Here is a 102,634-nt window from a genome sequence, read left to right as displayed (position 1 = left end):
TCGAAGGCACTCCCGCAAGACACCGCAGCCGCCGTGGCTCCACACTCCCCCCGGTCGTTCCCGCAGCCCCCCTTGGGGCCAAGGCCAACAGCGACCGGGCGGGTTGTCAGTGCCCGGTGAGGACCAGCGTCTGCACGGGGAACAGCAAAGCCTGGAGACGAAGCAGCATGGCGTGAACGAGCCCTACCGCATCGACGGCATGCAGGTAGATGAACTCCCCCATCCCAAGCGGCTCCCCGGAGGACAGCCGGTCGTGGTTGCTGGTATAGGCGTTCACCTTGCACACCGCGCCGGGCGGGAGCTCTTTCAGGCCGTCCTGATAGAGGGGCTCCAGCACGGTCGTGATCGATGCCGGACGCACAGTCTGGCTGGCGTCGACCATTTGGCCGCCCACGCCCACCTGTCCGGAGGCGATCTGGGTCTGCACTTCCGTGATCACCAGCGGAATGATCGTGAACGGTTGGGCGCCGCAAAAGGCCTCGGCCAACATACCGACCTTCAGAACCTGGGCTTCGATCTGGCCGAACCCCGCGATCAGCCGCTGCTTCTGGGCGTCCTTCGGGATCAGGATCCCTGCAGGACGCATCATCGGATTGACGATGTCGCCGGGTCGCAGCACGAATTGACTGACGGTCCCGTCCACGCCGGCATAAACGGTGGTCTTCGCCAGTTCCACCTCCGCTTCGGCCAGCCGCGCTTCCGCGCTTTTCAACTTTTCGGGCAGGAACACGCTGATCTTGGTGTCGATCAGGTCCTTGTTCGCCTGCGCGGCCTTCGCAGCACCCGCCATGGCGTTCACGGTGTTCTGCAACTTCTCGACGTCCCGCTCGCTCACGGCGCTGGCGTTGCGCACGAACAGTTCCTGCCTGGTGTCGAACTCGTCCTGGGCCTGCTTCAAGGATGCCAGCGCCTGCTCGACCTGCGCGCTGGCGACGGCAAGTTCGCCCCTTGCCAGAGCAACCTCGCCCTGAACCTCCGCCACATGTTGCCGCGCCGTCTCGACGGCAGCCTCCTGGCGATTGCTGTCCAGCTTGAAGACCGGATCACCTGCCTTGACTTCGAACTCGAGGCTGACCGGCACATACGTTTCCGACACACGGCCCGGAACTTCCGGCAGGATCGCAATCGTACGGAACGACGCCACCGCCGTCGTTGCCGTCGGATGATAGTAGAAGACAAGTGTTATCAGAGAGATCGTAAGGATCAGGCAGGTGACAATTCCATATCGCAGCTCGTACCAGACCGAATAGAGCGTGATCTCCCGGCCGATCCGCTTGCCCTGACCATAACGGCGATAAAGATAATCCGGCAGGATCGTCAGGATGGAGCAGAACAGAAGTTCGAACATTTATCCCTCCTGCTTGTCCGTGGCCTGCCGAGGCGCGAGCGCTACCTCGCTTGCCGCTCCGGCGGTGTGCGGTTCCGCGAGGACGTCCGGCTCCCTTTCCTCGCGCAAGGGCTCCGGCTCGCTGTCGTGCCGCTGGTCGGCCGGATTGGCCATTCGGCTCAGGGAATTCGCGATCGATCCGAGCGGTGTCATGAAATCCGGGAGCTGCACGAATGCGAGCAGGAGCGCCGCGACCCAGAAGAGATTGTTGTGCGTGAACAGCGCCAGCAGGCCGAGCACGGCGACGAGTTCGAACTGCATCCTGCCATGCTTGTGCGCGAGGCGCTCCGGCAGGGAGTGAAGGTGCAGGTAGAACGTCCCCAACAGCACAACACCGATGATGAGCACGACCAGCATGATCGTCATCAGCGGATCGCCGCCATCCGCCGACGGTATGAACGACGGCAGAAGATGAGGTGCAAGTTCATGTGTAGCGGCAGCCATTCCAAGCCCCCCGGGTTCGCCTGCGGGCTGTGCCCCGAACGCCTCCAGCCCGGCGCATCCACACTAGAATGAAAACCGGCATGCAGAGTAAAAAAAATACAACCGGGAGATACGGATTGTGCCGCCCGGCACCTCGCAGCGGGAGCGCAGTGTGCCGGGCTCTACCGCAGCGCGAAGACGAGGATGCCGGCAGCGAGCACGGCGTTGAGGATCCAGAACAGGGCGAGCCGCCGCACGCGCGCGGTATGCGGGGGCAGCGTTGTCGGGCGGCGCGGCTCAGTCATGCTGGAACCTTTCCGAAATGATCCGCCGAGGTGCCACGCCGAGGCCGAGCAGCGCCTCTTCCGCCGCCTCCATCATCGCCGGCGGGCCGCACAGGACATAGAGCCAGTCGCGATAGCGCGCCTCAGTGAACAGCCGGGCGATCAGCGCCGCGTCGACCATGCCGCGCTCGCCCTCCCAGCCGTCCGGCGGTTCGGACAGCACCTGCACCACCTGCGTCCGGTGCTGCCGGCGCATGCGGGCGAGATCTTCGCTGCAGGCGATCTGGCCGGCATGGCGGTTGCCGTAGACCAGCATCGTCGGGCGCGGATCCGCGTCGATTTCCAGTTGCCGCAACAGCCCCAGCATCGGCGCGATGCCGACGCCGCCGGCGATGAAGGCGATGCCGCTGCCCTGCCGCCCTTCCAGCACCAGGTTGCCGTGCGGCCCGTCGACATGGGCGAGCGTGCCGAGCCGGATGCCGCCGAGCGTCGCGGTGAAGTCGCCGAGCTCCTTGATGACGAAGCGCAGGTCCCGCCCCTCGCCCGGCGCCGAGGCGATGGAGAACGGGTTCTCGCGCAGCGAGAAGACCGGCGCGCCGATGCGGATCCACGCGAACTGTCCGGCGCGGTAGGCGATGCCGTCGTGCCCCCTTGGGCTCAGCACCACCTCCCAGGTGCGCTCGGCGAGCTTGCGCAAGGCCGTCACCTGCCACGGGCGGCGCAGCGCCAGCAGCGGCTTCACCAGATAGACATGCAGCAAGGACAGGACCGCCGCCACCGTCAGCAGCCCCCACAGGCCGGCAAGCTGCGGGTCGGCGCTGTAGCGGCCGGCGTGCCGGGCATGGACCAGCACCAGCACGGCGATGGCCAGCGCGCCGAGCCCGTGGGCGAGCCGCCAGGTCTCGTAGCGCCAGCCGATGCGGTCGCGGGCGATCGACAGGATCACGAAGCCCGGCAGCAGCACGAAGGCGAGGACACCCGTCACCAGCCCTTCCGCCGCGAAGGTCAGCGTCAGCTGGCGTGTGGGGTCGAAGGGGAGCGGCCGGGCGAAGGGCAGCGTGTAGAGGAACGGATGCACCACGACCAGCGCCAGCGCCGTGCGGGCGAGCAACTGGTGGAAGCGCATGGTGACGTCGAGGCCGACGCGGCCGGAGATGGACCGGAAGCGGCCCGACAGCACGAATTCCATCAGCAGGATCGCGAAGGCCACCATCGCCATGCCGCTGGCGATCTCGTCCATCACCGGACGCGGCGGCCGGCCGCTGGCGGCGGCCAGGGCGAGCGGCGCCAGCGCGACGAGCAGATAGAGCAGGATCAGCGCGGCGGCAGGCATTGCGGTTCCCCCTTGGCTCCCGATGATAAGCCGCCGCACCCGTCCGGCAATGCGCGAAAACCGCTAGTCATCCGGATCTGAAGTTCGTCGCATTCCACGGCATGCTCTGAACGAACTTCAGATCCAAAAGGATGACGAGTAAGTTTATGTTTCTATTGTGGTTTCCGAATTTGAAATACGCTCTGGCGCGTGCTGCAAAATAAGGCGTATCTCAAATTCGCCACTCAAGGCGCTGCCGCAAATCGTCCCGCCGGCGTCAAGACCTCGACACATTGCCGGGCGAACACTCATCCTGACACTGCCTTTTCGGCGGATTCATTCAGGAGATTTGAGGCATGACGCTTTTCCGCTCCCTTGCCACGCTTGCTGTCGCGGCGTCCGTCGCCCTTGCAGCGCCGGCAGCCCTTGCCATGGAGATCCGCACCGAGCGCATCGACATCCCCCGCGGAGCGGCCGGCACCGAAGTCGCCGGCATGATCAAGGGCGAGGAATTCGTCGAGTACCTGCTGCCGGCGACGACCGGCCAGCAGGTCAGCCTCTCGCTCTCCTCCTCCAACCGCTACGTGCACATGGGCGTTGCCGAGCCCGGCAGCCGCCGCGAGGTGTTCGACGGCGCGCGCCGGGGCGCGAAATACAGCGGCCGGGCGAGCGAGAACGGCGATTACCGCATCCGCGTGCGCCTGTCGGCCGACGGCGTCGGCCGCAACGAGACGGCCCGCTACGTGCTGACCGTCGCCTCCGTGCGTCCGGGGCAGACCCGGCCGCAGCCCGGCACCGGCGGCGGCCGCCCGCCGGGCGGAAACCAGGGTGGGGGCAATCAGGGCGGCGGCAATGCCGGCACCCCGGAATTCTGGCAGGTGACCGGCGTCGGCGCCGGCGATTTCCTCAACCTGCGCTCGGGTCCGAACACCAGCAACCCGGTCGTGGCGCGGCTCGCCAATGGCGAGGTGCTGCGCAATCTCGGCTGCCACATGGTCACCGGCCAGCGCTGGTGCCGGGTGGAGCGGCCGAACGGGCGCGACAACGGCTGGGTCTCGGCCACCTATCTGCGCGAGGGCAGCAACCGTCCGGGTCGTCCGGACCGCCCCGGAACCGGTCGCCCCGACCGTCCTGACCGTCCCGGCGACGGCCGCCCCGGCCGCCCGGATCGTCCCGAGCGTCCCCGCATGATCATGGACGACGGCGGCCCGGACTTCTGGCGGGTCACCGGCATCAGCGGGCGCGATTATCTCAACGTGCGCACCGGCCCGGGCACCGGCTTCCCCATCACCGCGCGCCTGTCCGACGGCGAGGTGCTGCGCAACCTCGGCTGCGGCCGACTTGCCGGAGAACGCCAGCGCTGGTGCGAGGTCGAACGCCGCAACGGCGATGCCAAGGGCTGGGTGGCCGGCGACTTCCTGCGCGAGGCGAGTTCGCGGCCCGTGCCGCCGGTGGACGACCGCCCCACCCGTCCGGGTCGCCCCGGCCGACCGGGCGACGACCGTCCCGGCGATTGGCGTCCGGGCGACGACCGTCCCGGCGTCGGGCGTCCGGGCCGTCCCGACCGTCCCTCGCGTCCCGATCCCCGACCGGGCCCCGATGCGCGCGCCAGCTATTTCGAGGTGACCGGCCTCAGCGCCAACGGCCTGCTGAATGTCCGCAGCGGCCCCGGTACCGGCTACTCGGTGATCGGCCGGGTCGCCAATGGCGACGTGCTGATCGACCGGGGCTGCCGCGCGGTCGGCAGCCAGACCTGGTGCCGCATCCAGCTGCTCGGCGGCACCGAGAGCGGCTGGGTCTCGGCGAACTATGTGCGCCAGACGCGCTATCGGCCGGGCCGCGGCGGCTGGCGGTAAGCCGCCAACCGAACATCGCCTTGCAACAAATCTCGACGCCCGGGCCTTACGCCCGGGCGTCGGCCGTTTCGGCAAGGCGCTTCAGCGCGCCGAACAGATCCGCCAGCGTGTCGATGACCATATCGGCGCCGAGGTCTTCGGCCGCGACGCCGCCATAGCCGCCGCGCACCACGATCACCTTCATTCCGGCGGCCCGCGCGCTGTCGACATCCGCGCCGCTGTCGCCCACCATCACCGCGCTCGCCGGCGTCGCGCCGAGCGCGGCCGCCGCATGCAGCAGCATTTCCGGCGCCGGCTTGCGGGTGGCGCAGGTGTCGCCGCCGACCACCACCGGCACCAGGTCCTCCAGGCCGAAATGCGCCAGGATCGTCCGGGAAAAGCCTTCCGGCTTGTTGGTGACGACGGCAAGGCCGAGGCCGGCCCGCGCGCCCTCCTCCAGCGCCGCCATGGCGCCGGGCAGCAGCACCGTGCGGCCCGTCAGGTTGTCGCCGTAGAACGCCATCATCCGCGCCACCAGCGGCGCCAGTGCCGCCGCGTCCAGCGTCCGGCCGCGCGCGGCCATCGCCCGCTCCACCAGCTTGGGGATGCCGTGGCCGATCATCCGCCGCACCTCGTCGACCTCCAGCGGTGCGTGCCCCTCGCTGTCCAGCAGCTGGTTGGTCGCCGCCGCGATGTCGGGAACGCTGTCGACCAGCGTACCGTCGAGATCGAAAAGCAGGGCCTTCAGACCCGCTGCATCCTGAATGCCCAAGGCACCCCTCCTGTCGATTTCTTCAAGGTGCCGAGACAAGCACGAAGCGGCGGCAGGGTCGAGAGCATCGACCTTCCCTCAACAGGAAAGACGGCAAAGAAAAAGCGGCGCGGCGGAGGGAGGATCTCCGCCGCGCCGCCGTGTTCGGGCGGACAAGGTGCGCTCAGCGTCCCGCTGCACCGCTGTCGATGTAGCGGGTCAGCACCGGGCGCACGCCATCCGCCCACAGCGCGCCGAGGACGCGCGCAAAGGCATCGGCAAAGGGCTGCCTGCGGCCGAGATCGCCGAAGACGGGCATGAAATCGAGGAAGGCCTGCGGCGTCTCGCGCGCCTCCAGCGCCCGCCGGGTCAGCTCGGCGGCACGCTCGTCGACGATCTCGATGGCGCTTCCGTCCTCCGCCGTGCCGGCGCAATAGCGGCACCACAGCGCCACTTCCAGGGCAAGGCCGTCCAGATCGGCATTCGCCTCCAGCCGCGCCTGCACGGTGGGCAGGATGAATTTCGGCTGCCGGTTCGATCCGTCGAGGCACAGGCGCGGGATCGTGTCGCCGACCTCCGGGTTGGAAAACCGCGAGGCGATCAACTCGAAATAGGCGGCGAAATCGACGCCGGCAATCGGCGGCACCGTCGGGACGATCTCCGCATGGGCGAGCTTTCTCAAAAAGCCGGCGATCAGCGGGTCGGCCATCGCGTCATGGACGAAGTGATAGCCGAGCAGCGCGGACGGGTAGGCAATCGCCGCATGGCCGCCGTTGAGGATCCGCAGCTTCATCAGCTCATACGGCGCAACGTCCTCCACGAACTGGACGCCCACCTCCTCCAGCCTCGGCCGGCCGGCGGGAAAATGGTCCTCCATCACCCATTGGCGGAACGGCTCGCAGGCGACGGGAGCTTCATCTTCGATGCCGAAGCGCTCGCGCAGCAAGGCCTTCTCGCGCTCCGAGGTCCCCGGGGTGATGCAGTCGACCATGCTGCTGGGGAAGGCGACATTCTCCGCCACCCAGTCGGCGAAGTCGGGATCGCTCATGCGGGCAAGGCCCAGCACGGTGTTGCGGGCCACATGGCCGTTTTCCGGCAGGTTGTCGCAGGACATGATGGTAAAGGGCGCGATCCCGGCGGCGCGGCGGCGGCGCAGCGCCTTCAGCAGGATGCCGAAGCTGGAGGCCGGCGCGTCGGGGTGGGCCGCATCGGCGGCCATGTCGGCATGGCCTGCGTCGAAGCCGCCGGTGGTGGCGTCCACATAGTAGCCGCCCTCCGTGATCGTCATCGAGACGATGCGGATCTCGGGCCGCTCCAGCACGGCAACGATGGCGTCGGGATCCACTTCCGCGAAGTCGATCATCGCGCCGGTGACGCGGGCCGTCAGCCCGTCCGGGTCCAGCTCCACCACGGTGGAGAGCCAGTCCTGCCCCTTCAGCCGCTCGCGCATCGCCGCGTCATAAGGCTTTACGCCCGCGCCGATCACCGCAAAGTCGCGGTCGAGCCCGCGGTTGAACAGCCGGTCGAGATAGACGATCTGGTGCGCGCGGTGGAAGTTGCCGACGCCCAGATGCACGATGCCGGCCGTCAGGTCTTCGCGGGAATAGGCCGGCACATGCGCACCGGTGATTTCGGAAAGGGTCGAAAGGGACAGGCTGGTGGTCACTGGAGTCACTACGCTCACTGGGGCCTCTGGGTCATGCTCTCTGGTGCCGGCGCGCGGGAGGGCGCGCGGCGCTGCGTGTTCGCTCATCGGTCTCGTCGTCCGTTTGCCGGCTCAGCTCATCCAGTTGCCGCCGTCGACGTTGTAGGTCTGGGCCACGACGTAGTCGCTCTCCGGCCCGGCGAGGAAGATCGCCATGCCGGTCAGGTCCTCCGCCGTGCCCATCCGCCCATACGGCACAGCCGCGCCGACGAGGCGTTTCTTCTCTCCCGGCGCCCTGCCCTCGTATTTCGCGAAAAGCGCGTCCACCCCGTCCCAGTGCTCGCCGTCGACGACGCCGGGCGCGATGGCGTTGACGTTGATGCCGTGGCGGATCAGGTCGAGCCCCGCCGACTGGGTCAGGCTGATCACCGCCGCCTTGGTGGCGCAGTAGACGGCGACCAGCGGCTCGCCGCGCCGCCCGGCCTGGCTCGCCATGTTGATGATCTTGCCGCCGCGCCCGCGCGCGATCATCGCGCGCGCCACCGCCTGCAGGGTGAACAAGCATCCGGCCACGTTGACCGAGAACAGCCGGTCGAAGCTCTCGCGGGTGATCTCGACGATGGGCGCCATGTCGAACAGCGCCGCGTTGTTGACCAGGATGTCGATGCCGCCGAGCTCCGCATCGGCCTCGGTTACCGCGCGCTCGATGGAGGCCTGGTCGGTGACGTCGAGCTGCACTGCAATCGCGCCGTTGCCGATGGCCTCGGCCGCCTGCCGCGCGCCGTCCAGGTTGATGTCGGCGATGGCGACCCGCGCCCCCTCGCGAGCATAGCTTTCCGCAAACGCGCGGCCGATGCCGCGCGCCGCCCCGGTGATCAGGGCGCTGCGTCCTTCCAGCCGTCTCATCGCAGGGCCAGTCCCGTCTCGTCGAAGCGGTGCAGGTGCTCCAGGTTCGGTGTGAGCGAGACCGTATCGCCGTGGCGGTAGCCCGCCTCGCCCGGCACGCGCACGGTCAGCGGATCCTGCCCGTCCACATTCACATGCAGGAACGTGTCGGAGCCCAGATGCTCGGCCACGCCGACGCGGCCGCGCCAGCTGCCGCCGTCCTGGGCGATGGCCAGATGCTCGGGGCGGATTCCGATGGTGCGGGCGCCGTGCTTCGCCGCTTCCTCGCCGGTGATGAAGTTCATCTTCGGCGAGCCGATGAAGCCGGCGACGAAGAGATTGGCCGGGCTGCGATAGAGCTCCAGCGGCGAACCGACCTGTTCGATATGGCCGGCCCGCAGCACCACGATCTTGTCGGCCATGGTCATCGCCTCGACCTGGTCGTGGGTGACGTAGATCATCGTCGTCTTCAGCGACTGGTGCAGCTCGGAAATCTCCAGCCGCATGTTGACGCGCAAGGCCGCGTCGAGATTGGACAGCGGCTCGTCGAACAGGAAGGCTTCCGGCTCGCGCACGATGGCGCGGCCGATGGCGACGCGCTGACGCTGGCCGCCGGACAGCTGCCCCGGCCGGCGGTCGAGATAGTCGGTGAGGTTCAGCGTCTTCGCCGCCGCCAGCACCCGCCGTTCCTGCTCGGCCGCATCCATCTTGGCCATCTTCAGCGGGAAGGCGATGTTCTTGCGCACGCTCATATGCGGATAGAGCGCGTAGGACTGGAACACCATGGCGAGCCCCCGCCGCGCCGGCGGCAGGTCGGTGGCCGGACGGCCGTCGATCTCGATTTCGCCGGAAGAGACGTCCTCGAGCCCGGCGATCAGCCGCAGCAGGGTCGACTTGCCGCAGCCGGACGGCCCGACGAAGACGACGAACTCGCCGTCCTCGATCTCGAGGTCCAGCGGCGGGATCACCTCCACGTCGCCGAAGGTCTTGGTCACCTTGGAAAGGGTAATCCTGCCCATCGTTCGGGTCCTTACTTGACTGCGCCGAAGGTGAGGCCGCGCACCAGCTGCTTCTGGCTGAACCAGCCGAGAATCAGGATCGGGGCGATGGCGAGCGTCGAGGCGGCGGAAAGCTTGGCGTAGAACAGGCCTTCCGGGCTCGAATAGCTGGCGATGAAGGCGGTCAGCGGGGCCGCTTTCGCCGCCGTCAGGTTCAGCGTCCAGAAGGCCTCGTTCCAGGCCAGAATGATGTTGAGCAGCAGCGTCGAGGCGATGCCCGGCACCGCCATCGGCGTCAGCACATAAACGACCTCGTCCCAGAGCGAGGCCCCGTCCATGCGCGCGGCTTCCAGGATCTCGCCGGGGATCTCCTTGAAGTAGGTGAAGAGCATCCAGACGATGATCGGCAGGTTGATCAGGGTCAGCACCACGATCAGGCCGATGCGGGTGTCGAGCAGGCCGAAGTCGCGGAACATCAGGTAGATCGGCACCAAGACGCCGACCGGCGGCAGCATCTTGGTGGAGAGCATCCACATCAGGATGTCCTTGGTGCGCTTGGCCGGAACGAAGGCCATCGACCAGGCGGCCGGAATGGCGATCAGGAGGCCCAGGAGGGTCGAGCCGAGCGAGATCACCACCGAATTCATGAAATGCAGGAAATAGTCGGAGCGCGAATTGACCTCGACATAGTTCTCCAGCGTCCAGCGGAAGGCGAACAGCGAGGGCGGCGAGGCGATGGCCTCGGCCTCCGTCTTGAAGCTGGTCAGGATCGTCCAGAGGATCGGGAAGAAGATCGCGAGCCCGACGGCCCAGGCGAGGGCCGTGACGACGAGCTTGCGGGTTCCGGTGGCACGACGCGCCATGGTCAGGCCTCCAGGTTCTTGCCGATCATCCGCATCAGGAAGATCGCGACGATGTTGGCGAGGATCACGGCGACGATGCCGCCGGCGGAGCCGCCGCCCACGTCGAACTGCAGCAACGACTGGGCGTAGACGAGATAGGTGATGTTGGTCGAGGCGTAGCCCGGTCCGCCATTGGTGGTCACCAGGATCTCGGCGAAGACCGACAGCAGGAAGATGGTCTGGATCAGGATCACCACGGTGATCGCCCGCGACATGTGCGGCAGCACGATGAAGCGGAAGCGGTCGAACGCGCTCGCCCCGTCCATCTCCGCCGCCTCGATCTGCTCCTTGTCGAGCGACTGCAGCGCGGTCAGCAGGATCAGGGTCGCGAAGGGCAGCCACTGCCAGGCGACGATCACGATGATCGAGGCGAGCGGGGCATGGGCGAGAAAGTCGAAGGGCGGCAGTCCCAGCGCCTTGGCCATGTGGGCGAAGAGCCCGTTGACCGGGTTCATGAACATGTTCTTCCACACCAAGGCGGAGACCGTCGGCATGACGAAGAACGGCGCGATCACCAGCACCCGGACGATCCCCTGCCCCCACATCGGCTGGTCGAGCAAAAGGGCCAGGCCGACGCCGCCGACGATGGTGATGACCAGCACTCCGCCGACCAGCAGCAGCGTGTTGACCAGCGCCTCCATGAAGGCGGGATCGGTCAGGAAGAACTCGTAATTGCCGAAGCCGATGAACTCCTCCATCCCCGGCATCAGGAGATTGTAGCTGAGGAAGGAGAAGTAGACCGTCATCGACAGCGGGACGATCATCCAGCCGAGCAGCAGGATCACGGCCGGCGAGATCATCACGCGGGCGGCGGCACGCGAGTGGGCGGTAGCCATCGGTTCAGCCCCGGGTCAGGTGGTCGGGTCTTGGGAAGGGCGGACCGGCCCGCATGAAGCGCGCGCCGGTCCTCGTCCTCGGCGCAGGCTTACTTGATGTAGCCGGCGCGGCGCATGGTGCGCTCGGTCGTCTGCTGGGCGCTCTGCAGCGCCTGCTCGGCCGAGACCGTGCCGGCAAGGGCGGCGGAGAACTGCTGGCCGACGGCCGTGCCGATGCCCTGGAACTCGGGGATCGCCACGAACTGCACGCCGACATACGGCACCTCGTCGACCGTCGGCTTCTGCGGATCGGCGGCGTTGATGCTGTCCAGCGTCATCTTGGCGAAGGGCGCGGCCTCCAGGTAGTTCTCGTTCTCGTAGAGCGAGGTGCGCGTGCCCGGGGGCACGTTGGCCCAGCCTTCCTTCGAGGCGACCAGCTCAAGGTATTCCTTGGAGGTCGCCCAGGCGATGAACTTCTTGGCCGCCTCGGTCTTCTGCGAGCCGGCCGGGATCGCCAGGTTCCAGGCCCACAGCCAGTTGCCGCGCTTGCCCAGGCCCTTGTCGGGGGCCAGCGCGAAGCCGACATGCTCGGCGACCTGGCTGTCGTTCGGGTTGGTCACGAAGGACGCGGCGACGGTGGCGTCGATCCACATGCCGCACTTGCCGGTCTGGAACAGCGCCAGGTTCTCGTTGAAGCCGTTGCTCGAGGCGCCCGGAGGCCCGTAATTGTTCATCAGGTCGAGATAGTCGGTCAGCGTCGCCTTCCAGGCCTCGCTGTCGAACTGCGGCTTCCAGTCCATGTCGAACCAGCGCGCGCCGTAGGAATTGGCCATAGCGCTGAGGAAGGCCATGTTCTCGCCCCAGCCGGCCTTGCCGCGCAGGCAGATGCCGTAGACCTCGTTGCCCTTGTCGGTCATCGCCGCGGCGGCTTCCTTGATGAAGTCCCAGGTCGGGGCGTCCGGCATGGTCAGGCCGGCCTTCTCCATCAGGTCCTTGCGGTACATCACCATGGAGCTCTCGCCGTAGAACGGCGCGGCGTAGAGCTTGCCGTCGACGGTCAGGCCGCCGCGGATCGCCGGCAGCAGGTCGTCGACATCGTAGTCGGCGCCGAGGTCGTCGAGCGCGACCAGCCAGCCCTGCTTCGCCCAGATCGGCGCCTCGTAGGTGCCGATGGTCATCACGTCGTACTGGCCGCCCTTGGTGGCGATGTCGGTGGTCACGCGCTGGCGCAGCACGTTCTCTTCCAGCGTCACCCACTCCAGCTCGATGTCGGGGTTCTTGGCGGCGAAATCATCCGTCAGCTTCTGCATGCGGATCATGTCGCCGTTGTTGACGGTGGCGATGGTCAGCTTCTCGGCCAGCGCCGGGGACACGGCAAGCGAAATGGCCGTCGCGCCCAGCAGGGCACGGATGAATGTGGTCATGAAGTCCTCCCGGATGCCCTTGGGCATTTGCTATGATTGCGGGCAAATACTCACAAAACAGGCAGATGCCGTCAAGCTGGCGCAGCGTCTCCCGCCCCAACATTCGTTGCTGCGCCGCAAAAACTCATTTTGTTTCAGGGGATTGGATCGCGCTTCCGCTGGGGCACGAAGCGCGCGCGAAGCCCTCCGCGCGCTGCAACCCGCGCCCGCGCGTTCATGTTCCTGGCAAAAGGAGAGGCGAACCTTGCCCCGCCCTCAGCGCGCCAGCAGGCGGTCGGCGGTCAGCTCGTTGGTGATCAGCCCGTTCAGCAATTCCCCGCGCAGCGCGCCGAGGATCGCGTCGACCTTGGCCTCGCCGGCGGCGATGCCGATCACCGGCTTGTCGCGCGCCTTGCCCAGCGGTGCGCTGGCGACGAGATCGTTGGTCAGCCCCTCGATCAGCTCGCCATTGCGGTCGTAGACCCAGCTGGTGATCTCGCCGATGGCGCCGGCCGCGGTCAGCGCCGACATCTCGTCGCGGCTGATGAAGCCGTCGACGAAGAGCGGCGCGCTCTCGCCCATGTTGCCGACGCCGACGAAGGTCACGTCCGCGTCCTTGGCCAGTTCCAGGATGTTGTGGACCGGCTCCTGGTTGTGCAGCAGCGCCCGCTCGCGCTTCGACCGTGCGAAGACCGGCAGCGGCATGGGATAGTGGCGGGCGTTGACCCGGTCGGCCATGCGGATGATGACGTTATAGGCCGAGGCCGAACCGTCGGACATCATGTTGCCGAGCAGCGAGACGACCTTGTGCTGCGGACAGTCCATGGTCGGCAGCTGGTCGATCGAGGCGCGCAGCGCCCGGCCGGTGCCGTAGGCGATGATCTTCGGTGCGCTCGACTTCAGGTGCCGTTCCATCTCGGCCGCCGCCGCCTGGGCGATGCCGACGATGGAGGACGGCGTTCCCGGATCGCTCGGCACCACCTCGCAGGAGCGCAAGGCAAAGCGGTCGGCGAGATTGGCGGCCAGTTCCATGCAGCGGGCGATCGGGTGGTCGAGCCGCACCTTGATCAGCCGCTCGGTCACGGCCAGCGAGACGAGGCGCTGCGCAGACTGGCGCGAGACGCCGAGCTTGCGGGCGATCTCGTCCTGGGTGTTGCCGGCGACGTAGTAGAGCCACCCGGCCCGGGCCGCCTCGTCGAGACGGCTCACATCCGCATCGCCCTTGCCCGCCATTCGCTTCAGCTCCCCTCTCCGGCCGCGCGGCCGCCCGTCTCCCGCGCCAGCTGCGGCGCCATCTCGAAAAACGCGTCCCACCGGTCGAACACCGGCAGCGGCGGTGAGCCGGGCGCGGCATCGCCCGCGTCCAGATGGCTGCCGCCGATGAAGTGCCACACCGCCATGCCGGCGGCCCGCGCCGCCTCCAGCCCCGGCACGCTGTCCTCGATCACGAGGCAGCGCTCGGGCTCAACGCCGCACTCGGCGGCCGCATGCAGGAAGAGATCGGGCGCCGGCTTGCCCCGCGCCACCTGCGAGGCGGTGAAGACGGCCTCGCCGAAATAGCTGTCGAGCCCGGCGAGCTGCAGCGACCGGCGCACCCGTGGCGGGCTACTGCTGGTGGCGACGCAGGCTCTCACCGCCAGCCGCTCCAGCACCTCGAACACGCCGGCGACCGGCTTCAGCTCCGCCTCGAAGGCGAGAAGCAGCCGCTCCCGGTAGTCGCTCTCGAAGGTCGCCGGCAGGGCGACGCGGAAGTCGTCGCGGATGCTCTGAGCAACGCGCGGAAAGCTGCGGCCGAGGAAATGCGCCTTGAAATAGGCGTGGTCGACCGCAACGCCCGCCTCCGCGAGCGCCGCCAGCAGCACCCGCTCGCTGATCGGCTCGCTGTCGACCAGCACGCCGTCGCAGTCGAAGATCACGAGAGCGATGTCGCGTTCCGCGAGCGGACCGGAAACACGGGATGAGGAAGTGTCGAGCGTCTGCACGCGGCGCGGCGTCCTGTTGCGCGGCCGCACCCGCGCGGCCCCTACCCGTTCTTCCTGACGATGGCAGGCCCGCCAAGTCAAGTGCCGGCGGGTCGGCGGGCGTGCCTTGCGAATCTATAATGCACGAGCAAGCCACTGAAATGCATGGAGATTTGCGCGCCCGCCGCAAATATGCCACATTGCGCCCTGTCGACCGGGGGATGCGCTGCATGCCCGGTTCCGCCTTTCGGGGCGCGGTCGAGGTCCGTATGGAAGCGGATCTTCCGCCCCCCTTTCGTTCGCCCGGGCCGTCCGGGCGGTCGCTACGAGGCCTGCACACCGGCTGCCGTTCGCTTCTTCCTGCGGGCCATGGCACGCCGGGGCATTCAGCTTGTGCGGGTGCGAGACTGGCCAGCGCGCGATGTCGCCGGAACACCGGCGGATGACGCTCCTGACACCTTTGTGGTGCGGTCGCTCGCAAATACAATCCGACCGGGCCGTCAGGCCCGCAATAAAGCAGACATGTCCGGCAAGCGGCCTCGCCGCGGGCCAGCCTTGTCGCAACAACAGGGACAAAAGATGAGCGACCAGACAAACGCCACCGGCATTCCCGAGCCGGAAGGCGCGTCCGACATCATCGACACCGATTTCGAGATCGGTCAGCACAATCTGGAGGGACAGCTCGGCCCCTTCGGCTTCGACATCCACAACCCGGTCTTCCTGATTTCCGGCCTGTCGATCGTCGCCTTCGTGATCTACGCGCTGCTGGCGCCCGAGCAGGCAGCCTCGTTCTTCGGCTGGCTGCGGCCGGCACTGACCAGTACTTTCGACTGGTTCTTCATGAGTGCGGCCAACGTCTTCGTGCTGTTCTGCCTGTTCCTGGTCGTCAGCCCCTGGGGCAGCGTCCGGCTCGGCGGCAAGGAAGCCAGTCCCGACTACAGCTACGCTGGCTGGTTCGCGATGCTGTTCGCCGCCGGCATGGGCATCGGCCTGATGTTCTTCGGCGTGCTCGAGCCGGTCTACCACATGGCCATCTCGTCGCCGCTCGGCGTGCCCTCACCGTTCGCGGCCGACGGCTCGATCATCCCGGAGAACGTCGAGGCAGCCAAGCAGATGGGCCTTGCGGCGACCATCTACCACTGGGGCCTGCACCCCTGGGCGATCTACGCCGTGGTGGCGCTGGCGCTGGCGCTGTTCAGCTTCAACAAGGGCCTGCCGCTGTCGATCCGTTCGGCCTTCTATCCGATCTTCGGCGAGCGCGTGTGGGGCTGGACCGGCCACATCATCGACACGCTCGCCGTGTTCGCGACGCTGTTCGGCCTCGCCACCTCGCTCGGCCTCGGCGCTCAGCAGGCCAATGCGGGTCTCGAGCACGTCTACGGCATCCCGAACACGATCACCGTGCAGGTGATCCTGATCATCGCCATCACCTCCATTGCGCTGGTCTCGGTGCTGCGCGGGCTCGACGGCGGCGTCAAGGTGTTGTCGGAGATCAACATGGTGATCGCCGCGGTGCTGCTGCTGTTCGTGCTGCTCGCCGGACCGACGGTCGCGATCCTCGGCGACTTCGTCACCGGTCTCGTGGCCTATGGCGCCGACCTGGGCAGCCTGTCGAACCCGATCGGCCGTACCGACGACGACTACCGCCAGGGCTGGACGGCTTTCTACTGGGCGTGGTGGATCTCCTGGTCGCCCTTCGTCGGCATGTTCATCGCCCGGGTCAGCCGCGGCCGCACGGTGCGCGAGTTCATCACCTGCGTGCTGATCATCCCTTCGCTCGTCTGCGTGCTGTGGATGGCGGTGTTCGGCGGCGTTGCCATCGACCAGGTCCTCTCCGACCCGGCGACCAGCGCGGTCAAGGCCAACGTGATCGACAGCTACAGCCCGGAACTGTCGCTCTTCGCCATGCTCGAGGGCCTGCCCCTCGCTTCCATCACCTCGACCATCGGCATCGTGCTGGTCATCGTGTTCTTCGTCACCTCGTCCGACTCGGGCTCGCTGGTGATCGACACGATCACCGCCGGCGGCAAGATCGACGCGCCGGTGCCGCAGCGGGTGTTCTGGTGCACCTTCGAGGGGCTGGTGGCCATCGTGCTGCTGATCGGCGGCGGCCTGGGCTCGCTTCAGGCGATGGTCATCTCGACCGGTCTTCCCTTCACGCTCGTCCTGCTCTTGATGTGCGTGGCGATCTTCAAGGGTCTGCAGACCGAGGAGCGTTGACGCTCGGCGTCCCGCTTCTCGGGGCATAGGGGGAACGGGCGCGGCCTTGACGGGCCGCGCCCCTTTTTGTGTTCTGTCCGCCATCCGCCCTTCAGCAGGATCAGTCATGCCCTCCTCCGACCTTGCCGCGATCTATCGCCGATACATCGATTGTCTCAACCGGCAGGACTGGGACGAGTTGCACCGCTATGTCGCCGACGACGTTCGCCATAACGGGCGCCCGCTCGGTCTTTCCGGCTACCGGCAGATGCTGGTGGAGGACTTCCGGGCGATCCCGGACCTTGCCTTTAGGATCGAGCACCTGGTCTGCGACCCGCCGATGGTGGCGAGCCGACTGTGGTTCGACTGCACGCCGGTCGGCATGCTTTTCGGCCTTGCCGTAAACGGCCGGCGCGTGCAGTTCGCGGAAAACGTCTTCTACGAATTCAACGACGCCGGGCGCATCCGCAACGTCTGGTCCGTGATCGACACGGCGGCGGTGGCGGCCCAGATTGCGGATGCCGGCCTGAACTGATCCTCTCCTGATCGCCGCCCCCACGCTCCGGCGCTCTGCCCTCACTCCCCTCCGCCGTCCCTCCTCCGCCGTCACCCCACCCTCGGCTNTCACTCCCCTCCGCCGTCCCTCCTCCGCCGTCACCCCACCCTCGGCTGTCACCCCGGCCAAGCGAAGCGCGCGCCGGGGCCCATTGGCTTCCAGAGCGGCAGCGAAACACGCCGACGCGCGCCCACGCCCCGCCTGTCGTCGCGGTTTCGGCGCAGCCGAAGACAGGGATCCAGTAACCCCGAACGGGTCGGCTCAGACCTCGGAACTGCCGCGAGTGCCCCTCGTCGAGGGGCATCCGCTTTCGCAAACCCACACGCCCCGGCGGGTACTGGATGCCTGCCTTCGCAGGCATGACAGCCATGGGGATGGCGACGCTTCCCGCCTCACGCCTGCCGAGGGTGCCGATGGTTCCCGGCTCTCCGGCTTCGCCTGCGGCCGGGATGACCTCAGAGAGGGAGGGGTCGCCTCCCATCCTCTCAGCCGTCACCCCGGACGAGCATCGCGAGATCCGGGGCCTATTGGCTTCCAGAGCGGCAGCGAAACACGCCGACGCGCGCCCACGCCCCGCCTGTCGTCCCGGGTTCGGCGCAGCCGAAGACAGGGATCCAGTAACCCCGAACGGTTCGGCTCAGACCTCGGAACTGCCGCGAGTGCCCTCGAGGGGCATCCGCTTTCGCAAACCCACACGCCCCGGCGGATACTGGATGCCTGCCTTCGCAGGCATGACAGCGGTGGAGGTGGCGAAGCCTCCCACCTCACCCTCGCCCCAGACCGCCCATCCTCCGCGCCACTGCCTCATTTCCCGGCACGAAACGCCGTGTTTCGAACAGGATCGGACGAAAATTGAACTTGTCACACCGACGCCCCGCCCTCTAGCATTGCAGATCGATGGTACCCGCGAGGCAAAGCCGGACGCGGGTGAAAAGGGAACACGGCGAGGCGTACCCAACAGGGACCGAATCCGTGGCTGCCCCCGCAACTGTGAGCGGCGAGCGCTGTCCGAATGCCACTGGCCTCGAGCCGGGAAGGCGGACAGGCGCAATGAACCGCGAGCCAGGAGACCTGCCATCGGCCGCGGCGCGAGCCTTTCTCGCGCCTTTCCCATAGCTCCGCGCACGGTGGGTGCGCCAAGGAGGCTGAACATGCATATCGAACCCGGCGTCGTCGACGGCGCCAAGATCCTTCTCAGCGTGGCGACCGCCGCCGCCTCCGTCGGCCTGATCGGCAAGATGTCGCTCGACACTATACGCCGCGACGGGGGCCTTGCCGCCCTGGCGGTCCGTTCGGTGATCGCGACCGCGCTGGTCTTCTGCTTCTTCGAGGTGCTGCCGACCCGGCCCGTCGGCGTGTCCGAGGTCCATATCATTCTCGGCTCGACGCTCTATCTCATGCTCGGCGCCGGTCCGGCCGGCATCGGGCTGGCGCTCGGCCTGCTCGCCCAGGGCCTGTTCTTCGCCCCGGCCGACCTGCCCCAGTACGGCATGAACCTGACGACGCTGATCGTGCCGCTCTTCGCCATGAGCCTCTTGGCGCGCCGCATCATCCCGGCGAAGACCGCCTACAAGGACGTCAGCTACAAGCAGGCGCTGGCCCTGTCGACCAGCTACCAGGGCGGCATCGTCGCCTGGGTCGGCTTCTGGGCGCTCTATGGCGGCGGCCTCGGCGCCGAGAACCTTGCCGATGTCGGCAGCTTCGGCCTCGCCTACCTCACGGTGATCATCGTCGAGCCGGTGGTGGACCTTGCCGTGCTCGCCGGCGCCAAGCTGCTGGACAAGGCCCGCACCGGCCTCGTCTTCCAGCAGCGCCTCTACCACGCTGCCGCCTGACGGCATCTCTTCCCGGCCGCAGCTTGCGGCCGGTTCCTTTCGGGACCCCGGTCCCGACCGTTTCGGGGCGAACACCCCCTGCCCGTCGCCGTCCGCCCGTTCCGGCATGCGGCGGCGGGACCCGAACCGAACTGCCTGAAAGCTCACAGAGACAGAAACCTGACAGGACCCGAAGCACTGGCGCGACCCATTCCGGGGCGTCCTGATCGACTTGAGAAAAGGATCGACTGCATGACGAGGTTCACTTCCACTCGGCTCGCCCGCACCGCCGCCCTGGCCGCGACCTCAGCTGCCCTGGCGCTTACCGCGACGCCGGCCCTTGCCCATCTCAATCCCGGCGAACACGGCTCCTTCGCCGCCGGCTTCAGCCATCCGCTGTTCGGCGCCGACCACATCCTGGCGATGATCGCCGTCGGCCTGTGGGCCTGGCAGATCGGCGGCCGCGCGGTCGCCCTGGTGCCGGCCGCCTTCGTCGGCACCATGCTGCTCGGCTTCGTCCTTGCACTTGCCGGCATCCCCCTTCCCTTCGTCGAACCGGCGATCCTGGCCTCGGTCGTGGCGCTCGGCCTGCTCGTGGCGCTGGCCGTCCGGCTGCCGCTCGCCGGCTCGGCCGCTATCGTCGCCGCCTTCGCCCTGTTCCACGGCCATGCCCATGGCGGCGAGATCGGCGCGGCAACTGAGTTCGCCTACGGCGCCGGCTTCGCGCTCGCCACCGCCCTGCTGCACGCGGCCGGCATCGCCCTCGGCTACGGCCTCGGCAAGCTCGCCTCCTCGCGCGGCCACGCCCTGACGCGGGTGCTCGGCGGCCTGACGGCCCTCGCTGGCGCCGCCCTGCTAATCGGTGGGTGAGCGGCCACCACTTTAACCGCCCTGGGCCTCAGCGGGGATAACCCGCTCGGGTGCTTTTCGCCCCCCGACCTGGTCCGGAGGGAGGTTTTCGCGAGATTGAGAGCGCATTCTCGAATTTCGGCGATTTTGCATCGGGATTTTGCAAAATCCGTCTCGAAATTCGCGAGGCCGGAAAGACACATGAAAACGCCCGGGCGAGCGAGGTCTCGTCCGGGCGGTTTGTCTTTTTAAAATCAGACCTTTAAGCCTAAGCCTTCGCGTCGCGCTGCGCGATCCAGTCGTGGTCTGGGTGGTTCTTGAAGCGCCATTTGCGCAAGGGGCCGGCCATCACGTTCAGATAGTACATCTGGTAGCCATAGGGCGCCCCGCAGGGATGGTGCCCTTTCGGGACCAGCACGACGTCGCCGTCCGACACCGCCATCGTCTCGTCGAGGCTGCCATCCTCGGTGAAGACGCGCTGGATGCCGAAGCCGGTCGCCGGGTCGAGACGGTGGTAATAGGTCTCTTCCAGATAGGTCATATCGGGATAGTTGTCCTCGTCGTGCCGGTGCGGCGGATAGGACGACCAATGGCCCTGCGGCGTAAAAACCTCGGTCACCAGCAGGCTGTCGGCGACATCCTTGTCCTCCATCGCGATGGGGTGGATATAGCGGGTATTGGTGCCCTTGCCGCGCGTCTCGAAACCGATGTTTTCGATCATCCCGGCCGCGTGCCCGCCGCTGCCCGGCGCGGTGCACACGGCCAGCGTCAGCTCGGTCGTCGCCCTCGCCTCCCAGCTTGAGCCGTTCGGCACGTAGAGGCAGTGCGGCGGCTTGCGCTCGAAGACGCTCAATCGCTCGCCCCGCTCGCCGAAGGAGACCCCGCCGGCGCTGAGTTCGGCTCGCCCCTCGACCAGCACCAGGATCGCCTCGCGGTCGCCCGTCGCCTCGCTCGCGCTCTCGCCCGGCGCCAGCCGGTAGAGCGTGAAACCCACATAGGACCAGCCGGCGCTCTGCGGCGTGATATCGTGCACCTTGCCGTGCTTACCCTTTGGTTTCACCAGCAGATCGGCCATGGCGTCGCTCTCCCGTCTCGTGTGTATCGAGGCCCTGCGGCCCGCCTTATCCCCGGTCCACGCCGGTCTCGCGGGCCATTGCTTTCAGCGCCTTCAGCCCCATCGACTGGTAGGTGACCGGGTCGCGGACCTCCGGGTCCTGCTCCGCCTCGATGACCAGCCAGCCCGAATAATCGTGCCTTGCGGCGGTCTTCAGCACCGGCGCGAAATCGACCCCGCCCTCCGGATCGCCCGGCACGGTGAAGACGCCCCGGCGCACGCCTTCCAGGAAGCTCAGCCCCTTTTCGCGAACCTCAGCCATCACATCCGGGCGCACGTTCTTGGCGTGGATATGTGAAACGCGGTCCATGTGCTTCTCGGCGAGCCGCGCCGGATCGCCGCCGCCGAAATAGGCGTGGCCCGTGTCGAGCAGCAGCCGCGTCGCCGGGCCGGTCAGCTCCATCAGCGCGTCGATTTCCTCTTCGTTTTCAACGATGGTGCCCATGTGGTGGTGGTAGACCAGCGGCACGCCCTCGGCCGCGCAATGGGCCGCGACCTTCTCCAGATCGGCGCAAAATGCGGCGAACCGCGCCCGGTCGAGACGCGGACGGTCGTTGACCGCGACGGCGTCGTTGCCGTGGATAGCGTTGGAGGTCTCGCAGGCGATCAAGACCGGCGAGCCCATCGCCTTCAGCCGCGCCAGGTGCTCGCCGATGGCCTCGATCTCGGTGTCGGCCGAGCGGGTCAGCAGATGCAGCGAATACCAGGCCGAGACGAATTTCAGCCCGTGCGGCGCCAGCGTTGCGGCGAGTTCCGCCGGATCGGTCGGAAACTTGTGGCCGTTCTCGATGCCGTCGAAGCCGATCTCGGCGGCCTGCGATAGGCAGGTTTGAAGCGGAATATGGGCGCCGAGGCTCTGGTCGTCGTCGTTGGACCAGGCAATCGGATTGGTGCCGTAGAGGATCATCTGTTGCGCCTTCAAAGGGTCGAAGTTGGATGAAGACTAGTCGACAAGGTTCTGTTTCTTCAGGGCGTTTTCATAAGATGCGCGTGCGGAGCGGACCTCCTCGCGGGTCGAGACCTCCGGCACCGCAACGTCCCACCAGTGGCCGCCGGCCTCTGTCGTCGCCAGCGGATCGGTGTCGATGACGATGACGTGGCTGCGCCCCGACGCCCTCGCCCGCACGAGCGCGGCCTCCAGCCCGGCGATGTCGTCGACCTTCTCGGCGATGGCGCCCATCGAGGCGGCGTGGGCGGCGAAGTCGATGTCGCTCGGCACCACATGGCGGGCCGTATCGAGCAGGTTGTTGAAGCTCTCGCCGCCCGTCGCCCGTTGCAGGCGGTTGATGCAGCCGAACCCGCGATTGTCGAGCAGCACGACAATGAGTTTCTGGCCCAGCATCACCGAGGTCGCGAGCTCGGAGTTCATCATCATGTAGGAGCCGTCGCCGACCATGACGACGATCTCGCGCTCGGGCTGCGCCATCTTGGCGCCGAGCCCGCCGGCGATCTCGTAGCCCATGCAGGAGAAGCCGTATTCCATGTGGTAGCCCATCGGCCGCGCAGCCTTCCAGAGCTTGTGCAGCTCGCCCGGCAGGCCGCCGGCAGCGCAGAAAACCACAGCGTTTTCATCGACATTCCGCTGGACGGCGCCGATCACCTGGGCATCGCTCGGCAGCGCGTTGCCGTCGGGCGGCGGAGCCGTCGCCGCATCCACGGCGGCGATCCACTCCCGCTTGAGATCAGCCGGCGGCGGCGTGAAACGCTTGTCGCCGAGCGCCCGCCCCAGCGCCTCCAGCCCGTCGCGCGCATCGGCGCAAAGCGGCACGGCGCCGTGCTTGGCCGCGTCATAAGGCGAGACGTTGAGGCTGACGAGCTTTCGCCCCGGCCGGGCGAACAGCGACCAGGAGCCGGTGGTGAAGTCCTGGAAGCGGGTGCCGACGCCGATGACCACGTCGGCCTCGCGAGCGACCGCATTGGCGGCCGAGGAGCCGGTGACGCCGACCGAGCCAAGGTTGAGCGGGTGGTCCCAGGCAAGCGCCGACTTGCCGGCCTGGGTCTCGACGACCGGGATGCCATGGTCTTCCGCGAAGCGCACAAGTGCCTGATGCGCAAAGGAATAGTGGACGCCGCCGCCGGCGACGATGACCGGGCGCTCGGCTGCGCCGAGCAGGCGCGCAACCTCGTCGAGCTCGACCGGGTCCGGCTGCGGCCGGCGCATGCGCCAGACCTTCGGCTCGAAGAAGCTCTCCGGCCAGTCGAAGGCCTCGGTCTGCACGTCCTGGCAGAAGGCCAGCGTGACCGGGCCGCACTCGGCCGGGTCGGTCATCACGCGGAAGGCGCGCGGCAGCGCGGTCAGCAGCTGCTCGGGCCGGGTGATGCGGTCGAAATAGCGCGAGACGGGGCGGAAGCAGTCGTTGACGCTGACCGTGCCGTCGCCGAAGTCCTCCAGCTGCTGCAGCACCGGGTCGGGCGCGCGGCCCGCGAAGACGTCGCCGGGCAGGAACAGCACCGGCAGCCGGTCGACATGGGCCATGGCCGCGGCGGTCAGCATGTTGGTGGCGCCGGGGCCGATGGAGCTGGTGACGGCCATCGCCCGGCGGCGGCCGAGCTGCTTCGAATAAGCGATGGCCGCATGGGCCATGCCCTGCTCGTTGTGGCCGCGCCAGGTCGGCAACTCGTCGCGAACGCCGTAGAGCGCCTCGCCGAGGCCGGCGACATTGCCGTGCCCGAAGATCGCCCAGACGCCGGCGATGAAGGGCGCCCCGTCCTCGTTCATCTGCCGGCAGAGATAGCGCGTGACGGCCTGTGCCGCCGTCAGCCGGATGGTCGTCGTCATGCCGCTCTCCCGTCTGCCGCCCGCGCCCGGTCCCAGGCCGCGCAAAGCGTTTCGTATTTCGACGCCATGAGCGCGATCGCGCCCTCGTCGTCAAGCGTGCCCTCGAGCCAGCCCCGCGCCGCCTCGAAGAAGATGGTGCGCCCGACGGCGAATCCCTTGACCAGCGGGAAGCGGGCGGCCTCCGCGAAACTGGCCTCCAGCTCCTCCATCGGCGCGTCGAGACCGAGCACGACGATACCTCTTACGTGCGGATCGTTCTCGGAAATCGCGGCACAGGTCTGCGCCCAGGCGGCGGCGGAGACGGAGGGCTCCAGCTTCCACCAGTCGGGATAGACGCCGATCTCGTAGAAGCGACGGATCAGCTTCGCCGTGGTGTCGTCGCCGACCGGTCCGACCTTCGACGGTATCACCTCCAACAGGAACTCAAGGCCATTGGCGCGAGCCGCGCGGGCGAGCCGCAGCACCGTCGCTTCCTGGCCCGCGCGCATTGCCTCGTCGTCGTCCGGATGGCAGAAGCACAGGACCTTGACCACATGATCGGCCGGCCATTCGGCAAGGCCGGTGCCGTAGTCCGGGCCGATCTCCAGTTCCAGCGGCCGGGAGCCCGGCAGTTCCACGGGGCGGCCGATCCACAGTCCGGTGCCGGCGGCGGCGAACAGCGCCTCCTCGCCGAGCCGGCCGTCGCTCAGGATGCCGTAGCCCGGCCGTCCCGCCTGCACCCGGCGGGCGGCGGCAAGGCAGAGCGACTTGAAGGCGGGAATGCGGGCCGGATCGGCGCCCAGGTCGGCGGCCAGATCCTCCAGCTGCTTGCGGTGGTCGAAGGCGAAGACGCGCATCACCGGCCAGTCGCCCTTGCGGGTGGTCGACCAGTGGATCTGCTCCAGCTCCGCGTCCTTGCGCAGCGCCGGCACGCGCACGCCGCGCTGCAGGAAGAAGCACAGCTCCTCCCAGCTCGGATAGGACGGCGTGCAGCCGTGCCGCGAGACGGCGAGCGCGCCGCAAGCATTGGCATAGGTGAGTGCCCGCTCCCAGCCCTCGTCGCGCAGCCAGCCGCGCAAGAGGCCGGACATGAAACCGTCGCCCGCGCCCAGCACGTTGAACACCTCGATGGGAAAACCGGGGCCGGAGATGCCCTGGTCGAGGTCGCCGGGGATCTCGCCCTCGAAGGCGACCGCGCCCATCGGCCCGCGCTTGCACACGAGCGTTGCGGCCGAGATCGCCCGCACGGCGCTGAGGGCCGCCAGCGTATCGGTGGTGCCGCCGGCGATGTGGAACTCCTCCTCCGTGCCGACGATCAGGTCGAAGAGATGGAGATGCGACTGCAGCTTGGCGGTGACGGCGCGGGACGCGATGAAGCGGCTTTCGCCGGCATCGTGCCCGGCAAGACCCCAGAGATTGGGCCGGTAGTCGATGTCGAGCGCGGTGCGGGCGCCGTTTTCGCGGGCAAGGCGCAGGGCCTTCAGCACCGCCGCCTCCGTGCGCGGGTTCGAAAGGTGCGTGCCGGTGACGGTGACGCAGCCGGCCTCGGCGATGAAATCCGGGTCGATGTCGCCCTCGTCCAGCGCCATGTCGGCGCAGTTCTCGCGGTAGAAGATCAGCGGAAACTGCTCGCGGTCGCGAATGCCGAGGAGCACGAGCGCAGTCAGCCGCTTGGGATCGGTCTTGACGCCGCGCACATCGACGCCCTCGCGCACCAGTTCCTCTCGGATGAAGCGGCCCATGTGTTCGTCGCCGACGCGGGTGATCAGCGCGGAGCGCAGGCCGAGCCGGGCGGTGCCGGCGGCCATGTTGGTGGGCGAGCCGCCGATATACTTGGCAAAGCCGCGCATATCCTCCAGCCGGCCGCCGACCTGGGAGCCGTAGAGATCGACCGAGGCGCGGCCGATGGTGATGACATCGAGCGGCCGCGCGTCCCGACCCTGCTGCGAACCCATGACAACCTCTCCCCGACCTCGCGGAACCGCCGAGACGCCCGCGCAGGCGCCATAAAACGGAACATAAATTCCATTCTGGCCGACTGCAACCGCTTTATCGCCCGCGCATGGTGGATAACCGCATGGGAGACGGCGTAGGCGGGCAAGGTGGGCATTGCTGACGAGGCCGAGTGAATTGGCCGGTTTCCGCCTGTTATCAAGCTCCTAGAGAATCACGCAACAGCCGCCCCTCCCACCGTGGACGCCGGTTGCGAAGCAATCGCCGCACCCGGTCGCAATGCCTGCCCGCGCCGGTCCGACGGGGCCAACCGGCACCCTCGCTCTCCCGCTCCGGCAAGGAGGATAGGCCTGTATGGCGCATTGCACAGCCGTGCATAAACAGCATATGGAATTTTTGTTCCAAATTGACGGAAGAGGCTGCACAAGCGATTTTCATTGCATCGCAACATCAAACGTGGTCTATGCCTGCCAACGGCGTCCGCGTGGAGACACGAGCCTTTCGTGACCGGCGCCCAGACGCAACCTTCCTCCCGATCGTTGCCGATACGAAGCGCTGCTACCTCAAGCGACGGACGACACGGTCCGTTCCCGGTGCCGGCGCGCCCCCAAGGCAGCTGATCTGCGCAAGCTCCCTTCACGACTGACACGGACCGCGACCGCTCGCCCATGACGGCGTGCCGGCGCGAGCAAGGAGTCCGCTTGACCACGTTCAACGACCTCGGCCTCGCCGAGCCGATCCTCCAGGCCCTTGCGGCCGAGGGCTATACGTCCCCGACGCCGATCCAGGCGCAGGGCATTCCTGCAATCATGTCGGGCGCCGACGTGCTGGGCCTCGCCCAGACCGGCACCGGCAAGACCGCATCCTTCGTGCTGCCGCTGCTCAACCGCATCGTCGAGCAGAACAGCCGACCCGAGCCGAAGACCTGCGGCGCGCTGATCCTCGCCCCGACGCGCGAGCTCGCCGCCCAGATCGCCGACAGCATCCGCGCCTACGGGCAGAAGGTGCGCCATTCGGCCACCGTCGTCGTCGGCGGCGTCCGTCCCTTCCCGCAGGTGCGCAGCATGGCGCGCGGCGTCGACATTCTCGTCGCAACGCCGGGCCGCCTGATCGACCACATGCAGGGCGGCGCGATCCGCCTCGACAAGACCACGACCGTGGTGCTGGACGAGGCCGACCATATGCTCGACCTCGGCTTCCTGCCGGCGATCCGCCAGATCCTGGCGAGCCTGCCGCGCGACCGCCAGACGGTGCTGCTGTCGGCAACCATGCCGAAGCCGATCCGTGCGCTGGCCGAGGACTTCCTCAACAATCCGCAGGAAATCGCGGTGGCCCCGGCCTCCAAGCCGATCGACCGCATCGAGCAGAAGGTGCTCCTGATCGAGCGCGACGCCAAGCGCCAGGCGCTGGTCGACGTGCTGCGCAGCGAGGACATGGACCGCGCGATCGTCTTCACCCGCACCAAGCACGGCGCCGACAAGGTGACCAGGCAGCTGGAGCAGGCGGGCCTGTCGGCCGCGGCGATCCACGGCAACAAGAGCCAGAGCCAGCGCCAGAAGGCACTCGACAACTTCCGCTCCGGCCGCACCCCGGTGCTGGTGGCGACCGACATCGCCGCACGCGGCATCGACGTCGACGGCGTGTCGCATGTCGTCAACTACGAGCTGCCGAACGTGCCGGAGGCCTATGTTCACCGCATCGGCCGTACCGCGCGCGCCGGCAAAAGCGGCATCGCGGTCTCCTTCTGCGACCGCGAGGAGCGTCCGTTCCTGCGCGACATCGAGAAGCTGATCGGCAAGGTGCTGGTCGAGCGCGAGGACGACGGTCCGGCACCGCGCAAGCAGTCGCGCGGCGGCGGTGGCCGCGGTCAGCAGCAGCAGCAGCGCAAGCCCTTCCGCCCGCGCGGCGAAGGCGGCGCACGCGACGAAGGTCGCGGCGAGGCCCGCGGCTTCCGCGGCAGTGCCAACGGCAACGGCGGCGCGCGCAAGGACAAGCCAGCCGGCCATGGCCAGCATGAAGGCCGCACCGACGGCTACCGCGCCGGCCAGCAGCAGCGCAACAGCCGCCCGCAGGGCGCCAAGCCGCGCGATCACAGCGGCGAGCGCGGCCGTGTCCGCTCGTTCCAGCCCGCGTAACGCGGCAACGCCGAAACACGCTTGAAAACGAACGCCGGCGCGGGATCACCCCGCGCCGGCGTTTTTCGTTTCAGGTCGAGGCTCCCCGCCCCCTCCCGCCGCGCTCAGTCGGCGGCGCGCACCAGCTGGGTCTGCGTGCCGAGGCCGTCGATGCCGAGCGCCAGCCGGTCGCCCGGCTTCAGATAGACCGGCGCCGGCTTGATGCCCATGCCGACGCCCGGCGGGGTGCCGGTGGAGATGACATCGCCCGGATGCAGGCTCATCATCTGCGACAGGTAGGAGATCACCTTGGCGACGCCGAAGATCATGGTGGCGGTGGAGCCGGTCTGCATGCGCTTGCCGTTGAGATCGAGCCACAGGGACAGCGCCTGCGGGTCGCCCACCTCGTCGCGGGTGACGAGCCAGGGACCGAGCGGACCGAACGTGTCGGCCGACTTGCCCTTGGTCCACTGCCCGGCGCGCTTGGTCTGGAAGTCGCGCTCGGAGACGTCGTTGGCGACGCAGTAGCCCGCGACATGGGAGAGCGCGTCGGCCTCCGAGACATATTTGGCGTGACGGCCGATGACGACGGCCAGTTCCACCTCCCAGTCGGTCGCGACCGAGCCGCGCGGCAGCTCGATGCCGTCGTCCGGCCCGCAGATCGCCGAGGTCGCCTTCATGAAGACGATAGGCTCGGGCGGCACGTCGAGGCCGGATTCGGCCGCATGGTCGGAATAGTTGAGGCCGATGCAGACGAACTTGCCGACCTGGCCGACGCAGGGGCCGATGCGCGCGCCCTCCTCCACCAGCGGCAGCGAAGCCGGGTCGAGCGCGGCAATGCGGGCGAGCCCCTCGTCGGAGAGGGTCTTGCCGGCGATATCCTCGACATGGGCGGACAGATCGCGGATGCGCCCTTGCACATCGACAAGGCCGGGGCGCTCAGTGCCGGCGGGTCCGTAGCGGACGAGTTTCATGGAAAGGTCTCCTCAAGAGCTATCGTGCAAACGGGTCGCGCGATCATAGGCAGTTGAGGCAAAACGGCAATCGCCGCGCGGGTCAGATCTCAAGGGCGCCCCGGCGAGGCATCCGGCAGGACCAGGGAGTAGCTGGTCGAGCGGCCGCCGCCGGGATCGCGGGTGAGGATGCCGCGAGCGACGAGATCGTTGATGTCGCGCAGCGCCGTATCGGGCGAGGTCTTCGTCAGCTTCGCCCATTTCGACGAGGTGAGCTTACCGTCGAAGCCGTCCAGCAGGCGGTTCAGCACCTTGCGCTGGCGTTCGCCGAGCGGCTCGCCGGCCAGCGCCTGCCAGAAGGCCGCCTTGCGCAGCACGTCCTCGAGAATGCCGGCGGAATCGTCGAGCGCGCGGTCGAGGCAGGCGAGAAACCACAGCAGCCAGGGCGTGATGTCGAGGTCGCCCTTCTGGGTGCGCTCGAGGATCTCGTAATAGCCCTTGCGGTCCTGCCGGATCTGCGAGGAGAGGCTGTAGAAGCGCTGGCCGCTGCCTTCGGAGCGGGCGAGCGCCATATCGCCGATGGCGCGCGCGACGCGGCCGTTGCCATCCTCGAAAGGATGGATGGTGACGAACCACAGATGCGCGAGTGCGGCCCGCAGGACAGGATCGAGCGGGTCCGGGCTCTCGAACCAGTCGAGAAAGATCGCCATCTCCGCCGCAACGCGGTCGGCGGGCGGGGCCTCGAAATGGACCTTCTCGCGGCCGAAGGGGCCCGAGACGACCTGCATGGGCCCGGCCGCTTCGTCGCGCCAGCGGCCGACGGCGATGCGCAGCATGCCGCTGCGGCCCGTCGGGAACAGCGCCGCATGCCAGGCGAACAGGCGCTCTTCGGTCAAAGGCGCCTCGAACGCGCCGACCGCGTCCAGAGTCATCTCGACGACGCCCTCGACATTGCGGTCGACCGGCGGCAAGCCGGCGATATCCATGCCCAGACGGCGGGCAATGGAGGAGCGAACCTGGCTGCGCTCCAGGATCTCGCCTTCGATCTCGCTCGACTTGACGACATCGGCCGTCAGGGTCTCCAGGACCGCCTCGGCGCGTGTCTCGAAACCGAGCGCGTCCATGCGCCCGGCCAGCCGCCCCTGCCGGTGACGCACGGCCGCCAGCGGGCCGGAGACCGCCGCGTGGTCGAAGCGGAACTTCGGCCAGTCGCCGAGTTGATGGATATAGGCCGTCATTCTCCGCATCCTTTGCGGAGAATATAGCCCTCATTCACCGCATCCGCAAATAATCGCCGCACAAGTTGCGGAGATTGCATCGTCCAATCGCCGCACGCCCGACAGGTTGGCACCACCCTTGCGTGCAAGGACTGCAACCTGCATTGTGGTCGAGCATAAGGAACCGCCCAAAAGCGACAGGCCGAAAGCACATGAGCAGAGCGTTCACACACCTGATGTTCCAGGGCAACGCGCGGGCCGCGCTGGAGACCTATGAGACGGTGTTTGCGGATTTTACCATCGACATGCTGGAACTCAATGGCGACGACACTGCCGCGCCCGGCACGGTGCGCATGGCGAAGATCTCGTTTGCCGGCCAGAACCTGATCGTGATCGACAGCCCGATTCCGCACGATTTCGACTTCACGCCGTCGATGTCGCTCTTCGTCGAGATGGACGACGCGGAAACGCTGGACGCGGCCTTCGCCCAGCTTTCCGAAGGGGGTAAGGTATTGATGCCGCCGGACAATTACGGCTTCAGTCCGCGTTTCGGCTGGCTTTCCGACCGGTTCGGCCTGTCCTGGCAGTTGTCCTTGCCGATGTGAGACCGGCGATGCCAGCAAGGTGCACAAGATGAGATCCCGACTGCGCTGCCTCGTCATTATCCTGCCGCTGCTGGCTGCGGCCTGCGCTCCGAGCGATCCGCGCAAAACCCACGTCTGCACCGAAACGCCGAACGGACTGGCAGAGTGCCACCTGATCGACGCATCACGGCTGGAAACGGCGAAGCCAGCGCAACGCTAGACGCCGCGCCGCCGCTACTGCGTCAGACGGCAGGAGGCGGATCTGCGCCTCTGCCGGGTGTCGGCGATGCCGGCGGATGGGCGGCACCGGCCGCAAGGAAGGTGCGGCCGCGGCCATCCTGCTTGGCGCGGTAGAGCGCCTCGTCGGCGCTGCGGATCACGGACTTGGCGGTCAGCGCGTCGTCCGGCCACCAGGCCACGCCGATGCTGGCACCGACCGAGGCGCAACCACCGTCGAACACGATCTCCGAGCAGACGCTGGCGACGATCCGGTCGCACAGGGCGAGCACGGAGCTGCGATCCAGCCCTTCGCGCAACAGCACGATGAACTCGTCGCCGCCGACTCGCGCGGACATGCCGCGATCCGCGACGACGTCCAGGATACGGGCCGACACGGTGCGGATCACAAGGTCGCCGATGGCATGGCCCCAAGTGTCGTTGACCTGCTTGAAGCGGTCGAGGTCGATGCACAGGACCGCGCAGCGGTCCTGCTCGCTGCGCTGCAGGACACGCTCCATCTCCTGCTCGAACTGCAGACGGTTGGGCAGGCCCGTCAACGCGTCATGATTGGCCAGGAAGCGGTTGCGCTCCTCGCTCTGCTGCAGACGGCGGAGGCTGCGGGCGAAGCGCAGCGCGACGAAGCCGAGCGCGATGGCCGCCAGAACCAGAACGCCGAGCAGAAGCGGCAGAGCCTCGCGCCAGATCACCGCGGAGGGATGGCTGCGGACCCAGGTGGCGACGAAGCGCGGCGCACCGTGCCCCAGCGGGATCACGTCGCTGTCCGGCGGCACCGCGTCGGCGTGACGGACGGCGAAATCGCGCAGGCCGAGCTTACGGCCGATTTCCGCCATCATCGACGGCAGCAGCGGCTTGAAGGTCAGCAGAACGTTGGGCGCCCCGTCCGGCAGGCGTGCATCATTGTCGGGCACGATGGCCTGAGCGACGATCATGTTGATCTCGCCGTTGATTTCGCGCACGTCGGAAACATACAGCGGATCCTGCGAGCGCACCGGATGCCGAGAGATACGAAAGCCGCCCTCCTCCCTCTCGCGTGCGGAGGCATAGGCCTCGCGTGCCGACTCGACGAGATCCGCGGCCAACGCCACATGCGCCGCCGCCTCCTCTTCGGCACGGATGTCGTCCTCGAAGACCAGCAGGCGCGGCCGATTGTCAGGTCCGACCAGAACGGTCACCTGGATGCCGAAGTCCTCCCAGTGCCAGTTGGCAATTTCCTTGCGGACGAAGGTCCAGTCGATATGGGCGACGAGCGCACGCACGGCTTCATCCCAGTGGGAAACGCGCGACTGATCGTCCGCCAGGATCTCGACCTGGCGGTCGAGCTCGTTGCGTACCAGGTGGCGTTCGTCCTGTGCGCGCACCTCGTCGGCAATGCCGCCGGCACTGCCGAGCATGTGCGTGTTGGACAGGGCAAAGGCCATGATGACGGCAGCGCATACGAGATAGATCGCCAGCGCCAGGTTGCGCTTGCGTCCGTCCAGCCAGAGCCCCATCGATTTCGTTCCGATCTGCTGCATGGGGGGAACCTGCCATAAATACTTGAATCTTCGGCTAACCGATGTGGTTCCCATGCCATTAACGACAATGCCCTCGGAAAACCGCCGGCAGCGTCCGCACTTTGATCTCGCGCAACGCCAACCGTGCCTTGCTGTGCCACAATGCCGCCGGGCTGGACAGGAACACGGCAACAGGGAAGTCCGATGGGAAAGACGATGAAAGCCGCCGTGGTGCGCGCCTTCGGCGCACCGCTCGACATCTGCGAAGTGGTGCGCCCCGAAGTGGCGCCCGGCAAGATCCTGGTGAAGATCGCCGCCAGCGGCGTCTGCCACACCGACCTGCACGCGGCCGAGGGCGACTGGCCGGTCAAGCCGCAACCGCCCTTCATTCCGGGGCATGAAGGCGTCGGCACGGTCGCTGCGGTCGGGGCCGGCGTCACCAGCGTCAAGGAAGGCGACCGGGTGGGCGTACCGTGGCTGCATACGGCCTGCGGCTACTGCAGACATTGCGTCGGCGGCTGGGAAACCCTGTGCCAGGATCAGCAGAACACCGGCTACAGCGTCAATGGCGGCTTTGCCGACTACGTGCTGGCCGACCCGGACTATGTCGGCCACCTGCCGGACGGGCTCGCTTTCGCGCCTGCCGCTCCGGTGTTGTGCGCCGGAGTCACGGTTTACAAGGGGCTGAAGGAGACCGAGGCGAAACCCGGCCAGACCGTCGTCATCATCGGCATCGGCGGGCTCGGCCACATGGCCGTGCAATATGCCAAGGCGATGGGGATGCATGTAATCGCCGTCGACATTTCCGAGGAGAAGCTGGCGCTGGCGCGGGCTCTCGGCGCCGACATGACTCTCGACGCGCGGACCGGCGACGTTGCCGCCGAAGTCCAGAAAGGCGGCGGCGCGGAAGGCGTGCTGGTGACGGCGGTGTCGCCCAAGTCGTTCAGCCAGGGCTTTGGCATGCTGGCGCGCGGCGGCACGATGAGCCTGGTCGGCCTGCCGCCCGGCGACTTTCCGCTGCCGATCTTCGACACGGTGCTGAACCGCAAGACGGTGCGCGGCTCCATCGTCGGCACGCGCAACGACCTTTCCGAGGCGCTGGCCTTCGCCGCCGACGGCAAGGTCGCCGCGCATTACTCGCTGGACCGGCTGGAGAACGTCAACGCGATCTTCGACACGATGCGCGCCGGCAAGATCGACGGGCGCGTGGTGATGGAGATCTGAGGCGGACGCTCAGCTGCGCTCCAGCGCATCAAGCAGGAAGGCAGCGCGCTCGGAGACCGGGGCTTTCGGCAGAAGCCGGGTCTCGTAGCCGAGCGCGGGCAATTCATTCGCCAGGCGCTCGTATTCCTCGGTCGCGGCGGCAAGGCTGTGCCGGCGCTCGGCATCGCCCGCATGGATCTCCGGCCAGGGCGGGGCGAGAAACACCAGCGGGCGATAGCGGTAGCGGCGGGCGAGCGGGGCAAGCACCTTGCGCCCGGTCGCGACCTCGAAGGCCGACGCAGCATCGATCACGCCGCGGTCGAAGAAGGTCCACCCTCCGGCGTCGCCGCAATTCCGCGCGCGGCGCCAGTCGGCGACGGCCGTGCGAATCGCCCGCCGGGCAAAGGCGGCGAGATCGACCCAGGGCAATGCGCTGCCCTCTCCCGCCAGTTCCTCGCGGACGATGCGCCGGCCGGGCTCTTCCACCGTCCGGTGGCCGCGGCGGGCAAGCTCCTCGATCAATGTGGATTTCCCGCCACCGGAACAGCCGGTGACGAGCACGAAACGCTCATGCATGGGAAGGCTCTCTTTTGGGGGAAACGGGGCGGTGCGCCGAGCGCCCTGCCCCGCTTCCCTTGAGCCTACATCGCGTCGTAGTCGAGCACCACCGTGTCGGAGACCGGGCGCGACTGGCAGGTGAGGACGAAGCCGGCCTCGATCTCCCAGGGCTCGAGCGAATAGTTGACCGCCATGTCGACCTCGCCGGCCTCGACCTTGGCGCGGCAGGTGCAGCACATGCCGCCCTTGCAGGAATAGGGAACCTCGACGCCGGCACGCATCGCGGCATCGACGATGGTCTCGCCGGCCGCGACCGGAACGGTGACGCGCGCGCCGTCGATGATCAGCTCCGCACGCGCCTCGTGAGCGGTCTCGGAGACGTTCTTCGCGGGCTTGGCCGCATGCGGCGCCGAACCGTCGGCGGGCGTGAAGAACTCGCGGTGGATGCGCTCGCCCGCCACGCCGAGGCGCAACAGCACTTCGCTCGCGGTCTCGATCATTTCGCCCGGACCGCAGAGGAACACCCCGTCCGCCTCCGCCACCGGCATCACATGCTTGAACAGGCGTTCCAGTTTTTCCGCATCCAGCCGGCCGGAGAGGATCTCCACGTCCTGGGTCTCGCGCGAGAGCACGTGGAACACGCCGAAGCGCGTCGGAAAGACGTCCTTCAGGTCCTCGATCTCTTCCTTGAAGATGATCGTCTGGGCGCTGCGGTTGCCGTAGAACAGAAAGAACTCGCTTTCGGGCTCGCGCGTCAGCACGGTGCGGATCATCGCCAGAACCGGCGTGATGCCGGAACCGGCGGCCACCGCCACGAGGCGGCGCGGGCCGCCCTCGTGCGCCGGCAGGACGAAGCGGCCCGACGGGGTCATCACGTCGATCTCGTCGCCGGCGGCCACGTTCTCGTTGGCGAAGGCGGAAAAGGCGCCACCGTCGATCTTCTTCACCGCGACACGCAGCTCGCCGTCATCCTCGCCGGCACAGATCGAATAGGACCGGCGCACTTCCTCGCCGCCGATGACGGCGCGCAGGGTGAGATACTGGCCGGCGGCGAAGCGATAGGCCTCGCGCAGGGTCTCCGGCACGTCGAAGGAAATCGACACGGCCTCGGGCGTCTCGCGCCTCACTTCGCGAACCTTCAGCGCATGAAATCTCGGCGACATGCGGTTTCTCCCTCAAAAGCTTCCGGCGGCATCCGCTGCGTGCCGGACAAGACGCCAGCTCAGTGGCACTTGAAATAGTCGAACGGCTCGGCGCAGGAGCGGCAGCGCCAGAGCGCCTTGCAGGCGGTGGAGCCGAACTCCGACACCTTCTCGGTGTCGAGCGAACCGCAGCGCGGACAGGCGACCTCGTCGTCGCCGAACAAGGCGCGGCGCGAGGCCTTGCCGGCCGGCGGGGCGATGCCGTAGGCCCGCAGCTTCTCGCGCGCCTCCTCGCTCAGCCAGTCGGTGGTCCAGGCCGGCGACAGCACGGTGTTGACCCGCACCTTGCCGAAGCCTTCCGCCAACAGCGCGGTCTCGATGTCCATGGTGAAGACGGCCATGGCCGGACAACCGGTATAGGTCGGCGTGATGTCGACCTCGACCGCGCCATCGGAGGTAATGCGCACATCGCGCAGCACGCCGAGATCGCCGATGGTCAGCACCGGAACTTCCGGGTCCGGCACCTGCGCGGCGACCTCGAAGGCACGCCGGCGGGCGCTCTCCCCCGCGATGTCGTGCAGGTGCGCGCCCATCGCCGTCACCACCTCAGGCCCGGCCAGGCCCGCTGCATGTACTGCATCTGCGACAGCAGGTGGCCGAAGCTCTCCGAATGACGGCCCGACCGGCCGCCGGTCTGGAACCAGCCGTCGGGCGGCAGGCGCAGCGTCGCCTCGTCCAGCACCTCGCGCAAGGTGGCGTGCCACTCGTCGCGCAAGCTCGCCGGGTCGACCGCAATGCCGGCGGCGACCAGCCGCTCGACGACGCCGTCGAGCTCGAACAGTTCGCCCGTATAGGGCCACAGGTGGTCGACGGCTGCCTGGGCGCGCTCATGGCTTTCGGTGGTTCCGTCGCCGAGACGGATGGTCCACTCGGCCGAATGGCGCACGTGATAGGCCGCTTCCTTCTCCGCCTTGGCGGCGATGGCGGCAAGGGTTGCGTCCTTCGAGGCCTTCAGCTCGCGCCACAGCGGCAGCATGAAGGCGGAGAAGAAGAGCTGGCGCACGATGGTCTGGGCGAAGTCGCCGTTCGGCTGCTCCACCAGGAGACAGTTGTTGAACTGGCGCTCGTGACGCAGGAAGCAGAGCTGGTCCTCGTCGCGGCCCTCGCCTTCCACCTCGCCGGCATAGGTGTAGAGCGCGCGCGCCTGGCCGATATGGTCGAGCGCGACATTGGCAAGGCCGATGTCCTCCTCCAGCGTCGGCGCGTGGCCGCACCATTCGCCGAGCCGCTGGCCGAGAATGGCCGCATCGTCGGCAAGACGCAGGGTGTAGGCGAAGAGATCGGCGGTCCGGTCGGTCGTGGTCATGGTGCCGCTCCCGCTCACATGTTGCCGACTTCTTCGGGGATCTCGTAGAAGGTCGGATGCCGGTAGATCTTCGAGGCGGTCGGCTCGAACATCACGTCCTTCTCGGTCGGATCGGAGGCGACGATCGCCGAGGACGGCACCACCCAGATGGAGACGCCCTCGCCGCGACGGGTGTAGACGTCGCGCGCGGCCTGCAGCGCCATCTCCTCGTCGGCCGCATGCACCGAACCGCAATGGCGATGCGCCATGCCGGTGCGCGAACGGATGAAGACTTCCCAGAGCGGCGTGTTCTTCTCGGTCATGGTTTTCTCCCTCGGGCTCGCGGGCGCGTGGCCGGTGCGCAGCCTCATGTTCCTTCGGAACGTCGTTGTGCCTTGCCTCCGGCGCGTGCCCCGCGCCGGGGTGTCGCTCACTCGGCAGCGATGCGGGCCGCCTCGCGGCGGTTGCGGCGCTTCTCGGCATGGGCAAGAGCCGCCTCGCGGACCCAGGCGCCTTCGTCCCAGGCCTTCCGGCGGGCGGCGAGACGCTCGCGGTTGCACGGGCCGTTGCCGGCGACGACGCGGGAGAACTCCTCCCAGTCGATCTCGCCGTATTCCCAGTGGCCGGTTTCCTCGTTGAACTTCAGGTCCGGGTCGGGAAGCGTCAGGCCGAGATAGTGCGCCTGCGGCACGGTCGCGTCGACGAACTTCTGGCGCAACTCGTCATTGGTGAAGCGCTTGATCTTCCAGGCCATCGACTGGGCGGAGTGCTTGGAGTCGGTGTCGGAGGGGCCGAACATCATCAGCGACGGCCACCACCAGCGGTTCAGCGCGTCTTGGACCATCGCCTTCTGCTCTTCCGACGAGCGGCACATCTCCAGCAGCAGCTCGTAGCCCTGGCGCTGGTGGAAGCTCTCTTCCTTGCACACGCGGATCATGGCGCGCGAATAGGGGCCGAAGGAGCAGCGGCACAGCGGGATCTGGTTCATGATCGCCGCGCCGTCGACCAGCCAGCCGATGGCGCCGATGTCGGCCCAGGTCAGGGTCGGGTAGTTGAAGATGGAGGAGTATTTCGCCTTGCCGGACAGAAGCTGCTCGGTGAGCTCCTCGCGGGACACGCCCAGCGTCTCGGCGGCGGAATAGAGGTAGAGGCCGTGGCCGCCCTCGTCCTGCACCTTGGCGAGCAGGGCCGCCTTGCGCTTCAGGGTCGGGGCGCGGCTGATCCAGTTGCCCTCGGGCAGCATGCCGACGATTTCGGAATGGGCATGCTGGGAAATCTGGCGCACGAGGGTCTTGCGATACGCCTCCGGCATCCAGTCGTTGGGCTCGATCTTCTCCTCGGCGTCGACGCGCGCCTGGAAGGCGGCGAGCAGCGCGGCGTCCTCGCTGCGCTCGTCCGATGCGTCACGGGCGTTAAGGGCCTGGGTGTACATGCGATCAACCCCTCCTCGGTTGCCATGCGGGACGCGCAAGCGGCGCGCCTTATCTGCCTCGCATTATACGTGACGATATTTTTATATTTCAAGTATTTTCTGTCACATATCAGCCCATAACCCAACCGGTTCGCGCAAGTTGCTGATTTGACTGAATTCCCGGGCTCAGCCTGCGGAGAAGCGGCGGGCCTCGCTGACATCGGGCGGCGGCAGCGAGCCGTCGCGGCCGCGCGCATGAGCCGCGATCCAGGCCTCGGCCGGTGCCCGCAACGCGCCGTAAAGCCGGGCCGCCAGCCGGTTGGCGGCAAGGCCCGGCCAGTGGGCGGGCAGCAGCGCGGGGGGCAGCATCGGATCGCGCAGGATCAGCCGGCGATAGTCGTGGACGAGCAGGATGCGGCAGACCATCGCCGTCTCGGGCGACAGACGTGCTCGCCCTCCATCGCCCTTCCCGCTCTCCAGCGCATCGGCCAGCGGCGCGTAGCGGCGGCAGAAGGACTGGTAACGGCCGGCCAGCGGGGCGAGATCGAAGGCGCGGGCAACCAGGTCGGCGTCGGATCCGGCCAGCACGGAGGCGGCCAGCGTCACCGCGCCGTCGGCAGCTCCTTGCGGAAATTCGGGGCCGTCGAGCGGCGGACTTGCCGGGGTGCCGAGCAGCACGCCGGGCGCCAGCAAGCCGTAGCCGGCCTTGCGGGCTGCCTCGCGCAAGCCGTTGCGGCCCTCCGTTTCGGGCAGCACGACGACGCGCAGTTCGACCGCCCGCGTCTCGCCCGCTTCCGGCGCAAGCCGGTAGATGCGCTGCGAGGCCGGGGTGAAGGTCGCGCGCCCGGCCGCCGACAGGGCGTAGAAGCTGAGCCGCCCCTGACGCTCACGCTCGACCCAGCCGTCGCGGGCAAGGCGCGAAAGCGCGGCGCGCACGGCCGCCGCATCGATGCGCATGAGGCCGAGCAGATCCGACAGCGTGCCGGCCCACACCTCGCCGCCGCGCGGGGCGACGAGATCGCCGAAGATCGTGACGATCAGCGACCAGACGCGCAGCGGCTGGGTCTCGTGCAGCCGGTCCAGCAGCGCTCCGGCGAGCGCCTCGACATCCGCCGGAGCGCTGCCAGTCTCAGCCGGCGGCGTGGTGGGCATGCCAATGCCAGGCGATGTCGATGCGCCGGGTGACCCAGACCTTCTCGTGCGAGGCGACATAGTCGAGGAAACGGGCGAGCGCGGCGGCGCGGCCCGGACGGCCGACCAGACGGCAGTGCAGGCCGATGTTCATCATCTTCGGCGCGCCGGCCTCGCCTTCCGCATAGAGCGTGTCGAACGTGTCCTTCAGGTAGGTGAAGAACTGGTCGCCCGAGTTGAACCCCTGCGCCGTCGCGAAACGCATGTCGTTGGCGTCGAGCGTGTAGGGAATGACGAGATGCGGGCCGGACGGCCCTTCCACCCAATAGGGCAGATCGTCGGCATAGCTGTCGGAATCGTAGAGAAATCCGCCCTCCTCCATGACGAGGTCGCGGGTGAACTCCGACGAGCGGCCGGTGTACCAGCCGAGTGGGCGCGAGCCGGTGACGTCCTCGTGGATGCGGATCGCCTCGGCCATGTGGCGCTTTTCGTCCTCGCGCGAGAAGTCCTTGTAATCGATCCACTTCAGCCCGTGCGAGGCGATCTCCCAGCCGGCCTCGTTCATGGCCGCGACCGCCTCCGGATTGCGCTGCAGGGCGGTGGCGACGCCGTAGACGGTGACGGGCATGGAGCGCTCGGTGAACATGCGCCACAGGCGCCAGAAGCCGGCGCGCGAGCCGTATTCGTAGATGGACTCCATGTTCATGTGCCGCTGGCGATGCCAGGGCGCGGCGCCTACGATCTCCGACAGGAAGGCCTCGGAATGGCTGTCGCCGTGGAGGAGGCAGTTCTCGCCGCCCTCCTCGTAGTTGATGACGAACTGGACGGCGACGTTGGCGTCGTTCGGCCACTGCGGATTGGGCGTCTCGCGTCCGTAACCGACGAGATCGCGCGGATAGGTGTCGCTCATGGGGACCGTCCGTTGCACGAGGGGGACCAGGCCCGAGACGGGCTGCTCAAGGCCGGAGGAAACCCAAAAGCGTGCGCCGATGCAAGAACTTCGCGTCAGATGTCTTCGCGCACCCGCACGGGAACCGGGACAAGTGCCGGCTCCAGCGCGACTTGGGTCTCGCCGCGTACCCGACGCCCGCGGTCGTCGCCCGGCTCGGAAGGAAGCGCCATGATCGCCGCCCCCATCGCGGCCGAGCACAGGGTGATCATCAGGCCGGCGAGCAGTACCGCGACAGGCAGCCAGGGCTGGTCGGAGGCAAGGATCAGGCTGCGCAGGCCGCCGGTGTCGAGCCACATCAAGCCGCCGAGCACGAGCGCGGCAGCAAAGGCGCCGATCAGCCAGTTGATAGCCAGAAGACGGAAAAACGGCTGGGCCAGCAGGCGGGAGATGCCGCCGGGCCGAGGGAAGGAATGCTTGTCTTGCAGCTTGGTCATGGATCCGCACCCTCGCTCGAGGCGTAAAGGCTGTCGGACCGCAGATCCGGCGCCTTTGTAAGCCACTCTGACGAGAAGATGGCGCAGGCGCGGAAAATGTCCACGCGGTCGACTGCCGCAGGCATATCGCAGTCCCGCTTGATGAAAAAAGCTGCAGACTGCGAAAAACCTTTCAGAACCGCTTGTGCAGCCGGGCCCGTCGCCTATATAAGGCGGAAGTATATCGGGCCGATATATCACTAATCAAGAATATATCGAACCAGCACTGTCCGCAGCCAGCGTTTCCCAAACGGGGAAAAGCGCGAGCACGGTCGGGACGGACATGCGAGGAAAACCGGAGCGCGAACGCGACCCACGCGGCCAGACAACAAGATCGTCCGCCACCGGCAGGGCGACGGGCCGACATCCCGGCGAGGGCGGAAGGAAACATAAAATGAGCGTTAGAACACTGTGCCTTGCAATTCTCAATTTCGGAGACGCCACGGGTTATGAAATCCGCAAGCTCTCGACTGAAGGCAAGTACAGCTATTTCGTCGATGCCAGCTTCGGGTCGATCTACCCCGCGCTCGCCCGGCTGGAGGCCGAAGGGCTCGTCACCGTGCGCGAGGAGGCCCAGAGCGGCAAGCCCTCGCGCAAGGTCTATTCCATCACCGAGACAGGCCGTGCCGAGTTCGTCCGCGACCTCAGCCGGCCGCCGGCACCCGACTCCTACCGCTCGCCCTTCCTGCTGGTCGCCATGTGCGCGGAGATGGTCGGGCCGGAGGTCATCGCAAAGGCCATCGATGCGCGCCTGGCGCACCTGCGCGAGGAACTGGCCAAGCTGGAAGCGATCGGGAGCGAACCTTGCGACCAGCCCCCGGCCGCAAGCTTCATCCTCGAATACGGGCGCAACTGCATGACCGAGGACATCCGCTTCCTGGAAGCGAACCGACACCGACTCGAAGAGATAGCGCACGGCCGCCCCGCCCTTCCCCAGGCGGCCGAGTAAGCGAACACAGCCCGGAGATACCCCGAATGAAGATCCGCTTCTCCCACGTTCTCGCAGTCGGCATCGTTGCCGGCGTTGCGGGCTGGATGTGGACGGGCAGTTTTGTGGCCGGCGGCATGGCCGACTCGGAAAACGGAACACCTCCTCCCTCGCAACGCGCGGAGGAAGCTGCGGCAAAGCCCTTCCGTGTCGCCATTCGCGAAAGCACGGCGCAGCCGCGTCGCTCGATCCTGGTGATCCGCGGCCGCACCGAAGCCGATGCCAAGGTCGAGGTGCGGGCCGAGACCAGCGGGCGGGTGGCCGAGCGTCGGGTCAAGGAGGGCGACAGGGTCGCGAAGGACGACGTGCTCTGCGTGCTCGACAAGGGTGCGCGCGAGGCCAAGGTTCTCGACGCCACGGCCCAGCTCGCCCAGGCGGAACTCGACTTTACCGCCGCCACGCAGCTCAACGAGAAGGGGTTCACCGCCCAGACCCGCGTCGCTGCGCTGAAGGCGGCGATGGATGCGGCGACCGCCCGGCTCGAGGAAGAGAAGCTGGAATTGTCGCGCACGGTCATCAAGGCGCCGATCCCGGGCATCATCGAGAGCCCGATGGTCAGTACCGGCACGGTGCTGGCGGTGGGCGGCGTGTGCGCCACCATCATCGATGCAGACCCGATTCTGGCGATCGGCCAGGTGTCGGAGCGCGACGTGAGCAAGCTGGAGATCGGCCAGAACGCCGAGGTGGAGCTGGTCACCGGCGGCAGCGCGACGGGCAGGATCCGATACATCGGGACGGCCTCCGACCCGGCCACCCGCACCTTCCGCGTCGAGATCGAGATCGAAAACAAGGACGGTGCGATCCGCGACGGCGTCACCACCACCGCACGGGTGCCGCTGCGCGAAGAGAGCGCGCATCTGCTGAGCTCCGGCGTCCTGACGCTGAATGATGCCGGCACGCTCGGCATCCGTGCCGTGGACGAGCAGAACCGCGTGGTCTTCCACCCCGTGACGGTTCTGGGCGGCGATGAGGACGGACTTTGGGTTCGCGGGCTGCCGGACACGGTTCGGCTGATCGTGACCGGTCAAGACTATGTGACCGACGGCCAGACCGTCGAACCGGTGACCACCATGGCGGGAGCTACGCAATGATCTCGATGCTCGAGACGGTCCTGCGGCGGCCGAAGACCGTCCTCACCCTGATGGTGGTGATGGTTGCGGCCGGCATCATGGCCTATATCGGCGTGCCGAAAGAGGCCGACCCGGATATCGACATTCCGGTCTTCTACGTCTCGATCAGCCAGCAGGGCATCTCGCCCGGCGACGCGGAACGGCTGATCGCAAGACCGATGGAAACCGCCCTGCGCGGCCTCGACGGGCTGAAGGAGATCACCACGGTCTCCGGCGAAGGCCATGTCGGCGTGGTCTTGGAGTTCAATATCGACTTCGACAAGGACAAGGCGCTGGCCGATGTCCGCGACAAGGTCGATCAGGCGAAAGCCGACCTGCCGACGGAGGCGGACGAGCCGACCATCGTCGAGACCAACTTCGCCTTGATGCCGACGATCTTCGTGACGCTGTCGGGCGACGTGCCGGAGCGCACGCTGTACCGGCATGCGCGGCGACTGAAGGACGAGATCGAGGCGGTTCCGACCGTGCTGAGCGCCGATCTGTCCGGCCACCGGGAGGAATTGCTCGAGGTCGTCATCGACAGCATGAAGCTGGAATCCTACCAGGTCACCCAGCAGGAACTCCTGACCTCGCTGTCGAACAACAACCAGCTCGTGCCGGCCGGCTTCCTCGACAACGGCCAGGGCCGGTTCAACGTAAAGGTTCCCGGCCTCGTCGAGACCGCCACCGACGTCTATTCGCTGCCGATCAAGCAGAATGGCGAAGGCGTGGTGACGCTCGGCGACATCGCCGAGATCCGCCGCACCTTCAAGGATCCGACCAGCTACACCCGCGTCAACGGGCATCCGGCGATCTCCATCGATGTGGTCAAGCGCAAGGGCACCAACATCATCGAGAACAACACCGCCGTGCGCCAGGTGGTGGATGCGGCGACGAAAGACTGGCCGGAGACGATCCGCGTCGACTACATCCTCGACAAGTCGGAGGACATCTTCGAGATCCTCGGCTCGCTGGAATCCTCGATCCTGACCGCGATCTTCCTGGTCATGGTGGTGATCGTCTGGGCGCTCGGCTTCAAGTCGGCGCTGCTGGTCGGCATCTCCATCCCCGCCTCGTTCATGGTCGGCTTCCTGATCCTGCAATCGGTCGGCATGACCGTGAACACGATGGTGATGTTCGGCCTCGTGCTCACCGTCGGCATGCTGGTCGACGGCGCCATCGTCATGGTGGAATATGCCGACCGCAAGGTCGCCGAGGGCATGGACGCGCAGGAAGCCTATATCCGCGCCTCCAAGCTGATGTTCTGGCCGATCACCTCCTCGACGGCGACGACGCTGGCCGCCTTCCTGCCCATGCTTCTTTGGCCGGGCGTGGCGGGCGAGTTCATGAGCTATCTGCCGATCATGGTGATCATCGTGCTCAGCGCCTCGCTGCTGACCGCGCTGGTGTTTCTGCCGGTCACGGGCGCGGCGATGACCGGCGCGATCTCCTGGACCGGGCGCAATGCCGAATGGCTGCTGGCCCTGCTGATCGGCGCCACCGTCGCCGTGCTGCTCGCCAATCCGGCGGTCGCCGGACAGCTGCCCCTGCCGCAGTGGTTGCTGTTGCCGATTGCGGCCGCCATCGGTCTTGCCGTCGGACTGATCGTCTATCACGGCGCCAAGCCGCTGATCGCCGCCTCCCGGCGCCGTGCTCAGAGGGCGGCAGCCGAAGAGCAGGAAGCGGCACGGCTCCTGTCTGCGGGCGAGCAGTTCGACGCCAAGAAGATCCGCGGTGCCACCGGCATCTATGTCCGGCTGCTGCGCTTTTGCGCCGGCACCCCGTTCGGCAATGTCTTTACGTTGTCGGCGCTCGTGCTCCTGTCGGGCGGCATCTTCATGTACTTCATGGCCAACTCGCAAGGCGTCGAGTTCTTCGTGGAGGAGGAGCCGAACTCGGCCCTCGTTCTGGTCTCGGCGCGCGGCAACTTCTCCGCTCGCGAGGCGTTGGAACTGGCGCTCGACGTCGAGCGCGAAGTGATCGACGTCAAGGGCATCAAGAATGCCGTGATGTCGGTGTCCACCGGAAGCAGTGGCGGCGGCGGGATGATGGGCGTCCAGGACAAGCCGGCCGACGTGATCGCCCAGATCAACCTCGAGTTCTCCGACTATTGCTGCCGGCGGAACTGGAAGCAGATCGCCGCCGAGATCCGCGAGCGCACGGCCGACCTGCCGGGCATCTTCGTGGAGACCCGCGAGATCGAGGGCGGTCCGCCGACCGGCAAGGACCTGCGGCTTCAGGTCACCTCCACCAGCTATCAGGAGCTGACGGAGACGGTCGCCAAGGTGCGTGCCCATGTCGACGCCATGGAGAGCCTGCGGGACCGCGAGGACAGCCGTCCCCTGCCCGGCATCGAGTGGCAGATCACCATCGACCGCGAGCAGGCGGGCCGCTTCCAGGCCGGTATCGGCTCGGTCGGCTCGATGGTGCAGCTCGTCACCAACGGCGTGCTGATCGGCAAGTTCCGCCCGGACGATTCCGAGGACGAGGTGGACATCCGCGTGCGTCTGCCGGAAGCGGAACGCACGCTGGACCGGTTCGATTCCCTGCGCCTGCAGACGGAGCTCGGCCAGGTGCCGCTGTCCAACTTCATCGACCGGGCGCCGCAGCAGAAGGTGACGACGATCACCCGCCGCGACGGGCTTTATGCGATGGACGTGAAGGCCAATGTGGTGATGACCGACACGATCACCACCGAGGACGGCGTCACCCGGCCGCTGACCGCCAACGACAAGGTGGCGGAACTGCAGGCCTGGCTCGACACCCAGCAATGGCCGGAAACCGTCTCCTTCCGCTTCCGCGGCGCTGACGAGGACCAGAAGGAGTCCGGCGAGTTTCTGATGAAGGCGATGGTGGGTTCGCTGTTCCTGATGTTCATCATCCTGGTGACCCAGTTCAACAGCTTCTACCAAACCTTCCTCACGCTCTCGACGGTGGTGATGTCGGTGTTCGGCGTGCTGCTCGGTATGGCGCTGATGGGGCAGAAGTTCTCGATCATCATGACGGGAACGGGCGTGGTGGCGCTGGCCGGCATCGTGGTGAACAACGCCATCGTGCTGATCGACACTTACAACCGCTTCCGGGAAGACGGGATCGAGCCGGTGGAGGCGGTGCTGAAGACGTCGGCGCAGCGCATCCGGCCGGTGCTGCTGACCACCATCACCACCATCGCCGGCCTGGTGCCGATGATGACGCAGCTGAACCTCGACTTCTTCAACCGCGTGATCGCGCTCGGCTCGATCACCGCGGTGTGGTGGGTGCAGCTGTCGACGGCGATCATCTTCGGCCTCGGCTTCGCAACGATCCTGACGCTGATCGTCATCCCAACCATGCTGGCATTGCCGACGGTGTGGGGTGCGACCGCCCGACGGATCGCATCGTTCCTGGTGCATCTGTGGTACGTGGTCCGGGCTTATCTGGCTGAAAAGCTGTTCGGGCGGCACCTGGCGGTGCCGGCGGGCGCGGCGACTGCGGGCACCGCGCCGGGCGCACACGAAACCCCCGCCGCCCCGGCAACGCCGGCCTCGGCCGCCTTCGGCGCACCGGGATCTGCCACCGTCACCTCGATCGGGCCGCGCAAGGAACCGCCGAGGGTCCCGCCGGGCACCCTGCCCCAGGCTGCGGAATGACGTGAAAAGGCCCGCGGGAGACACTCCCGCGGGCCTTCTTGCAAGGCGATGTTCGAGGCTCCGGCGGTACGGCCTTCAGAGCTGTTCGAGGTCCGCGACGCCGGCCTCCGAGGCCTCTTCGTCCGTTGCAGCCGGCCTGCGCAGGGCAGGCAGAATGTCGCCGACGGAGGTCGCCACCCGGTAGTCGACCTCGAAGCCGGACCGGATGAAGCCTTCGCTCCGCATATGGGCGAGCAGGTCGACCAGCGGCCGCCAGAAGCCGCCGATATCGGCAAGCACCACCGGCTTGCAGTGCTGGCCGAGCTGTCCCCAGGTCAGCATCTCGACCACCTCTTCCAGCGTGCCGATGCCGCCGGGCAGCGCGACGAACCCGTCGGCGCGCTCGAACATGGTGCGCTTGCGCTCGTGCATGTCCTTGGTGACGACAAGTTCGCTGACCGACTGCATCATCACCTCGCGCTCCTCCAGGAAGGCAGGAATGACGCCGGTGACATGTCCGCCCGCGTCTAGCGCGGAACGCGCGACCGCCCCCATCAGGCCGAGGGAGCCGCCGCCATAGACGAGGCCGATACCCTCCGCTGCGAGCATACGGCCGAGCTCTTCTGCCGCGGCCATATAGGCAGGGTCGCCCCCTTCCCCGGTGCCGCAATAGACGCAAACGGATTTAAGGCGGCGGGCTTCACCCTCGCCGCACGGTGACGTGTGATCCTGTTTCATGGGGCTAGATGTGCAGTCAGCGGCCGGCGGGGTCAAGCGGCAGGATGCAACGGCTCGCGCACGCCGCAGCGCAGCGGGCTTGCTTGCCGGCTCGCGCTTTAGCGTATAGTCATTCGGTGGAATTTCGGGGGCGGTGACACATATTGTGTCGCAGGGGTAACCGCACGGCGCGAATCGCGGGGAGCGCGGGTTTTCATGTCACAGAAACTCATCATCCAGGTGCTTGTCCTGCTCGGCCTCGCCGGCGCGGGAGCGGCCGGCTACTACCTGTCGCAGAAGGGCGATGGTCCCGCGCAGACCACCGAGGCCCCGAAGGCCGGCGATGCGGCATCGCAGACGGCGGCAACCGGTGCACCCGCGAAGACCGAAGACCCCAAGGCGAGCGCAATGCCGCAGGAAACTGCGGATATCGGCGGCAAGTCCGTCGAGGAGCGGCTGGCCGCCGTCCCCTCCTTCGACCTGATGCGCGTCGAGCCGGACGGCTCCGCCGTCGTCGCCGGCCGTTCGGAAGCCGGCTCCATCATCGCGCTGCTCGCCAATGGCGAAGTGATCGGCCGCGGCATCGCCAATGCCGCCGGCGAATTCGCCATCGTGCTGGACCAGCCGCTGAAGCCGGGCGCCCATGCGGTGACGCTGGAAACGCGCGATGCCGAGGGCAAGGTGCTCAACGAATCGGAGCAGTCGATGGCCGTCTCCGTGCCGGAAGACCCGGCGAAGGGCGAGGTCCTGGTGATGCTCAACGAGCCCGGCGCGCCCTCGCAGATCCTCCAGAAGCCGCAGCAGGTGGCGGAGGCAGGCACGACCGGCGACGGCCAGCCCGCGCCGCAGCAGACGGCCGATGCAGGCGCCCCCGCAGCGGCGGACACCCCGGCGGAAACGCAGGACGCCGCCGCAAGCGCCGACACTGCGGCGTCCCAGGACACCGCCGCGGCCACGACGCAGCCCGGCGGCGACACCGCAGCAGCAGGACAGCAAGCGGAAACGGCGCCGCAGACCCAAACGCGGACCGCCGACGACAACGCCTCGACAGCGGAACAGCAGGTCGCCGCCGCCCCGCAGACGAGCGACACCGGCACGGCCCCGGCCTCCAGCGACCAGCCGGCCGCGACCGACGGTGATGCCCCCTCCGACGCCGCTCCGGCAACCGATGTAGCAACGCCGACCGTCACCGTCGAGGCGGTGGAGACGGAGAACGAGAAGGTCTTCGTCGCAGGATCCGGCCAGCCGAACCGCGACGTGCGCGTCTATCTCGACAACCAGCTGGTCGGCGAGGCCAAGACCGATGCCAAGGGCCGCTGGCTGCTGGAAACGGAAGGCGAGGTTAAGCCCGGCGAAGTCTCCGTGCGCGCAGACCAGGTGACCACCGGCGACGGTGCGGTGACCGGCCGCGCCGAGGTGACCTTCGAGAAGTCTGCGGACGAAGCCGTGATCCTGCGCCCGGTGGCGCTCTCCGGCGAAGCGGGCACAGGTTCGGGCGCCAGCGGCGATGCCGGCACGCGCCAGATCCCCAGCGTGATCATCCGCACCGGCGACAACCTGTGGACTATCTCGCAGCGCCGCTACGGCGAAGGCGTTCGCTACACGACGATCTACCAGGCCAACAAGGACCAGATCCGCAACCCGGACCTGATCTATCCCGGCCAGGTGTTCATGATCCCCGAAGGCGACCGCAACTGGCCGGCGCCGCGCTCGACCGGCGGCTGAGCCGGACGCTCAGGCTATCGAAAGCGGAAGGCCTGCGGCGATTCAGCCGGCGAGGCTGCGCGCGCCGTCGAGGATGAGACGAGTGGCGATGCGGGCGTAGTCGGTACGGCTGACCGGGCCGCCCTCGCGGAACCACAGGTAGTGCCAGTTGACCATGCCGAAGAGGCTCATGGTCACCGGCTTCAGCAGCGTCGAGCCGGGCTCTGCGAGCTGCGGCACCGCCTGGGACAGCGCACCGGCGAACAGCTGCACGAGGCGACGCTCGCGCGCCTTCAGCTCTTCCTGCTGCTCGGCCGGGAGCCGCTTCATCTCGTTGATCTGGATCTTGTGCTCGGCATTGGCGTCGCGATAGGCGTCGAGCAGCGCCAGCACATAGCCGTGCAGCATCTCCTCGCCGGTCATGTCCGGCGTGGCGCCCTCCTCCACCGCCGCGATCAGCTCGTCGAGATGATCGCGGATGATGTCGAAGAGCAGCGCATCCTTGTTGGCATAGTAGTGGTAGAGCAGCGCCTTGGAGACACCGCAGCCGAGGGCGATCTGGTTCATGGAGGCGCGGTCGAACCCGTGCTCGGCAAAGAGTTCGGCCGAGGTCTTGAGGATCGCCTTGCGCTTGTCGTCGTAGTCCTCGGCGCGCGGGCGTGCCATGTCGTCCAGTCCCCCGGAGTGGTGCGGCCGCGGGAAAGGTCCCGCGGCCGTCGGTAGTGATGTGCGGGCGCCGGCCTATCAGGCCTTCGGCCGGTTGTCGATCACCCGCTTCGCCTTGCCCATCGAGCGCTCGATCACGCCCGGGTCGACAACGGCGATACGGGTGCTGATGCCGATCACGTTCTTGATATGCGTCCTCAGCTCGGCGGCGGAGGCCGCACGCTGCGCATCGTCGGCATGGGTGGGAAGCGCCTCGACGTGGACGGTCATCTCGTCCATCCGGCCCGAGCGTGTCAATTCCACCTGATAGTGCGGCGCCAGTCCCTCGACGCGCAGCAGCTGCTCCTCGATCTGCGTCGGGAAGACGTTGACGCCGCGCAGGATCATCATGTCGTCCGAGCGGCCCGTCACCTTCTCCATCCGCCGCATCGAGCGGGCGGTGCCCGGCAGCAGGCGCGTCAGGTCGCGGGTGCGGTAGCGGATGACCGGCATCGCCTCCTTGGTCAGCGAGGTGAAGACGAGCTCGCCGATCTCGCCGTCCGGCAGGACCTCGCCCGTCACCGGGTCGATGATCTCGGGATAGAAGTGGTCTTCCCAGATATGCAGGCCGTCCTTGGTCTCGACGCATTCGTTGGCGACGCCAGGGCCCATCACCTCCGACAGGCCGTAGATGTCGACCGCGTGCATGTCGAAGGCCGTCTCGATCTCTTGCCGCATGGCATTGGTCCAGGGCTCGGCGCCGAAGACGCCGACCTTGAGCGAGGTCTCGCGCGGATCGATGCCGCGCGCGCGGTACTCGTCGAGGATCGCCAGCATGTAGGACGGCGTCACCATGATGACGTCGGGACGGAAGTCCTCGATCAAGGACACCTGGCGCTCGGTCATGCCGCCGGAAATCGGCACGACGGTCATGCCCAGTTCCTCGGCCCCGTAATGGGCGCCGAGGCCGCCGGTGAACAGGCCGTAGCCATAGGCGACATGGCAGATCATGCCCGGCCGGGCGCCGGCGGCGCGCAGCGAGCGGGCCATCACGGTCGCCCAGGTCTTGATGTCGTTGCGGGTGTAGCCGACCACCGTCGGCTTTCCGGTCGTGCCGGACGAGGCGTGGACGCGGGCCACCTGCTCGCGCGGCACGGCGTACATGCCGAAGGGATAGTTGTCGCGCAGGGTCTGCTTGTAGGTGAAGGGGAACTTGCCGAGGTCGGCGAGGGTCTTCAGGTCGTCCGGGTGGACGCCGGCCTCGTCGAAGCTCTTGCGGTAGTGGGCAACGTTCTCGTAGGCGTGACGCAGCGACCATTTCAGCCGGTCGAGCTGCAGAGCCGCGATCTCGTCGCGAGAGGCGGTTTCGATGGGGTCGAGATCGCCCGGCTTCGGCGCCAGATCGAACATGCGTCTAATCCTCCCGGATTGTCCTGTGCCGTCACGGGTGTTCTCCCCCGCGCGGCCGTCGCTCTTGTTGAAATCCGTCGTTCCTGCCGATCACTCGACCGGCAGGTGGGTGCCCTTGATGGTGCGAGAATTGCCGCGAAACTCGGCGAGGACCTCGCCGGATGCGTTGGTCACGGTCACGTCGGTGATGCCGGAGCGCCCCTCGCGCCAGCGCTCGAGAGCTGTTGCCACCAGCCGCTCGCCGAGGCGGCCGGGCCGCAGGAAGCTGACCGCGCAATGGCTCGCCACGGTGTTCTGGTTGTGGCTGTTGCAGGCGAAGGCGAAGGCCGAATCCGCCAGCGTGAAGATGTAGCCGCCGTGGCAGATGCCGTGGCCGTTGACCATCGCCTCGGTGACGGTCATCGCGATCACCGCGCGGCCCGCACCGACCTCCTGGATCTCCATGCCGAGCCCCTGGCTTGCCTTGTCGCCGGCCCACATGGCATCGGCGCAGGCGCGGGCCAGCTCGTCGGGGGTCATGCTGCCGGCCGGCCGTTCGGCTTGCGTGTCGGTCATGGTCACGCCTCCCCGCCTGTGCCCGACCCCGTGCCCGCGCCCTTGGGCGGGCGGCCGGTGAAGGCAGGCGCGCGCTTGGCCATGAAGGCGGCAACGCCTTCCGCATAGTCCGGAGAGCGGCCCGCCAGCCCCTGCAGGTCGCGCTCCATATCGAGCTGGGTGCCCAGATCGTTGTCGAAGGAGGCTTCCAGCGCGTGCTTGACGAGGCCGAGGCCGAAGGTCGGCGCGGCGGCCAGCTCGCCGGCAAGGCGGCGCGCCTCGCCCATCAGTTCGCCATCCGGCAGCGCCTTCCAGATCATGCCCCATTCCTCCGCCTGGCGGGCGGGAACCGGGGTGGCGAGCAGCGCCAGCGCCTTGGCGCGGGCAAGACCGACCAGGCGCGGCAGCGACCACGTGCCGCCGGAATCGGGCACGAGGCCGATCTTCGAGAAGGCCTGGATGAACTTGGCGCTTTCGGCGGCGAGGACGATGTCGCAGGCCAGCGCGATGTTGGCGCCGGCGCCTGCGGCAACGCCGTTGACGGCGCAGACGACCGGCTTCGGCAGCGCCTTCAGCCGGCGCAGCAGCGGATTGTAGTTCGCCTCGATGGTGCGGGTGAGGTCCGGCGGGGCATCGCCCGGCGCGGTGACGCGGTCGCTGAGGTCCTGGCCGGCGCAGAAGCCGCGCCCGGCGCCGGTCAGCAGCACGCAGCGGATCTCCGCATCGCTCTCGGCAACGTCCATCGCCTCGCGCAGCGCGGCGTGCATCGCCTCGTTGAAGGAATTCAGCTTGTCCGGCCGGTTCAGCGTGACGACGAGAACGCCGCCCTCGCGCTCGACAAGCACGGGCGCGGGCTCGGCCCCGCCATGAGCTGCAGAAGTCTCGGTTTGCATGCGCCCTCCCGTTGCGCCGGTGCCGCCGCCGCGACGCGGATCCACCCTCGGGGTGCCCTCCCTCGCCGCGATGCGTACCCGGTCGCCCTCGTGATTTTTCACTTGACTGACCAACCGGTCGGTCAACTATTATGATCGTCAATCGGGCGCTGTCAATCACGTCCGGACCAACGAACCGACCCGCCCCGTGGCATCGCATCCGGACCGAAGTCTGGAGGCGAGCGGAGAGGCGGGCAAGACATCAGGCGGCGCGTCCGCCGGGAGGAAAACGCCAGCGGCACCCGCAAGACGGGCCCCTGTCGGCGTGCGTCCCGGCCAGCGCGTCACGCAGGGAGACGGTCATGGCCGCATTCTTCGACACGCACAAGGCGACCCTCGACAAGGCGGTGGAGACCATCCATAGCCGCGGCTACTGGTCCGCCTATCCGGAGATGCCCTCCGGCAAGATCTACGGCGAGAGCGCGAAGGACGACGGCGAGGCCACCTTCAAGGCCCTGCTCGGGAAGCCGTTCGAGCTGGACCAGCCGACGACCGGCGGCCATGTCGGCCACGAGGTCAGCCCCTTCGGTCTCGACCTTGGGATCACCTATCCTAAAACCACGCCGGACATGGCCGTTGCCGCCGCCAAGGCCGCGATGGACGGCTGGGGCAAGGCGAGCGCGGAAGCGCGCGCCGGCGTCTGCCTGGAGATCCTGCACCGCATCAACCGGCTGAGCTTCCTGTTCGCCAATGCGGTGATGCACACGTCCGGCCAGGCCTTCGTGATGGCCTTCCAGGCCGGCGGCCCGCATGCGCAGGATCGCGGTCTCGAGGCCGTCGCCTATGCCTATGACGAGATGAGCCGCATTCCCGGGGCGGTGCGCTGGGAAAAGCCGCAGGGTCCGAAGGATCCCCTGGTGCTGGACAAGCAGTTCCGCATCGTGCCGCGCGGCCCGGCGCTGGTCATCGGCTGCGCCACCTTCCCCACCTGGAACAGCTATCCGGGCCTCTTCGCCAGCCTTGCGACCGGCAACCCGGTGATCGTCAAGCCGCATCCGGGCGCGATTCTGCCGCTGGCGCTGACGGTCAAAATCGGCCGCGAGGTGCTTGCCGAGGCCGGGTTCGATCCGAACGTGCTGCAGCTCGCGGCGGACACGGCCGACAAGCCGCTGACCAAGGAGCTGGTCACCCATCCGGACGTCGCGATCATCGACTTCACCGGCTCGCCGACCTTCGGCGCCTGGGTGCGCGAGAGCGCCAAGGGCAAGCTGGTCTATACCGAGGAAGCCGGCGTCAATTCCATCGTCGTCACCGGCACGCCGTCGATGCGCGGCATGGCCGGCAACATCGCCTTCTCGCTCTCGCTCTATTCCGGGCAGATGTGCACCGCGCCGCAGAACATCTTCGTGCCGCGCGGCGGCATCGACACGGACGAGGGCCACAAGAGCTTCGACGAGGTGGCCGGCGCCATCGCGACGGCCGTCGACAAGCTGCTGGGCGATCCCCAGCGCGCGGCCGGCGTGCTCGGCGCGGTGCAGAGCGAGGCGACCTTGGAGCGTATCGCCGAGGCCCGCAAGCTCGGCAAGGTGCTGCGCGACAGCACCCCGGTCGAAGGCATGGACGGCGCCCGTTCGGCGACCCCGCTCGTGCTGGCGGTCGATGCCGCGGACGAAGCCGCCTATCTGGAGGAGCGCTTCGGGCCGATCAGCTTCGTGATCGCGACCGACAGCGCGGAGGACGCGATCGCCCGTGCGGCCGGCTCCGCCAAGACGCGCGGCGCCATCACCGCAGCGCTCTATGCGACGGACGAGACCCTGATCGACAAGGCGGCCGATGCCTTCGCCGATGCCGGCGTCGCGCTTTCGGTCAACCTGACCGGCGGCATCTTCGTGAACCAGTCCGCCGCCTATTCCGACTATCACGTCACCGGAGCGAACCCGGCCGGCAATGCCTGTCTGTGCGACAGCGCCTTCGTCGCCAACCGCTTCCGCGTGGCAGCGATGCGCCGCCCGGTCGCGGCGTAGGAACGGACGGGCCGGCGGCGACACGTTTGCCCCCGGCCCCTGCTTTCCGAACGGGAGACCGGAAACAGACTGCACTGGACCTGTGGGAGGAAACAAGAATGGCAGTTTTCGGAAAATGCATCCGTGGCGCGGCCCTGCTGGCCGGTGTCGCCATGGTCTGGGCGGCCCCTGCGGCGGCCGACACCATCAAGATCGGCGCATCGCTGTCGGTCACGGGCCCCGCGTCCTTCCTCGGCGATCCCGAGGCCAAGACGCTGGAAATGTACGTCGAGAAGCTCAACGCCGAAGGCGGCGTCAACGGCAAGCAGCTCGAGCTGATCGTCTATGACGACAGCGCCGATGCCAACAAGGCGCGCACCTTCGCCACCCGCCTGGTGGAAGACGACGAGGTCGTCGCGGTGGTCGGCGGCTCCACCACCGGCACGACGATGGCGATGATCCCGGTCTTCGAGGATGCGGGCATTCCCTTCATCTCGCTCGCCGGCGCAGTCGTGATCATCGACCCGGTGAAGGAATTCACCTTCAAGACCCCGCATACCGACCGCATGGCCTGCGAGAAGATCTTCGCCGACATGCAGGCGAAGGGCATTGCCAGGATCGGCATGATCTCGGGCACCGGCGGCTTCGACAAGTCGATGCGCGAGCAGTGCCTCGAGGTGGTGGGCAACTACGGCATCGAGATCGTTGCGGACGAGACCTATGGTCCGAGCGATTCGGACATGACGCCGCAGCTGACCAACATCAAGAACGCTGCCGGCCTGCAGGCGGTCGTCAATCCCGGCTTCGGCCAGGGCCCGGCGATCGTGACCCGCAACTACAAGCAGCTCGACATCGAGGTGCCGCTTTATCAGAGCCACGGCGTCGCCTCGAAGTCCTTCATCGACCTTGCCGGCGATGCGGCCGAGGGCGTGCGCCTTCCGGCTTCCGCGCTTCTGGTCGCCGACAAGCTGCCGGACGATGATCCGCAGAAGGCCGTCGTCGTCGAATACAAGACGACATACGAGGAAAAGACCGGCCAGCCGGTCTCGACCTTCGGCGGCCACGCCTATGACGGCCTGATGATCCTGGTCGAGGCGATGAAGCGCGCCGGTTCCGAGGATCCCAAGGCGATCCGCGACGAGATCGAGAAGACCTCGGGCTTCATGGGCACCGCCGGTGTCGTCAACATGTCGCCGGAAGACCACATGGGCCTCGACCTGACCGCGTTCCGCATGCTGGAAATCCGCAGCGGCGACTGGACGCTCGCCGAATAAGGCGAAAGCCCCTCCCCCGCCGCGCGCCCGACGAGATACGGCGCGCGGCGGGGCCATCTGCTCACGACATCGAAGGCCCCCGGCCCGGCCGCATCGAGCGCGCGGGCAAGCTGACGGCGGACCCATGCCCGAGTTGCTGCAATTCTGTGTTTCCGGACTGACGGTCGGTGCGGTCTACGCGCTGGTCGCGCTCGGTTTCACCATCATCTACAACGCTTCCGACGTGGTGAACTTCGCCCAAGGCGAGTTCGTCATGATCGGCGGCATGACCACGGTCTTCGCCACCGCCGCCGGCGTGCCGCTGCCGCTGGCCGTGATCGGCGCCATCCTCGTTGCCATGGTGGTCGGGCTGCTGCTGCACCGGCTGGCCATCGAACCGGCGCGCGGCGCCTCTCCGGTGACCCTGATCATCATCACCATCGGTGCCTCGATCTTCCTGCGCGGCCTTGCCCAGGTGGTGTTCGACAAGCAGTTCCACTCGCTTCCCGCCTTTTCCGGCGACACGCCGATCCGCTTCGGCGGCGCCGCGATCCTGCCGCAGAGCTTCTGGGTGCTCGGCGGCGCGGCGGTGATCGTCGTGCTGCTGTGGGGCTTCTTCAACCGCACGCTGATCGGCAAGGCCGTGCTGGCGACGGCGGCGAACCGGCTGGCCGCGCGTCTCGTCGGCATCAACACCTCCTTCGTGATGGGCCTGTCCTTCGTCATGTCGGCGGCCATCGGCGCCATTGCCGGCATTCTCGTCACCCCGATCACGCTGACCAGCTACGACGTCGGCATGCTGCTGGCGCTCAAGGGCTTTGCCGCGGCCATGCTCGGCGGCATGGGCAACCCGCTCGGCGCGGTGGTCGGCGGACTGGCCGTCGGCCTGCTGGAAGCGCTCGGCGCCGGCTACATCTCGTCCACCTACAAGGACGCCATCGCCTTCATCGTCATCCTCGTCGTCCTCTTCGCCCTGCCGGGCGGCCTGTTCGGCAAGGCCAGCGTGGAGCGCGTGTGACCATGGGCAAGCTTCTCTCCCATCGCCTTGCCGTTCCGGTCGTGATCGCGCTGCTGGTCGTCGCGCTCTCCTTCGCCATGCCCTCCAACTTCTACTACCGCGTCGCCGCGCTGGTCTGGATCTCGGCCCTTGCCGTCATCGGCCTCAACCTGCTGATGGGCTATGCCGGCCAGGTGAGCCTCGGCCATGCCGGCTTCTTCGGCATCGGTGCCTATGCGGTGGCCGTACTGCCGGCGCAATTCGGCCTGCATCCGCTGGTCGCGGCCCTCGCCGGCGCCGTTGCGACCGCCGCCATCGCCTTTCTCGTCGGCCGGCCGATCCTGCGGCTCAAGGGCCATTACCTCGCCGTTGCGACGCTCGGCTTCGGCATCCTCATCGCCATGACGATTTCCAACGAGGCCTGGCTGACCGGCGGGCCGGACGGCATGCCGGTCGAGCGGCTGACGCTGTTCGGCTGGCGGGTGCGCGGCGCCGACACCTGGTACTGGATCAGCGGCGGCCTCCTGGTGATCGGCGCCTGGATCGCCTGCAACCTCGTCGCCAGCCCGACGGGCCGGGCCTTGAGGGCGCTGCACGATTCCGAGGTTGCCGCACGGGTCGCCGGCATCGACGTCGCCCGTGCCAAGCTGACCGTCTTCGTCATCTCGGCGGTCTATGCCTCGGTGGCCGGCTCGACGCTGGCCCTGGTCAACGGCTTCGTGACGCCGGACAAGGCCAACTTCCTGCACTCCATCGAGCTGGTGACCATGGTCGTGCTCGGCGGCATGGGCTCGATCCTCGGCTCTCTGGCAGGCGCTGCGATCCTCGTGGTGCTGCCGCAGGTCCTGACCGGCTTCCACGACTACGAACACATGATCCTCGGTCTCATCATGATGGTGATCATGATCGTGCTGCGCGCCGGCATCGTGCCCAGCCTTGCGGCGTTCTTCCAGGGGAGGCGGAACAAGTGAGCACCACGACCCCTCTTCTCGCCGTCGACGGGATCGGCATCTCCTTCGGCGGCGTGCGTGCCGTCGACAATGTCGGCTTCACGGCACGCGCCGGCGAAGTCTTCTCGATCATCGGCCCCAACGGCGCCGGCAAGACCACGCTGTTCAACCTGGTCTCGGGCGTCTACACGCCGAAGGCCGGCAGCGTTCATCTAGCGGGCGAGCCCGTCACCGCACTGGAACCCAACCGGCTGGCCGAACGCGGGTTGTCGCGCACCTTCCAGAACCTGCAGGTCTTCTTCCGCATGACCGCGCGGGAGAACGTGATGGTCGGCCGGCACCTGCGCGAAAAGCGCGGGCTGCTCGCGCACCTTTTCGCCCTGCCCTCGACCGGCCGCCAGAACCGGGAGAGCGCGGCGGTCGCCGATGCCCTGCTGGAGCGCGTCGGACTTTCCGCGCAGGCGGACATTCCGGCTGCAAACCTCTCCTACGGCGCGTTGAAGCGCCTGGAGATCGCCCGTGCGCTCGCCGCCGAGCCGAAGGCGCTGCTGCTCGACGAGCCGGCCGCCGGCTGCAACGCGGTGGAGACCGAAGAGATCGAGAAGCTGATCCGCAGGATCGCCGACGACGGCGTCGCCGTGGTGCTGGTCGAGCACGACATGAAGCTGGTCATGCGCATTTCCGACCGCATCCTGGTTCTCGACCAGGGCCGGGTGCTGGCGGAGGGCTCGGCGGCCGAGATCCGTTCGAACCCGAAGGTGATCGAGGCCTATCTTGGAACCCACGGCACGCGGGAGGCCAACCTTGCACTCGACTGATCCGCTTCTGCGCGTCGAGGCGCTGCGCTCCGCCTATGGGCGGATCGAGGCCCTGCACGGCGTCTCGCTGAGCGTCGCTTCCGGCGAGATCGTCGCCCTGGTCGGCGGCAACGGCGCCGGCAAGACAACCCTGCTGCGCGCCATTTCCGGCGTGCAGCCGATGACCGGCGGCAGCCTGTCGTTCCAGGGACGCGACATCTCGCGCGCCAGCCCGCATGCGCGGGTCGCGGCCGGCATCGCCCAGGTTCCGGAAGGGCGCCAGATCTTCGCGCCGCTCGCCATCGAGGACAATCTCCGCCTCGGCGCCTATCTGCGCAAGGATGCGGAGATCGCCTCGGATCTGGAGCGGGTCTACGACCTCTTCCCTATTCTGAAGGAACGGCGCAGGAACCCGGCCGGCGGCCTGTCCGGCGGCCAGCAGCAGATGCTGGCCATCGGCCGCGCCCTGATGAGCCGGCCGAAGCTGCTCCTGCTCGACGAGCCGTCGATGGGCCTGGCGCCGGTGCTCGTCGACCAGGTGTTCGAGATCATCCAGCGGCTGAACCGCGAGGACGGCGTCACCGTGTTCCTGGTCGAGCAGAACGCCTTTGCGGCCCTGTCCATCGCCACGCGGGGCTATGTCATCGAGACGGGCGAGATCGCGATGGAGGGCAAGGGCGCCGCGCTGCTGGCCGACGAGCGGGTGCGCGAGGCCTATCTCGGCGTCTGACCCTAAAGCACTTCAGAAGATGCCGTTGGCCCGCTGCAACTCCCGCACATAGGCGATGATCGCGGCGACGTCCTGCGGGCTCGCCCCAGGCACGGGCGGCATGTCGCCGAAGGTCCAGTGGTGCTGGCGGACGCCGCGCGTTGCCGCCAGCACGAAGGCCCCGTCGGCGTGATGCCCCGGCTCGTAGACGACGTGGACAAGCGGCGGGGCGATCCCCTGCCGTCCGGCTGCGTTTTCGCCGTGGCAACTGGCGCAAAGGGCGTCGAACGCGGTTCTCCCCTCGGCCGCGAGATTCGACAGCTCCGGCACCTTCACCTCCACCATGGCGGACGCCGGCGCCGGATCCGGCACGTCCTGCGGCCACAGAACCACCGCCAGCACGACGACCAGCACGGCGGCACCGCCGAGGAGAAGGCCCTTACGCCGGATCATTGATGCCCGCCGCACGAGGGTCCGCTACCCCTGGCCAGATCCTCCAGGATCGGGCAGTCCGGCCGCGCATCGCCATGGCAGGACTCCACCAGGCGGGTGAGCGTCGCCTTCATCGAGCGCAGTTCCACGATCTTGCGTTCCACCTCGCCGATCTTCTCCATCGCGACGGCGCGCACATCGGCGCTGGCGCGGTGGTCGTCGTCGTAGAGCGACAGCAGCACGCGGCACTCTTCGATGGTGAAGCCGAGGCTGCGCGCGCGCTGCAGGAACTGCAGGCGATGGATGTCCGTCTCCGAATAGTCGCGATAGCCGTTGCCGGCCCGCGCCGGGTGGATCAGCGCGATGTCCTCGTAATAGCGGATGGTCTTGGGCGGCAGGTTGGCGAGAGCCGCAGCCTCTCCGATGTTCATGGCGCGTCCGGGGTGTCGGTTGTCATCTCGGACATAGTGGACCTTCCAGCAAGTGGAAGGTCAAGCGGGGGCAAACCCTCATCCGATGGACGGCGAGGATGCCTCCATCTTGCGGGCCATCAGCCGGACCAGCGGCGGACGCATCAATGCCGGAATGATCCAGGACTGGACCGCAAGACCGAAGCGGCTGCGCGGCACATAGTGCCCGCCGATCTTCTCCGACTGTTTCTGGAGCCTCATTGCCACGGGCCGAAGCCGCGCCTCGTAGGCGGCCAGAGCGTCCTCCAAAGGGCGCGAAGCCAGCTCACTCGCCAGCACATGCGCCCCGACGACGGCCGTCGAAGTGCCCTGCCCCGACAGGAACGTCATGCAATGCGCGGCATCGCCGAGAAGAACGACCCGCCCCCGCGACCATCGCGGCACCTCGATCTGGCAGATCGTGTCGAAGAAGCCGTCCGACCAGTCGACACCGTTTCGGAACGTATCGGAAATCAGCGCCGGCCAATGCGCAAACCGGCTGGCGATCTGCGCCAGACGCATTGCCGGCGGCACGCGGGACGTATCGTCGTCGCGCCAGCAGAACAAGGTCGAGACCGTGCCGTCGCCGATCCGGTAGAGGCCGGCCTGCAGGTCGATATCCATGAAGGCCGCGTAGTCGCAGTCCATCGCCTGCGAGGACGGTATGCGCCAGGCGGCACTGCGATAGCCGAGCGGTTTCAGAAACTCCGAATGCGGACCGAAATGCAGCTCCCGCACGCCGCTGCGATAGCCGTCGGCCGCAACCACCAGGTCGAAGCGTTCGCGCGACCCGTCGGAAAAGTCGACCTCCACCGCCTCGCCCTCATCGGCAAGAGCGGTGACGGTCGTCCCGTACCGGATCGGCACCCGTCCCGCCAGCCGCTCGACCAGAACCTCCTGCAACGCATCGCGCATGATCACCAGCATGCGGTCGCCGCAGGCTGCCGAAAGATGCCGATAATTGTAGGAGAACAGCCTGCGACCTCGTGCATCGCGGTAGTCGGCCCGCTGGATGGAGATCGACCTCGCCTTCAGCGCGTCGATCAGGCCGAGCCGCTCGGCGACCTGCCAGCCGCCGAGATGCAGGCCGACCGCGTAGCCGGCGGTGCGCAGAGCCGGCGCCTTCTCCACCACCACCGGCGACAGGCCTGCATCGAGCAGGCAGTTGGCGAGAGCGAGGCCGGCAGGCCCCGCGCCCGAGATCAGGATCCGCATGCCCTCCGCCTCAGAACGTGATCTTGAGGCGGCCGCCGATCGTGCGCCCCTGGCCGAGCTGGTAGACATTGCCGAAGCCGGCGCCGGCGGAGTCGAAGCCGTAGACCGCATAGGTTTCGTCGGTGATGTTGTCGACGTAGAAGTCCGCGACGACATGCTCGCCGTGCTTCCAGGACAGCCCCGCATCGAGCAGCGCATAGGCGCCCTGTCCCACGGTGTTCGCCTCGTCGAACCAGGTCTTTCCGACATAGGTGACGCCGGCCCGAGCGGTCAGGTCGCCGAACTCCCCCGGCAGGCCGAACGTGTAGGCCGCAGTCAGGTTGGCCGTAACGTCCGGAGCGTAAGGAACCTTGTTGCCGGTCAGATTGACGCCGGGATTGGCAGGATTGTTGTAGCTGCTGAAGTAGGTGTCGTTGAAGGCGATGCCGCCCGACAGCATGAAGGGATCGACCGGCTGCCAGCGGGCCGTCAGGCTGATGCCCTTGCTCTCCACCTCGCCGACATTCTGCAGGTACTGGCCGGTCACCGGACCGACCGAAAGCTGATAGTCGTCCGTCATCGTGAAATAGACGGAGGACCCGAGCTCCAGCGTGTCGTCGAACAGGCTCGCCTTGATGCCGGCCTCATAGTTGTAACTGTGCTGCGGCTGATAGGAGAAGCCGATATTGGCCGGGGTCACCGCGCGGGTGAAACCGCCGGCCTTGAAGCCGGTGCTGAACAGCGCGTAGACGAGCACATCCTCCGTGACCTTGTAGCTGGCGCCCACCTTGGGCGAGAGCGCGGAGAAATCCGCGCTGTTGGTCTGGCGCACGCCGGCAAGGGTCGTCGCGGCGTCGACCTCCTCGTAGTCGAACCGCAGGCCGCCGGTCAGATCGATCCGCTCCGTCGCGTGCCAGGTGACCTCCCCGAAGGCCGCGTAGGAGCGGATTTCCTGGTGCGAGGCCAGGGTCGCAGCCGGCACTTCGCGGCGGAAATCCAGATCCTGAAAATAGAGGCCGGCGACATAGTCGAACATCGCGCCCTCCTGCGGATTGGAGGCGATGCGCAGTTCCTGGTTGAACGTCTCCTGCCATTCGGGCGTGTAGGAGCCGAAAATCGTCCGCAGCAGCGAACGGTCCTGGTACCCGGTCAGCGAGGTGATCGTCGCCGGGCCGAGATCGTAGGAGGCGGTGAGGCCGTAGCTGTCGGTCGTCAGCTCGTAGTGGGACGGAACGGGCAGCGAGATGCGGCTGTCCAGCATCGACTGCATCACGAAGCGTTCCTCGTCCGAGGTCCGTTCGCTGCGCCCGTAGGAGAACATGATGTCGAGAGGGCTGCCGACGGGCGCATAGCGCAGGCGGGCCTGGCCGGCCAGTGTCTCGCTGTCGCCGGTGCGCTCATTGGTGACCATGTCGCGCATCTCGCCGTCCTCGCGCTCGGCGCTGAACCACGCATCGCCATAAAGGACATCCTCGATCAGCGCGCCGCCGAAGGCCACGCCGCCCAAAGCGCCGAGGCTGTTCACGTCGATGACGGGGCTGAGGAAATAGTCGTTCTCCGGCTTGCGGGTGACGACGTTGATCACGCCGCCGATGGCGTTGCGGCCGTAGAGCGTTCCTTGCGGGCCGTACAGAAGTTCGACCCGCTCCAACGTCTGCGGCAGCAACTGGCTGAACAGCGCCTGGTCCTGCGGCAGGCCGTCGACATAGAGCTGAGTCGCCGGGTTGTAGAAATCGACCGACGACTGGCCGCGTACGGTAATACCGGAATAGGCACGGCTCGAGCGCTGGCGGATCAACACATCCGGGAACACCCGGTCGATACGGTCGACGGTGGAAAAGCCGCGCTGCTCCAACTCGTCCGCCTCGACGGTCGCAACCTCGCCGATCGCTTCGAACGCGTCCTGCAGGCGCTTTGTGGCCGAGACGATAATACGCGGAAGCACGGTCGGCTCCTCGGACGCGATAGCGTCCTGCGCCTGCGAAGGGAACGGACGCAGCACCGCGACCATCGCGACGAGGGAAACACCCAGCAGAGCACGGCTTCTCATTGTTGATTTCCTTGTATTTCCAACGCCCCGTCGACAGACAGAGACAATTCCGACGCAATCGGGAGGCGCCGGGCGAGAGCTGCGCCGGCGACGAGCAGAACAGCGGCAAGGGCAAAGACGGCGGCATGCCCGAAGGCCTGGCCGATGAAGCCGGCGGCGATGCCGAAGGCGATGGCCATCACCGCGTCGGCGCTTTGCAGCAGGGCGAAATCGGTGCCGGCCTGCAGCGGCGAGCACCAGCCGATCATCACCGCATAGAGCGCGATCATCGACGTCGCCGCAGCGGCGGACTGGGCAAGGATCAGCGGCGCGACGAGGTCGCGAGGGACGATACCGGCCCACACGCCCGCCAGCGCCAGGAACAGCGTCGCATTGGCGAGGGCGGCGAGCATCAGGGCGCGGGCGGAGGGACGCCGCAGCACGGCCAGCATGGCGAGCGCGGCGACAAGGCCGGCAGCCGCACCGCCGGCCCCTTTCAGCCATCCGATATCGGCAAGCGTCAGCCCCGTATCGACCAGGAACGGCCCGATCAGCGCGATGCCGAGGCGCAGGCCCGACTGGTAGACCAGCATGAAGCCGAGGCCGCGGCGATACTCGGCCCTGCGGAACGACGCCGAAAGGCGCGGGCGCGAAGCCCCTGCCGCAACCGGCGCGGGGGCGCCGTCCTCGATCCCGCGCGCGACGACGGCCGGGATCGTCAGCACCGCGACGACGCCCGCCATGAACAGCATCGAGGCCTGCCAGCCGAAAGCGGCATAGACCGGCAACCACGCCCCGACGCCGAGAAGGAACCCGACATACCCGCCGAAGACACCGGCGCTGCTGACGGCCGCGCGGCGGCTTTCGTCGACCACCTCGACGGCCAGCGCATCGGTGGCGATATCCTGGGTTGCGGCAAAGACGGAAACAGCCAGGAGCATGCAGAGCATCAGCTCGAAGTGCCCGGCCGGCGACAGCAGCGACAGAACCGCAAAGCTCGATGCGATCAGCGCCTGGCACAGGAGCAGCCAGGATCGCCGCCGGCCGAGGCGGGCGACGCAGAAGCGGTCGACCAACGGCGCCCACAGGAACTTCAGCGCCCAGGGCAGGAACAGCAGCGACAGGAGGCCGATACGGTCGAGCCCCATCCCCTCCTCGCGCAGCACGGTCGGAAGACCGGTCTGCACGAGGCTGCCGGTGATGGCCTGCGCCGCGTAGAGCCCGATGAACAGGCTCAGGATCCTGAAGGTGAAGGCGCCCGAGGCGCCTGGATTCGATGTCATGAAGTGCCTACCCCGATCACATTCCGGCCTTAATTGGCCCTCGCAAGGTCTGCCACCCGGATCGGACCCGCTTCAGTCCCGATCGGGGCTGATCGGGACCTTTCGCGCCCCCTTGCGCGAACCGTTGCCCGCATGTCACGCCAGCCCCGCATGGCGACGCAGGCGAACGAGGATGTCGGCAAGCACCGATGGCTCGGAGAGGTAGAAGTGATCGCCCGGCAGGTCCGCACGCGCGAAGCGCGATCCGCAGACCGCGTCCCAGGCATCGACGTCGGCCGCCGACACCTCCAGGTCTCCACTCCCGCGCAAGGCCAGAACCGGGCAGTCCAGCCTCGCCCCGGTCCGCAGCGCATAGGTCTCGGTCAGGGCGAAGTCCGCCCGGATCGCCGGCAGGAACAGATCCAGCAGTTCTTCGCTCTCCAGCACCTCGTCGCGCGTGCCTCCGAGACGCCGCAGCTCACCGATCAACGTCTCGTCGGACATGGCGTGGCGCCAGGGCTGCGGTGTCGGCAGCTGCGGGGCGCGGCGGGCCGAGGCGATGAAGGCGGCCGGCGGCAGTCCGCGCGCCTGCAACGCCAGCGCGGCTTCGAACGCGATGAGCGCCCCGAGGCTGTGGCCGAACAGGAGGACGGGCCGCCCGGCGGGAACCGCGCCGCACAGCGCCGGCACGAGCCCGGCAAGAACCTCGCCGACGCTGCGACAGGCCGGCTCCAGGAACCGGCGACCACGACCGGGCAGTTCCACCGGGCAGACGTCCAGATCGGCCAGCAGCGGATGCCCCTGCCAGCCATGGAAGAAGGACGCCGCCCCGCCGGCATGGTGGAAGGCGAAAAGCACCGCCCTGCCCCGCCCGCCCGGAAGGCCGAAGGGAAACCAGGGCGAAACGGCTCGAACGGGCGCGTTCATCAGGCGACCTCCGCCTGCCGGTCGCCCTGGCGCAGGCGCTCTGCGACCGCGTCCTTCACCACGACGGCGACGGCAGGTGCGTCGTCGCGGGCCATGAAATGCCCGCCTTCGAGCCGGCGATGGGTGAAGCCTCCCGCCGTGCGCGGCCGCCAGCTGTCCACCGCCTCCTTTGAGACGAGGTCGTCCTGCGTGGCGGACAGCGCCAGCATCGGCGCCTGGATCACCGCCTCGCTGCGATAGCTGGCGGCCATCGCCGTATCGCCCTCCATGGTGGTCTGCAGCGCCGACAGCATCTCGCCGCTCGCCAGGATGTTCTCCGGCGTACCGCCGAGCAGGCGCAGCCGCGTTTCCATGCCGTCCTCGCCGAAGAAACTGCGCAGGTCCGGCAAGGGCTCGTGCGGGCCGGGACACACGCCCGCGACCACCAGCAGCGGCCGGCAGGTGCCCTCCTGCTCCAGCCGGTGCGCCAGCTCGAACGCGATCTTGCTGCCGAGGCTCCAGCCGAGGAGGACCAGCGGCGTGTCGCGATAGGGCCTCACCTTCGGCAGCAAGGCCTCGACGGCCGCCGATAGCGAGGTGAACGGCGGCTCGGCGATCCGTCCCTCCCGGCCGGGAAGCTGCACCGGCGACACCTGCCAGTCGCGCGGGAAGTGGCCCTGCCAGGTCTTGAAGGCCGAGGCACCGGCCACCGCGTGGGGAAAGGCGAGGATGTTGACATCGGCACCGCGCCTTGGACCGCCGAACGGGAACCAGTCGGCACGCTCGGCAAGCGAGGCGCGCGCCTCGCCCAGCAGCGCCTCGATCCGCGCCGCGCGGGTTTCCAGCAGCGCGGTGTCCGCCGCCCCGGCCGCCTCTGCGCTTCGCCGCCAGCGGCCGAGCAGATAGGTGATGGCGCCGCGGTCGAGGCAGTCGTACATGGCCGATCCGGGCGCAGCGAAGTAGTCCTGCACGTCCGCCGCCCCCCTGGCGCCGGCAAGGCGCGCCATCAGCCCGGCGGGCATCCGGTCGCGGGCGCGGCAGACCTGCCGCGTCACGTCGCGCAGGCTTTCCAGGACGAAGCCCATCGCCTCCATCGTCTCGAGGAACGGGCCGACCAGCGCGGACGGCCAGAGATCGCCGTGCAGGAACAGGCCGCCGGGTGCCAGCACGCGGTGGACATGGCGCAGGAAGGCGCCCATGTCCGGATAGGCGCCGGAGGATTCCAGATTGAGCACGAGGTCCTGGCTGCCGTCCGCCAGCGGCAGGGTGCAGGCATCGGCCAGTTGCAGGCGGACCCGCCGTCCGGCCAGCAACCGGCGGGCCCCCGCGATGTTGTCGGCGCTGAGATCGAGACCCGTTGCCGACAGCGGACGGTAGTGCCGCGTTACGATGTCCAGCGCGCCGCCGCGGCCGCAGCCGATGTCCGCGATCCTCAGGCCGTCGAGCGAGACGGGCCCCAGCAGCTCGGCGACAAGACGCTCGCAGGCCTCGTTGGCGCCCGGCTGCGCAAGACCGGGCACGGCACCATCGGCAAGACCGGGAACGGGCTCGTAGCCCCAGTTGAGAAAATGCGCATACCCGCCGAGCCCGGCTTGCACGAAAGCCTCGTCGAGGGCGGAATAGGCGCTGCGGGTGCGCTCTGCGGCCGGTTCAGTCGGCATCGGTAAGGGTCCTTGCGAATTCGACGGGATCGGGATGGGGCGGCGGCGGCACCGGCATGGCGCGTTCGCGCGGCGGCCCGGCCTGACGCAAAACCGCGAGCCAGGCCTTGCCGAGATCGGCGAGATAGGCATCCGACTGCCAGGGCACGCTGCCCGGCGCCTCGATGGCGCAGCGCAGCTCGGCGAGCGCATGGCCGATCGCCTCGGGGAATTCGGCATGCACCACGTCCCAGAACGGCGCGCCGGCGGGCGAACCCAGCACATGGGCGCTCGGCTGCGTGAAATGGCGGCACCCGGCATGACGTTCCGGCGACAGCAGGTAGGAGCTCGCCACCCCGTCCTGCCGATAGTCGGGCGCATAGAGCGAATGGCTCCACACGACGGGGCCGAAGCTGTTGACCAGATTGACCGTCCCTTCCGGCCAGCCGACCGCCATGCGATGCATGACCAGCGAATGGTGATCGGGATCGGCGGGGTCGAGCCAGGATTGCAGCATCAGGGAGAAGGGAACGCCGCCGACCCGCCCCTGGAAGGCATGGAACGGCAAGGCTTCGGACGGCGGAACCAGCGGCCCCACGCAGTCGAGACCGGCAAGCGAGCCGAGACTTCTCCCCAGACCGTCGAGAGCGGAGTAGAGCAGCTGCGGACTGGTGGTGACTTCCGCAAAGGCCGCCGGGGCCCGCTCGCCCGCAGCGCTCGCATAGGCGATGAAGTGCCGGAACGCCGGCAGATGCGGATAGAAGCTGTTGACGTGGTAGCGCACGCCCGCCGCCTCCGCCTGCCGGCGCAAGGATGCCACCTCTCCCGGGTGGACGGGATGCTCCTGCAGCACGTGGATGCCGCGTTTCAGCAGCGCTTCGGCAAGGCGGGTGCCGTCGCCGCCGAACAGCGTGGTGCGGACCACGACGCAGGCCACGTCGATATCGGCCGGCAGATCCGCGACGTCCCGGTAGAGCGGCACGGCGAGGTGCGCAGCAAGCGCGCGCGACCGCGCCCCGCCGCGCGCGAGGATGCCGGCCAGGCGGACATCCCCGCCAAGCCGGGCGATGGCGGCAAGGTAGTGCTCGCCGAAACAGGTGCCGCAGACGACGACGTTCAGCACCTCACCCGCCATGGCCGAGGCCTCCCAGCCAGGTGCGCAGGCCGAGTTCGCCCGCCGGTGGCGTGCCGGTGCCGACCAGATCCGCAAGCGGCACGGACCACGCCTCCTCGCCCCTTGAAAGGATCGTCAGCACGGTGTCGAAGACGGATGCAGCGAGCCCTTGCGGGAACAGGCCGGCGATCTCGTCGATATTGCACAGGAGCTCGCGCTCCTCCTCCAGCACCTGGAAATGCAAGGCGACCTGCGGCTGGGCCGCGTATTCATAAGCCGGCATGCCGAGCAGCGGGTCGGCGCTTTCCGGCAGCGCATAAGCCTGCCGCACGCCGAGCAGCGAGGTCATCGCCACCGGGAACATCAGCGTCGGCAGGTCGCGTGCCGCATTCGCCTCGGCAAGTCCTCCGCATAACAGCGGCGAGAGGTTCTCGCGGATCGCTGCCTCGGTGTGCTGCATGAGATCGCCGAAAGTCGGCGCCCCGGCGAAATCGAACGGCACCGCCATCGCCGCACTTGCCTCGCAGGCGATGTTCATCGCCTCCGCGTGCAGCGGCTTGCGGTCGGGATAGGCGAGTTGCAGGGAGAAACGCCGCCTGTCCGCCGACCATTCGCGCAAGCCGGCGGCGAAGGCCGCAAGCACCAGCGCCGTGCCGGAAATGCCCCGGGCGGCCGCCGCATCCCGGACAGAAAGCCAGGAGGCGCGGTCCAGCGCCCGCCGCTCGATGGCGAAACGCGCCGGCAGGCTCTCCGGCCTTGCAACGAGTGGCAGATCGGGTGCGGGCGGCAGGGCGGCAAGGCGCTCGCCGGCCGCCTTGCGCGCCTCGGCAACGGCCCTCGTTTCGCCCAGCAGCGCCGTCCCGCGCATGTAATCGGTGGCCGAAAAGCCGAGCCGCGGCAGTGCCCGGCCGGGATCGTCCATATGCCGGCCGAGTTCGCGCAGCATCACCTGGAAGCTCTCGATATCGAGGAAGGTCGTATCGATATCGAAGTGCAGGCGAATGCGCCCTTCCGGCAGCAGCGACGCGCGCCATTCGAAGAACGGCCAGGCAGCAAGATCGAAGGCCTGCGCACTCATGCGCCGGCGGGTCTCGGCGAGCCGCGCCTCCCGCTCCGCGTCGGGCAGATCGGAAAGGTCCTCGCGGACGATCGGCGGGACCGTCTCGACATCGGCCGGCACCGCCCTGCCCTCGTCGTCGACGGTCATGCGCAGGGCCGGGTGGCGTTGCACGAAACGGGCCCAGGCCCGCTCGAAGGCGTCGAGGTCGAAGCGCGCCGCCTCCTTGTCGTATTCCACATACATGTGCCGGGCAGTGCCGCCGAGCGGAGCATCGTCCCGCCGGCCCAGCCACCATGCCCGCTGGAGCGGCGACAGCGGCCAGGTCATGCCCGGGCGCGCAGGCACCGGCGCGAGGTCGCCATTGGCGAGCAACAGGCCGGGCCGGCTCGCCGCGAGTTCGCCGAGCGCCGCGCGCAGCGATCCCGCCTCCGCATCCCCCTGCGTACCGCCTTGCGCCCGAATCCCCTCGACCAGCGCGGCGACCGTGTCGAAGCGCATGGCCGCCTCGCCCGACAGCCGCAGCCCGGTCTCGGCGGCAAGCCGCTCCGCCAGATCGAGGAACAGCAGGGAGTCGAGCCCCAGGTCGATCAGCCGGCTCTCGGGGCGCACCGCATCCGCAGGCAACGACAGGAGATCCGCGACAAGCGTCCTGACGATGCTTTCGAGGTCTGCCGCGGCCGCCGCCGGCATCTGGCCGCCCGCCTCGCGCAAATGCTGTGCGAGCGAGGCCGGCGTCTGGTCCTGCAAGGCGAACGCTGCCGAAAGCTCGAGCCCGAGCTCGTCCTTCACCGCCTGCGCGAGTTCCAGCATCATCAGGGAATCGATGCCCAACGACAGCAGGCTCGCCTGCATGTCGATCCGCTCCGGCGCAAGACCGAGCAGGATCGACAGCCTGTCCGCGAGCCAGTCTTCCATCCCCGCCGGTGCGTCGGCGGCAACGGGTTCGGCGGGCGCGATCTGCCGGCCGGCACCAGCCCTTGCCACCTGCGACAGGGCCGGCGGCAGGCGTCCGCCGGCAGTTCCCGTCAGTGCCTGCCAGTCGACATGCAGCGGGCTTGCCACCGCATGCCCCCGCTGCAACGCCGTCTCCATCAGCGCCAGCGCATCGGCCGGCGCGAGCGTCAGCATGCCCCGAACGGCGAGGTCTTGGGCGAGTTGCTCCCGTTCCGCTCGATCATCCTGCCAGAATCCCCAGGCAAGGGCGGTCGCGGCGACACCGTCCGCGCGCAAGGCCGCCGCCAGCCCCTCCAGAGCGGCATTGGCAATGGCATGGGCCGCCTGCCCCGCCGGGCCGAAGACGGTCGCAGCCGAGGAGGCAAAGACCACACGCGCAGGCGCAAGGCGCGCAAGATGCCGGCGCAGGGCCTCGGCCGGGCGCAGCTTCGGCGCGAGCACCCGCTCGAGCGCCGCCGCATCGAGAGCCGCGAGCGGCATGTCCTCCAGATGGCCGGCGAAGTGGAAGACAGAGGCGAGGCTTCGCCCCTCGATGCCGGCGAAAAGACGGTCGAGATCGTTCTCTTCCGTCAGGTCGACATCGCTGTCCACGGTCACCTCGACACCGGCAGCGGTCAGCGCGGCGAGCCGGGCGGCCTCGACCTCCGACGGCGCGCGGCGCGCAACGAGGCGCAGGCTGCGCACGCCTTTTCCGGCGAGCCATTCGGCCGTCGCCAGGGCCATGGGCGCGAGACCGCCGAGCAGCAGGTGGACGCCGTCGGGTCCGAAGCCGAGCGGCACGGCTACACAATCTTCCGCCACGAGACGGGGCACGAAGCGCCTCCCCCGACGCAACGCGACGACCGCCTCGCCATCCTCGACGAGGCAGGCCCGATGCAGCGCGGTCTCCACCTGACTGCCATCGTCGTCGACGAACCGCACGGCCAGGTCCGGATATTCCTGGGCGGCAACCCGTACGAGGCCTGCAATGCCCGCCAGAAACGGCGCTTTCGGCCGGTCCCAGGGAACGGCGGCCAGCGCCCCGCGCATCAGCAGCACGAGCCGGCACCCTGCCTGCGAGGCCTCGCGGATGAGTTCGGCAAGGCCTGCATGAAGGATCGCAAGAGACACCCCGTCATCGACATCCGCGAGATCGACGAGGCACGTGTCGCCGGCGGACAGTCCCGGCGGCACGAAAAACCCGGAGGCACGCGAGATCACCGCCGCGACGCGCCCGCCGGACGCGCGGGAGTTGGCAGCCTCCCAACGCCAATGACAGAGCTGGGGGCGCGTCGCGGCGGCGGCCGGCCGTGCCTTGCGGAGATTGTCGATCCACAGAGCCGGCCAGTCCGACTTGTCGAAGACGGCGAGATCCAGCCCGCCGTCCTGACGCATCCCGAGAGAAAGGCGCGCGTCCGACACTTGCCCGCACGTACCGCCGACCGCATCGGCGACCAGCGGGCCCTCTCCGGCCAGTTCCGCAAGCACCGGGCGCAGAAGATCGGCAAGCGGGGCGAAAACGATTGCCGCGCCCTCCTGAGGCAGGGGCGGCAGCGCAGCGCCGGCAAACGGGACAGGCCTCGCCGAGATCAGGCGCTCCCCCTCTTCCGTCGCAAGGACGAGTTCATCGGGGGCAGTGATCCAGCGCGCGGCCTGCGGTGTTTCGGCGGGCGAAAGCTGCACGCCTTCGAACCGCCAGAACCCGTCGCCGGCCCGCGCGGCAAGGCCGGCAAGCAGGCCTGCGGCATCAGCGACAGGCGCCGTCTCGGGCTGACGCCCGGCGAGAACGGACACCGTCTGCGCAGGCGGCGTTCCGTTGCGGGCAAGAAGAATGCTCTCGCCGATGGCGCCGTCCTTCTGCTCCGGCGGCGGGAAGGACGACCAATCGGACCATCCTGCCTCGGTGAGGAACGCCCCCCAGCGGGCAAGCGAGGGAAACAATTCGCCGCCCCGCGCCTCGATGTCGTCGAGCACGGGCACCAAGGGACCGAAAATGAAGTCGAACAGGGGCTTTGGCTCAGAAATCTCACGCATCAGGAGAACCCCGCCCGGAGCCAGCAGGCGGCGCACATCGGCGAGAACCCGTGTCAGGTCGCGGCCGTTGTGCAGCACGTTGGCCGCCACCACGAGATCGTAGCCGCCCGGCTCGAAGCCCTGGGCGGCAAGATCCTTCTCTATGTCGAGGGTCGCGAAGTCGAGAAACGGAAAGGCGGCGAATTTTTCGCGTGCCTTGCGCAGGAACAGCGGTCCGATATCGGTGAAGGTGTAGCGGGTCCGCCGCGCCGGCAGGACCGGCAGCAGCGACGAGGTCGTACCGCCGGTGCCCGCTCCGATTTCCAGGACGCGCAGGGGCTTGTCGGCCGGCAGCGCCTCGACGAGCGCCGCGACCGCGTCGGCGGCGAGAGCGTTGAGAAAGACGCTGTCGCGCTGGCGCTCGTACATGTCCTCCACGTCGTCCATGGCAGCAGACGGGAACACCAGCGACACCGCATCGACCTCGCCGGTCAGCATCTGTGCAAGCTGCGGGCCGACGCGGGCGACCATGCCGGTCAGGCGCCGGTAGCCGCGCGCAGCCATGTCCGCGAGCAGCGGCTCCGCCTCGTCCATCGGCGGCACGATCAGGGCGCCGAACCTGTCCCCCTCCCGTTGAAGAACGCCTTCGTCCACGAGGTCGCGCAGGAGCCGGGCCGTAAGCTGGGCGTAGTGCGGAAGGATGCCGCCCGCCGCCATCGCCTCCTCCACCGTGCGCCAGGCACCGCCGGCAAAGACGCCGAGCCTGTCGAAGGCATGGGCGACATGGATGGCGTGCAGGCGGGCGACGGCCGCGCCTTCCACCTCCAGCGACGACCAGTCGTGCTCGGCCGCGCGCAGGCGCGAGGCCTCGCCGAGGCTCGCGAGCAATTCGCGCCAGCCGTCCCCCCGTTGACCTTGCGCGCCCGGCCGGGCAATGCGGCCGCCGATGCGCGGGGCGACCGGCGCGACCACGCGCGGCCCTGCGGGACCGGCCGGCGGCTGTGCCCCCATCGAACCGGCACGCCAGAACGGCGCCGCCGCGTCGCTCGACCGCGCGAAGGCCTCGTTCTCGCCGCCGGTCTCGGCAAACAGCGAGAGCATGCGGGCAAGATCCAGCCCGTCGCTGCCGCCGATCTCCAGCCGCATGCCCCCTGCGCCAATGTGCTGGCGGACGAGCGTGTCGCAATAACGCGGCAGCTCGCCCTGATAGGCGCCTTCCAGCAGCAGATCCGCATGGGCCTGCGACAGGGCGCGCAGCGCCGGCAGGTCCGGCGCCGACAGGGCGAGCCGCAAGGGACCGTCGACCTTGCGCGGCGCCGGCTTCAGCGGTTCGGGCAGGTCCTCGACGATGACGTGGCAATTGGTCCCGCCGATCCCGAAGGAGCTGACGCCGGCAATCCTCGGTCCTTCCGGCCAGGCTTGCAGGGCCTGCGGCACGATGAAGGGCGTTGCGTCGATTTCCAGCGCCGGATTGGGCTTGCGAAAATGCAGGCAGGGCGCGATCAGCCCTGTGCGCACGCTGAAGGCGGCCTTGATCAGCGCACCGATCCCGGCGGCGGTGTCGAGATGCCCGGTATTCGCCTTGAGCGCGCCCAGCGCGCAAGGGTGGCGGCGCGGCGTGTCGCGGCCGAAGGCCTCGGCCAGCGCATTGAGCTCGATCGGGTCGCCGAGCGGCGTGGCGGTGCCGTGCGTCTCCACCATGCCGATGCGATCCGAGGTGACGCCGGCCAGCGCCATCGCCTCCTCGATCACCGCCCGCTGTCCGGCAAGCGAGGGCGCGGTGAAGCCGGCCTTCTCGGTGCCGTCATTGTTGACCGCCGATCCGCGGATGACCGCGAGGATGCCGTCGCCGTCTTCCAGCGCCCGGCGCAGCGGCTTCAGCAGCACGACGCCGACGCCATTGCCGATGAAGGTGCCGGACGCTTCCGCGTCGAACGGGCGGCAGGTTCCGTCGGGCGAGAAGATCATGCCCGGCTGGTGGAAATAGCCGGCGGCCATCGGGAAGGTGAGCGCCGCCCCGCCTGCGAGCGCCAGATCGCATTCGCCGCTGCGCAATTGCTCGCAGGCGACATGGACGGCAACCAGCGAGCTGGAACACGCCGTCTGGACCGTCATCGCCGGCCCCGTCAGGCCGAGCTTGTAGGCCGTGCGGGTCGCCAGATAGTCCTTGTCGTTGCCGATCAGCCGCTGGAAGGTCCGCGACTGGCCGGCCGACAGCACGTCCTCCGGCTGCGGCATCACGAAAGTGCTCATGCGCGCGGACCCGAAGACCCCGACGCGCATGCCGGCGACAGAATCCGCAAGCCCTGCCATGTCCAGCGCCTCGCGCGAGCAGGCGAGAAACAGGCGCTGCTGCGGATCGATGGTCGCGGCCTCCGCCGGCGAGTAGCCGAACAGCCCGGCATCGAAATGCTCGGCTTCGTCGACGACGCTGGCGACGGGGACGAAGTCGTCCCGTTCCAGCAGCGCGGGATCGAGACCGGCGGCGGCGAGATCCTGCGCGGTGACCCGGCGCGACAGTTCCTCGCCGTCGGCAAGCCGCCGCCAGAAGGTGAAGGGATCCGCCGCTCCCATGAAGCGGCATCCCGCCCCGATGATCGCGACCGGTTCCACGTCCTGATAGATCTCGGTGAAAAGGCTCATGTCGAAAGCGCGCATGGGTCCGCCTGATTGAAGTGGGGGAATTGAAGGATCACTGGTCGCGCACACGGCGCCGGCGCTCGGCATTGGCCCGCCCCGCCGCCCGGCGCGCGCCCGCATGCCCGGCCTCTCCGGCAAGGACCGGCTCGGGCGCTGCCAGATGGCCGGCAAGTGCCTGGACGCTGGGGTGGGCGAACATGGCGACCACGGGGAAGTTGCGCCCCAGAGCCTTGCGCAGCTTCTGATGCAGCCGCAGCAAGGTCAGCGACGTCGCCCCCAACTCGAAGAAGCTGGCGCTCCGGTCCACCGGCCCGGTGCCGAGTTCCTGTGCGAGGAGGTCGGCGATCAGCTCGGCAACCGCCCCGTCGACGGGTCCGGTCCGGGTCTCGCCAGCCTCTGCGTCCTCGCCGATCTCGACGCCATCCGTGACCGGCAAGGCGCCGGCAGTCGTGGGCTCGACCGCGGGCAACAGGGCCTGCCAGGCGCCCGGGTCGGCTGCGAGATCGGACAGCATGCGGCAATAGGCGTTGAACACGCCTTCGATCCACTCGCCGTCGAACAGGCCTTCGACATGGTCCCAGTTGAAGGCAAGCTCGCCGTCCCGGTCGACGACCTGATGGTCGATCCACACCTGCGGCGTCTGGGTGATGCCGCCGGTGAACCGGCCCAGCCAGTCTGCGGTGCGGCCGTCGGACGCCGTGTTGTCGACGCCGACACCGCTGGTGAAGACCACGGGAACGGCGAGCGCCTGCGCATCCGTGCCGCGCCTTGCGGCCTCGCGCATCACCCGCACCGCTGAAACCCGGGCGTGCTCGAGATCCTCCATCAGCCGGTCCTGCAGACGGCGTGCGGCTGCGGCGAAGCTCTCCCCTTCGCGCGCCTCGAACGGCACCAGCAGCAGCGAGGTGAAGTCGCCGACCAAAAGGTCGATCTGCGGATGGATCGGATCGCGGCGGAACAGCGTCAGGTTCACGCTGAAGCGGTCGCCGCCCCCGCCGCCGCGTAAGGCTGCCGCATAGGCGGAGAGCAGCGCCGCGTTGGGAGACAGGCCGGCAGTCGCCGCATTCGCGCGGAAGGCTGCCCATTCGTCATGGGAAAGCGTACCGGCGAGACGGGCAAAGCGCGGCGGCGTCAGGTCCTCCGGCTTGCGCCGCAAGGGCAGGTTTGGTGCCGGCGGCAGGTCCGGCAGGCGGGCGAACCAGTGCTCCAGGCTCGCCGCATGGGCGGGCGAGGCTTCCTCGCCCTGCCAGTGCAGCACCACATCGCGGAAGGACAGGTCCAGCGGCGGCAGCACGGTCTCGCGGTCGCGAGCCAGTGCGGCCCATTCCGACAAGAGCATGACCATGCTGCGTCCGTCGCAGACGAGATTGTCGAGGCTGACCAGCAGCCTGACGCCGCCTGCGTGTTTGGCCATGCGCACGTCGAACAAGGGCCATTGCGCCGTATCGTAGACCCGGTGGCTCATCTCCCGGCGCTGGCGCTCCAGCCAGTGCTCCAGCGCCGCCTCGTCGCCCTCCGTCAGATCGGCGGTCATCGCCGAGAAGACCGGCACTTGCGGCAGGATCCGCTGGTTGCCCTCCTCGTCGATCACCGCCCGCAGCATGCCGTGCCGCTGCACCAGCCGGTTCCAAGCCCAGCCCAGCGCCTCGGCGGACAGATCGGTGACGTCGATCTCCGCGAAGATGTGGGTCGACACCCCTCCCAGCGGAAACAGCGGCTGGCGGCCGATGAAATAGGCCTGCTGCACATCGGTGAGCGGGAACGGCTCGAACTGCGCGTGCGGGTCGACGGAAAGTTGCACCGGCGCGTCGCCGGAGGCCTCCTGCCCCTCCCGGCCCAGGTCGTCGAGATGGGCGGCGAGTTCGGCAAGGTCCTGCATCGCGAAAATGCTGCGCAGCTTCACCTTGCGCCCGAAGACGGCGCGGATGCGCTCGGTCATCCGCACGGCGATCAGGCTGTCGCCGCCGGCCGCGAAGAAATTGGCATCGCGTCCGACCTCATGGCCGAGCAACTCGCTCCAGATCGCGGCAAGCCGGCGTTCGCTCTCGCTGCGCGGGGCGGCGAGCGTCTGCTGTTCCGGGGCGGCCTCCCCCGGCAACGGCAGGCGCTTGCGGTCCACCTTGCCGTTTGCCGACAGGGGCAGCGTCGCCAGCAGCACCACCTGACGCGGCACCATGTATGCCGGCAGCACGCCTTCGAGATGGCGGATCACCCGTTCGGGGCGGAAACGCACGGCCGGATCGACGTTGCGGGCGGCCAGGACGGCGAGATCGCCGTTGCCGGCGGGATCGAGGGCAAGCGCGGCCTCGAAGCCGGCCGCTCCGAGGCTCTGCGTCCACGCCGAGGCGGCCATCAGCGGCAGACCGCTCTCCTTCCGCCGGTCGGCAAGCCCGGCAAAACCGCGCTCGATCAGCCCCGCCGTCAGGTCGATCATCGGGCCGTTGACGGTCAGTTCCACCGCCAGAAGGTGCCCGGCCGGCTTCAACAGCGAGCGGGCGTTCGCCAGAAGGTCGCCGACGTCGCGCGCCCGGTGCAGGGCATTGAAGGCAAGGACGACGTCGAAGCTGTTCGGTTCCAGCTCCGCCGGCATCGTGCCTTCGGGATCGAGCACCACGGTTGCGGCCTCCAGTCCGCCCGGCAGGTTTCGCGCCGCCTCGGCCAGCAGCAAGGGCGAGGGATCGGCCAGCACCAGACCGACGAGCGTCCGGGCGGGCTCTCCTGCGGCCGCCTCGGACAGTCCCGTCAGCCAGTCGCGGGTGGCGACGCCGCCGCGGGCACCGATCTCCAGGACACGCAGGGGCCGGCCCGCCGCCGTCGCCATCTCCGCGAGCGCTTCGCCGATGCGGCGATGAGTGTCGACCGCGCAAGGATTCAGCCGGGCCAGCCGTTCCGGGCTGAGATCGGCCCCGTCGGCATAGAAGAGCTCCAGAGGATCCATCTCGCCGCGCAGCACGGCCGCGATCTCCGGCACCAGTCCCTTGAGGCGGACGACGAGGTCGCGGGCTTGCCCCGCCTCAAGGGCTCCGTCTTCCATATCCTCCCAGGAGGGCGGCGGCGCCCCGATGCCGAAGCGGTCTCCGGCGCGCCTCAACACGCCGTGCCGTTCCAGATGGGCAAGCCAGCGCGGGAGCAACTGCCGGAAGTCCGCCGCAAGCCCGAGGGCGGTGGCCATGTCCTGCTGATCGAAGGTCTTGTCCCCCTCCACGAGCAGTCCGGCTTCGGCGAACAGGTCCGCCAGGGTGCGTGCTGCGAGCCCGGCCTGCCAGGCGGCATAGGCACCGGCCCTCCCCTGCGGCAGGGCGATGGCCTCCATGCCGCAGGCAAGCGTGTCCCCGAGGGAGGCAGCAATGGCTGCGGCCTCCGCCGGATCGGCGGCAAGCGTCTCGTGGAAGTCGGGATGGGCCCCCTCCAGGCGCAGCCAGGCGACCAGGCGCCGGCCCCGCTCCTGCGAGCCGACGACATCGACCACCGCGTCGCGTATCCCCGCATGGCCGGCCAGTGCCGCCTCGATATCCCCCAGTTCGATCCGGTGGCCGGCAATCTTCACCTGCGTGTCCCGGCGACCCAGGAACTCGATGATGCCGTCCGGCCAGTAGCGCGCCATGTCCCCGGTCCGGTAGAGCCGTTCGCCGTCCGGATGCCGGATGAAAGCGGCTTCGGTGCGCTCCTTGTCCCCCTCGTAGCCGAGGGCCAGACCGACGCCGCCGATATGCAGGTCGCCGATCACCCAGTCCGGCCGGTCGCGCAGGCGCGCATCCAGCACCCGGTAGCTCTGGTTGGACAGCGGCGTGCCATACGGGATCGACGTCCAGCCGGGACGCACCTCCTCCACCTCGAACCAGTTGGACCAGATCGAGGCCTCGGTCGCCCCGCCCATGGCGATGAGCCGTGCGCCCGGCACGCGCTCGCGCAGGATCGCAGGCAGTTTCAGCGGCACCCAGTCGCCCGAAAGCAGGACGAGGCGCAGGCTGGAGAGGTCGGCCCCCGTCTCCCCGAGCAGCAGATCGCAGACCGCCGGCACCGAGTTCCACACGGTAACGCCGTGGCGGGAGATCAGCTCCGCCCAGTGCGACGGGTCGTGCGTTCCCTCCGGGTCGGGCAGCACCAGCGCCGCCCCGGCCGCGAAACAGCCGAAGAGGTCGTAGACCGACAGGTCGAAGCCGAGCGCCGAGAAGCCGAAGATACGGTCGTTTTCATCGACATCGAAGCGAGCGTTGATGTCGAGGACCGTATTCGAGGCCCCGCGATGATCGATCAGAACGCCCTTGGGCGTTCCGGTCGAGCCGGACGTGTAGATGACATAGGCCTCGTCGGAGAGCGCGCGACCGCTCGCCGGTTCCGCTTCCTCGTAGCCTTCGCAGGCCTCCTCGTCCGCGAGGACAAGTTTTCCGGAAAACTCCGGCAGCCGCTCGGCCAGCCGCGCCTGGGTCACACCCAGCCGGATGCCGCTCGTCTCCACGATGCTGGCAAAGCGCGGCGAGGGGATCGCCGGATCGACGGGGATATAGACGCCGCCCTGCGACAGGATGGCGAGGCACGCTGCGGCCTGCTCCGCGCCCTTTTCCATCAGCACCGCGACACGCTCGCCGCGGCGGATGCCGGCCTGCCGCAGCCCGCCGGCAAGCCGCCGGACCCAGCCGGCCAGTTCGCCGTAGGAGTAGGACCTCCCCCCGACAACCAGCGCCAGAGCTTGCGGTCTGGCCTGCGTGTTTCGGAAGAACGGGGCATCGAGCAGGTCGAGCGGCAGCTCCCGTGCCGTCTCGTTGACCGCACGGCGCACCAGCCTCTGGCTCTCCGGCCGCAGATCGCCGACCGGCTCGTGCCACGTCGCGGCTTCATCGGCCAGCCGCTCCAGCAGGGCGCCGTAGGCCGTGAACATCCCCTCGACGAGGCCGGCGGGGAACAGTCCGTCGACCACATCCCAATTGTAGACGAGCGCCCCGTCCTGCTCGCCCGCCTGATGATCGAGCCAGACCTGCGGCGTCTGGGTGATACCGTGGACAAGCCGGCCGAGCACATCGCCCTCCGAGGTCCCCTTGGTGGGGTCCTGCATGCCGAGTTGGCTGGTGAAGACCACGGGCGCTGCGAACTGCCGCCCGGCCTCGCCGCGGTTCAACTCGCGCAGCACGTCGACCGCGCTGAAGGTCCGGTGCTCCAGCGCCTCGAACATGCGCCCCTGCACGTCGCGCAGGCGCTCGCCGAGCGGCATCACCGCCTCGATATCGAGGGCGAGCAGGGTCAGGCAGGTGAAGTCGCCGACCAGCCGGGGCACGTCCTCGTGCAGGGCGAGGCGGTCGAAGATCGTCAGGTTGAGCGAGAAGCGCGCCTGGTCGCTCCAGGCGGCGAGCACCTCGCCGAAGACGCCGACCAGCAGGCCGGCAGGCGTCACTCCGACCTTGCGGGCCTGCGCCTTCAACGCCTCCCAGCGGGGAGCGTCGAGATCCGCCTGCAGCCTGGAAAATCGTGGTGCTCCAATATGTTCCGGCGCACGCGCCAGAGGCAGTTGCGGACCTTGCGGCAACTCGTCGAGCTGCGCCAGCCAGTAGGTTCGGTCGGTCTCCTGGCGCCGTTTGCGCTCCGCATCCGGGGCCGATTTGGCCAGGACATAGTCGCGGAAGGAGATCGTGAAGGGCGGCAGGCCGGCGGCCTCGGCCGAGCCGGAAAGGTAGAGCGCCTGCCATTCCTGCCAGAGGATCTGGCTGCTCATCGCATCATTGATAAGCATGTCGATGGAAATGTGCAGGCGGTCGCGGCCGCCGGGCATACGTGTCAGGCGGATGTCGAACATCGGCCAGACCGAGGGATCGAGCACCTGATGCGAGAGGGTGTCGCGCATCTCCAGCAGGTGGTAGGCGATCCGGTCCGGATCCGCATCGGAAAGATCAGTAACCTCAATGCGATAGCACGGAACCTTAGCAAGGATGCGCTGGCGGCCCGTATCGTCGACGACCAGCCGCAGCGCGTCGTGGCGGGCGATCAGGAGGTTCCACGCCTCCTCCAGCCGCGCAATGTCGAAGGGGGTATCCGGCTCGGTCTCAAGATACGCGTGGCAGGCGATGCCCCCGAGGACATGCCGTGGATCGCGGCCGACCCAGTAGGCATATTGCAGTTCGGTGAGAGGGAACGGCTCGTGGCGGGCATTGGCATCGGCAAGGATCAGGCCCTGCCCGCCGCTGCCGGACGGGGTATCCCCGCTCCTTTCCGAAGGCTCCGCCTCGCCGGCGAGCGCGACCAGATGGGCGCGCAGGCGTCCGGGCGTCGCATTCTCGAAGATCGCCCGCAACGGGCAGGCAAGGCCGAGGTCGCGGGCGATGACGCGGGCAAGATCCATCACCAGGATGGAATCGAGGCCGAGACCGATGAGGTCCGCTTCGTCGCTCAACACGCCGGCATCGACCTTCAGCACCTCGCGCAGCGCCGCATCGACGAACGTGCCAACCGTCTGGCGGCGCTCGTCTTCCGACAGGCGCGACCAGTCCGGACGTTCGCCCTCGACGGGCCCGGCGAGCGCCGGCGCCACACGGGCCAGCAGGTCGCTGCGCCCGAAGGCGCGGTAGAGCGGGGCGAAGGCCGGCCACTCCACATCGACGGCGACGACATTGCCGCCGGGGCCGGCGACGAGCCGGTTCAGCGTGGCGATGCCGCGCGCCGGCTCGAACTTGTGGATGCGGGCCCGCCGCAACAGGTCGAGCAGGTTATCCTCCAGGTCGGAGAGCCCGCCCTTGCCGCCCCACGGCCCCCAGGCGATGGACAAGCCGGGCAGACCGCGGGCCCGGCGCAGGCGCACGAGCGCATCCTGGTAGGCGTTGGCGGCGCCATAATGGATCTGGAGGCGCGACCCCCAGACGCCGGAGATGGAGGAAAACAGCACGAAGGCGGCAAGGTCGGTGCGGTGCTCGGTCAGGCGATGCAGCACTGCCGAGCCCTGTATCTTGGAGCGCAGCACGGCCGAGAAATTCTCCTCCCCCAGCTCTTCGAGCCTGTCGAAAAGGCCGATACCGGCGCAATGGAAGACGCCGCGCAGCGGCACGTTCTCCCCGTCGATGCCGGCAAGGACGGCGGCCATCGCCGCCTCGTCGGCGACATCCGCCTCGACATGGCGAATGTCGATGCCGGCCAGCCGCAAGCGCTCATAGGCGGCGCGCGCCCTTGGCCCCGGCGCGCTGCGGGCGGTGACGACGATCCGCCGCACGCCCTTTTCCGCCAGCCACTCGACCACATGGGAACCGGTGGCGCCGGCACCGCCGCATACGAGATATGCCCCGTCCACCGGCAGGTCCCCGGCCTCTTGCGGGACATCGGCCTCGAGCGGAGCTATCCGCGGCGAGAACCAGCCGTCCGGGCGCGCCTGCAGCATGTCCTGCTCTTCGAAAACCGCCTCCAGCCGCGGCAGGAGCTCCGCGAATATCCCGGCCGGATCGCAGTCCGGAGCGATGTCGACGAGCAGGATCTGCAGGTCCGGGCATTCGATCGAGAGCGAACGCGCCGCGCCCCAGAACGCGGCCTGAAATGGCGCATTCGTGCCGTTTTCGCCCTGCGCGCCGCGGGTCGGGAGAAGGATGCGGAATTTTTGCGAAAACGACTGCAACTTTTGAGAAAGGCGTATCAATCTCCACAAATTCGAGACATCCGGCGCTGCACCCTCGCCGTCCCCATCCGCCTCGAATCCATCGAGCCAGACGATCAACCGTTCGGAACTCTCGATGAACTGCTCGTCGCTGCCGCAAGCGGCGATCTCCCGCCCCGGCGCGGCCTGCCGAAGGGCGTGGACAAGGTCCGGCGACCCGCCGACGGCAAGCAGCGGAGCAGCGGGGACAGATGCGGATGCCGGGGCTGAGGGCAGCTCGACCTGCTCCCACTCGACCCGGTAGAGCGGCAGCACGCCGGAGCTGTCGCGTCCCGGGGCCGGAAGGGCGGCGCGGACCGGCGCGCTGGCGCCGTAATCGAGCCAGTAGGACTTGTGCACGAAGGGATAGAGCGGCAGCTGGGAAGGACGCGCGCGCTCGCCCCGGAACACGGCGGCGCGGTTGGCGTCGACGCCGCGCCGGTAGAGCGCGGCAAGACTGCGGCGCAGCATCAGGCCGGTGCCGTCGTCGGGCGCGGCGCTGGCCAGGAACAGGGCGCCGGTCAGGTCGCGGTGCTGGGCCTCGCGCTGGGAGAGCATGGCGAGCACCGGCCGGGGGCCGATCTCGACGAAGGTGTCGCAGCCGGCCTCGAAGGCGCGCCCCAGCGCCTCAGCGTAGCGGACGGTGCGGCGGGCCTGGGTGCCCCAGTAGTCGGCGCCGGGCGCCCGCTCCAGCTGCGCGCCGGTGACGGTCGAGAAAACCGCAAGGCGCGGGTCGGTAAGCGCGATATCCCCGGCGACCTCGGCAAAGGGCGCCAGCATCGGCTCCATCAGGGCCGAGTGGAAGGCGTGCGAGACATGCAGGCGGCGGGCGCTGACGCCCCGCCCCTCCAGCAGCGCGGCGAGCCGCTCCACCTTGTCCTCGCTGCCGGCCAGCACCGCGTCGGCGGAGGAGTTGACGGCGGCGAGCGACAGGCCGTGCTCTTTGGCCAGCGCCTCCGCCTCATCCTGCGGCAGGCGCACGGCGAGCATCGCGCCGGCCTCGGGGAGCTCCTGCATCAAGCGGCCGCGACGGGCGATGATGCGGGCCGCATCGTCGAGCTCCAGCATGCCGGCATGGACGAAGGCGGCGAATTCGCCGATGGAATGGCCGATGACGGCGGCGGGCTCGATGCCGAAGGCGCGCCACAGCTGCGCCAGCGCGAACTGGACGGCGAAGAGCGCCGGCTGGGCAAACTCCGTGCGCCGCAGCTCCTCCTCGCCGGCGGCGAAGACGAGATCGCGGATGGAGCGGCCGAGATGCGGCAGGAGCGCCGCGTCCGCGCGGTCGAACGCCTCGCGGAACACCGGCTCGGCGTCGTAGAGCCCCCGGCACATAGCCGGGTATTGCGCGCCCTGCCCGGTGAACAGGAAGGCGATGCGGGCAGGCGCAGCCGGACGATCCTCGCAGACCGCCCGCTCCAGCTCGGCAACGAGCCCCGCCGCATCGCCGGCAGCAACCGCAACCCGGTGGCCGGCCTCGTGGTCGCGGTGATGGGCCGCCGCATTGACCAGCGCGCGAGCATTCGTGTCCGGCTGCGACAGGCGCTCGGCGAAGGCGCGGCGCAGGCCGTCCGCCGCCTCCCGGCTGCGGGCGGAGAAGGCGAGAAGCAGCGGCGGCTGCGGGCCATCGGCCGCCTGCCCGGCGGCCTGATCCGGCGCCTGTTCCAGCAGGATATGGCCGATGGTGCCGGCGAAGCCGAAGGACGTGATGCCGGCCCGCCGGACAGCCCCCCGGCGCGGCCAGTCGGTGGCCCGGTCCGGCACCACCGCCGGGATCTCGCCCAGGCCGATCTCCGGATTGACGTCCTTGAGATGGAGATGCGGCGGCACCTGCCCCGCCTCCACCGCCAGCACCGCCTTGATCAGGCCGGCGATGCCGGCGCCGGCTTCCAGATGGCCGATATTGGTCTTCACGGAGCCGAGATAGAGCGGGTCGTCCTGCGGCCGGCCGGCGAAGACGTCGCGCACGGCACGATACTCGATGGGATCGCCGAGCCGGGTGCCGGTGCCGTGCAGCTCGAGGTAGTCGATGTCGCCGGGCGTCAGGCCGGCGCGCGTCAGGGCGGTGTCGATCATCCGGCGCTGCGCGGCGGCGTTGGGCGCGGAGAGGCCCGCACTGGCGCCGTCCTGCGCCAGCACGCTTTCAAGGATCACGGCGCGGATCGGATCGCCGTCGCGCAGCGCGTCGGAGAGGCGCTTGAGCACGACCATGCCGAGCCCCTCGCCGCGCACGTAGCCGTCGGCCGAGGCATCGAAGGTCTTGCACCGCCCGTCGGGGGCCAGCATGCCGGCGCGCGCCAGCACCAGGTCGATCTCGGTCAGCATCTGCAGTTTGACGCCGCCGGCCAGCGCCACCCCGCATTCGCGAAGGCGCAGCGCCTGGCAGGCGTTGTGAACCGCCGCGTGAGAGGCGGAGCAGGCGGTGTCGACGGCAAGGCTCGGTCCGTGCCAGTCGAAGAAGAAGGAGAGCCGGCCGGCGGCGGCGGCGAAGGCCGTGCCGGTGCCGTAATAGGGGTCGAGATGGGAGCGGTCGCCGGTGGCGAAGGGTATGTGGCCGTAGTCGCCGGTGCCGATGCCGATGAAGACGCCGGTATCCGTGCCGGCCAGGCGGGAGGGCGGAATGCCGGCATCCTCCAGCGCGTGCCAGGCGGCCTCCATCAGCAGGCGCTGCTGCGGATCGGTGTTGATCGCCTCGCGCGCGCCCATGCCGAAGAAGGCGGCGTCGAACCCGTCGACCCGCGTAAGGCAGGCGCCGAAGCCGGGGATCTCCGGTTCCGGCGCAAAGCGCGCGGGGCTGAGCGGACGCACCGCATCGCCGCCCTCCATCAGGAAGGACCAGAAGCGGGCGGGATCGTCGAAGTCCTCGTCGCCGCCGGGAAAGAGGCAGGAGAGACCGATGATCGCCAGCGGCTCGGCGCGCGCGCCGCGCTCGCCATGCGTGCCGAACGCCGGCCGGGCGGCGAGGGACGGAGCCGCCGTTTCCGCCGCCTCGCCGTCCGCCGGTTCGCTGCGGGCCAGCCAATCGGCCAGGGCAGCGACCGTCGGGTGGTCGAAAAGCAGCCCTTCGGGCAGCTGGCGGCCGAGCCGGGCCTCGAGGGCGGCAATCGCCTGCGTCGCCGCAAGGGAATCGAAGCCGAGGGCGAAGAGGCTCGCCTGCGGGTCGATCCGGCGGGCCGAGCCGAGGCCGAGTGCGCGGGCAGCGATCTCCGCCACCAGCGCGCGGTAGCCGTCAGCTGCGTGCGCAGGCCGGGAGCCAGGCTCCCCGGCCGCGTGCGGAACAGCGAGGACCAGTTCGTCGGAAAGATAGGCGCGGCGCATCTCCGCCCGCCGGACCTTGCCGCTGGTGGTGCGCTTCAACGTGCCCTTGCGGATGAGCACGACATCGGCGAGCGCAAGGCCGTGTTCGCGCGCGATCACCTCGCGGATGGCGCTTTCGACCTCGCCCGCATCGAGCGACCCGTCGCGGCGCACCTCCTGCACCAGCACGACCGCCTCGCGCCCCTGTGCGTCATCGATGGCAAAGGCCGCCGCCGCGCCGCCGACGATGGCCGGATGCGCGCCGACGAGGCTGGCCTCCAGATCGTTGGGATAGTGGCACTGGCCGCGCAGGATCATCATGTCCTTGAGCCGGCCCGTCACATAGAGATGGCCGTCCTGCAGGAAGCCGAGGTCGCCGGTGCGCAGGAACGGCCCTCCCCGAGCGGCCGCCCCCGCCCCGTCGGCGGGAACGGCGCGGAAGGTCGCGGCGCTTGCCGCCTCGTTGCCCCAGTAGCCCCAGGCGATCTCCTCGCCGCCGACCCAGATCTCGCCGACGCGGCCCTCGGGCAGGGTCCGGAGCGTTTGCGGATCGACGATGCGCACGTCCTGGCCGTCGGTCTCGCCGCCGTTGGAGACATAGGTGCGCGCGCCGGCAGCGCCCGCCTCGACCGGGACCGCGCGCCCCTGCTCCAGCGCGGCGGCATCGATGGAAAGGAGGCGCGGGCCGGCCGGCTCGAAACCGGTCGTGACCAGCAGCGTCGCTTCGGCAAGACCATAGGCCGGGCGAATCGCCTGCGGCCGCAGCCCGTGCGGCGCGAAGGTCTGCTGGAAGGCCGCGACCTGGCGCGGCAGCACCGGCTCTGCGGCGGGAATGAAACTCTCCACCCGGCTGAGGTCGAGGCTTGCGCAGCGCGCGGCATCGTAGCGCTCGACGCAGGCATCCATGGAGAAGGCCGGGCACGGCATCATGCCCGCGCCTTCCGCCGAGGCCACTTCCAGCCAGTGGAGCGGATCGGCGACGAAGGAGGTCGGCGACAGGACGACCGCCTTGCCGCCGGCGACCAGAGGCGCGAAGACGCCCATGATCAGCCCCATGTCGTGATAGAGCGGCAGCCAGCTGACGACGACGGGCCGCTCTTTCGGTGCCAGCAGGCGCGAGATGAAGCGCAGGTTGCGCATCAGGGGGGCGTGGCCGTTGATCACGCCCTTGGGATCGCCGGTGGATCCGGAGGTGTACTGCAGGAAGGCGGTGTCGGTGCCGCGAAGGGGATCGCCCTGCCATGCGCACCGCTCGCAAGGCGCATCGAGGATGAGGACGCGGGCGCCGGCCTGCTGCGCGAAGGCCTCCAGGTCGGCCTGCGACTGGCGGCGGATCTCGTCGGTGGTGACGATGAAGCGGGGCTTGCAGTCGGCGGCGATCGGTCCGACCTTGCCGAGCACGCGCCGGACGCGCGAAGGACCCGGCAGGTTTACGGGCACGCCGATGAAGCCGGCCTGCATGCAGCCGAGCAGCGCGACCACATAGTCGATGCTGGAGGGCAGCAGGATCAGCACCCGGTCGCCGCGATGCCCTTCGCGCGCCAGACGTGCGGCCAGCGCGCGGGCGCTCGCCGAAAGCTGCGCATAGGTGAGCGTCACCGGCTCGGCGCCGGGGCGGGCGCGGAAGTCGAGCGCGATCTCCTCCCCCCGCTTCCCGGCCCAGTGCGCAACGGCATCGACCAGCGTTTCGACGGCAGGAACCTCAGGCGAGACAACGGACATGCATGAACTCCAGCTAACCTGTCGCAGTGCGATAACCGTCTGTTTTCCCGTGGCGAACGGCGCATTTCGAGGAACAGGCGGGTTTCGGGGAAGCGCGATTAAATGTTGACTTTTTCAGTCAAGAATTGGAGATCATGGACGTGCCCGCTACCCCGATCCGGGCCGGCAAGGCCCTGATCGATACTTATTTTTGCGTGCAATCATCGCCCTAGGCACTTTTCTGGTGCACAGCCCCGGGAGAGGTTCGAATGGCTCTGAACATCGAAGAGCGCCCTTTGAGCCAGGCTGCCAGCGAGCTCGATCTCGCGGCGCGGCAGCCAAGCCACAGCGGCCTGACGGAGACGGCGGTCGACGGAGAGTTCCGTCGCTTCGGCATCCGGCTCGGGCTGGAACTGTCCGTCTACGACCTGCAGCTGCAGGACCGTTTCCGCCGCACGGCCAACATGGCGCCGGGTCTGACCATCGTCATCCTGCAACACGCCACCGGCAGCAGCATGCTGCGGGCGCTGGACGGCGATCCGCGCGCCGTGCGGCTGGACTACGATCCGCGCTCGGCGCTGATGATCTTTTCCAAGACGCCGCTCAGCGGCGGCTACGACGTGCCGGCGGACACGCGCTTCCGCGGCATCGAGATCCGCGCCAGCGAGGCCTTCCTGCGCCGGCTCGACGCGACGGCGCTGTTCGAGCAGGCCTTGAGCGGGCATCCGCTGACGGTGGCCGCCACCGGCTCGTTCTGGGTCGGGCGGTTCCCGGCGACGGAGATGATCGACGCGCTGGCCGCCGGGCTGGTTGCCAGCGGGCTCGACCGCGGCTGCGAGGACCTGGCCATCGAGGCGCGCTGCCTCGACCTGCTCACCGCCGCGATCTCGATGATGCGCGAGCCGCTGTTCTGCCAGAAGACGAGGATCCTGCGCGACTCGCGCAAGCTCAACGAGGCGAAGAACACGCTCCTGCGCCAGCTCGACCGCAGCTGGACGATCCACGACCTCGCCACCTGCGTCGGCCTCAGCGAGAAACGGTTGAAGGACGGGTTCCGCCAGCAGTTCGGCCTGCCGGTCTACAGCTTCCTGCAGAAGTCGCGGATGGAGGAGGCGCGCACCCTGCTGGCGCGCGACGGGGCGACGGTGACCGAGACGGCGCTGGCGGTGGGCTATGCGAATCCCAGCCGCTTCTCGCAGCTGTTCCTGCGCGAATACGGCATGACGCCCTCCGACTTCGTGCGCCGCAACCGGCTGGAAGCCTCCGGCATATAGTCGGCTTGCCCGGCATATTGCCGAAAGCGATGCCAAGTTCGTCGCACTGTGTCCTGATATCCGGACAGAGGCCGGGATATCCTCATGGAAACACCATCCAGAGGAGATTTCGTCATGGCTGTCTGGCCAGTGCTCATCATTGGTGCGGGAAAGATCGGCCGCACCATCGCCGCCCTGCTCGCCGCAACCGGCGACTACCGCGTGACCATCGCCGACCGGGACGCGGCTGCGCTCGCCGCCGCACGGCGCCCGGACATTGCCGTGGCGCAGGTGGATGTCGCCGACGAGGAGGCGCTGGTAGCGGCACTTGCCGGCCACCGTGCGGTGCTGTCGGCCGCCCCGTTCTTTCTCACCCAGACTATCGCCCGCGCGGCAAAGCGCGCCGGCGCGCATTATCTCGACCTGACCGAGGACGTCGCCTCGACCAAGGCGGTCAAGGCGCTGGCCGAGGACGCGCAGACGGCCTTTGCGCCGCAATGCGGCCTGGCGCCGGGCTTCGTCTCCATCGCCGCGCACGACCTTGCCGGCCGCTTCGACGCGCTGGAGAACCTGACCCTGCGGGTCGGCGCCCTGCCCCGCTACCCGACCAATGCGCTGAAATACAATCTCACATGGTCTACGGACGGCTTGATCAACGAATATTGCAACCCCTGCGAGGCGGTGCTGGACGGCGAGCGGACGCTGCTGCAGCCGCTGGAGGGCTACGAGACCTTCTCGCTGGACGGCGTCGACTACGAGGCGTTCAACACGTCCGGCGGGCTCGGCTCGCTGGCCGAGACGCTGGCGGGGCGGGTGCGCAACCTGCGCTACCTCACCGTGCGCTATCCCGGCCATCGCGACATCATGCGACTGCTGCTGACCGATCTGGGGCTGAAGGACCGCCGCGACCTGATGCGCGACGTGCTGGAAACCGCCGTCCCGATCACCCGGCAGGACGTGGTGCTGGTGTTCATCACCGCCTCGGGCCGGCGCGGCGACCAGCGCGAGCAGATGTCGGCGATCTACCGGGTGACGGCGCAGGATGTCGCCGGCGAGACCTGGAGCGCGATCCAGATCACCACTGCCTCGGGCATCTGCGCGACGCTGGACATGCTGCGCGACGGAACGCTGCCGGCGCGCGGCTTCGTGACGCAGGAGGCGATCCCGCTCAGTGCCTTCCTCGCCAACCGCTTCGGCCGCGCCTACGGGCAGGACAGCGGCGCGCTCGGCGCCGTCCCGGCGGGCGCACGACGCGCGGCGGCGTGACGGCAAGCCCCTTTGCCGAAGAAAACCTCTTGGCGGTGCCTGGCACCGCCATTTTTTTAACTCATATCAATACAATATCCATGTTCCGCCCCGCTTCGGGCGCGATTTGCCGATAACCGAGAGGTCGTCACGGTCCAGACACGGCGCGATCGCACCGCGCCCGGAGAATAACCGCCGATGTTCGAAACGCTCAACCTGCTGATCCTGATCGCCGCCGGGCTCGTCGCCCTTTCGGTGTTCACGTCGCTGGTGAGCTTCCGCATCGGCGCACCGTTGCTGCTGGTGTTCCTGGTGGTGGGTCTGGCCGCCGGCGAGGACGGGCCGGGCGGCATCGCCTTCTCCGACACCAGGGCCGCCTATTTCATCGGCTCCATCGCCCTCACCTTCATCCTGTTCGACAGCGGGTTCCGCACCCGGCTCGCGACATTCCGCCTCGCGGCCGCGCCGGCATTGGCGCTGGCGACCGTCGGCGTCGCCCTGACGGCGGGCGTCGTCGGCGCCGCGGCGCATTACCTGTTCGGATGGGCCTGGACGGACGGCCTGCTGCTCGGCGCCATCGTCGGCTCGACCGACGCGGCCGCGGTGTTCTTCCTGCTGCGGGTCGGCGGGGTGAACCTGCGCGAAATGATCTCCGCGACGCTGGAAGTCGAATCCGGCTCGAACGACCCGATGGCCATCTTCCTCACGGTGACCCTGATCGGCATGATCACCGCCGGCTCGATGGAAGCGGATGCGGCGGCCGGTGCCGAGATGATCCTGGAATTCGTCCGCCAGATGGGGCTCGGCCTGCTGGCCGGCCTTTCCGGCGGCTACGCCATCGTGCAGATCGTCAACCGCCTCAAGCTGGAGGCCGCGCTCTACCCCATCCTGGTGCTGGCGCTGGCGCTGGTCTTGATGACCGTGACCACCCTGGTCGGCGGCAGCGGCTTCCTGGCGGTCTATGTCGCCGGCATCCTGTGCGGCAACGTGCGCATGCGCCAGCAGCCTTCGCTCAAGAAGTTCCAGGGCGGCACGACCTGGCTCAGCCAGATCGGCATGTTCGTCACGCTCGGCCTTTTGGCCTCGCCCTCGCAGTTCGGCGACGTGGCGGTGCAGGGCTTCGGCCTTGCCGCCGTGCTGATCTTCCTCGCCCGCCCCTTCGCGGTCTGGCTGTGCCTGATGCCCTTCGGCTTTTCCCGCAGCGAGATCGCCTTCGTGTCGTGGGTGGGCCTGCGCGGCGCGGTGTCGATCCTGCTCGCCATCCTGCCGCTGATTTCCGGCCTGCCGAACGCGCAGGAGATCTTCAACGTCACCTTCCTGATCGTGCTGACCTCCCTGGTGCTGCAGGGCTGGACGATCCGCCCGATGGCGCGCTGGCTGAAGCTGACGGTGCCGGCGCGCATGGGGCCGGTCGACCGGATCGAGCTGGAGCTGCCCGGCGGACAGGACCTGGAACTGGTCGGCTACACCGTCCATCCGGCGAGCCCGGTCGCCAGGGGCGAGCGCATTCCCCGCTGGGCGCGGCCGGTGCTGATCCTGCGCGAGGGCCGCAACATCCGCCTGCAGAAGGCCGGCAAGCCGCAGCCCGGCGACCGGCTCTACATCCTCGCCAGCCCGCGCCAGGTGCCGGTGCTCGACACGCTGTTCGCCGCCGCGACGCAGGAGGAGAACGACCCGGCGCTGTTCGGCGACTTCGACCTCGACCCGGAGACGCGGCTGGCGGAACTCGGCGCGCTCTACGGCTTCAACGTCAACAAGGCCGACGCCGATCTCACCTTGCGCGCCTTCATGATGCGCGAGCTCGGCGACGACGTGGAGCCGACCGACCGCGTCGCCTATGGCGACATCGACCTGGTGGTGCGCGCGATCGACGACGACCACGCCATCACCGCCGTCGGCCTTGCCGTCGAGCATGTCGAGCCGGCGGAACCGACCCTGCCCTTCTTCTTCTCGCGCGAGGACTTTTCCAGGGTCGCGCGCCGCGTGGCCGGACGCATCCGGCGCAGCCGGGCGCGCGCCAAGGTGATGGCACGGCGCAAGAGCACCTACGACGGAAAAGGCAGGGCCGGGACGGCCCAGGCCCCCGAGACGGACGCTCCGCAGGCTGACGCAAAGGCGGACGGGCAGGCACCGACCGCCGCCGATCAAGCTCCGGCACCGGCCCCGACAGCGACCGCCCCGCCGCCCGCGCCAGCGCGCGCGACGACGAAGGCCAGCATCCAGGACGACGACGAGGACGAGGCCGTGGGCGGACGCAAGAGCGAGGACGACGGACCCGACGAGACGCCGCGCCTTGCCGCCGCCGGCCACGACGAGACCCGCTGATCCCGCCGCCGCCCTACGGAGGCTCCGGGGTACAGGGCACAAGGTCCGAAAACATGATTTGAGGAAAAGACATCGTGGTGACGTTCGCCTATGGTGCGGCCGTCACAATGTCTTTCATTTCATGTCATGGAAAGTTCAGCATGCACCGATTGACTACGCTTGCCCTCGTCATTGCCTCTGCCTCCCTGCTTGCCGCCTGCGGCTCCGCACCCAAGCGGCAGGGGCCTCCTCCCGAGTTTTTCATCTTCTCGGATTGCACCAAGGAGGCGAAGCTGGAGGGCTTCTCCACGATCCGGCAGAGAGTGAGCGTCACGAACGGCGTTGCCGCTCCCTTCGGCTTCGACAGCTTTGCGCTCGGCGAGCGCGAAATGACCGATGCCGAAAAGGAAGCAGTTCGCCAGTGCTACGACGCGAAGGTCGCCAGCGGAGCAGCAACGGCCCCTGCCCCCTGAGCCGGTTCGCCTGCGGCCGTCACTTCCTGCCGCCGAACCGCTCTTTCAGTCCCTCGCAAGGATCCCCGCGATCCTTGCGGGGCGTGAACCAGAGATAGTCGTAAGGCGGCGGCACATCCGCCGTCCCGCCGGCGTAAAGCGCCGGATCGCTCTCGCCCTCCCTCACCTCGACGAACCCCACGGCAACGACATCCGCATCCGGCTCGCGCCATGCGAGATAGCGCGGCACGCCGAGATCCTTGCGGACATGGCCGCTGCCGGCGATCAGCACGGCTCCCTCGCCGCCCCCCGAAATCCCCCCTGAAATCATCGCATCGGCAAGCGTCGCATCGCGCAGGCGCTGCACGGCAACGAGCGGCGTCAGCGCCTCGCGCGGCATCATCGCGCAATGTCCGTCGAACAGGGTGTCGAGCAGCACCGCATCGGCCGCCTCGCCCAGCGGCTCGGCAAGGCGCAGGGCTGCGATCCGCTCCGCGCCCAGAGCCTCCGCCCCTTCGGCGGCGACCTTGCGGCGTTCCTCGCGCGGCGTGTCGCCGGCCACGACCGGCAGGCCCTGCGCAACCGCAACCTCGATCACCGGCCGATAGATCGCATAGTCCGGCCAGCCGGACTCTGCCCAGCCGAGCGCCTCGCCGAAGCCCTCCGCCGTACCCTTGCCGCTGGCGAGATAGGCCTCGACATCGCCCTGCCGGTCGCGGGGCAGCATCTCCAGCACGACCGCCGGCCGGCGTCCGCCCTCGCCCGCCGCCGCCAGCAGCTGCGCCTGCAGCGCGTGATGGTCCGGGTTGTCGTGGATCTCGCCGAGAAGAACGAAGCGGGCGCGGGCAACCGCCGTTTCCACCTCGGCCGGCGGCACGAAGGCGGACCTTGCGACGGACCAGACCCGGCCGGCCAGCGGATGGTCCGCCCCCTCGGTCAGCACGAACCCGCCGGCAGGAGCACCCGTGGCTTGGGCGCCCGCGATCGAAAGACCGCCAAGCGGAAGGAGCAACAGGGCGGCGGCGAGCCGCAGGGCCGACAGGGTCATGTCTTCGCTTCCATCGCGGGGCAATGAACGACCTGCCCGCCATACGCGCGGCGAGGCAGGAACCGACATATAGGGTCCGACGGGCAGATGGGGCCTTCCGGGAAAAGGGAAAGGCCCCAGGCACGAGAGGCTGCTCGATCAGGCGGCGTTGAGGTTCTCGATGGCCAGCGCAATGCCCTGGCCGCCGCCGATGCACATGGTGACAAGGCCGTAGCGGCCGCCGGTGCGCTCCAGCTCGTAGAGCGCCTTCACCGTGATAATGCAGCCGGTGGCGCCGACCGGATGGCCGAGCGCGATGGCGCCGCCGTTGGGATTGACCCGGTCGGAGGGGAAGCCGAGCTCGCGCATGACCGCGCAGGCCTGCGCCGCGAAGGCCTCGTTCGACTCGACGAGGTCGAAATCGGCCGCGGTGAGGCCGGTCTTCTCGAACAGCTTCTGCACCGCCGGAACCGGGCCGATGCCCATCACGTCCGGCTCGACGCCGGCATGGGCATAGCCGACCAGCCGCGCCATCGGCTTCAGTCCGCGCGCCTCCGCCAGTTCCCGGTCGGCCAGCACCACGGCCGCCGCACCGTCGTTGATGCCGGACGAGTTGCCGGCGGTCACCGAGCCGTCCTTGCGGAAGACCGGGCGCAAGCCGCTGAGCGTCGAGGGCGAAGTGTCGGGGCGCACGTGCTCGTCGGTGTCGAAGGTGACGGAGGTGCGTCCGGCCTGCACCTCGATCGGCAGGATCTGTTCCTTGAAGCGCCCGTCCCGGATGGCGAGCCCTGCCCGGTGCTGGCTCTCCACGGCGAGCGAATCCTGCGCCTCGCGGCTGATGTTGTAGCGTTCGGCGACATTCTCCGCCGTGATGCCCATGTGGCCGCCGCCGAAGGGATCGTTGAGGGCGCCGAGCATCATGTCGTGCATCACGGCGTCGCCCATCTTCACGCCGAAGCGGGCACCGGGGCTGGAGAACGGGGCACGGCTCATGGATTCGGCACCGCCCGCCAGCGCATAGTCGGCATCGCCCAGCAGGATAGACTGCGCCGCCGAGACGATGGCCTGCGCGCCCGAACCGCAGAGCCGGTTCAGCGTCAGCGCCGGGGTCTCCACCGGGATGCCGGCATCCACCGCCGCAACGCGCGCCAGATACATGTCCCGCGGCTCGGTGTTGATGACATGGCCGAAGACGACATGGCCGATTTCCTGCGGCGCAACGCTAGAGCGGCGCAGCGCTTCGGCCGCGACCTTGGCACCGAGCTCCGTCGGCGGCACGGTTTTCAAGGCACCGCCGAACGACCCGATGGCCGTACGCACACCCGACAGGAACACCACTTCACGCTTCGACATTGATCTGCTCGCTTCCGTCTTGCCCGACCTGTGAATTTTCCGTCGATAGTCGGCAGGACCGAGGAACGCGCCCTCGATGCCAGCCCAGCTTGCCCCAGCGCGACACGTAAACAAGCCTCGGCATATTTAGCAAGACGACTTATTGGCGAAGCGGGCGTCCCGCACATCGCACCGGTGCCTGTTCGCAAACCGCGACACGCCTGCCACCGCCCGAGCCCGTTCCTCACCGCCCCGCACGAAAAAACCCGCCCCGGCGGGGCCGGAGCGGGTTTGATTTTGTGGTCGTCCGACAGGGTTTGGCGGTCGTGGCGCAGGCTGGCGCCTGCTTACACTCGACCGCGTTCGCCCGACCGGGTTGCGGTCTCGACGCGGGCTGACGCCCGCTTACACTCGACCGCGTTCGCCCCTGCCATCGCCCCACTGGGGCGATGGCTCGGGCTGCGCCCGACCGGGGCTCACTTCATCGTCGGGATGACGAACTCGGCGCCGTCCTTCAGGCCCGACGGCCAGCGCGAGGTCACCGTCTTGGTCCGCGTGTAGAAGCGGAACGCATCCGGGCCGTGCTGGTTGAGATCGCCGAAGCCGGACTTCTTCCAGCCGCCGAACGTGTGGTAGGCGAGCGGCACCGGGATCGGCACGTTGATGCCGACCATGCCGATGTTGATGCGGCTGGCGAAGTCGCGGGCGGTGTCGCCGTCGCGGGTGAAGATCGCGGTGCCGTTGCCGTATTCGTGGCTCATCGGCAGGTCGAGCGCCTCGTCGTAGTCCTTGGCGCGGACGACCGAGAGCACCGGGCCGAAGATCTCTTCCTTGTAGATCGACATGTCCTTGGTGACGTTGTCGAACAGGCAGCCGCCCATGAAGTAGCCGTTCTCGTAGCCCTGCATGGTGAAGTTGCGGCCGTCGACGGCGAGCGTCGCGCCTTCCTTCACGCCCTGGTCGACCAGCCCCTTGACGCGGGCCAGCGCCTGGGCGGTGACGAGCGGGCCGAAATCGACATCGTTGCCGGCCGTGTAAGGCCCGATCTTCAGCGCTTCGACGCGCGGGATCAGGCGCTGCATCAGCGCGTTGGCGGCTTCCTCGCCGACCGGGACGGCGACCGAGATCGCCATGCAGCGCTCGCCGGCGGCACCGTAGCCGGCGCCGATCAGCGCATCGGCGGCCTGGTCCATGTCGGCATCCGGCATGATGATCATGTGGTTCTTGGCGCCGCCGAAGCACTGCGCCCGCTTGCCGTTGGCGGTGGCACGCGAATAGACATAGGCCGCGATGGAGGTGGAGCCGACGAAGCCGACCGCCATGATGTCCGGATCGTCCAGCACGCCGTCGACCGCTTCCTTGTCGCCGTTGACGACGTTGAGGACGCCGGCCGGCAGGCCCGCCTCGATCATCAGCTCGGCCAGCATCATCGGCACGGACGGATCGCGCTCCGACGGCTTCAGGATGAAGGCGTTGCCGGCGGCAATCGCCGGGCAGAACTTCCACATCGGGATCATCGCCGGGAAGTTGAACGGCGTGATGCCGGCAACGACGCCCAGCGGCTGGCGCATCGAATACATGTCGATGCCGGGGCCGGCGCCTTCCGTGAACTCGCCCTTCAGCAGGTGCGGCGCGCCGATGCAGAACTCGGCGACCTCGAGACCGCGGATGACGTCGCCCTTGGCGTCCGGAATGGTCTTGCCGTGCTCGCGCGACAGCGCCTCGGCGAGCTTGTCCATGTCGCGATGCAGCAGGTCGACGAACTTCATCAGCACGCGGGCGCGCTTCTGCGGGTTCTGGGCGGCCCATGCGGGCTGGGCGGCAGCGGCGTTCTCGACCGCGGCGCGCAGCTCTGCCTGCGAGGCGAGCGCCACCTTGGCCTGAACCTCGCCGGTGGCCGGATTGTAGACGTCGGCGAACCGGCCCGAGGTGCCCTCGACATGCTTGCCGCCGATGAAATGTCCGATTGTCTTCATGGGTCGTTCTCTCCCTTGTGGCGCAGCCCGCACGATGGAGCGCGCACCTTCTCGCGGCCAGATGCCGCGTTCGAGGCTGACATTGTCATGCCTTCGTTTTTTGTTGCGCGCAATAGGCGGAAAGCCGCATCCGTTGTGCGTATTTTATAGTCGTGCTAGCCCTGAGCCAGGCTTTTCGGAGATTGCGCATGAACTGGGACGATACACGCATTTTCCTCGCCGTGGCGCGCAGCGGACAATTGCTGGCCGCCGCAAGGGCGCTCGGCGTCAATCATGCGACCGTCGCCCGCCGCCTCGGCGCGCTGGAGGACGATCTCGGCGTCAAGCTGGTCGACCGGCGCACCACCGGATCGGCGCTGACGACGGCGGGCGAGCGGTTCCTCGCCACCGCCGAGCGGATCGAAGCGGAGATGCTGGGCGCGCGCGCCGAGATCGGCGATGCGGATGTCGCAGTCTCCGGCACGGTGCGGATCGGCGCGCCCGACGGTTTCGGCGTCGCCTTTCTCGCCCCGCGTCTCGGCACCTTGACCGAGCGCCATCCGGCCCTGACGCTGCAGCTCGTCCCCGTTCCCCGCGCGGTCTCCCTGTCGCGGCGCGAGGCGGACATCGCCATCACCGTGGAGCGGCCGGACCACGGCCGGCTGGTGGCGCGCAAACTGGTCGACTACACGCTCGGGCTTTATGCCTCGCGCGCCTATCTCGCCCGGGCCGGCACGCCGCAGACCGCGGCGGATCTCAAGTCGCACGCGCTGGTCGGCTATGTGGAGGATCTGGTCTATTCCGGTGCGCTCGCCTATGCCGAGGAGATCGACCGCGCCTTCCAGCCGCGCTTCGAGATCGCCTCCGCGCTCGGCCAGACCGAGGCGGTGCGCTCCGGTGCCGGCATCGGCATCCTGCATGCCTTCATCGCCCGCAGCGACCCGGACCTGGTGCAGGTCCTGCCCGAGCGCACGATCTCGCGCGGCTACTGGCTGGTGCTGCACGAGAGCGTCCGCGACCTCGGGCGGGTGCGCGTGGTCGCGGATTTCATCTCCGAGACGGTGGCGAGCGAGCGCGGGATCTTCTCCTGACCGCGTGTCAGGCCTGGCGGCGGGCGCCGACGACGCAGGCCACGACGAAGACGGTGACGGCGATCATCGACGGGGCGACCGGCTCGCCGAGCAGCAGGCCGGCCAGCAGCAGGCCGAAAAAGGGCTGCAACAGCTGCAACTGGCCGACGCCGGCAATGCCGCCGAGCGCCAGCCCGCGATACCAGAAGAAGAAGCCGACCAGCATCGAGAAGACCGAGACATAGGCAAGGCCGGCCCAGGCGGGCAGCGCGATGCCGGCAAGGGTCTGCGGATGGACCAGCAGGGCCAGCGCCAGCATCGGCGGCAGCGAGAACACCAGCGCCCAGCAGATCACCTGCCAGCCGCCGAGACGGCGCGCCAGCCGCGCCCCTTCCGCATACCCGAAGCCGCAGACGAGGATCGCGGCGAGCATCAGGAGATCGCCGACCAGCGAGACCTCGCCATTGCCCTCAAGAGCGAAGAGGGCGACGGCCAGCGCGCCGGCGCCGGAAAACGCCCAGAACAGCGGACGCGGGCGCTCGCCGCCGCGCAAGACGCCGAAGATCGCCGTCGCCAGCGGCAACAACCCGATGAAGACGATGGAATGGGCCGCGGTGACATGCTCCAGCGCCATCGCGGTGAGCAGCGGGAAGCCGACGACGACGCCGAGCGCCACCAGCGCCAGCGGCCCCACATCGCCCGGTGCCGGGCGCTTCTGGCGCAGCACGAGCAGGATCGCGCCGGCCAGCAGCGCCGCCAGCACCGCACGCGCCGAGGTGAGGAACAGCGGACTGAAGCCGCCGACCGCAACGCGGGTCGCCGGCAGCGAGCCGCTGAAGATCAGAACGCCAAGGAGGCCGTTGCCCCAGGCGGCGAGAGGTGCGTGCATGCCGTTGTTCCTGCCCGTCATCCGCAATGTGTGGCGCAGGAGCGCTGGCGGAGACAGGTACAGACCAGTACAATCACTCCGAACTGTATCGATGCAACGGACCATACAGATGGCGACAGAATGAGCCGCGGCACCCGCACGCAAACCGTGATGGCCGCGATCCGACGGCGGATCGAGACGCGGACGCTGACGCCGGGCGAGCGGCTTCCCTCGATCCGCGGGCTCGCCGCCTCCATGCAGGTCTCTCCCTCCACCGTTGTGGAGGCCTATGACCGGCTGGCCGCCGACGGGTTGATCGAGGCCCGGCGCGGCTCCGGCTTCTTCGTGCTGGGCACGCCGCCGCCCTTGCAGGTCGCCACGGCGGGAGCACGGCTCGACCGCGCCATCGATCCGTTCTGGATCTCCCGGCAGGCTCTGGATGCGGACCCTGCCCTGCCCAAGCCCGGCTGCGGCTGGCTGCCGGCCGACTGGATGCCGACCGACGCCCTGCGCCGCGCCCTGCGCGCCCTGTCGCGGGTGGAGGCGGAAACGCTCGCCGACTACGGCAGCGCGCAGGGTCAGGGCGAGCTGCGCCGCCTGATCGCCCGCGATCTTGCCGAGCAGGGGCTGGACGTACCGCCCGACCGCATCCTGCTGGCCGGTTCGGGCACGCAAGCCATGGACCTGATCTGCCGGCTGCTGCTGCGCCCCGGTGACACGGTGCTGGTCGACGATCCCTGCTACTTCAACTTCCAGGCCCTGCTGCGGGCGCATCAGGTGCGGATCGTCGGCGTGCCCTACACCCCGCAAGGCCCCGACACGGAGCGGTTTGCGCAGGTGCTCGCCAGCGCGCGGCCGCGCCTCTACCTCACCAACTCGGCCCTGCACAACCCGACCGGCGCGACCCTCTCCGCGCAGGTTGCGCACCGCCTGCTGGTGCTTGCCGGCCAGCACGACCTCACGATCATCGAGGACGACATCTTCGCCGCCTTCGAGCCGGAGCCCTCCCCCCGCCTTGCCGCGCTCGACGGGCTGGAGCGGGTGATCCGCATCGGCAGCTTTTCCAAGACGCTGTCGGCCTCGGCGCGTTGCGGCTATATCGCCGCCCGGCCCGACTGGATCTCCGCCCTGATCGACCTGCAAGTGGCGACGAATTTCGGCGGGCCGAGCCCGATGGCGGCCGAACTGCTGCGCTGCGTTCTCGCCGACGGCGGCTACCGCAAGCATGTCGCGGCCCTTCAGACGCGCCTCGCCAAGGCGCGGCGGCAGGCGGCCCTGCGGCTCGGCGCGCTCGGCATCACCCCCTGGCTGGAGCCGCGCGGCGGCTTCTACCTGTGGTGCCGGCTGCCGGAGGATCTGGACGCGGCCGATGTCGCCCGCGCCGCGCTGAAGCGGGGCATCGTGCTGGCGCCGGGCAATGCCTTCAGCGCGGCGCAGACGCAGACCGCGTTCATGCGCTTCAACGTCAGCCAGATGGGCGGGCCGCAGGTCGATGCGGTGCTGAAAGAAGCGCTGTCCGAGGCGCGCCAGATCCGCACGCAAGACGCGTGATCAGCCGACCTCCTCCCAGCCGCCGCTGGCAAAGGACCGGGCCGCGGCATGGACCGTGCGCTCGATCTCCAATCCCTCCTCGAAGGTGATCAGGCCCGCCGGCTCGCCCTTGATGAGGCGGATCAGCTCGCGGCATTCGATCGCCTTGAGATCGTTGAAGCCGAGGCCGTGGCCGGGCGCGGGCACGAAGCTGCCATAGGGCGGGTGCGCGGGGCCGGTGAGAATGCGGGTGAAGCCCTGGCGGGCCGGATCTCCGGTCGCGCTGTACAGCTCGATCTCGTTCATCCGCTCCTGGTCGTAGAGGATCGAGCCCTTCGAGCCGAAGACCTGCAGCGCGATGCGTCCCTTGCGCCCCCAGGCGGAGCGGTTGACCAGGAGGCTCGCCTGCAGCCCACCGGAAAAACGCAGGAGAAGGTTGGCCATGTCGTGGGTTTCCACGGCGCGGCGTCCGCCCTCGGCCAACGGCCGGGTGGCATAGGGTTTCGCCATGTCGCAGAACACCCGCTCGGCCTTGCCGAACAACCGGTGCGCCAGCGACAGCGGATGCACGGCGAAATCGTCGAGCGCGCCGTAGCCGGAACTCGCCTCGCTCTTCCAATAGAAAGTCTGCTCCGGATCGGCCATGAAGTCCTCGTCCATCTCGGCGCGGAACTGGATGGGCTCGCCGATGGCACCGTCCGCGATCATGCGGGCGATCTCGCGAAAGGCCGGGTTCTGGATGTAGTTGTAGCCGAGCGCCGCGATGCGCCCGCTGCTGCGCGCCGCCGCCAGCATGGCTTGCGCATCGGCAAGCGCCGGCGCCATCGGCTTTTCGCACCACACATGCTTGCCGGCCTGCAGCGCGGCGATGGCCATCTCCGGATGAAAGGCGTTTGGCGTCGTGATCGACACCACATCGACGGAAGGATCGCTCACCAGCGCCCGCCAGTCGGACGTCGCGCGGGCAAAGCCGAAGGCCGAGGCGCGCTGGCGGGCGAGATCCTCGCTGACCTCGGCCAGCATTTCGAGCCTCGGGCGGACGACATCGCCGAAGACGGCCCGCACCGCATTCCAGGCCAGCGCGTGGCATTTGCCCATGTAGCCGGTGCCGATGAGGCCGACACCGAGGGACCCGTCCGGACTGGTCATCGCCTCGTCTCCCTGCGACAGTGCGCTGCCGACCTTAAGGACAAAAACCGGTGCGTAACGCCCGGCACCCCCTTCGGTCGACCTTGCATGATCTTGCATGGATGAAACGCAAATTCTATGATTGCGTCAATATGGAATAAACATTCCCTGAAAGGAGGGGAGCCTTGCTGTCTGTAGCAGTCATCGGTGCGGGGCGGATCGGCCAGATCCATGCCGCGAATCTGGCCGCGCGCGCGGCGGAGACCAACGACGTCAAGCTGGCCGGCATCTGCGATGCGATGGAGGTGGCGGCCGCGACCCTTGCAACGCGCCTCGGCGCGCCAGTGATCTCGCTGGACGAGGCGCTGGAGGGCAAGGGCTCGAACGCGGTGCTGATCGCCTCGCCGACCGACACGCATGCCGATTTCATCGAGCGCGCCGCCAGGGCCGGCAAGGCGATCTTCTGCGAGAAGCCGGTGGATATGTCGGCGCAGCGGATCGAGGGCGTGCTCGAGGTGGTGAAGGCGGCGGGCGTGCCGCTGTTCATCGGCTTCAACCGCCGCTTCGATCCGAACTTCGCCTCCCTGCGCGCGCGCATTGCGGAAGGGCGGATCGGCGAGGTCGAGCTGGTGACGATCCTGTCGCGCGACCCCTCCCCGCCGCCGGTCTCCTATATCGAGCGCTCCGGCGGCCTGTTCCGCGACATGATGATCCACGACTTCGACATGGCGCGCTTCCTGCTCGGCGACGAGCCGGTGGAGGTCCATGCGGTCGGCTCCGCCCTCGTCGACCCTGAGATCGGCAAGGCGGGCGACGTCGACACGGCCGCGGTGCTGCTGAAGACCGCGCGCGGCAAGATCTGCCAGATCTCCAACTCGCGCCGCGCCACCTACGGCTACGACCAGCGGGTGGAGGTGCATGGCTCGCTCGGCCTGCTGCGCGCCGGCAACCAGCACGAGACGACCGTGGAACTGGCGACCGCGTCGGGCTTCACCGCCGACCCGGTGCAGCACTTCTTCCTGGAGCGCTACGCGCAAGCCTACCGGCTGCAGCTTTCCGCCTTCATCGACTGCGCGCGCGGCACCACCGCCCCCTCGCCGAGCGGCCATGACGGGCTGATGGCGCAGCGGCTCGCCGACGCGGCAACTCTGTCGGCGCAGAGCGGCCAGCCGGTGCGGCTTTAGGGGGGCTGGCGTCGTCTCCCTCTCGGGGGTCATCAACTCATATCGTTGAGGTGG

74 protein-coding genes, 1 pseudogene and 1 riboswitch are annotated in these 102,634 nt (G+C 68.5%); of the genes and pseudogenes, 26 read left to right on the top strand and 49 right to left on the bottom strand.

Annotated features, from left to right (window positions below; translation table 11 throughout):
• Positions 1-106: 106 nt before the first annotated feature.
• The 4 genes from MNI96_RS19465 to MNI96_RS19455 all read right to left on the bottom strand — a co-directional run bounded on the left by MNI96_RS19465 (position 107) and on the right by MNI96_RS19455 (position 3,427).
• Positions 107-1,348, bottom strand: coding sequence for an HlyD family secretion protein (locus MNI96_RS19465; protein ID WP_249695835.1), 1,242 nt, complete (start codon positions 1,346-1,348; stop codon positions 107-109).
• Positions 1,349-1,753: a hypothetical protein gene (locus MNI96_RS19460; protein ID WP_249695833.1), complete on the bottom strand. Its 405-nt coding sequence runs from the start codon at positions 1,751-1,753 to the stop codon at positions 1,349-1,351.
• 239 nt (positions 1,754-1,992) lie between these two features.
• Entirely contained in the window at positions 1,993-2,115 is a 123-nt protein-coding gene (locus MNI96_RS21915; protein ID WP_283776583.1) for a hypothetical protein, read from the bottom strand.
• A complete protein-coding gene (locus MNI96_RS19455) occupies positions 2,108-3,427 on the bottom strand; it encodes a ferredoxin reductase family protein (protein WP_249695830.1) in 1,320 nt (439 codons plus the stop codon). Before MNI96_RS19455 ends, MNI96_RS21915 begins: the two co-directional genes overlap by 8 nt.
• A 335-nt stretch (positions 3,428-3,762) precedes the next feature.
• Between MNI96_RS19455 and MNI96_RS19450 the strand changes: the two genes are divergently transcribed.
• Positions 3,763-5,262 (top strand): SH3 domain-containing protein, encoded by a 1,500-nt coding sequence (locus tag MNI96_RS19450; protein ID WP_249695828.1) that lies wholly within the window; start codon positions 3,763-3,765, stop codon positions 5,260-5,262.
• A 46-nt stretch (positions 5,263-5,308) separates the two neighbouring features.
• Here MNI96_RS19450 and gph read toward each other — a convergent pair whose 3' ends face one another.
• The 9 genes from gph to MNI96_RS19405 all read right to left on the bottom strand — a co-directional run bounded on the left by gph (position 5,309) and on the right by MNI96_RS19405 (position 14,622).
• On the bottom strand, positions 5,309-6,013 hold the full coding sequence (gph, locus tag MNI96_RS19445; protein WP_249695826.1) for a phosphoglycolate phosphatase: 705 nt from the start codon (positions 6,011-6,013) through the stop codon (positions 5,309-5,311).
• A gap of 163 nt (positions 6,014-6,176) precedes the next feature.
• The gene (locus tag MNI96_RS19440; protein WP_502960363.1) at positions 6,177-7,658 is read right to left on the bottom strand and encodes a mannitol dehydrogenase family protein; all 1,482 of its coding nucleotides are present in this window, start codon (positions 7,656-7,658) and stop codon (positions 6,177-6,179) included.
• A 111-nt stretch (positions 7,659-7,769) separates the two neighbouring features.
• Positions 7,770-8,543: an L-iditol 2-dehydrogenase gene (locus MNI96_RS19435; RefSeq protein WP_249695824.1), complete on the bottom strand. Its 774-nt coding sequence runs from the start codon at positions 8,541-8,543 to the stop codon at positions 7,770-7,772.
• Positions 8,540-9,541 carry an ABC transporter ATP-binding protein gene (locus MNI96_RS19430; RefSeq protein WP_249695822.1) on the bottom strand — a complete coding sequence of 334 codons (1,002 nt, stop codon included), beginning with the start codon at positions 9,539-9,541 and terminating at the stop codon, positions 8,540-8,542. The genes MNI96_RS19435 and MNI96_RS19430 overlap by 4 nt, the downstream gene beginning before the upstream one ends.
• A gap of 11 nt (positions 9,542-9,552) precedes the next feature.
• Positions 9,553-10,383 carry a carbohydrate ABC transporter permease gene (locus MNI96_RS19425; protein ID WP_249695820.1) on the bottom strand — a complete coding sequence of 277 codons (831 nt, stop codon included), beginning with the start codon at positions 10,381-10,383 and terminating at the stop codon, positions 9,553-9,555.
• Between the two features lie 2 nt (positions 10,384-10,385).
• On the bottom strand, positions 10,386-11,258 hold the full coding sequence (locus MNI96_RS19420; RefSeq protein ID WP_249695818.1) for a carbohydrate ABC transporter permease: 873 nt from the start codon (positions 11,256-11,258) through the stop codon (positions 10,386-10,388).
• A gap of 89 nt (positions 11,259-11,347) precedes the next feature.
• Entirely contained in the window at positions 11,348-12,661 is a 1,314-nt protein-coding gene (locus tag MNI96_RS19415) for an ABC transporter substrate-binding protein (RefSeq protein WP_249695816.1), read from the bottom strand.
• Between the two features lie 255 nt (positions 12,662-12,916).
• Positions 12,917-13,873: a sugar-binding transcriptional regulator gene (locus MNI96_RS19410; RefSeq protein ID WP_249695815.1), complete on the bottom strand. Its 957-nt coding sequence runs from the start codon at positions 13,871-13,873 to the stop codon at positions 12,917-12,919.
• 5 nt (positions 13,874-13,878) lie between these two features.
• Positions 13,879-14,622 carry an HAD family hydrolase gene (locus MNI96_RS19405; RefSeq protein ID WP_249695813.1) on the bottom strand — a complete coding sequence of 248 codons (744 nt, stop codon included), beginning with the start codon at positions 14,620-14,622 and terminating at the stop codon, positions 13,879-13,881.
• A gap of 558 nt (positions 14,623-15,180) precedes the next feature.
• On the opposite strand from MNI96_RS19405, the gene MNI96_RS19400 reads away from it, so the two are divergent.
• From MNI96_RS19400 to MNI96_RS19385, 4 genes are all read left to right on the top strand, one after another.
• A complete protein-coding gene (locus MNI96_RS19400; RefSeq protein WP_249695811.1) occupies positions 15,181-16,821 on the top strand; it encodes a BCCT family transporter in 1,641 nt (546 codons plus the stop codon).
• Between the two features lie 106 nt (positions 16,822-16,927).
• Positions 16,928-17,335, top strand: coding sequence for an ester cyclase (locus MNI96_RS19395; protein ID WP_249695809.1), 408 nt, complete (start codon positions 16,928-16,930; stop codon positions 17,333-17,335).
• A gap of 902 nt (positions 17,336-18,237) precedes the next feature.
• A riboswitch (cobalamin riboswitch) is annotated at positions 18,238-18,449 on the top strand.
• 58 nt (positions 18,450-18,507) lie between these two features.
• Positions 18,508-19,191 (top strand): energy-coupling factor ABC transporter permease, encoded by a 684-nt coding sequence (locus tag MNI96_RS19390; protein ID WP_249695806.1) that lies wholly within the window; start codon positions 18,508-18,510, stop codon positions 19,189-19,191.
• A 231-nt stretch (positions 19,192-19,422) separates the two neighbouring features.
• A complete protein-coding gene (locus MNI96_RS19385) occupies positions 19,423-20,040 on the top strand; it encodes a HupE/UreJ family protein (protein ID WP_249695804.1) in 618 nt (205 codons plus the stop codon).
• A 247-nt stretch (positions 20,041-20,287) separates the two neighbouring features.
• Here the strand turns inward: MNI96_RS19385 and iolB are convergent, their stop codons facing one another.
• From iolB to MNI96_RS19365, 4 genes are read right to left on the bottom strand one after another with little or no spacing between them, the layout of a single operon-like run.
• The gene (gene iolB, locus MNI96_RS19380) at positions 20,288-21,094 is read right to left on the bottom strand and encodes a 5-deoxy-glucuronate isomerase (RefSeq protein WP_249695802.1); all 807 of its coding nucleotides are present in this window, start codon (positions 21,092-21,094) and stop codon (positions 20,288-20,290) included.
• A gap of 46 nt (positions 21,095-21,140) precedes the next feature.
• Positions 21,141-22,040: a myo-inosose-2 dehydratase gene (iolE, locus tag MNI96_RS19375; protein ID WP_249695800.1), complete on the bottom strand. Its 900-nt coding sequence runs from the start codon at positions 22,038-22,040 to the stop codon at positions 21,141-21,143.
• Positions 22,041-22,076: 36 nt separating this feature from the next.
• Entirely contained in the window at positions 22,077-23,912 is a 1,836-nt protein-coding gene (gene iolD, locus MNI96_RS19370; protein ID WP_249695798.1) for a 3D-(3,5/4)-trihydroxycyclohexane-1,2-dione acylhydrolase (decyclizing), read from the bottom strand.
• Positions 23,909-25,846: a bifunctional 5-dehydro-2-deoxygluconokinase/5-dehydro-2-deoxyphosphogluconate aldolase gene (locus MNI96_RS19365; RefSeq protein ID WP_249695796.1), complete on the bottom strand. Its 1,938-nt coding sequence runs from the start codon at positions 25,844-25,846 to the stop codon at positions 23,909-23,911. Before MNI96_RS19365 ends, iolD begins: the two co-directional genes overlap by 4 nt.
• 699 nt (positions 25,847-26,545) lie before the next feature.
• Here MNI96_RS19365 and MNI96_RS19360 point away from each other — a divergent pair.
• A complete protein-coding gene (locus tag MNI96_RS19360) occupies positions 26,546-27,979 on the top strand; it encodes a DEAD/DEAH box helicase (protein WP_249695794.1) in 1,434 nt (477 codons plus the stop codon).
• 104 nt (positions 27,980-28,083) lie between these two features.
• Here the strand turns inward: MNI96_RS19360 and MNI96_RS19355 are convergent, their stop codons facing one another.
• Both MNI96_RS19355 and MNI96_RS19350 read right to left on the bottom strand, forming a co-directional pair.
• The gene (locus tag MNI96_RS19355) at positions 28,084-28,932 is read right to left on the bottom strand and encodes a fumarylacetoacetate hydrolase family protein (protein ID WP_249695792.1); all 849 of its coding nucleotides are present in this window, start codon (positions 28,930-28,932) and stop codon (positions 28,084-28,086) included.
• 89 nt (positions 28,933-29,021) lie between these two features.
• The gene (locus MNI96_RS19350) at positions 29,022-30,149 is read right to left on the bottom strand and encodes a Fic family protein (RefSeq protein WP_249695790.1); all 1,128 of its coding nucleotides are present in this window, start codon (positions 30,147-30,149) and stop codon (positions 29,022-29,024) included.
• Between the two features lie 191 nt (positions 30,150-30,340).
• Here MNI96_RS19350 and MNI96_RS19345 point away from each other — a divergent pair, with 191 nt between their 5' ends.
• Both MNI96_RS19345 and MNI96_RS19340 read left to right on the top strand, forming a co-directional pair.
• Positions 30,341-30,733 (top strand): VOC family protein, encoded by a 393-nt coding sequence (locus tag MNI96_RS19345; RefSeq protein ID WP_249695789.1) that lies wholly within the window; start codon positions 30,341-30,343, stop codon positions 30,731-30,733.
• Between the two features lie 28 nt (positions 30,734-30,761).
• The gene (locus MNI96_RS19340; RefSeq protein ID WP_249695787.1) at positions 30,762-30,932 is read left to right on the top strand and encodes a hypothetical protein; all 171 of its coding nucleotides are present in this window, start codon (positions 30,762-30,764) and stop codon (positions 30,930-30,932) included.
• A gap of 22 nt (positions 30,933-30,954) precedes the next feature.
• Here the strand turns inward: MNI96_RS19340 and MNI96_RS19335 are convergent, their stop codons facing one another.
• Positions 30,955-32,466 (bottom strand): diguanylate cyclase domain-containing protein, encoded by a 1,512-nt coding sequence (locus MNI96_RS19335; RefSeq protein ID WP_249695785.1) that lies wholly within the window; start codon positions 32,464-32,466, stop codon positions 30,955-30,957.
• 183 nt (positions 32,467-32,649) lie between these two features.
• On the opposite strand from MNI96_RS19335, the gene MNI96_RS19330 reads away from it, so the two are divergent.
• Positions 32,650-33,669: a zinc-dependent alcohol dehydrogenase gene (locus tag MNI96_RS19330; RefSeq protein ID WP_249695783.1), complete on the top strand. Its 1,020-nt coding sequence runs from the start codon at positions 32,650-32,652 to the stop codon at positions 33,667-33,669.
• 9 nt (positions 33,670-33,678) lie between these two features.
• On the opposite strand, the gene MNI96_RS19325 is transcribed toward MNI96_RS19330, so the two are convergent.
• From MNI96_RS19325 to MNI96_RS19285, 9 genes and pseudogenes are all read right to left on the bottom strand, one after another.
• Positions 33,679-34,224: an AAA family ATPase gene (locus MNI96_RS19325; protein WP_249695782.1), complete on the bottom strand. Its 546-nt coding sequence runs from the start codon at positions 34,222-34,224 to the stop codon at positions 33,679-33,681.
• 65 nt (positions 34,225-34,289) lie between these two features.
• Positions 34,290-35,369, bottom strand: coding sequence for a 1,2-phenylacetyl-CoA epoxidase subunit PaaE (paaE, locus tag MNI96_RS19320; RefSeq protein WP_249695779.1), 1,080 nt, complete (start codon positions 35,367-35,369; stop codon positions 34,290-34,292).
• A 59-nt stretch (positions 35,370-35,428) separates the two neighbouring features.
• The gene (gene paaD / locus MNI96_RS19315; protein ID WP_249695778.1) at positions 35,429-35,941 is read right to left on the bottom strand and encodes a 1,2-phenylacetyl-CoA epoxidase subunit PaaD; all 513 of its coding nucleotides are present in this window, start codon (positions 35,939-35,941) and stop codon (positions 35,429-35,431) included.
• 5 nt (positions 35,942-35,946) lie between these two features.
• Positions 35,947-36,714, bottom strand: coding sequence for a 1,2-phenylacetyl-CoA epoxidase subunit PaaC (gene paaC / locus MNI96_RS19310; RefSeq protein ID WP_249695776.1), 768 nt, complete (start codon positions 36,712-36,714; stop codon positions 35,947-35,949).
• A gap of 14 nt (positions 36,715-36,728) precedes the next feature.
• Complete coding sequence (paaB, locus tag MNI96_RS19305) at positions 36,729-37,016, bottom strand: 1,2-phenylacetyl-CoA epoxidase subunit PaaB (RefSeq protein ID WP_067341684.1); 288 nt, start codon at positions 37,014-37,016, stop codon at positions 36,729-36,731.
• A 107-nt stretch (positions 37,017-37,123) separates the two neighbouring features.
• The gene (paaA, locus tag MNI96_RS19300) at positions 37,124-38,125 is read right to left on the bottom strand and encodes a 1,2-phenylacetyl-CoA epoxidase subunit PaaA (protein ID WP_249695775.1); all 1,002 of its coding nucleotides are present in this window, start codon (positions 38,123-38,125) and stop codon (positions 37,124-37,126) included.
• 165 nt (positions 38,126-38,290) lie between these two features.
• Positions 38,291-39,256, bottom strand: a complete 966-nt coding sequence (locus MNI96_RS19295) for a PaaX family transcriptional regulator (protein WP_249695774.1) — start codon at positions 39,254-39,256, stop codon at positions 38,291-38,293.
• Positions 39,246-40,145, bottom strand: a pseudogene (puuE, locus tag MNI96_RS19290) (allantoinase PuuE); the annotation flags it as partial. The pseudogene puuE and the gene MNI96_RS19295, both read right to left, overlap by 11 nt.
• Positions 40,146-40,240: 95 nt before the next feature.
• Positions 40,241-40,621, bottom strand: a complete 381-nt coding sequence (locus MNI96_RS19285) for a hypothetical protein (RefSeq protein WP_249695771.1) — start codon at positions 40,619-40,621, stop codon at positions 40,241-40,243.
• Between the two features lie 433 nt (positions 40,622-41,054).
• Here MNI96_RS19285 and MNI96_RS19280 point away from each other — a divergent pair, with 433 nt between their 5' ends.
• The 3 genes from MNI96_RS19280 to MNI96_RS19270 are packed head-to-tail and all read left to right on the top strand — an operon-like array spanning position 41,055 to position 46,386.
• Complete coding sequence (locus MNI96_RS19280; RefSeq protein ID WP_249695770.1) at positions 41,055-41,609, top strand: PadR family transcriptional regulator; 555 nt, start codon at positions 41,055-41,057, stop codon at positions 41,607-41,609.
• 26 nt (positions 41,610-41,635) lie between these two features.
• Positions 41,636-42,739, top strand: a complete 1,104-nt coding sequence (locus MNI96_RS19275; protein WP_249695769.1) for an efflux RND transporter periplasmic adaptor subunit — start codon at positions 41,636-41,638, stop codon at positions 42,737-42,739.
• On the top strand, positions 42,736-46,386 hold the full coding sequence (locus tag MNI96_RS19270) for an efflux RND transporter permease subunit (RefSeq protein WP_249695768.1): 3,651 nt from the start codon (positions 42,736-42,738) through the stop codon (positions 46,384-46,386). Before MNI96_RS19275 ends, MNI96_RS19270 begins: the two co-directional genes overlap by 4 nt.
• A 75-nt stretch (positions 46,387-46,461) precedes the next feature.
• On the opposite strand, the gene MNI96_RS19265 is transcribed toward MNI96_RS19270, so the two are convergent.
• Positions 46,462-47,103: an LOG family protein gene (locus MNI96_RS19265; protein ID WP_249695767.1), complete on the bottom strand. Its 642-nt coding sequence runs from the start codon at positions 47,101-47,103 to the stop codon at positions 46,462-46,464.
• A 195-nt stretch (positions 47,104-47,298) separates the two neighbouring features.
• Here MNI96_RS19265 and MNI96_RS19260 point away from each other — a divergent pair, with 195 nt between their 5' ends.
• The gene (locus MNI96_RS19260) at positions 47,299-48,807 is read left to right on the top strand and encodes a LysM peptidoglycan-binding domain-containing protein (protein WP_249695766.1); all 1,509 of its coding nucleotides are present in this window, start codon (positions 47,299-47,301) and stop codon (positions 48,805-48,807) included.
• Positions 48,808-48,849: 42 nt separating this feature from the next.
• Here MNI96_RS19260 and MNI96_RS19255 read toward each other — a convergent pair whose 3' ends face one another.
• The 4 genes from MNI96_RS19255 to paaG all read right to left on the bottom strand — a co-directional run bounded on the left by MNI96_RS19255 (position 48,850) and on the right by paaG (position 52,268).
• A complete protein-coding gene (locus MNI96_RS19255; RefSeq protein ID WP_249695765.1) occupies positions 48,850-49,452 on the bottom strand; it encodes a TetR/AcrR family transcriptional regulator in 603 nt (200 codons plus the stop codon).
• A gap of 78 nt (positions 49,453-49,530) precedes the next feature.
• Positions 49,531-50,841, bottom strand: coding sequence for a phenylacetate--CoA ligase PaaK (paaK, locus tag MNI96_RS19250; RefSeq protein WP_249695764.1), 1,311 nt, complete (start codon positions 50,839-50,841; stop codon positions 49,531-49,533).
• Positions 50,842-50,931: 90 nt separating this feature from the next.
• Positions 50,932-51,396, bottom strand: a complete 465-nt coding sequence (gene paaI / locus MNI96_RS19245; protein ID WP_249695763.1) for a hydroxyphenylacetyl-CoA thioesterase PaaI — start codon at positions 51,394-51,396, stop codon at positions 50,932-50,934.
• A 2-nt stretch (positions 51,397-51,398) separates the two neighbouring features.
• Positions 51,399-52,268 (bottom strand): 2-(1,2-epoxy-1,2-dihydrophenyl)acetyl-CoA isomerase PaaG, encoded by an 870-nt coding sequence (gene paaG / locus MNI96_RS19240; RefSeq protein WP_249695762.1) that lies wholly within the window; start codon positions 52,266-52,268, stop codon positions 51,399-51,401.
• A gap of 341 nt (positions 52,269-52,609) precedes the next feature.
• On the opposite strand from paaG, the gene paaN reads away from it, so the two are divergent.
• The 6 genes from paaN (at position 52,610) to MNI96_RS19210 (ending at position 58,977) form a co-directional block, all read left to right on the top strand.
• On the top strand, positions 52,610-54,271 hold the full coding sequence (gene paaN, locus MNI96_RS19235) for a phenylacetic acid degradation protein PaaN (protein ID WP_249695760.1): 1,662 nt from the start codon (positions 52,610-52,612) through the stop codon (positions 54,269-54,271).
• A 152-nt stretch (positions 54,272-54,423) separates the two neighbouring features.
• On the top strand, positions 54,424-55,524 hold the full coding sequence (locus MNI96_RS19230) for an ABC transporter substrate-binding protein (protein WP_249695836.1): 1,101 nt from the start codon (positions 54,424-54,426) through the stop codon (positions 55,522-55,524).
• Positions 55,525-55,648: 124 nt separating this feature from the next.
• Positions 55,649-56,521 (top strand): branched-chain amino acid ABC transporter permease, encoded by an 873-nt coding sequence (locus MNI96_RS19225; RefSeq protein WP_249695759.1) that lies wholly within the window; start codon positions 55,649-55,651, stop codon positions 56,519-56,521.
• A gap of 2 nt (positions 56,522-56,523) precedes the next feature.
• Entirely contained in the window at positions 56,524-57,471 is a 948-nt protein-coding gene (locus tag MNI96_RS19220) for a branched-chain amino acid ABC transporter permease (protein ID WP_249695758.1), read from the top strand.
• Complete coding sequence (locus MNI96_RS19215) at positions 57,468-58,268, top strand: ABC transporter ATP-binding protein (RefSeq protein ID WP_249695757.1); 801 nt, start codon at positions 57,468-57,470, stop codon at positions 58,266-58,268. Before MNI96_RS19220 ends, MNI96_RS19215 begins: the two co-directional genes overlap by 4 nt.
• Positions 58,255-58,977 (top strand): ABC transporter ATP-binding protein, encoded by a 723-nt coding sequence (locus tag MNI96_RS19210; protein WP_249695756.1) that lies wholly within the window; start codon positions 58,255-58,257, stop codon positions 58,975-58,977. The genes MNI96_RS19215 and MNI96_RS19210 overlap by 14 nt, the downstream gene beginning before the upstream one ends.
• Before the next feature lie 12 nt (positions 58,978-58,989).
• Here MNI96_RS19210 and MNI96_RS19205 read toward each other — a convergent pair whose 3' ends face one another.
• The 10 genes from MNI96_RS19205 to MNI96_RS19160 form a co-directional block, all read right to left on the bottom strand.
• Positions 58,990-59,409 (bottom strand): c-type cytochrome, encoded by a 420-nt coding sequence (locus MNI96_RS19205; protein WP_249695755.1) that lies wholly within the window; start codon positions 59,407-59,409, stop codon positions 58,990-58,992.
• The gene (cueR, locus tag MNI96_RS19200) at positions 59,406-59,819 is read right to left on the bottom strand and encodes a Cu(I)-responsive transcriptional regulator (RefSeq protein WP_249695754.1); all 414 of its coding nucleotides are present in this window, start codon (positions 59,817-59,819) and stop codon (positions 59,406-59,408) included. Before cueR ends, MNI96_RS19205 begins: the two co-directional genes overlap by 4 nt.
• Before the next feature lie 78 nt (positions 59,820-59,897).
• The gene (locus tag MNI96_RS19195; protein ID WP_249695753.1) at positions 59,898-61,052 is read right to left on the bottom strand and encodes an FAD-dependent monooxygenase; all 1,155 of its coding nucleotides are present in this window, start codon (positions 61,050-61,052) and stop codon (positions 59,898-59,900) included.
• A gap of 10 nt (positions 61,053-61,062) precedes the next feature.
• Complete coding sequence (locus MNI96_RS19190) at positions 61,063-63,081, bottom strand: TonB-dependent receptor (protein WP_249695752.1); 2,019 nt, start codon at positions 63,079-63,081, stop codon at positions 61,063-61,065.
• Complete coding sequence (locus MNI96_RS19185; RefSeq protein WP_249695751.1) at positions 63,078-64,343, bottom strand: MFS transporter; 1,266 nt, start codon at positions 64,341-64,343, stop codon at positions 63,078-63,080. Before MNI96_RS19185 ends, MNI96_RS19190 begins: the two co-directional genes overlap by 4 nt.
• 135 nt (positions 64,344-64,478) lie before the next feature.
• Complete coding sequence (locus MNI96_RS19180) at positions 64,479-65,249, bottom strand: thioesterase II family protein (RefSeq protein WP_249695750.1); 771 nt, start codon at positions 65,247-65,249, stop codon at positions 64,479-64,481.
• Entirely contained in the window at positions 65,249-66,889 is a 1,641-nt protein-coding gene (locus MNI96_RS19175; RefSeq protein WP_249695749.1) for a thioesterase domain-containing protein, read from the bottom strand. Before MNI96_RS19175 ends, MNI96_RS19180 begins: the two co-directional genes overlap by 1 nt.
• The gene (locus tag MNI96_RS19170; RefSeq protein ID WP_249695747.1) at positions 66,879-68,003 is read right to left on the bottom strand and encodes a Gfo/Idh/MocA family oxidoreductase; all 1,125 of its coding nucleotides are present in this window, start codon (positions 68,001-68,003) and stop codon (positions 66,879-66,881) included. The genes MNI96_RS19175 and MNI96_RS19170 overlap by 11 nt, the downstream gene beginning before the upstream one ends.
• Complete coding sequence (locus MNI96_RS19165) at positions 67,993-74,646, bottom strand: beta-ketoacyl synthase N-terminal-like domain-containing protein (protein ID WP_249695746.1); 6,654 nt, start codon at positions 74,644-74,646, stop codon at positions 67,993-67,995. The genes MNI96_RS19170 and MNI96_RS19165 overlap by 11 nt, the downstream gene beginning before the upstream one ends.
• A gap of 34 nt (positions 74,647-74,680) precedes the next feature.
• Positions 74,681-87,253: a non-ribosomal peptide synthetase/type I polyketide synthase gene (locus tag MNI96_RS19160; RefSeq protein WP_249695745.1), complete on the bottom strand. Its 12,573-nt coding sequence runs from the start codon at positions 87,251-87,253 to the stop codon at positions 74,681-74,683.
• 248 nt (positions 87,254-87,501) lie between these two features.
• On the opposite strand from MNI96_RS19160, the gene MNI96_RS19155 reads away from it, so the two are divergent.
• From MNI96_RS19155 to MNI96_RS19140, 4 genes are all read left to right on the top strand, one after another.
• Positions 87,502-88,506, top strand: coding sequence for a helix-turn-helix transcriptional regulator (locus MNI96_RS19155; protein ID WP_249695744.1), 1,005 nt, complete (start codon positions 87,502-87,504; stop codon positions 88,504-88,506).
• Positions 88,507-88,620: 114 nt separating this feature from the next.
• Positions 88,621-89,751 carry a saccharopine dehydrogenase family protein gene (locus tag MNI96_RS19150; protein WP_249695743.1) on the top strand — a complete coding sequence of 377 codons (1,131 nt, stop codon included), beginning with the start codon at positions 88,621-88,623 and terminating at the stop codon, positions 89,749-89,751.
• 177 nt (positions 89,752-89,928) lie between these two features.
• Entirely contained in the window at positions 89,929-92,055 is a 2,127-nt protein-coding gene (locus tag MNI96_RS19145) for a potassium/proton antiporter (protein WP_249695742.1), read from the top strand.
• A 74-nt stretch (positions 92,056-92,129) separates the two neighbouring features.
• The gene (locus MNI96_RS19140; protein ID WP_249695741.1) at positions 92,130-92,507 is read left to right on the top strand and encodes a hypothetical protein; all 378 of its coding nucleotides are present in this window, start codon (positions 92,130-92,132) and stop codon (positions 92,505-92,507) included.
• A gap of 19 nt (positions 92,508-92,526) precedes the next feature.
• On the opposite strand, the gene MNI96_RS19135 is transcribed toward MNI96_RS19140, so the two are convergent.
• From MNI96_RS19135 to MNI96_RS19125, 3 genes are all read right to left on the bottom strand, one after another.
• Positions 92,527-93,534 carry a ChaN family lipoprotein gene (locus tag MNI96_RS19135; protein WP_249695740.1) on the bottom strand — a complete coding sequence of 336 codons (1,008 nt, stop codon included), beginning with the start codon at positions 93,532-93,534 and terminating at the stop codon, positions 92,527-92,529.
• 138 nt (positions 93,535-93,672) lie between these two features.
• Positions 93,673-94,866 carry an acetyl-CoA C-acyltransferase family protein gene (locus MNI96_RS19130; protein ID WP_249695739.1) on the bottom strand — a complete coding sequence of 398 codons (1,194 nt, stop codon included), beginning with the start codon at positions 94,864-94,866 and terminating at the stop codon, positions 93,673-93,675.
• 455 nt (positions 94,867-95,321) lie between these two features.
• Positions 95,322-96,821, bottom strand: coding sequence for a CoA-acylating methylmalonate-semialdehyde dehydrogenase (locus MNI96_RS19125; protein ID WP_249695738.1), 1,500 nt, complete (start codon positions 96,819-96,821; stop codon positions 95,322-95,324).
• Between the two features lie 188 nt (positions 96,822-97,009).
• Between MNI96_RS19125 and MNI96_RS19120 the strand changes: the two genes are divergently transcribed.
• On the top strand, positions 97,010-97,891 hold the full coding sequence (locus MNI96_RS19120) for a LysR family transcriptional regulator (protein WP_249695736.1): 882 nt from the start codon (positions 97,010-97,012) through the stop codon (positions 97,889-97,891).
• 7 nt (positions 97,892-97,898) lie between these two features.
• On the opposite strand, the gene MNI96_RS19115 is transcribed toward MNI96_RS19120, so the two are convergent.
• Positions 97,899-98,759 carry a DMT family transporter gene (locus MNI96_RS19115; protein ID WP_249695735.1) on the bottom strand — a complete coding sequence of 287 codons (861 nt, stop codon included), beginning with the start codon at positions 98,757-98,759 and terminating at the stop codon, positions 97,899-97,901.
• Positions 98,760-98,879: 120 nt separating this feature from the next.
• On the opposite strand from MNI96_RS19115, the gene MNI96_RS19110 reads away from it, so the two are divergent.
• Positions 98,880-100,289, top strand: a complete 1,410-nt coding sequence (locus MNI96_RS19110; RefSeq protein ID WP_249695734.1) for an aminotransferase-like domain-containing protein — start codon at positions 98,880-98,882, stop codon at positions 100,287-100,289.
• Here MNI96_RS19110 and MNI96_RS19105 read toward each other — a convergent pair whose 3' ends face one another.
• Positions 100,290-101,417 carry a Gfo/Idh/MocA family protein gene (locus tag MNI96_RS19105; protein ID WP_249695733.1) on the bottom strand — a complete coding sequence of 376 codons (1,128 nt, stop codon included), beginning with the start codon at positions 101,415-101,417 and terminating at the stop codon, positions 100,290-100,292.
• 164 nt (positions 101,418-101,581) lie between these two features.
• Here MNI96_RS19105 and iolG point away from each other — a divergent pair, with 164 nt between their 5' ends.
• The gene (gene iolG / locus MNI96_RS19100; RefSeq protein ID WP_249695732.1) at positions 101,582-102,580 is read left to right on the top strand and encodes an inositol 2-dehydrogenase; all 999 of its coding nucleotides are present in this window, start codon (positions 101,582-101,584) and stop codon (positions 102,578-102,580) included.
• Positions 102,581-102,634: the final 54 nt, after the last annotated feature.

The organism is Stappia sp. WLB 29 (genome assembly GCF_023507705.1).
Lineage (GTDB): Bacteria > Pseudomonadota > Alphaproteobacteria > Rhizobiales > Stappiaceae > Stappia.
The sequence above is the reverse complement of the archived record's forward strand: the minus strand, read 5'-3'. Positions and strand labels throughout refer to the sequence as shown.

Coding starts and splice junctions, on each gene's coding strand:
- MNI96_RS19465 (WP_249695835.1), bottom strand. CDS start 1,348: ATGTTCGAACTTCTGTTCTGCTCCATCCTGACGATCCTGCCGGATTAT.
- MNI96_RS19460 (WP_249695833.1), bottom strand. CDS start 1,753: ATGACGATCATGCTGGTCGTGCTCATCATCGGTGTTGTGCTGTTGGGG.
- MNI96_RS21915 (WP_283776583.1), bottom strand. CDS start 2,115: ATGACTGAGCCGCGCCGCCCGACAACGCTGCCCCCGCATACCGCGCGC.
- MNI96_RS19455 (WP_249695830.1), bottom strand. CDS start 3,427: ATGCCTGCCGCCGCGCTGATCCTGCTCTATCTGCTCGTCGCGCTGGCG.
- MNI96_RS19450 (WP_249695828.1), top strand. CDS start 3,763: ATGACGCTTTTCCGCTCCCTTGCCACGCTTGCTGTCGCGGCGTCCGTC.
- MNI96_RS19435 (WP_249695824.1), bottom strand. CDS start 8,543: ATGAGACGGCTGGAAGGACGCAGCGCCCTGATCACCGGGGCGGCGCGC.
- MNI96_RS19430 (WP_249695822.1), bottom strand. CDS start 9,541: ATGGGCAGGATTACCCTTTCCAAGGTGACCAAGACCTTCGGCGACGTG.
- MNI96_RS19425 (WP_249695820.1), bottom strand. CDS start 10,383: ATGGCGCGTCGTGCCACCGGAACCCGCAAGCTCGTCGTCACGGCCCTC.
- MNI96_RS19420 (WP_249695818.1), bottom strand. CDS start 11,258: ATGGCTACCGCCCACTCGCGTGCCGCCGCCCGCGTGATGATCTCGCCG.
- MNI96_RS19415 (WP_249695816.1), bottom strand. CDS start 12,661: ATGACCACATTCATCCGTGCCCTGCTGGGCGCGACGGCCATTTCGCTT.
- MNI96_RS19410 (WP_249695815.1), bottom strand. CDS start 13,873: ATGGCGGGCAAGGGCGATGCGGATGTGAGCCGTCTCGACGAGGCGGCC.
- MNI96_RS19400 (WP_249695811.1), top strand. CDS start 15,181: ATGAGCGACCAGACAAACGCCACCGGCATTCCCGAGCCGGAAGGCGCG.
- MNI96_RS19395 (WP_249695809.1), top strand. CDS start 16,928: ATGCCCTCCTCCGACCTTGCCGCGATCTATCGCCGATACATCGATTGT.
- MNI96_RS19390 (WP_249695806.1), top strand. CDS start 18,508: ATGCATATCGAACCCGGCGTCGTCGACGGCGCCAAGATCCTTCTCAGC.
- MNI96_RS19385 (WP_249695804.1), top strand. CDS start 19,423: ATGACGAGGTTCACTTCCACTCGGCTCGCCCGCACCGCCGCCCTGGCC.
- iolB (WP_249695802.1), bottom strand. CDS start 21,094: ATGGCCGATCTGCTGGTGAAACCAAAGGGTAAGCACGGCAAGGTGCAC.
- iolE (WP_249695800.1), bottom strand. CDS start 22,040: ATGATCCTCTACGGCACCAATCCGATTGCCTGGTCCAACGACGACGAC.
- iolD (WP_249695798.1), bottom strand. CDS start 23,912: ATGACGACGACCATCCGGCTGACGGCGGCACAGGCCGTCACGCGCTAT.
- MNI96_RS19365 (WP_249695796.1), bottom strand. CDS start 25,846: ATGGGTTCGCAGCAGGGTCGGGACGCGCGGCCGCTCGATGTCATCACC.
- MNI96_RS19355 (WP_249695792.1), bottom strand. CDS start 28,932: ATGAAACTCGTCCGCTACGGACCCGCCGGCACTGAGCGCCCCGGCCTT.
- MNI96_RS19350 (WP_249695790.1), bottom strand. CDS start 30,149: ATGACGGCCTATATCCATCAACTCGGCGACTGGCCGAAGTTCCGCTTC.
- MNI96_RS19345 (WP_249695789.1), top strand. CDS start 30,341: ATGAGCAGAGCGTTCACACACCTGATGTTCCAGGGCAACGCGCGGGCC.
- MNI96_RS19340 (WP_249695787.1), top strand. CDS start 30,762: ATGAGATCCCGACTGCGCTGCCTCGTCATTATCCTGCCGCTGCTGGCT.
- MNI96_RS19335 (WP_249695785.1), bottom strand. CDS start 32,466: ATGCAGCAGATCGGAACGAAATCGATGGGGCTCTGGCTGGACGGACGC.
- MNI96_RS19330 (WP_249695783.1), top strand. CDS start 32,650: ATGGGAAAGACGATGAAAGCCGCCGTGGTGCGCGCCTTCGGCGCACCG.
- MNI96_RS19325 (WP_249695782.1), bottom strand. CDS start 34,224: ATGCATGAGCGTTTCGTGCTCGTCACCGGCTGTTCCGGTGGCGGGAAA.
- paaE (WP_249695779.1), bottom strand. CDS start 35,369: ATGTCGCCGAGATTTCATGCGCTGAAGGTTCGCGAAGTGAGGCGCGAG.
- paaD (WP_249695778.1), bottom strand. CDS start 35,941: ATGGGCGCGCACCTGCACGACATCGCGGGGGAGAGCGCCCGCCGGCGT.
- paaC (WP_249695776.1), bottom strand. CDS start 36,714: ATGACCACGACCGACCGGACCGCCGATCTCTTCGCCTACACCCTGCGT.
- paaB (WP_067341684.1), bottom strand. CDS start 37,016: ATGACCGAGAAGAACACGCCGCTCTGGGAAGTCTTCATCCGTTCGCGC.
- paaA (WP_249695775.1), bottom strand. CDS start 38,125: ATGTACACCCAGGCCCTTAACGCCCGTGACGCATCGGACGAGCGCAGC.
- MNI96_RS19295 (WP_249695774.1), bottom strand. CDS start 39,256: ATGCCCACCACGCCGCCGGCTGAGACTGGCAGCGCTCCGGCGGATGTC.
- MNI96_RS19285 (WP_249695771.1), bottom strand. CDS start 40,621: ATGACCAAGCTGCAAGACAAGCATTCCTTCCCTCGGCCCGGCGGCATC.
- MNI96_RS19280 (WP_249695770.1), top strand. CDS start 41,055: ATGAGCGTTAGAACACTGTGCCTTGCAATTCTCAATTTCGGAGACGCC.
- MNI96_RS19275 (WP_249695769.1), top strand. CDS start 41,636: ATGAAGATCCGCTTCTCCCACGTTCTCGCAGTCGGCATCGTTGCCGGC.
- MNI96_RS19270 (WP_249695768.1), top strand. CDS start 42,736: ATGATCTCGATGCTCGAGACGGTCCTGCGGCGGCCGAAGACCGTCCTC.
- MNI96_RS19265 (WP_249695767.1), bottom strand. CDS start 47,103: ATGAAACAGGATCACACGTCACCGTGCGGCGAGGGTGAAGCCCGCCGC.
- MNI96_RS19260 (WP_249695766.1), top strand. CDS start 47,299: ATGTCACAGAAACTCATCATCCAGGTGCTTGTCCTGCTCGGCCTCGCC.
- MNI96_RS19255 (WP_249695765.1), bottom strand. CDS start 49,452: ATGGCACGCCCGCGCGCCGAGGACTACGACGACAAGCGCAAGGCGATC.
- paaK (WP_249695764.1), bottom strand. CDS start 50,841: ATGTTCGATCTGGCGCCGAAGCCGGGCGATCTCGACCCCATCGAAACC.
- paaI (WP_249695763.1), bottom strand. CDS start 51,396: ATGACCGACACGCAAGCCGAACGGCCGGCCGGCAGCATGACCCCCGAC.
- paaG (WP_249695762.1), bottom strand. CDS start 52,268: ATGCAAACCGAGACTTCTGCAGCTCATGGCGGGGCCGAGCCCGCGCCC.
- paaN (WP_249695760.1), top strand. CDS start 52,610: ATGGCCGCATTCTTCGACACGCACAAGGCGACCCTCGACAAGGCGGTG.
- MNI96_RS19230 (WP_249695836.1), top strand. CDS start 54,424: ATGGTCTGGGCGGCCCCTGCGGCGGCCGACACCATCAAGATCGGCGCA.
- MNI96_RS19225 (WP_249695759.1), top strand. CDS start 55,649: ATGCCCGAGTTGCTGCAATTCTGTGTTTCCGGACTGACGGTCGGTGCG.
- MNI96_RS19220 (WP_249695758.1), top strand. CDS start 56,524: ATGGGCAAGCTTCTCTCCCATCGCCTTGCCGTTCCGGTCGTGATCGCG.
- MNI96_RS19205 (WP_249695755.1), bottom strand. CDS start 59,409: ATGATCCGGCGTAAGGGCCTTCTCCTCGGCGGTGCCGCCGTGCTGGTC.
- cueR (WP_249695754.1), bottom strand. CDS start 59,819: ATGAACATCGGAGAGGCTGCGGCTCTCGCCAACCTGCCGCCCAAGACC.
- MNI96_RS19195 (WP_249695753.1), bottom strand. CDS start 61,052: ATGCGGATCCTGATCTCGGGCGCGGGGCCTGCCGGCCTCGCTCTCGCC.
- MNI96_RS19190 (WP_249695752.1), bottom strand. CDS start 63,081: ATGAGAAGCCGTGCTCTGCTGGGTGTTTCCCTCGTCGCGATGGTCGCG.
- MNI96_RS19185 (WP_249695751.1), bottom strand. CDS start 64,343: ATGACATCGAATCCAGGCGCCTCGGGCGCCTTCACCTTCAGGATCCTG.
- MNI96_RS19180 (WP_249695750.1), bottom strand. CDS start 65,249: ATGAACGCGCCCGTTCGAGCCGTTTCGCCCTGGTTTCCCTTCGGCCTT.
- MNI96_RS19175 (WP_249695749.1), bottom strand. CDS start 66,889: ATGCCGACTGAACCGGCCGCAGAGCGCACCCGCAGCGCCTATTCCGCC.
- MNI96_RS19170 (WP_249695747.1), bottom strand. CDS start 68,003: ATGGCGGGTGAGGTGCTGAACGTCGTCGTCTGCGGCACCTGTTTCGGC.
- MNI96_RS19165 (WP_249695746.1), bottom strand. CDS start 74,646: ATGCGCGCTTTCGACATGAGCCTTTTCACCGAGATCTATCAGGACGTG.
- MNI96_RS19160 (WP_249695745.1), bottom strand. CDS start 87,253: ATGTCCGTTGTCTCGCCTGAGGTTCCTGCCGTCGAAACGCTGGTCGAT.
- MNI96_RS19155 (WP_249695744.1), top strand. CDS start 87,502: ATGGCTCTGAACATCGAAGAGCGCCCTTTGAGCCAGGCTGCCAGCGAG.
- MNI96_RS19150 (WP_249695743.1), top strand. CDS start 88,621: ATGGCTGTCTGGCCAGTGCTCATCATTGGTGCGGGAAAGATCGGCCGC.
- MNI96_RS19145 (WP_249695742.1), top strand. CDS start 89,929: ATGTTCGAAACGCTCAACCTGCTGATCCTGATCGCCGCCGGGCTCGTC.
- MNI96_RS19135 (WP_249695740.1), bottom strand. CDS start 93,534: ATGACCCTGTCGGCCCTGCGGCTCGCCGCCGCCCTGTTGCTCCTTCCG.
- MNI96_RS19130 (WP_249695739.1), bottom strand. CDS start 94,866: ATGTCGAAGCGTGAAGTGGTGTTCCTGTCGGGTGTGCGTACGGCCATC.
- MNI96_RS19125 (WP_249695738.1), bottom strand. CDS start 96,821: ATGAAGACAATCGGACATTTCATCGGCGGCAAGCATGTCGAGGGCACC.
- MNI96_RS19120 (WP_249695736.1), top strand. CDS start 97,010: ATGAACTGGGACGATACACGCATTTTCCTCGCCGTGGCGCGCAGCGGA.
- MNI96_RS19115 (WP_249695735.1), bottom strand. CDS start 98,759: ATGCACGCACCTCTCGCCGCCTGGGGCAACGGCCTCCTTGGCGTTCTG.
- MNI96_RS19110 (WP_249695734.1), top strand. CDS start 98,880: ATGAGCCGCGGCACCCGCACGCAAACCGTGATGGCCGCGATCCGACGG.
- MNI96_RS19105 (WP_249695733.1), bottom strand. CDS start 101,417: ATGACCAGTCCGGACGGGTCCCTCGGTGTCGGCCTCATCGGCACCGGC.